Below are 113,914 nucleotides of genomic sequence, written 5' to 3' on the forward strand. Positions count from 1 at the left end.
CACTGGGTGCAGTACCGCTGCAAGCCGAAAAATCACGCAATTACAGCCTGGGTGCAGTCCTGCAGCCAAGCAAGAATGCGACACTGAGCATAGATGCTTACCAGATCGATATTGATAAGCGCATCCTGTATTCCGGTAACCTGGTCTTGCCTGCTTCTTTGCAAAGTGTATTGGCGCAGCAAGGTGTATTGGTTGGTGCGGCACGTTATTTCACCAATGCGCTTGATACCAAGACCCGTGGTGTGGATGTCGTTGGCTCTTATCAAATCCCGCTGTCTGGCACAGACAAGCTGGGCTTTACCGTGGCCTACAATCACAATGACACGACAGTTAAAAACGTTGCTGCCAATCCGGCGATTCTGACGCAAAACAATCTCTTGCTGATAGACAGGCAAACCATCAACCGCGCAACTGAGGCGACACCAAAAGACAAATTCAGCATCTCTGCTGACTATGCCTTTGCCAACTGGAATATCCATGGCCTGGCCACCCGCTACGGTAGTTTTGTCTCACCACAAAACAGCGTCGCACTGGACCAGACTTACAGTGCCAATACAGTGCTGGATCTGGCTGCCAGCGTCAAACTGGGTAAATGGACTATCAGTGCCGGTGTCGATAACCTGACTGACAAATATCCTGATCTGGTGACATCGGCAGGTAATTTGAATTCTGGCGGAACCCTGCCTTATTCCACATTCTCGCCTTATGGTTTCAATGGTCGTTACTACTATGCGAAGGCCGCCTACGCCTGGTAATGATGTGATTTGAACTGGTTTTTTGTTAAGGGCTGCTTTATGCAGCCCTTTTTCTTTTGTCTCTGATTCTTGTAATTTATTATATTTCGGCATTTATTTATCGATAAACAATAAATAAATATTGCATTTCGAAATTTATAACGTAAAATTCACATCATCAATTCAATTGGGAGTTCAAAATGCAAGTTCAGAAACATGCCAGGATTAGCAATATTCGCAAGTTGAGCAGATATTTTTTCTTTCTTACACTACTCGCTATGGCCATCGTCGCGGCTGCTGGTGCTGCACTCATCATCAAGATTGTGATGGCGCAGTCTGGTGATACGACAGTGTCTGCTTATTTCGCGCAGGCTGCGGTGGTTGGTAACATAATCGTCCCTCTGTTAATGGACGGCTTAAGTGCTGAATTAAAAGTGCTGGGCATACTTGGCACCATTCTTTTTTTTGGCATGATAGAAATGCTACTCATGCATATCAAGCAGTTACTCACTTGTTTTTATGAGGGAGAAATTTTTAACAGGAAGGCAGTTTTTCATGCAAAAAGAGCCTTCAATATTAACTTTGCATTTGTTGCCAGCGTGTTTCTGGTGAAATTGTTTTCAACTGTTGTGAGTTATTTTTATCCATGGCAAGGGGCAACAGCTCATTTTGGCCCTTTGTTCGCGCACACATTCGATCAAATTATCTGGTTGTGTGCTTGCCTGTTGCTGCTGTGGTCGCTGGAAATTGGGGTAGACCTCAATGAAGAAGCTGAACTGACCATCTGAGGACGCGATGCCTATTACTGTTAATCTGGATGTCGTTCTCGCCCAGCGCAAGATGCGTTTGAATACCCTGGCTGAACTTGTCGATATCACACCACAAAACCTGTCCGTATTAAAGACTGGCAAAGCCAAGGCGATACGCTTTGATACTCTGGAAAAAATCTGTGAAGTGCTGGCATGCCAGCCTGGCGATATCCTGGCGTATACGCCAGATGAGCCCAATCTACCTGCTACAGAAATCTGATCTATACGGCACCAGTGTCAGGAAACTTGCCAACATACCTGGCACGCGGGCGTATCAGTTGACCGGTTTCTATTTGTTCCATTGCGTGGGCTATCCATCCTGCTGTGCGGCCCAGTGCAAACAGGATTTGCGCTGTACCTGGCGGTAACTGGCAGGCAATTTCAACAGCGACCAGACCAAAGTCTATATTCAGTTTTTGCCCTGTCAGGTCTTCTGCCAAATCTGCCACGGCAAACAAGGCTGCATGTTTGTTCCTGTCCAGCATGTTCATCAGTAGCGCACCGCGTGGGTCGCCATCAGGGTAAAGCGGATGAGCAAAACCCGGTAGCCTGGGTGAGAAATGCTGATGCGCATCATGCTTATGCAGATGTTTTGACAAGAAGCTGCTTATGTCATTTGGTGGTGTCGCCAGTGCGGCACGCAACATGCGGCTGACGCGCAGACTTTCACCACCGTGTTTGGGGCCTGAGAGTGCAGCCAGTCCTGCCACTAATGCCATGCCCATGTTCGCGCCTGCCGAGGCAACGCAACGCACGGTAAACGTCGATACATTCAATTCATGGTCTGCACTGACAACCAGGGCTGCGCGTACCAGTTCTGTTTGTTCCTCATTCAACCGCCATGCTGCTGCAAGCTTTTGATGAAAGGCCTGATGGTCAGGTGCGACACCCAATAGCGCTGCTGCGGTCAGGTGCATCCATAGCATGGCTGTTTGATGGGCATCAATGTCGGGTATTTCCTCTACTGTTTTAGTCAGCAGGGGCAAGATGCTGATGGCTCTTTCGTAGGGTGGAAGATGCGACGTCAAATCCAATAGTTTTGGCCATAGCGTCATTACATCAGTCAGCAAGAATTCAGGAAGATAAGGACTTGTGTCGCTACACCATAAAATCAACGCAACCTGTTCCAGCGTATGTGTGCCCGCGAGTTCAGTGACGGCATGCCCCCGGTAATACAGCTTGCCATTTGTTACCTGAGTAATCCGGGATTCCAGTACTGGCACTCCCCAGTCTATCGCTGATTCGGCAGCGCCACCTGCGCGCTTGCTATCATTGGTACGTGCCAGCAGACGCAATACTTCTTCCTTCACGTATCGTTTTGCTCTTTGTCCCTGGGATTGGTGCGATTGCAGCAAGCCGCGGCTGACATAGGAATACAAGGTCGGCAGGCTGATGCCGAGTAACTCGGCGGCTTGTCTGGCAGTGAGAGTGTTATCCACGATTAATTTATATTGATAGGCAGAATCAAGATTGACCATGTCCACACACAGATCCTAGACTGCTTGCATGGACGGTTTATCGCATTGTGCGCTAATTTGATTTTATTGGGGAGAGCATCATGTCGGCAGCAGCATTATTGGCATCCTTGTGGGAAATGGGCGGTGGTGAGCCAGAGGTTTTGCAGCAAGTAACATTCAGTGGTGATGGCGCGCAATTACCATCGACATTCCCAGTCGGTGATGTGTCCGCTGCCAGCATAGCCTTGCAAGCCCTGATGGCTGCGCAACTATGGCAGGCACGTGGTAGTACTGCGCAAAAAATCACGATAGACAGAAGGCACGCCCTGGCCATGTTCAAGAGCGACCGCTATCTCAGCATCAATGGCAAACCTGCTGATGACCCATGGAGCAAGATAGCCGGTTATTACCAGGCCGGGGATGGCCGCTGGATACAATTGCACACCAACTTCCCGCATCATCGTGATGGTGTACTGGCGATCCTGCAATGCGCAGAAGAGCGCGCCGCAGTCGCCAAAGCCATTGAGGGCTGGAAAGCAGCTGAGCTGGAGCAGGTGCTTGCCGATGCAGACATGTGTGCCGCCATGATACGTACAGAGCAGGAGTGGCAGGAACATCCACAGGCGCAGGCCATCGCTGAATTGCCATTGTTTGAAGTCAGGAAAATAGCTGATGGCCCCGTCGTACCTATTGGTCAGCAAGGCGGGCAGCGCCCTCTGAGTGGTGTACGTGTGCTGGACTTGTCGAGAGTGATTGCCGCTCCCGTAGGTGCGCGTACACTGGCACAACATGGTGCTGATGTATTGACAATCAGTGCCGCACATCTGCCGAATATCATGCCGCTGGTGCTCGATACTGGCCGTGGCAAGCGTTCAGCACAACTGGATTTGCGAAACGCTGAAGCGCGGCAAAAATTACATGAACTGATACGCGGTGCGGATGTCTTCATGCAGGCTTACCGTCCCGGCGCTATCGCTGGTCTTGGTTATTCTGCGGAAGAATTATGCGCATTGAATCCGGGCCTGATACACGTCAGCCTGTCGGCGTATGGTCATGTCGGCCATTGGGCAAACCGTCGTGGTTTTGACAGCCTGGTGCAATCTGCCAGCGGCATTGCCGATGCGGAAGGGCGGGCGGCAGGCAATGCAGCGCCAGGCAAGCTGCCCTTCCAGGTACTTGATCATGCAACTGGTTATTTGCTGGCGTATGCGACCATGCTTGCTCTGCAAAAACGTGCTGTAGAAGGTGGTAGCTGGCAAGTCAGGGTCTCGCTGGCGCAAACTGGCCGATGGCTGCAAGCCATGCCCAGACGTGGTTTGCATGAAGATGCTGCAGAATTGCGGCCAGAAGAAATCACTGCTTTCTTGCAGGCTTCAAGTTCAGGTTTTGGCGAGATGCAGGCGATTGCGCCGGTAGAAAAAATGAGCCTGACACCCGCGCATTTTGCATTACCTGCGCCTACACTTGGGCAGCATGCGCCAGTCTGGCTGCCATAATTGAGACTCAAATTTCATGTTGCTGCAGCCAGCCATGCAATGTGGTGATGAGTTCTGGCGCTTTTTCCAATGGCGACATATGGCCGCAATCTTCGACAATATGCAGTGTGGAATGAGGCAATCCGTTTGCCAGTTTTTCTGATTCCGCAAGACTGCGCATCTGGTCATTCCTGCTGGCGACGACTAGCGCAGGGCAAGTAATTTCAGGCAGTTCATGGTGACCATCTGCACGAGTTATGGACAGTTGCTGCAAAAAGACCTGCTTGCCAAGCGCCAGTGACATGGCCTGCAAATGCGCCAGCATGACGGCATCATCCTGACGCTGAGGATGCAGGGCGCGGCGCAGGGCTGTCATGGTCTGGCCCTTGTAGGGATAGTGTTCGAGCAGCTTGATTTGCTGACGGTTTTTATTGTCTTCATCTGCTGTGCTGGCGCGCGCTGAGGTGTTCAGCAAGACCAGGCCGCTTATAGCTTTGCCTTGCTGAAGCGCCAACCATGTCAGATGGCGTACTACATAGCCACCCAGAGAAAAACCGATGATGATGGCCTTGTCTGGCAATACCGGGAGCAGGCGTGTCGCCATATCCTCTATGCTGTTTCCCTCATTCAAATCGGCGAAATGCACTTGTCCCAGTTGCTCAAACCCGGGCAACATAAACTTCCATAAACTAGCATCACACATGAAGCCGGGGATGAGCAGGAACTGGCGTGCTGGTCTGGTATCAGCGAGTGTGGATTCTGGCATGCGGTTTAATGATGGATGAATTATTTCTTTTTAATGTTTTGCAAAAGATTGCTGACTTGCTGGCTCACCGGTATGTCATGCTGGCGCAGTAACTGTACATGCAAGACCAGATTTTCCAGCACCAGCTTTGCCGCGACTGCCAGCAAGGTGACCTGCCTGTCTTCATTGCTGAAATTTTCCATCGCATCGGCCATGTCGCACAGATGCTGGGCGGTGATGGCGCGCAGCTCATCTTCTTCAAAGGGCAGGTCAGCAAAATCTATCGGGTCTTCCTGCTCCACTTCCTTCATCAGTTCTTGCAGTTGCTCTGGTGTGATGGACATGTGCACTCTCCTTGAAAATAGCGAGCCGGACTTTATTCCATTTCTCTGTTCTCATTGTAGACTGCTTTTGGGCGCGCTGGATACCGGGCCTATTTTTTGATCGAAAGCCCAAAGACCGCCAGTCCACCCACAGCCAGCAAGGCACCCAGCCAGCCGGTGGAGGTCCAGCCATATCCCATCGTGATGACTACGCCACCCAGCCAGGCACCGAGTGCATTGGCGACATTGAAAGCAGAGTGATTCAGGGCAGCGGCCAGAGTCTGTGCATCACCTGCCACATCCATGAGGCGTATCTGCAAGGCAGGTCCGATAGCGACCAGGGTACCTAACAAGAATGCCCAGATGATGGCTGATATTGTGTAGCTCATCGCGAAAGAAACACCACCTAAAACCACAGCATTCCACAGCAGCAGTACAGCGATGGAACGCAGCAGATTTTTGTCTGCCAGACGTGCTCCCAGCATACTGCCCACCACCATACCTACACCAAACAGTGACAGTATCAAAGGGATGACGCCAGCAGACAGTTTCGTTACTTCCGTAAGTATCGGCTTGATATAGCTGAACACGGCAAACATGCCACCAAATCCGACTGCACCTATGCCCAGTGTCAACCAGACTTGCTTATTGGCCAGTGCACCCAGTTCACTTCTGGGATTCGCGTTTTTTGTTGCGGGTGCATTCGGTACGACGAAATACACCGCCACGCTGCTGATTACCGCCAGCGAGGCGACAAAAACATAAGCAGTCTGCCACCCCCATGTCTGCCCCAGCCAGGTTGCTACAGGTACGCCAAGCAGGGTAGAACTGGTCAGGCCCAGGATCACCAGCCCGACTGCAGTGGCGCGTTTGTGTGGTGCTACCATATTGGCGGCGACCAGCGTGGCGACACCAAAGTAAGCACCGTGCGGCAGGCCAGCTATGAAGCGCACGATATTCAGCGAGAGGAAGTCGGTAGTCAATGTCCCGGCAAAATTACCTGCTGCGAACAGCAATATGAGGGCGATCAGCAAAGTCCTGCGCGGCCAGCTGGCTGTCAGCACGGCAAACATGGGTGCACCGATGACCACACCAAAGGCATAGGCAGTGACGACATGGCCAGCCTCTGGTATGGATACTGCCAGGTCTTTGGCTACTTCCGGCAGCAAGCCCATCATGGCGAATTCACCTGTGCCTATCGCGAATGCACCGAGCCCCAGCGCAGTGACTGCATATAAAAATTTGCGCTGAGTATTGTCAGCAACTTTGGCACTCACTGATGCTGGTGTAGTCGGCATTGCGTTGGGTGTGGTGGGCATGATAGGCAATCAGAAGAAAATTAATTGGCAACAGTGAAACGCTTCTGAATATGTTTCGGTGTTTCCAGTTCATCCACGATAGCAACAGCCAGATCCTGCACAGATATGCCCGCAGGTGCATCACCAACGCCCGGCAGCAGATTGTCTGCACCTACTTGGTATTGGCCGCTACGCTCGCCAGGGGCCAGGCCTATCGGTGGCGACAGGAAGCTCCATTCCAGTGAATCTTCTTTTTTGATGAGGTTCAGGGCTTCTCTGGCTGCCAGTGCGCCTTGTTTGTATTCCGCCGGGAATTCAGGCACATCCACCAGTTGCACGCCAGGTGCGACGAACAGGCTGCCTGCGCCACCCACCACCAGCAAGCGTTTGACACCTGCCTGTTTGATGCCGGTAAAGATGGCTTGCGTGCCCTGCAGGAACAGATCGTGGATTTGCGCTTCGCCCCAGCCCGGATTGTAGGCGCTGACCACGGCATCTTGTCCCGCTACTGCCTGTGCGACCTGCGCCGCATCGAGCACATCTGCCTTTACCACGCTAAGACCGGCTTGCGCCGCTACTTTGGATGGTGTGCGTGCCAGCAGGGTGACTGCATGGCCGCGGCTCAGCAGTTCGGCCAAAACGGGTGTGCCTACAAAACCGGTGCCGCCAATTAACGCGATTTTCATTTGAAACTCCTTTGTGTGTATAGTTTATAGTGTGAATGCTTCATCATTTATTGAATAGATAGTCAAAATCACTAACACTGTGAAGTTGTACTAATAAATTGATAGCTTGTTGATGGCTTCTTGAAGGATTGTCTGGGAGTAAAGATGGAACAGTACAAACGCATGGCCCTGTTTGCCGAAGTGGTTACCGCAGGTTCGCTGACCAGTGCCGCCCGCAAGCTGGGTATGACGCCGTCTGCAGTCAGCCAGCATTTGCGCGCGCTGGAGGCTGACCTGGGTTTGTCGCTATTGCATCGTTCAACCCGCAAACTGACGCTGACAGAAGCAGGTGCGCGCTACTTTGAAGGCTGCGCCGCCATGGTGGCCGCTGCCCGTTCTGCCGAACAGGCGCTGGCTCGCCACAGGGATGAGCCGCAGGGAGAATTGCGTATCGCCGCACCGATAGGCTTTGGTGGCATGCTGGCGCAAGCGCTGGCACCGCTGCAAAAATATCCGAAGCTGAGTTTGTGCCTGCTGGTGGATGATGCCGTGGTCGATCTGATTGATGAACGTATAGACATTGCGCTGCGGGTAGGTAATCTCCCTGATTCCAGTCTGGTGGCACGCAAGCTGGGCAGCATGTCTGCCCAGTTATGCGCAGCGCCCGCCTATTTGAATGAACATGGCTGGCCGCAGCATCCTCAGGACCTGGAGCAACATGTCTGGCTCGGTGGCGCACCTACCCGTCATTTGCAGTTGTCAGGGCCAGACAAGGCCAACATTGAAATGAAGCTGCCAGTCAGAATCAGGGCTACCCAGGTCACTGCCCTGCATGCGCTATGTGTAGCTGGCTGGGGGATCAGCATTGCAGTCAGTGAAGATGACCACCAGGCTTTGGCGAATGGCAGCCTGGTAGCGGTGTTGCCGGACTGGAAATTGCCTGACCTGGTAATGCATGCGATTACGCCACGTCGTGATGAGCAGCCTGCCAAGGTGCGCCATGCGCTGGCCTTATTGGCTGAGCATGTCGCCAGATACGCAATGTGAAGGAGATATTCGCGATTTAGCCAAATGGGAAGCGCGCCAGCAGCTCAAAATCTGCGCCAGCTTCAGGCTCTATAAACAGGGCAATGCCATCAATGACCAGTGGTTCTGACAGGCTAAAATGCTGGATCGCAGCAGCATGCAGACTGTCTGCAATTGCCCCTGCATCCAGCCTGTCCGTCAGCGTCATGTGGAAGCGGAATTCTTCTGCAGTATACGGATAGCCCCATTCCAGCAGCAATTCATTTTGTGGGGCGCTCAATGGCATTTTCTGTCGGCGTGCCAGTTCAGCCTCACTCATGGGAGCACGAAAATGATCGAAGTGGCGCACGCAGGCAAAGGCAAAATCATTCAGCGCAGCCTGGTCACCAGTAGCTCGCAAGGCCAGGAATTTACCCATCCATTGCACCTGTGGCGCATTTATCTGGATGATGCTTTGTTGTGCGCAAAATTCTTGCAGGACGCGGCGCAAGTCAGCCTCGGTCAGGCTGTCAGCAAGCTGGAAAGGTGCTTTCAGCGTCGCATGAAAACCATAGCGACGTGCGTCGCTGCTCAGTTGTCGCTGCAAGTGTGCATCCAGGCCGGCAATAGTGGGTTGGGCTAGTAACTGGCCGCTGGCTGCATCGCGCCCCAGCCAGTTACTGCCTTGCTGCCACCATCTTGCTTCAGGGGCAAAATACAGGGCATATCTTGTCATGCCTGTTTTTACCGTAGATCAGTCAGCAACCTGATCCGTAGGGAAGCGCAAAGAATCCCTGAGCAAGAAGCCCATGGACATATTCATGTTGATGTTCTTCGGTGGTATCGGTTTGGTAAACCACTTTTCATAGATGCGGTAGATTTCATTGTCATGGATGAGCCTCAGCATTTCGCTATCAACGATCTTCTTGAAGCCCGGATCATCCTTGCGCATCATGATGGAGTAGGGCTCGATAGACAGAGGGTCGCCAACGATGGCGAAAGATGCCGGTGCCTTCGATTCTGCTCGCAGGCTGTACAGCAAGACGTCATCCATAGGGAAGGCGTCTGCCTTGCCTTCTTCGACCATCTTGAAAGAATCCTGGTCACTATTACCTTCTACCAGTTTGATGTTCAGTGAGCTGGTGTCGTTCCTGTCATTGAGCAATTTGACGGTGGTGGTGCTCTTGGTGGTGACAACGGTGCGGTTACGCAGTTGGGGCCAGTTCTTGATGCCGCTGTCGGCTTTGACCAGTGCGCGCACGCTGGAAAAGAAATGCGGGATGGTGAATGCGACTTTCTTGCGTCGCTCTGCATTATTGGTGGTGCTGCCGCACTCCAGGTCTATCTTGTCTTCCAGCAGGGCGCTGAAGCGGGTGGTTGAATCTACAGAGTAAAACTGTATTTTCATTGCTGGCATCTTGAGTTCTTTTTTGATGGCTTCTGCCACCTTCAGACACAGATCTACCGAATAACCGAGAGGTTGCTTGTTTTCATCCGTGTATGAAAATGGTGCAGTTTCACGGATACCTATCACCAGGGTCTGGGTTTTGCGTATTTTGCCTATCGTATCGCCTGCTTGTGCCAGCAGGGGCAGGGCCAGGCACATCATGGCGGTCATGCCACCAATTGCTTTTCGCATCATATTTTCCACCCGTTATTATGTGATCAACATCGAGAGTTTACGCATCTTGCAAATCGACTGTAACAGTCATGGTACAAGACAAAGTATGAAATTGAGGCGCATCAGCTAAACAAGATTTAGTAAAAAAGGTAAAATTATATTGCTTAAATGTGATGATTCAGCTAACAAGATGTTTTCTTGATATGGATTGCTGAACTAACCGTGATGGTGTCTGGCCTTGCTGGCTCATGGGCAAAATCATGCTAAGGTGACGGCATACTGACAGCACATTATCACCATGAATTTTTCAACTGATTCCAGTTCCCTTTCCAGCGCAATGTTAACAATACGCAACGCGCGCATCGTCACTGCTGATCGCATGTTTAGTGGTTCCATGCTCTTTAGCCATGGCAAGATCAGTGAACTGGCTGATGGTGCAGCAGGTCTGGCAGGTGAAGACTGGCAGGGTGATTATCTGTTGCCCGGCCTGGTTGAAGTACATACCGACAATATGGAAAAGCACCTGATGCCACGTCCCAAGGTGCACTGGCCTGTGATGCCCGCGATACTCGCCCATGATGCGCAAATTGCAGCCTCGGGCATTACTACCGTGCTTGATGCGATAGCGGTGGGTGATATCGACCCCGACAGTGTGCGCATGCAAACCCTGAAACCCTGTGTAGAAGGCTTGCGGCTTGCGCAGCAGGCGGGTTTATTGCGTGCAGAACATTTCCTGCATATGCGTCTCGAATTGGCAGAGCCGGATCTCTTGCACCTTTTTTCTCCCTTCCTGCAGGATGACAGGCTCAAACTGGTATCGCTGATGGACCACACACCCGGCCAGCGTCAATGGACAGATCTCACGCATTACCGTACTTATGTCACTGGCAAGCGTGGCTGGAGTGAACAGAAAGTCGACAAGATGCTGGGCATATTGCTGGAACGCCAGCAACGGCATGTGGCTGAAAACCGTCAGCTCGTCATACAGCGATGCCAGCAGCATGCACATCCCATCCCGCTGGCTTCACATGATGATACGACCGCAGAACACGTGCATGAAGGCGTAGCTGACGGCGTCAGTATTTCAGAATTTCCGACTAGCCTGCTGGCGGCGCAAATGGCGCGGCAGCAAGGCCTGGCCATCGTCATGGGCGCCCCTAACCGTGTGCGTGGTGGCTCGCATTCAGGCAATGTCTCGGCGGGTGAGCTGGCCAGACATGATTTGCTTGATATCCTGTCTTCCGACTATGTACCGGCCAGTTTGCTGCAGGCCGCCTTCATGTTGCAGGAAGATGGCTATGATTTACCCAAGGCAATTGCCACCGTCAGCCGTGCCCCTGCACGGGCACTGGGCTTGCATGACAGGGGCGAGATCGCAGTAGGCCTGAAGGCAGATTTTATCCGCGTGCGCATGCTGGATAACTTGCCCGTCGTCATTGCAGCATGGCGTGACGGCAGGCAAATCGCCTGAGTTTATTGTTCTTGCTGCAGCACTGCCTGTATCGCACTGAGTGCTTCCAGCGCACCCATGGCCAGGCCTACATCCTGGGCATACTGCACTTGCGGTTCGCGCAGGTTGATGCGCAGCAGGCGGCAGCCAAAATGGGCTTGCATGCGCTGGCTGAAATTGCGCACGCTGGGCACAGCCGTGCCTGCCCCGATTTCTATGACCAGCGGAAGTTTGACCTTGCTCAGCCAGTTTGATTGCCGCTCAGCCTGTTGCTGCTGCCTTTGTGAATTCCAGTCGGCATCGTCAAACATCAGGATGTTCGGCCTGGCCATGCCGCCACAATGCGGGCAGACCGGTGCAGTATTTATAAGCTGGCAATTGACTTCATCGACTTCTGGCATAAACTGATCTGCTTGCCAGATGCTGTCACGGCAAGGTAGCAGGCATTGCAGATAATGGATGGAGCCATGGCATTCATGGATCAGCGCGGTTTCCAAGCCCGCTTGCTGGAAATGCCCATCTACATTGCTGGTATATACGCTTAGTCCATGGGGTTTGCTGGCTCCCCATTGCCTTAGCAAGTCAAAACCCGCATGGGGACGGATCTCGCGGTAGAGCGCCAGCCTGTGCCCATAAAACCCCCAGGCTTGCAGGGGGCGGCGGCGAAAAGCTGCCGGGTTGGCAATTTCATAGAAGGGGATGGCTTCCTGACCCAGCGCCGGATAGGCCTTCCAGAAGCCTTCGCTGCCGCGAAAATCGGGCAGGCCAGAATCGACACCCATGCCTGCACCAGCCGCAATCACCAGGCTGTCTGCCTGGATGATGAGCTCTGCTGCCTGATGTATCAGATGGGCTGGATGCATGATGAATTTTGGGGAAAGGTGCTTCAATAGACGAATAAGTCAAGCCTGCCTGCGTAATGTGCCATTTCTCTTAATTTCAGGCAAGTCTGTCTGAAAATTGTAAGCAAGCATGAAAATCTGATACTTAACAGGCCAAGTTGATGCAAACTGTTGCAAACAGACAATTATTTTGGAGACTCAGGTATGCGTATTACTTCTGCACTCATAGCCGGACTTTTTCTGACACTGGCCTTGCCAGCGACTTCTCAAGCTGAAGAAGCACCTATACGCATAGGCATCATAGGTCCGTTTACCGGCAAGTCTTCTACCGATATGGGCGAAAGCATACGCGGTGGTGCCAGGGTGTTCCTGCAAGACATCAACCAGATAGGTGGTGTCATGGGGCGGCGCATAGAACTGGTCGAGCGTGATGATCAGGCCAAGCCTGAAATCGGTGCCGCCATGGCAAAAGAACTGATAGACAAGGAAAAAGTCGTTGCTGTAGTCGGCTATGCCAATACCGGTGTCGTGCTGCAGGCGGCCAAGGTTTTTCAGGAAAGTAAAAAGCCGCTCATCATCAGCGCTGCCACCGGTGCTGCCGTGACCAAGCAATTCATGCCACCAGCCATACCTGACAGTTATGTATTCCGTCTCGCCGGTAGTGATAATCTGCAGCCATCAGTAATACTGGCAGACGTCATCGACAAGCGCAAGCTCACCCAAATCGCCATCCTGCATGATGACAGCCCTTACGGCAGCTTTGGCAAGGAAAACCTGCTGGCTGAATTGCAGAGTCGCAAAATCACGCCCGTCGCGGTCGAGAGCTTCAAGGTTGGCGACCAGGACATGAGCGCACAACTGGCCAAGGCCAAGCAGGCCGGTGCGCAAGTGGTTATGCTGTACTGCCTTAGTTCTGAGGCTGCCATGGTTGCCAATGGCATGAGCAAGATCAAGTTCAATGTGCCGCTGACAGGTTCCTGGACCCTTTCGCAGCGCAGCTTTGTTGAACTCGCAGGGAATAATGCCGAAGGTGCGCGCATGCCGGTTACCTTCATAGAAAATGACGCCAGCAGCCGCAGTAATGAATTCGTGCTCAACTACTTCCGTATAAATAATGTTAAATCCATCCCGTCTGCTGTATCAGCCGCACAGACTTATGATGCCCTGAGAATGCTGACCCTGGCATTGATGCAGGCAAATTCTACGGATGGTGACAAGATCAAAATGGCACTCGAAGACATGAAGTACGACACTACTTCCACCGTCATCTCGCGCTATAAAAAACCGTTCTCGAAAAACGACCATGAAGCAGTCGCCAGGAACATGCTTTTCATAGGAGAAATCAGGCGTGGCAAGGTCTCGTATGCATACAAGGAAGATGCGAATAACAGCCTGATCCTGCGTACCAAATAAGCCGTTTTTTCTGCAGTTTTATTGTATAGGCCGACTTCAGGTTTTCTTTGTCCGTCCCCCTGCAGACGCAGGTGGGGCGGATAATTTTCAGTGCAGAGTTTTATGTATTTTCTCTTTCTTCTTGGCAAGTAAAACGTAACCAAATTTAACTTCGGTTGTATAGGCATTCGGCTATCCTGTTAACTTTAAGGCATGCCCGCTGCTGTCTCATTGCGGCCATGGATTAGAATGTTTCCTTCAGTTCTTTTCCTGCGACAGGTGTGCCATTCAAGTGCGGTTGCGAATTATTTGTGAATTAATTCCGAAAAAATTTGTTCGCTAAAAAAGATAAGAAAGGTCACTATGAGCAAAGAACAGATACGCCAGGTATTAAAAGAGCATGGCAAATTTTCTGCCGATATTGATAGCCTGGCAGATGATGCTGACCTGTATGAAGCCGGTATGACATCCCATGCGAGCGTGAATGTCATGCTGGCACTGGAAGATGCTTTTGATCTCGAATTCCCCGACCGCATGCTCAAACGCAGCGTGTTTGAAAGCATCAATGCCATCGATGCAGCGATACAAGAATTGACGGCATGATATGGATACCCCGGCCACTCCCATGATATTGGCGGCCAGGCTGGTCGCCAAAGAATTTGCCGCCCCTCATGCTCATGCCGTAGATCAGGATGCGCGTTTCCCCATCGAAGCCGTGACCGCCCTCAAGCGTGAGAAATTGCTGAGTGCCTACGTGCCTGCAGAATTTGGTGGTGCGGGTGTCGGCCTGACTGAACTGGTACAGATCGTGGAAACCCTGGCGCGTGAATGTGCAGCCACCGCCATGATTTATGCCATGCACCAGATACAGGTCATCAGCATAGTCAGACATGCGCTGGATAATCCCTGGTACCAGAATTATTTGCGTGAACTGGTTGCCCATCAATATCTGATCGCCTCGGTGACATCTGAGGTTGGCGTGGGTGGAGAAATGCGTCGCAGTAATTGTGCGGTGGAGGTGGACGGTCAGCGCTTCAAGCTGATCAAGGATGCGACGACGATTTCTTACGGCGCCCAGGCAGATGATTTACTGGTGACGGCAAGACGCAATCCTGATGCTGCGCATAGCGATCAATCATTGATACTGGTACGCAAGGCTGACTACACGCTGGAGCAAAAAGGTGGCTGGGACACCATGGGCATGCGTGGCACCTGTAGCCCGCCCTTCCTCATGAGCTCTGTTGGCGATGTGGCGCAGATTATTGATGTCCCCTTTGGTGACATGTCAGCACAAACCGTGGTGCCGGTATCGCATCTGCTGTGGGGTGGCTGCTGGATGGGTTGTGCGGCAGCAGCCGTCAATAAAGCCAGGGCCTTTGTGCGTGGCCAGGCCCGTGCCAATCCAGGCAGCGTGCCGCCGACAGCTTTGCGCCTGGCTGAGCTGGTCAGCATGATGCAAAGCCTTCGCACTTCAGTACAAGCCTGCCTGACTGAATATGAAACCTTGGCTGTGGCAGATGATGCGGCGGTTGGTGTACTGACTTCCATTGGCTATTCACTGAAAATGAATAACCTCAAGATCGATGCTACTCAGGCACTGCCCAACATAGTGACCAAGGCCTTGTCCATTTGCGGCATCCTTGGCTACAAGAACGATAGTAAATTCAGCATGAGCCGCCACCTGCGCGATGCCCACTCAGCCGCCATCATGGTCGGCAATGACCGCATCCTGGCCACCAATGCCAACTTGCTGCTGGTACTTAAAGACGATTAGGAAGGACGCCATGTCTATCGATTTTTCTCCTGAAGGCCTGACCGACGACCTGGTCGCTGCCGGCCATATCATCCCCGTCGGTGTGCAAGGCATTTTTGGCCGCGGCCCGGTGTTTGAAGATGTGCTGCGTCGCTTTGATGATTATGTCAGCCGCGTGGCTGCCGATGACGGCGCAGTCAAGATGTCTTTCCCGCCCTGCCTGGACCGCAAGGTGCTGGAACGCAGCGAATACCTGGATTCTTTCCCGCAACTGGCCGGCACCATTTTCAGCTTTACCGGTAATGAAGCCCAGCACAAAGAGCTGATGGAAAACGTCCATGAAGGCCGCCCCTGGACGCATCTGCAAACCATGACCGCAGTGTGTTTGACGCCTGCTGCGTGCTACCCGGTGTATCCTAGCTTCACAGGTACTGTTCCTGCCGAGGGGCGCCTGGTGGATATGCAAAACTGGGTGTTCAGGAATGAACCTTCGCCTGAGCCAACGCGCATGCAGTCTTTCCGTGTGCGTGAATTTGTCCGTGTCGGCACGCCCGACATGGTCGTAGCCTGGCGCGATATCTGGTTGCAGCGTGGCCTGGATATTTTAAAGTCCCTGGGTTTGCCTGCGCATTCAGATGTCGCCTCTGATCCTTTTTTTGGCCGTGGTGGCCGCATGCTCGCGGCCAACCAGCGTGAACAGCAATTGAAGTTTGAAGTACTGGTGCCAGTGATTTTCGAAGCCAAACCGACCGCGGTATGTTCCTTCAATTATCACCAGGATCATTTCGGCAAGCTGTTTGAGATCTATCAACAGAATGGTGAACTGGCTCATACCGCCTGCCTGGGTTTTGGCCTGGAACGTATCGTTATGGCCTTGTTCAAGACGCATGGTATGCAGCCAGAAAACTGGCCACAGACTGCCCGCGACATATTGTGGTCATGACCTGCTGATGAGTCTTCACGCTTTAGCTTCGATTAACGCCAGTGACTACCAGCCTCATGCCCTGCATGGTGCTGACCGTGCCTGGGCAGAAACCAATTGCTATATTGATGTCTGGATAGAAGTCTTGCATGCGCAGGGATTGAACCCACTGGCATGCCTGCCCATGGTGTTTGCCAATGATTTTGATGGTGACCAGTGGACGTTTTACAAACCACCGCATGAAGACTTGTTTGCCCTGTATGGCATAGATGTGCAGGAACTCAATGTCTGGCGCGGCTTGCTGAGCAATGCCACGGTACAGCTGGGCCGTGGCCGCCTGGTGCTGACAGAAACAGATTCGTTTTACCTGCCCGACACGTCAGGTACCGACTATCGCACGAATCACGTCAAGACCACCATAGCGATACAGGAAATTGACCTTGAGCAGCACAAGCTCGGTTACTTCCATAACAGCAGCTACCATGAATTGCAGGGCGAAGATTTTGTAGAAACCTTCAGGATAGGCAAGCCGCATGATGCGACATTCATGCCGCTGTTTGCCGAGTTCGTGCGCCTTGATCATGTGCAGAAAAAGACAGACGCAGAACTGGCAGCGATCTCTTTACCCCTCCTGCGTAAATACCTGGCCAGACGCCCGCGCAATAACCCTGTCAGCCTGTTCCTGCCGGTCTTTATCCGCGATGTAGAACAATTAAAAGAAGAAGGCATGGCAGCATATCATGCCTATGCATTTGCCTGCCTGCGTCAACTTGGTGCTGGCTTCAGCCTGGGTGCACATTACCTGCGCTGGTTGCAACAACACCAGCCTTTGCAATTCGAGGCAGCAGCCGCGGAATTTGATGCCATCTCCGAAGTCACCAAGACCTTATTGTTGAAAACCGCCAGAGCCGTCATGGGTAAAAAAGCCGTTGATCTGGCACCGCTGGTAGAACAACTGGCGATGCATTGGCAGCAGGGCATGGCCGCGCTGGATAGCAGCCTGGCTGCTGGATGAACGCATACATGACAGACAAAATACTCATTTCGATTTCTGCTGGCTGGCATGCTGTACAAGTTGCTGTTGGTACTCCAGTGTCGCCACCAACATTGCCTGCGCAAATACTGGATCAAATACCGGATCAAATACCGGCGCAGGTGCCAGGTACTATCGCCAGCGCACTGCGTGCTGCAGGACAATTTGAATACGGCAAAGACAATTTCGATGAGGTCGATGTCTGGTTTTTCTGTGATCTGGATTTGCCTGAGAATGCTGCCTTTCTTCATTTTGAAGGCCTGGCTACCCATGTTGAAGTTTACTGGAATGATGGCCTCATTTTGCGCAGCGAGAATATGTTCATCGCCCACAGCCTTGATCTGGCTGCGCTTGCCATCAGTGGCAAAGGTCGTTTGAGCCTGCGCTTTCTGGCCATGAATACCCAACTGGCGCAACGCCGCCCTCGCCCACGCTGGAAAACCCGGCTGCTCGAACAGCAGCAATTGCGCTGGATGCGTACCAGTCTGTTGGGGCGCATGCCGGGCTGGTCACCACCGGTTGCGCCTGTCGGCCCATACCGGCCCATCCTGCTGGAATTGCAAAGCCCCGTACGCATCACAAATAAAAATATCAGCAGCAGTATCGATGGTGCTGATGCTGTGCTGAATATTGAATTGACCGTGCAGAGCCAGCAGGCAGTATCGGCTTGTGCCATCAACATTGGTGAACACGAATTTATCCTGGACTGTGAACAACTGGATGAAAATCTGTACTGCATCCAAGGTCAATGCAAGATAGATGAAGTCAAAAAATGGTGGCCGCATACGCATGGTGATGCAGCACTGTATGCATTGGAACTGCATGTCTCCTGTGCGACTCAGCAGTGGATTTTTGATCTTGGTCACACCGGTTTTCGCCAGATCAGAGTTGATCAGCATGACGGCGACTTTAATCTGCATGTGAATAATGTTTCTCTATTTTGTCGTGGTGCCTGCTGGACGCCGTTAGATATCATCTCCCTGCAAAACGAGAGCACTGATTTGCGCCAAATGCTGACACTGGCGCGCGATGCAGGGATGAATATGCTGCGTGTGGTCGGTACCATGGTTTATGAGACCACAGCGTTTTATAAACTGTGCGATGAGCTCGGCATCCTGGTCTGGCAAGACTGCATGTTTGCCAACATGGATTACCCGGTCAGTGATGAGGCTTTTGCCGCCAGCATTACAAACGAAGTGCAGCAATTCTTGCAGCGCACGCAGAGTTCTCCGTGCATTGCCATAGTTTGCGGCAATAGCGAAGTGGAACAACAGGCAGCCATGCTGGGGCAGCCTGCAGAACTCTGGCGTAATGCATTTTTTGCAGAGACCCTGCCTGCGCTGAGTGAACAATACAGACCCGATGTGCAATACTGGCCTTCCAGCCCCAGCGGTGGTGTCATGCCTTTCCAGCTTGACACAGGTGTTGCTCATTACTTTGGTGTTGGTGCGTATCTGCGGCCACTTGATGATGCACGCCGCAGTGCAGTGCGCTTTACCTCGGAATGTCTGGGTTTCTCGAATATGCCCGACGACGATCTGATTGACAGCATGCTCAACAATGGCGAGACACCAGGCCCGCATCCGGCATGGAAGCAAGGCGTACCGCGCGACAATGGCACAGGCTGGGATTTTGAAGACGTGCGCGATCACTATATGGCTGAGCTGTATAAGGTAAATCCTGCGAGCCTGCGTTATGCCGAACGTGAACGCTATCTGTCACTGGCACGTACTACGACCGGTGAAATCATGGCGAAAACCATCGCTGAATGGCGTCGCAGTGGTTCTACCTGCCATGGTGCCCTGATCTGGTTTTGGCGCGATCTGCGGCCAGGTGCAGGCTGGGGCATCGTTGATGCGCATGGCAAACCTAAGGCGGCCTATTATTATCTGAAGCGTGCGATGGCAGCGCTGACCGTGCTCATTACTGATGAAGGTTTGAATGGACTCTGCCTGCACGTCATCAATGACGGGCCGCAGGCATTCGAGGGGGAGCTGGAACTGAATCTCTACCGGCAGTCAGAAACTCGCGTGGCCCATGGCCGCATTGCCGTGCAGGTGGCAGCACATAGTGCAATCAAAGTACAGGACTATGCACTCTTGCCGCATTTTGTCGATACCAATTATGCCTATCGCTTCGGGCCTGCAGGGCATGATGTAGTGGAGGCTGCTTTGCATGACAGTGAGCAGATCATCGCCAATGATTTCCATTTCCCGCAGGCTCATCAATGCGCAGTGCAGGCCGATGTGGGTTTGCGTGCGCATTGCAGTTTGAATGCGGACGGTAATCACATCCTGCATCTGAGTACGAAAAAACTGGTGCAGGCAGTATCCATACAAATCCCTGGCATGCTCCCTGAAGATAATTATTTTCATATGGCACCTGGCAGCAGCAGGCAAGTGCGCCTGGCTGCCATTCACGGCAAGTCTGTCAAAGTTGGGCAGGTGCAGGCACAGAATGCGCTGACGGGCGTCAGGGTGGTTTTGGAAATTAGTACGACTACTGTAGTAAATTAGCGGGGCAGATTTGGCAACACAACAGTATCCCAGCAAAGACATTTTATATACGCCACAAGCCTTTTGGTTTGGTGATGCCGCTACCCCCATGCTGGGCTGGTACCATCCTGCCCGCATACGCGATGCCGGTGGTAGCCGCCGCTGTGGTGTGGTGCTTTGCCCACCCTTCGGGCATGAGTATATGGTGTCTTATCTGGCTTACAAGCACCTGGCCACGCATCTGGCAAAAGCCGGTTTTGATGTCTGTTTTTTTGATTATAACAATACCGGTGATGCTGCTGATGTTGCTGATGTTGCTGATGTTGCTGATGCCGGGGGTGAGCGCATAGCGCTGTGGCAAAACAATATACGCCAGGCTGCTACCCAATTGCGCCAGATGGCGGGTGTAGAACATATTGCCCTGTTTGGTTTGCGCCTGGGCGGCTTGCTGGCAGCGACTGTCGCAGCCAGTATCGATGCCAAGGCCCTCATGTTGATGGCACCGGTCATCTCGGGTCGTGCCTATGCGCGTGAAATGCTGGTCTTGCGCAGCATGAGCTCGCTGCAAAAAGACGTGGAAACCGAGCAAACCATAGACCCCAATCATGTGGTTACGGATGACGAGCTGACCGGTTATGAATTCAGCGCAGCTACCCGCAGCAGCCTGGGCAAGCTGGACTTGAGCAAACTGCCAGCACCAGCCATGCCAGTCTTTTTGCAGCAACGTGATGATATTACAGGCCAGGAGACCAAGCTGGTACAGGCCTGGCACCATCATGACCATGCCCTGCAATTGTCAGAATTGCCGGGCTATGCTGCGATGATGCGTGAAGATGCGCATGATACCGAAGTACCACATGCTATCTGGCAAGAGATGCAAACCTGGCTGGCGCGCTACTTTCCCCTGCACGAAGTCGGCAGCAGGGATGCCCCCGCGTCAAATGATATCGCCAGCCTGCGCATAGCCAATACCATCGTCGAAGAAGAACTGGTCGAGTTTGAAGGCATGACCGGCATAGTCAGCCACCAGACCGGGGCAGATGCGTTTGCCTTGCCCGCCGTGATTCTGTGTAATATCGGTGCCAATCACAGGGTCGGCAATCACCGCCTGTATGTCACGCTCGCGCGTAGTCTGGCCAGCCAGGGCTTTTATGTCCTGCGTTTTGACAAATCCGGTATAGGGTATAGCAGGACTACGCCGGACGATCAGGAAAATGACGTCCATGCCGCATCCAGTGTTGATGATCTCAGTAGCGCCATGTATTTCATGCAGGGCAAATACCATAGTCCGTCTTTTGTACTGACAGGTTTATGCTCCGGTGCCTATATGGCGTATTTGAGCGGGCTCAGGGATGAACGTGTCAGTGGCCTGGTGCTCATGAACCAGTTAACCTATCGCTGGCGTGCGGGCGACACCATAGAAGCACGCAAGAAAGCCACCATCAAATCTACCCATTATTATGTGCATGCCATGGCCAGGGGCGATACCTGGAAGCGCGTACTTAAAGGTCAGGTGGATTTTCGCCAGATCACCGGCAATTTATTACGCCGCATAGGCAAGCGTTTGCACACGCAATGGCAATCATTGGGCACCCGTCTGATGCACAGCAATCTCTTTCTTGGCCAGGTGGCGCGTAATTTCAAGAATCTCGAAGCCAGGGGTACAGAGTTGCTGTTGATTTATGAAGCCAGTGATACGGCAGTGGATGTCATGACTGAACAATTTGGCAGGCATGCAAGATTGCTGGGGCAGAGCGAGCGTATCTCCCTGAAGTTTTTCAAAGGGGCTGACCATACCTTTACGCCACGTTGGTCACAGCTGGCTCTAGTCGATTTCATCGGCAGGCATTTGCTGCATCGTTACAGTTATCGCCAGCATGATGGCATGACAGCCATCGTCACATCTGTAGCACCGCAGCAGCGTTTTGATGCGATTGCCAGTTCAGACCACCAGGCTAAGCCTGTTTCTGCAGACGTGGCAGAATAAAACGCCAGACCACGATCAGTTCAAATATTTCGACCACGATCAGGGCAACAATTGCACCTTGCGCCCCCATGCGCGGGATACTGAAGGCGGTGATCAGTAACACCATGCTGAGTGTCACGCTGCCGAGAAAAAACATTTGCTTGTAAGCGCCACCACTGGATAACCAGGAGGTACCCACCCAGCGCGCCGCATTGATGGCAAAATACGCGCCCCACATCATGACCAAAGGATCAAGCCCGCTGTACTTGGCGCTGATAACGTGGCTCTCCAGCCATGGCAAGGCGGTCAGGAGCAGGGCAACATAGGCCAGTACCACCAGTTCTATCCCGGCGATGGAGAACAGGGTCAGGCGCTTCAAGCCATGCCAGTCTTTTTCTGCCATCAGACGGCTGGCTTCCGGCCTGGCTACCCTTGACCACGCTGCCACCGCCAGCGGTATGGGCATCAGCATCAGGCGTGAGGCATTCAGGTCGGCAATTGCCGCCACTCCCAGCCAGGCACCGGACAGATACACATAACTGTAATTCGACAACCAGCCGACGATGACGCCAGACACCGCCCAACGCCCATGGCCTGAGATGGTTTCCTGATGGTCATTGATAGCCTGGCGGATTTCTTCTTCCGCATGGGCTTCGACATCGGTGGAAGTATGCGCGAGAAAATGCTGGCGGCTGGCCAGCGTGCACAGGAAGGACGAGGCAGCCAGCAGCACAAATACCGTGACCAGGTCAAAATGCTTGCTGAAATACAGTGACGCCAGGCCTATGCCGACCAGGCCCACATATAAAATATCTTGCCGCAATACAGAAATAATATCGGACTGTATGAAGCCCACCGTGCGGCCATATTCACGTATGCCATTGCCAACCAGGTAAGTCGCAAATACCACGCCCAGCAGCCAGCTCTTGTTGCTGTAATGGGTTGCCGCCGGGACGAATTCCACAATCACGAAAGCCAGCGAGCCCATCGCCAGGGTCCAGAACACCTGTTTATACCAGTAGTGCCGCAACAGGGATTTACGGGTGTCGCCGTGGACCGATGGTGCGACCGTGGTCAGCGGGCCGGCTATCCAGGAATCAACAATCAGGCCGACCAGCAAACCACCGGCGTACAATTGCCCATACAGGCCATAGTCGTCCTTGGCCACCAGATTCATGAGCAAAATGCCAATAACGAAATTCAGGGCGCTGAGCATGCCCTGGTCGATGACCGATAAGATGGAAGAAGAAAGAAATTTTTTATAAAAACTCATGAGCTTGCACGAGAGAGTCCTGGCTTATGATGCGGGATTGCAGTGCGTGGGCTGACCTCAGCATATTTTGCATCAGAAACATAACATCAAGACTGGCTGATACACAAAGTATTTCATTCTTTTACAATAGCTTTACCTTTATTTTTCGTCATTTATGAATAATTTAACCACTAAAGACCGGGCACTGGTGTTGTTCAGTGGCGGCCAGGATTCTGCCACCTGCCTCGCCTGGGCACTTTCCCGCTATGCCCACGTTGAGACTATTGGCTTTGACTATGGTCAGCGCCATGCCATAGAACTGAGCGTCAGGCCGGTGCTGATAGAAAAAATGCGCCAGTTTTCACCCGAATGGCAAAACCGCCTCGGTGAAGATCACATGATAGACCTGGGTCTGATTTCCCAGCTTTCGCATACGGCCATGACAGAAGACATCGCCATAGAAATGCAGGAAAATGGCTTGCCGAATACCTTTGTCCCTGGCCGCAACCTGATGTTCATGATGACCGCAGCCACACTGGCTTATCGCCGTGGTCTGAATGTGCTGGTCGGTGGCATGTGTGAAACCGATTTTTCCGGTTACCCTGACTGCCGCGATGACACCATGAAAGCCCTGCAAGTGGCATTGAACCTCGGCATGAATACCCGCCTGAAGCTGGAAACCCCGCTGATGTGGATCAACAAGGCCCAGACCTGGCAACTGGCAGAACAACTCGGTGGCAATGCTTTGGTTGATCTGATACGCGAAGACACGCACACCTGTTACCTGGGGCAGCGTGGCGACATGCACCCATGGGGCCATGGTTGCGGTACTTGCCCGGCCTGTGCCTTGCGCGCCCGTGGTTATGAATTTTATCGCAGCGGTAACTTTGATTTGTAATGTCAGCTTGTAAGCTTGCCGTTAACTTGCCGGACTAGAATAAGCGCACACACCATGAATGAAGCCCATCAATGCTGATTGCCATCATCACCGACCTGCATGCCAACCGTGAAGCACTGCAGGCTTGCCTGGCACATGCGCAACAGCGCAAGGCAACGCGCTATGCTTTCCTCGGCGACCTGGTCGGTTACGGCGCTGATCCATGCTGGGTACTGGATAAAGTGATGGAATACGTCAGCCAGGGGGCCTGGGCGCTGATAGGCAACCACGATGCCGGTCTGTTGCAGGGCGACCGCCAGGGCATGAATCCGACTGCCAGAAAGGTGGTCGATTGGACACGCGCCCAGCTCAATGCCGGGCAACTCGACTTCATCGCCAGACTGCCTTACCGCATAGAGTGGGAAGACCTGCTGTTCGTCCACGCGAATGCCTGGGCACCGGAGAAATGGGAATACATCGATGGCGTCATGGAAGCCACGCGCAGCATGCATGCGACCAAGGCCAGTATCACCTTTTGCGGGCATGTGCATATGCCTACCCTGTTCCATATCAGCCTGACTGGCAAGACCGGTGAATTTACTCCCGTACCAGAAGAAGGCATACCACTGAGCAGGCAAAGGCGCTGGCTGGTCATCCCCGGTTCGGCTGGGCAACCGCGCGATGGCAACCCGGCGGCCTGTTATGCGACTTTTGATACCGATAATCAGGAGCTGACTTATTATCGCGTCCCTTACGATACCGAAACCGCTTGCCAGAAAATCATTGCGGCCGGTCTGCCACCAGCCTTGGGGCACAGGCTGCTGCATGGTAATTAAGCCAGGGTGTAGATGAGCGCTTACCCTCACCAGAAGCTGCAAAGCGGTATGGAATTCGACGGCTACCGCCTCGAAGAGAAATTGCATACCGGCGGCATGGCTGCCCTGTGGCGTGTCACCGACCTGCGTAATCGCCACTCATCGACACCGGGTGACGATGAAGGAGAGCAAAGCCCGCTGATCATGAAAGTGCCCCTGCTGTTTTCAACAGACGACCCAACCGCCATCGTCGCCTTTGAAGTCGAGCAAATGATCATGCCCAAGCTCAAGGGCAGGCATGTGCCGCGTTATTTTGGGGCTGGTGATTTTGATGCCCAGCCGTATATCGTCATGGAGCAGATTGCCGGTACATCCTTGCGCAGCCGGTTTGAAGACGCGCCTTTGCCACTGGCCGAAGTGGTCGATATTGGCATCAGGGTCGCGCATGCCCTGCAGGATCTGCACAAGCAGCATGTGATTCATCTCGACATCAAGCCCAGCAATATCATGTTCCGCCCCGATGGTACGGCAGTGCTCATCGATTTTGGCCTGTCGCGGCATGACAGGTTGCCCGATTTGCTGGATGAAGAATTCCGCCTGCCCATGGGCACAGGCCCGTATATTTCACCTGAGCAGGTCATGGGTGTACGCAATGAACCGCGCAGCGATCTGTTTTCTCTTGGGGTCTTGCTGTATCACCTGGCAACCGGGCAGCGGCCCTTTGGTCATCCGACTTCAGTATCCGGTTTAAAAAAACGCCTGTACCGTGACCCTTTGCCACCGCGCAGCCATCGCAGTGAGATACCGCCATGGCTGCAGGAAATTATTTTGCGCTGTCTGGAAGTGGAGCCGCAAGCGCGCTTTGATACGGCTGCCCAACTAGCTTTTTTATTGCAGCATCCAGATCAGTTGCAATTAACGGCGCGTGCTGACAAGCAGGGCCAGGATGGTTATCTGTCGGTACTCAAACGGCGTTTTCAGGCAGCCGGGGCAGAGCCAGCTTTGTTGCAAAGCGCAGCAGATCAATTATCCCGCGCGCCCATCATCGTCGCTGCGCTGGATTTGACTGGTGGTTCAGAAGCACTGGCAGCCAGCCTGCGCAATATCACGCGCCGCATGTTGCAAACCGAACCTGGTGCCCGCCTGGCCTGTCTGACCATACGCAAGGTCAGCCGCATAGGCATGGATGAAAGCCTGATACAGCAGGGTGAGAACATCCATGTCAAACAACTGGTCGATCTCAAGCACTGGGCCAGGCCGCTGAATTTGAACCCCGACAAGATTACCTTTCATGTGCTGGAGGCATCCGACCCGGCCAGTGCCATCATCGATTATGCCCATAGCAACCGGGTTGATCACATCATCATAGGTTCACGTGGCAGTTCTGCCTTGCGCCGCTATCTCGGCAGTGTTTCTGCCCAGGTCGTGGCCGAGGCAGAATGTACGGTTACGGTTGTCAAGGCACATGAAAAATAGTCATGCAGCCCGGCCTTATTTTTTCAGGCTTTCCAGCACCTGATCGACATAATCCCCATCCGCATCGCTGAACTTCAGCCTTACCGGATACCATTCCAGACTGGGTGCCAGCCATAAATCCAGTTGCTGGTCCTTGGAATCAGCAGGTGGTGCCTTGCTGACATGGATGGCGAGCATGTCGCCCATCGGGGTCTTGATGTTTTCCGGCCCGACGACTTTGAAAGTCCAGGGGTCGGCATCGCGGCGGCCAGCCACCAGCATCTTCCATTCCGTGCCTGCCTTGAAAGCATCGCCAGCGGCGCGGGCGATGGCAATCAACTGCCAGCTGGCGCTGGTCCTGTCCTGCTCACCACCTTTGAGGACATAGGTTTCAGTGGAGGCACTGAAGCGCAGGGTCTTGCTGTCGCGCTCAAAACTGGTCGTGGTGGCGGGTTTACGAAAGCGTTTTTCGACAAACTTGTCGGGTGCCAGGCCAAAATCATCGATATTCCCCACGCTGCTTGCATCGAGTATTTTGCCGACCAGCATGGCATGGGTTTCTGTGATGATGCTGTATTTGTGGTCGCCGGTTTGCCATTTGACAGAGGCTGAACCACTCAGCGGCAAGCCGCTTTGTTTGGCCTTGATGCTGTATTGCAGCTCAACCGACGGTGGTAGCTTCGTCGCATATTTGGTGGCAGTTTCATGTCCCTGCGCCATGACAGGGCTGTTCAGGCCTGATGCCAGCAGCAGGGTAAGAAATAGAGTGAAAAGCGGGGTGCTTGCGGTGCGCATGGCTATCTTTCCATATTGGTGATGCTGATGATTTTGGTCGCGGTCTGGGTAGTCACGGCACCATTACTTTCCGTATTGCGTATTTGCACCGGATACCAGTGCTGGTCGGGTGACAGCCAGACTTCGAGCTTGGAATTGTAAGAACCAGGCAAGGGCGGGCGCACTATATGCCAGGCCATGAACTTGCCTGCCTTGGTCTCGACTTCTTCATACGCAGTCACAATAAAGACAAAGGTGGTGACATCCCTTTCTTCAGCGACTTGCAGCCGGATTTCACGGCCAGGCTGGAACTTCTCAGGGTCGGCATAGCCTATGCCAGCCAGTTGCATGAGGAAGCTGGCCTTGTCCTGGGCGCCATCTTTTATTTCTGTCGTTTTATTTGAAGAAGAAAAACTGACAGATTTTTTCTGATGGTCAAAATGAGTCGCCGTCTCACTGCGGTTGCGCCGTTTTTCTGAACTGGTCGCAGGCGTGATGCCATACGTATCAATCAGGCCTTCGCTGTGCATCTGGTACAGGTTGATGGAGGTCAATAACAAATCCAGCGTGGCATTGATGCTCATCTTGTAGCGGCCAGTCTTGAACTCCCAGTTAATCTCGCCATCGCCATAGACCGGGCTGCGGTTAGGTTCAGTACGCACGATGCGCATGCTGATCGTGCCAGTCTGGGGCGCACGCACAGGATAGGTTTGCGGCCCCTCGGTATTGCTGCTGTCCTGGCCAGGCGTGCCGCTGGCCTCCTCTGCCTTGACTTCAGGCTTGGTCTCTGCTGCCGGTACAGGCGTATTATCCTTGACTTCAACAGGTGCTAGGGGAGCTGGTTCAGGCGCGGGGGCGGGGTCCGGCTCAGGGCTGATCAAAGGCGCCACCGTCTTTTTCACCGCAGCAGGCGGTTTTGCTTCCGGCGCTGCTTGTGGACCTGGTTTCGGGGCGGGGCTGACGTTTTTTTGCTCCGTCTGTTCGGGAATGTCCCGCAATTGCACTGCGATGGGGTTTTCCTGCAAGCGTGGCTTGTCTGGCATCACGTCCCTGTCCAGACCATACAAGACAAACAGGTGCAGCAATACCGCCAGCGTCAAAAACAGCATATTCTGGCGGGTCAACAACATGGTATCAAATTGAGGGGCGGTAGCATTCATCCTGCTAGTGTAAACGCAGTAGATAAATTTTGGATGACCTGAGGAATTTTGCCAGGGAGTAAAATGGCATTTTTTGCAGCAATCATGCTGGATATGCCAGGATTAATCTGATGCCGATGACAATAATTAGCTATTTGAAACGATATTCTCCCGTACTGCTGGCACTATGTCTGATGCAGAATGTCCAGGCGGTGACGCCGCAAAATCCCGGAAACACCAAGCCCGGCTCCGCTCTTGTTCCAATACGCATAGGCATGATAGACGGCCTCAGCGGCGCTTTCAGCAATGCCGGTGAGGCCGTGCAAAGAAACTTGCAGATCGCCATAGAAAGAGTCAATGCCCGTGGCGGCGTGCGCCTGCCTGATGGTTCCCATCCCCTGCAATTAAGCAGTTTTGATAACAAACAGGGAGTAGAAGATTCCCTGACTGCACTTAAACATGTAACAGATCAGCATATTCCCTTTCTTGTGCAAGGGAATAGTTCTGCCGTTGCCCTGGCACTGGTGGATGCCATCAACAAACATAATCAGCGTACACCGGATAATCGTCTGCTCTTTTTTAACTATTCTGCGGTCGATCCGGCGCTGACCAATGAAAAGTGCAGTTACTGGCATTTCCGTTTCGATGCCCATGCCGACATGCGCATGCATGCGCTGACTGAAGTCATCAAGGCTGACAGCCGTGCCAAAAAGATTTATCTGATAGGCCAGGACTATAGTTTTGGCCGCCAGGTCAATAAATCAGCACGTACCATGCTGGCAGAAAAAAGATCGGATATTGCGATTGTTGGCGAAGACCTGCATCCGATAGGCAAGATCAAGGACTTTGCGCCGTATATGGCCAAGATCAAGGCCAGCGGTGCCGATGCCGTCATCACCGGTAACTGGGGCAATGATCTGACCCTGCTGGTCAAGGCGGCCAAGGAGGCGGGCATGGTGACCAAGTTCTATACCTTCTATGGCAATGGCCTGGGTGCACCGGCGGCACTGGGTGATGCTGGCATAGACAGGGTACGTGCTGTGGCGGAATGGCATCCCAACGCCGGTGGGGCTGACAGCGATGCGTTTTATCAGCAATTCCGTCAGCGCTATCCCGACCCGCGCGACGATTATGTCCATCTGCGCATGCAGCTCATGGTGGAGATGCTGGTTAGCGCCATAGAAAAAGCCAGGACGACCGAAGCAGCAGCCGTGGCCCATGCCATGGAGGGCGCGCATTACAAGAATGCCTTCCATGATGCCATCATGCGTGCAGAAGACCATCAACTGATACAGCCGCTGTATGTCTCGGTCATGCAAAAAAAGGGCGAAAGCGGCGTGCGCTTTGATAATGAGGGTAGTGGCTATGGTTTTAAAACCGAACGTTATTTTGATGCGCGATTGACGGCCTTGCCCAGCTCATGCAAGATGCTTAAGATTAAATAAACTGCAACCTTGAAAATATGAAGGAGAAGTCGTATGAGTAATCCGTTTTCTGGTTCTGAAATCCCCGGCATGAATGCCATGGGCGATACCCTGTCTTTCGTCAAAAAACTCTGGGGCAATATGCAGGTACCCGGCATGGTGGCACCGCCTATGTCAGTCGATGAGCTGGACAAGAAAATTCAGGATTTGAAGACGGTGGAATCCTGGCTGACCGTCAACATGAACATGCTGCGCGGCACCATACAGGCGCTGGAAGTCCAGCGCGCTACCCTGGCTGCCTTGCAATCATTGGGCGAGAGTTTCGCACAGCATGCACAACAGGCTGGTGCGATGGCAGAGCAGGCCGTGTCGGCTACAGCTGCGGCCACAACAGGAACAACAGGAGTGGGCAATCCAGGCAGCAATGCCGACTGGCCCATGCATCCCAATGCTGCCAAGACAAAGGTCGCAGAACCTGATCCAGATGAAGAAGTTGAAGAAGATAGTGCTGACATGCCACCAGAAGCTGGTGCAAATTCTGTGGAGGTTGACGTGCCGGCAGACGAGAATGCTCAATCTGCGGGGTCTGCAAAAGCTGCAAAAGCTGCAGAGACAACAGATACCAGTACCCCATTCGTCAATCCTGCTGCCTGGTGGGGGCTACTGCAAGAGCAGTTCAAGCAAGCAGTCAGCAAGGCAATGGAAGGGCAACAGGCTGAGGTGGCAGGCGCAACAGTAGAAGTGCCAGAAAAAAAGACAGCGGCAAAGAAAACTGGCAGCAAGCCAGCAGCCAAACCTGCGTCAAGGCCAGCAGCAGCGAAACCAGCAAGTAAAACCAAAACTGCCGCAACTGGCAAGACGTTAATCAAGGCAGGTAGCAAGGCTGCCACCAAGCCAACGGCTAAACCTGCCGTCAGGGCTAGCAAAACAAGTAAGGATAAATGAAATAATCAGAATGCCGATGCTGAATGATCAGCACCGGCAGGTTTGATGGGCGGGCATGCGCCCTGACTGTGACTTTATTACGCTGACAGACTGGGCCGGGTTGACAAGGCTTATGCCAAAATATGCCGGACCCTGATTTCTGACTGGAATTTCAATAGAACGGAGAAGCGCAGTTAACCTTGTTGATTTGCTTGATTTCTACTACCTTCAAATTATTATCCATCATCCAGGCAGACAGGCGTTTGATGGTCGGATGGCCGGTCCTGTTGATGACGATCACTTTATCTGATTTGCCATAGACGCAATCGCTTTTAAATTCCAAACCTTCTTTAGCACCAACAGCAGGCAATGGGATGTCTATCAACTGCAAGGGGAATTTTGCGAGCTCAGCTGCTGACATTTCTTCATACCGGATATTTGTATCGATAACAAACGCAGCTCTGGAAAATTGCTCAATAGGATTTGGGACACCGGATTTATTTTCTATGGATTTGACGGCGACGAGTATGTGTTTGTTGCCAATACTAGCTACACTTATTCCAGACCAGATGTCCTTAAGCTCCTTGCGCGATGGCAAGCCGTTGCCTGCCGGGGCAGCAGGTGGAACTGCCGCCACAGGCGCAATTGCGGCTGCAGGCGCAGCGGCTTTAGCTGCGGCAACTGCTGCAGGTGCAGCCTTGACGGGTGCTGCGGCAACTTCTTCACCCTGATATTTGTATTTTCCATCGAATGGCACATCGCCCCAGGCACTGGCGCAAGTTTCCACATGCAATTGCATGCCGCCCGCAGCGCGTTTCAGGGTCATATTGCAACGCCCTTCAGCGTAGCTCCAGCCACCCGGGGCATCCGTCAGTTTTCCTTCGCCCGCACCGCTGCGCAAATTACCGGGTTTGCCTTTTTCTGCCACTTCCAGCGTGAATTTGCCATCAGGCTTCACCGTCAACAGACGTTCAAAGCCATTGTCGCTGGCATCATAGACGCCGGCTTTGGGAAAAGGACTGTAGTCTGCAGCCATAGCAGGGGCCGTGATACACGCGAGACTGGCGGCGAGCAGGCTGAGAGTTTTCAGGGAAGGTAAGCTTTTCATGTGGTCGCTGGATGAAGGTTGTTGAAATTGGTCAAGCTATGCCTGTTCCCAAATAGGCTGTCGTATATGGGCGCATGATGCATTAAAGTAAATGGATGGTGCATGACAGGTGTAAGCGTGTCAATCAAGTAATTGTGTGTTTTATATTAAAGCGCAACAATATGTAAGCAGATTTGCATCGTGCTCGGGATTTTGTTATTAGCTTAACGGTGAAAATAGTCGCTACATCGTGATAGCACTGGAACGCATTTTTATTCATTTGCTTAACTGAAACATCAGGAGAACCGGCAGTGGCCTTTGTCTATGAGAGAATCCCCGAAGCGGATATCGTGGCTTTTGATTTGCGCGAAATTGACAAGCAGTTTCCCATGGCGACAGCGTCGAGGTGGGTGATAGACCGCGAGCGTAATATCTATCTGCGCTATATGACCTATGACCGTGAACAGCCATCACACAAAAACTTCAGCTATTTCTGGAACGGTAATCTGTATAGCCTGCGTCTGCGTAGCGAAGGGCATGACCTGCCAGACAATAAGTGGAAAACCAGCTGGAGCTGGCTGGGCATGCGTGAGCCTGAAGCAGACGCCAAGGCAGAGTTTGAAGCAAACCGCACAGCTTTCATGGCAGACCTCAAAGATGCCTTGCGTGCCTACCGCGATGGTTCCTTGTCGCCTGCCTATTCTGCCCACATTGCAGAATTCGACTTTTAGACGGAGGGCTTATGTCAGGTCTCAGTCATCAGCAAGCCATGGCACTACTGCAAGATCATCCCGAGGATTACCGCACGCCGGATTCATTGAAGGATCTTGCCAACCAGGTGTCGATCTATTCTGATGGGCAAGTCACCCTGCTGTATGGCGGCATGGTGCACAAAGATATTTCCAGTAATGACCTGGTCGAACTCATGGTCGCCAATAAAGAGGATATACGGGCGATTAACAAAACACCGGTAGCGGCTTTTTTGCAATCGGAAGACTATCTTGAGGCGGTCGCGAAAGCGCATAACTGCAAGTCAGTCGATGAAGTCCTGAGCAAGCGCGATCATCCGGCCAACCAGTTCATGTTTGCGGCAACGGATGGCCGCTGGGCTGATGCCTCGGCACGCTTTACTGCCGCCACCAAGGGTGAAGTAATGACACTCAGTGGCTATGCCGGCGCCGACCGTACCCTCGGTCTGGTAGAACTGCCCACGATATTGAAAAACCCTGAGGTTACCCATATCAATGGCAAACCCAAGGCAGTATTTGAGGCTATCTATGAAAAAACCGGTTCACTGACCGAAGTATTCAAGGCCGTAGCTTCTTCTTCTCATGACTTGATGCGCAATATGGAAGTCAAAGCATCGACCCATGTGAATGATGATGGCAGTGAGAAAAAGATTGCTGAAAAAGTCGGCTCAAAGAGCTTGTTTGAAGGCTGTGCTTACCGTGGCACCAGCCTTGCCAAGGGCGAAGCAAATCTGTCCATTGCTACCGCAACTGATCCAAAATACCAGCTCAACATCAATGAGGGGAAAGTGCATCTGGATCAAGCGGAACTAAAAAACAAGGTCGATAAGAAATCCGGTGATGATGCAGCCGGTTTGCTGCTTGTGGCTGATACACCTTCATCCAGGCTGGTCGCCCTTACTTCCAGCCCCGCGCTGAAAAGGGAATCATCTTCCTGTAAAGTCTGAGTTGTGAACTGAACCAGGGAACGACGGATAGTTCGATCGTTTGTGTAACTATCCGTCGCAATTACGGTGTGCTTATGGTGTGCTTATGTGATTACGGCGTGGTATCCACACGCAGTGTTGCTTGCAATGTTATTTCAGAAACGCTGGCCAGTGCTTTTGACAGAGGACAATCACGTTTTGCGTTCGCCGCAATTTCCTGGAATTGTGCATCATCTATGCCTGCGACTGTGGCTTCCATCGTCAGCGCAATACGGTCTATCACAAAGCCTTCGCCCTGTTTGGAGAGCCTGACGCTGGCCTTGGTATCTACATCAGTTGTTTTCAAACCGGCTTTTTCGCAGGCAAATGAAAACGCCATGGTGAAGCAGGCTGCATGGGCCGCACCCAGCAATTCTTCAGGGTTGCTGCCGCGCCTGTCATCTTCAAAGCGGCTGGCAAAGCCATAAGGATAATCTTTCAAGGCGCCGGTTTCAGTGCTGATATTGCCGACCGCAGTTTTGCCTGAACCTTCCCAATGTACGCTTGCAGTTTTTTCGCTCATGGCCATTCCTTTTCTATGGTTTGCTTCAAATAGACCAGACACAACATGGCGCAAAAAAGCAGATCGCGCATCTGTGTTCCTGACCTGGGATTTATAGCTAATTGATAAACTACATGCAGACTATGCCTGTGCTTCAAACGCATCTGTTCGCTAACACACAGAAGGTTATTGATGGTATTTGCTATCGTTGCTGAATGCTGACCGAATTGCTTAACTGCGTTGCTTGAATGCGTTGCCTGACTGCGCTAAATCACCCGGAATCCAACACCATGATACAGATACGCTTAGGCCAGGCAAAAACCAAACTCAGCCGCAAAGAATTTGGACGGCGCTATCGTGCCAGTTTTATTGATCCAGCTTTTGGTGCAGAAGAATCAGCCATCGCCAGGCTGGAAGAAATTGCCTGGCATGCATATGATGAAGGGCGCAAAGCCCCTCACACGCAAAAAGCAGGCCCTGGCTATGCAGACCCTGAGTATGATTTGTCAGTGGAATGGCAGGCGACCAAAGACCGTCTGGAAGCCGCGCAAGCAAAGTGGAGTCAGGCATCGACACCATCCCGCGTCTTGCTTATCTGCGCTTCTGCACGTAATGATGGCACCTGCCCCGGTGAAATGTCCAAGAGCTTTCGTCTGCTGCAAATCGCCAAAGAAGAACTGGAACAAGCAAATATCCAGCCCGATGTACTCGACCTGAGTTTGCTGACTTCAGAATATGGCCGCAATATTTTCCCTTGCAAAGGCTGCGCCTCGACTGCCATGCCCTTGTGTCATTGGCCTTGTAGCTGCTACCCCAATCATGCACTGAACCAGACCAATGACTGGATGGCAGAAATCTATGAACGCTGGACTGCCGCCCATGCCGTCATCATCATCACCCCGGTCTATTGGTATCAAAGCCCCAGTCCCTTGAAGCTGATGATAGACCGCCTGGTCTGTGCAGATGGTGGCAACCCTGATCCGACTTCTACTTCAGGTAAAAAAGCCGCTAAAGCCAAGGAGCTGGAAATGGCCGGCTGGAATTATCCCCAGCATCTGGCAGGCCGTGCCTATGGCTTGATCGTGCATGGTGATGTGACCGGCGTCGATGACTCGCGTCGTGCATTAACAGACTGGCTGGACTGGATGGGTTTTATCGATGCCGGTACGCAGGCACGCTTGGGAAGGTACATAGGTTATTACGAACCCTACGCGAATAGCCATGAAACTTTGGATGGAGATGTCGCCATCCAGCAGGAGTCGCGCAATGTGGCGATTGCTGTCGCCAAGGCGGTGGCTGAATTGCGTGCTGGCCGTTTGCAGGCGGTACAGGCTGATGTGAAACGGCCAAGGCCTAAATAAGGGAGCGAAATCCCTTACTTCGCTTCTGCACCATCCTTCAAGATGCGCAAAGCCTCTTTTGTCCACTGCACACGGCTTTCTTCAAAGGTAATGCCTGCTTTTAAAATCAGGTAGCGCAATTGCTGTTCGTGTGACAGCTTTGCTTCGCTGAAATCGCGCTTTTCTATTTCTTTGTAAGTCTGTAACTCTTGCTCATGCAATTGCAGGCGGCGCTCAAATTCTTCTGCCAGACCCAGCGGGCCTATCGCAGCATCAGCCCGCAACTTGACCATCATGTCGTCACGTAATCTCATCGGCGCACTGCTCTCACTGGCCCAGCGCCGTAATTCATCCCGGCCTGCGGGCAGGATGGCGATGAGTTTTTTTCCTGCACGGCCCCCTTCTACTTCCGTCGAAATGACCCAACCCTGGGCTTCCATGCGCCCCAGTTCCCGGTAGATTTGCTGATGTGTTGCATGCCAGAAATAGCCTATGGACTTGTCAAAACGCCGCGCCAGGTCATAGCCTGAGCATGGCTTTTCGGCAATCGAGGTGAGCAAGGCGTGGGGCAGGGACATGTTTTAGAGTAAATAATCGGTGTGGTTTTCAGACATTTTATATGCAACTGGTTGCATAAATAAAGCAGTTTCGTTATTCTCTTATGCACTCAGTTGCATAAAATATATACCCAATAACTGTTGCTTGATAGAACCCCTCTTTATTTAGGAATACGCCATGTCTTTTTATCCTCACCTGACAAAGCCACTCGATCTGGGTTTCACTACTCTACCTAATCGCCTCTTAATGGGTTCCATGCACGTGGGACTGGAAGAAGTCGACAATGGCTTTGAGCGCATGGCAGCGTTTTACGCAGAACGCGCCCGTGGTGGAGTAGGTCTCATCGTGACCGGCGGCATCGCCCCGAATGAAAGAGCGCGCCCCATGCATGGTGGCGCCATGCTCACTACTGAGGCAGAAGCAGAACACCATAAGATAGTCACCAAGGCCGTGCATGATGCTGGTGGCAAGATCGCCATGCAGATTTTGCATTTTGGACGCTATTCTTACCAGCCTACCCTGGTCGCACCTAGCGCGATCAAGGCACCGATCAACCCTTTCAAGCCGCATGCATTAACGACAGAAGAAGTGGAAGAAACCATTTCTGACTTCGTCCGCTGTGCCGCGCTGGCGCAATCAGCAGGCTATGATGGTGTTGAAGTCATGGGCTCGGAAGGTTATCTGCTCAATGAATTCATTGCCGCCTGCACCAACCAGCGTGACGATGAATGGGGCGGTGCTTATGAAAACCGCATCCGCTTTCCTATAGAAATCGTTCGCCGCATACGCGAGAAGGTGGGCACCAACTTCATCATCATTTATCGCCTGTCCATGCTGGATCTGGTTGACGGTGGTTCTACCCTGGAAGAAGTCACGCAACTGGCAAAAGCCATAGAAGCCGCTGGTGCGACGATTATCAATACTGGCATAGGCTGGCATGAGGCACGTATTCCTACCATTGCTACCAAGGTGCCACGCGCCGCGTTTGCCTGGGTCACCAAAAAACTCAAAGGCCAGGTGAATATCCCCCTGATCGCGACTAACCGTATCAATACCCCTGAAATTGCCGAGCAATTGCTGGCAGAAGACTATTGCGACATGGTATCCATGGCGCGCCCATTGCTGGCAGACCCGTTGTTCATGCGCAAGGCAGAACAGGGCAGGGCAGATGAAATCAATACCTGCATAGGTTGCAACCAGGCCTGTCTGGATCACACGTTTGGCGGCAAGGTCACGTCCTGCCTCGTTAATCCACGTGCCTGCCACGAGACTGAACTGGTTGATGCCCCGCTGGAAAAAGCTAAACGTATCGCCGTAGTGGGTGCTGGCCCTGCTGGTCTGAGCTTTGCCACGACCGCAGCCAACCGTGGACATGCCGTGACTTTGTTCGATGCCGGTTCTGAAATCGGTGGTCAGTTCAACATCGCCAAGCAAGTGCCAGGCAAGGAAGAGTTTTATGAAACCCTGCGTTACTTCGGCAAGCAAATCGAACTGACTGGCGTCACGCTCAAGCTTAATAGCAAGGTTGATGCGGCGGACCTGGCAGACTTTGATGAAGTCGTGCTGGCGACGGGCATCACTCCACGTGTTCCTCCTATTGAGGGTGTGGAACATGCCAAAGTTCTCAGTTATCTGGATGTCTTGCGTGACAAGAAACCTGTTGGTAAATCTGTCGCCATCATAGGCGCGGGCGGCATAGGTTTCGACGTTGCCGAGTACCTGAGCCATAGCGGTACCAGCCCTAGCCTGGACCCGGAAAAATTCTATGCAGAATGGGGCATTGATACCGACTATAAAAACGTCGGCGGCTTGCGTCCTGCGCATCTGGAAAAATCAGAACGTCTGATCTTCCTTTTGCAGCGCAAGACTTCCAAGGTAGGTGATGGCCTCGGTAAAACCACAGGCTGGATACACCGCACAGGTCTCAAAAACCGTGAAGTACAAATGATAGCCGGTGTCAGCTATGACAAGATAGACGATGCGGGTTTGCATGTCACCATCGGTGGCGAACAAAAGCTGCTGCCAGTTGATAATGTGATTCTGTGCGCTGGTCAGGAACCAAGGCGTGACCTGCAAGCCATGCTGGAAGCCGCTGGCAAGCCTGTGCATCTGATTGGTGGTGCGGATGTGGCTGCTGAGCTGGATGCCAAACGCGCTATTAACCAGGGCACCCGTCTGGCGGCGACTATTTAATAGTGGATAATGGCGGAATGAAAACTGGCAGGTTTCCCTGCCAGTTTTTTGTAGCTTGTCAGGCAAACAGCTTTTCGTATTCCTGGCGGTCCTGGTCTGAAATAAATGCATCCAGATACAATGACCATGAATTCTGGTTACGGTCAGCCATGTTCTTGTTCAGGCCCGGTATCAGGGCCAGCTTGGATGGTGGCAAAGAGCGCTTGCGTATCGCATCAAATACAATATCGCTAAAGTGTTCAGCAAAGCTGACCGGGCTGCCTATCTCTTTCAGCAAACGGTCTATGATGGCGATTTTATCGATGCGTTGGGTGTCGATAAAATAGCGCACCATCTTCGACAATGGTGATTGCAGGCTGTTTTTCTCCAGCCGCAATTGTTGCCGCAAAATGATTTTTTGCGTATCGGTATTCAGGCGGTTCTCTATCAATTCAAGTACGGCGCCATTTGGAGCTGCCAATGCTACTTCCAGCATGGTCCAGCGTTCATTTTCATTGGCTGCATACTCAGCAATATTATCGTAGCTGATATGCGCCTTCAGTTCTTCATCCGAGATCAGGCTGCTGTCTTCTGTCATGACAAAATGGGTTTTGCCCAGGCTGTCGTGCATACTTTCAAGCAAGAGTGCCGTGATGGGCAAATTGCCAAAGAAAACAGAAAATCCCAGTATGTCGCCATACAGCCTGATTTTTGAGCGGTCTGAAATCGCAAATGCCCGCAAGAAATCATTGCTGTCACGCGGCAGGGCGCAACGGCTGAAGTACTGGCGAGGATAGCCCCTGGCCAGATAAGTCTCGACGATGCGCAGGCCATTTTCTGCCTGCAGGCATTCAGCAACAGTCGGTACCACACCGTCGTTGGCTTCTATGGCATAGCCATCGATAATAATTCGTGCACAGTGCTTTTTAATCTCTGTTTCAGAAAAGATGCTGGCATTCAGATGTTCAGAAAGCACGAATAGTGACCTTTTTAATGAAATGTCTGATGATGGATAATTTGTTGTTATACAGAAAGACTTCTTGCATTGTATGCGTAACCCGGCTTGCTAACAATTAAATCAAGCCAATGCAGAGCTTAAGCTGAGCCTAAGTTGGCGCAGCCGGTTTTTTCTTTGCCTGCTCGTCACGCCAGTCCAGATATTCGGGAAAAGTCATTTCACGCATGGCCACGCAATTACGCAGGCCCTGGGTGACCACCATGTCAAAATTTTCTGGATTGATTTTCGCCTGCGGATACACTTCACAGCGGTACAGTATCGGCAGGCCATTGGGCCGCGGCTGATTGGGTGCCAGCATTTCATTGCCTATCATATTGGCCAGCAAGGCGACAAGTATGGTGTTCATAATCCCGGATTCTCTGGTGCAATACAGTCTGGAGTTCACAAAAAAAACTGAAGCGACGGTTTTTCGACCAGTTTTTGTCAGCTAATGATAACATTGCCTTTATCGTCAATGCTGATGAAATTTTACTTTCATTAGCTAATAAATGGAAAGAGAATTTCATGCGGCTGATCAACAAGTTTATCCTGGTAGCAGTATTGGTCGCAGGCGTTGCCTTGCTTGTTGAATTTTTGGGCAATAAAAATCAGCTTGATGCGGTTGGCAATACTCCTCTGAAAGAGACGCCGGAATATGCCGTGATGGTGGAAAATGCAGAAAAATTGCCGGATGCAAAAATAATTCCAGGCACTTTCGTCAATGTAGTTGAATCCAGACAGCAGGTGCTGGAATATAAAATGAGTCTGGCAGAGAACCGCAGCTTTCAATTCAGTGTGTCTTCATATGCAGCAAAAAAAGACTGGGCCAAAACTACACCAGATGTGAGTAAGCAATTGTCCGGCGTCTATAGAATCAAAGGCAATGTGATTTATTTCGAGAATTTACAGGGACACACTGGCCTGATGTCGGACAAGGCACGCAGTGTAATTAGTGCCTGGACGCAGGATGGTATTGAATTCAAGAATGAAAACTCAGTCATGCGTCTGCGCATGCTTGCTCCTGCGGCTGCCAAACCACAATAACCAGCAACAATCATAGAGTCATAGCTGGTGCACCGTACCCGCTTGCAAGAATCAATGAATACTTCTGCCAGCATGGAACAGTCACAGCATCAGCAGCAAAATCAACAACCAAGCCAGCAACCAAGCCAGCAACCAAGCCAGCAACCAAGCCAGCAACCAAGCCAGCAACCAAGCCAGCAACAACGTCAAGATAAGCATCAGCTTAAAACCGGGCTGTCTCATGAGTTGCTGTCTTTCTTTTCCTTGCTGATACCGTTTGCCATCGCCAATGGTATCGTCGTTGCCAAAGCAGCGGCACTGCCTCTGTACGGTGGCAAGATCATCCTGTTTGTATTACCGGTTTCCTTTCTTTTTTTTCAGTTATGGAAAAAGTCATGGGTGTTCAGGCTGCTGACAGCCTTGCTGGCCATACTTGCCGGTGCCGAAGCTTATGTTGCCTATGAGTTTGGCGGTGTATCCGGCTCCAGCCTGTATTCCATACTCACGACTAGCGACAGCAGCGAATCCTTCCATTATTTGCTGGAACATATACAGGCCGTCATGCTGTGGCTTTTGCTATGCGCAATCAGCACAGTACTGGCCATCTATTTTGCCCGGCGCAGCGCTTATCAACCTGGTGGCTTCATGATTCTTTGCCTGCTCTGCATCGCCGGATATGGCTGGTACATCGGTGCCATGAGTGCAAGTACTTACCTCAAAGAGAAAAATGCCAACCGCTATCCGACCATCAGCGAAGATGGTAAAGAAAAACTGTTTGGTGTTGGCAATCTGCCGCCTTTGCTTTCTACCGTGAAGGATACCTATCCTTACGGTTTGCCTGTCAGGTTATGGATGTTCTGGCGCGAAGAAAAAATCATGCGCGGCATGGAGCAGAAACTGAGCCAGTTCCGCTTTGGTGCGACGGTCGCCGCACCGGTAACTGCAGCAGCAAGCACAGGTACGCAAGAAACCTATGTATTGGTATTGGGCGAGACAGCCAGGTTTGACCGCTGGACTGTGAATGGCTATGAACGCGACACCTCTCCCAATCTGCTCAAAGCCAGGCAAAACGGCGAACTGGTTAGCATGCGTGACATGATTACCCCACGCACATTCACGATGGGATCAATACCCATTTATTTGAGCGGGCGCGACATCATGCAGGAAGGCGCGCGACAGAAATCCCTGATTTCAGCCTTTAAGGAAGCCGGTTTCAAAACATATTTTTTATCGACACAGGTGAAGAAAAGTTTTTTGAACAATGTCACGACCTTGTTCGCGGCAGAGGCAGATGTGCAGCACTATTTTGAATCAGACGAAACCCTGGGCCTGGTGTATGACGATGCCTTGCTGAGACCGCTCAAAAATATCCTGCAAGAAAAACCGACAAAGAAACTCATCGTCTTGCACACCATGGGCAGCCATGCAGTTTATTCTGCCAGGTACCCCAGGGCATTTGAGAAATATCCTGTCAGCAGTGCAGGCAAGGCAGGTGCACAACAAATCGATGACATGCAGGCGACTTCGAATGCCTACGACAACAGCATACGATATACCGATCATGTACTCGGTGAAATCATGCAGGCACTGGCTTTGTTGCCGGGTAATGCCGCCATGATCTATGGCTCGGACCATGGCGAATCATTACCCACCAATGCATGCAAATTCATAGGCCATGGCGTCTTGAATGAAGAGAATTTGCGCGTGCCTTATTTTGTCTGGAGCAATCAGGCATATCGTGAACAGCATGCCGCGAAGTGGCAAAATCTCTTGAAGAACCAGGAAAAGGCAAGTATGACCAGCGCCAATTTTGCCACTTTGCTGGACATGGCGGGCATCAGTTTTGCAAACTTCCCTGCCGAGCATAGCCTGGTCAGGGAATATCAGGTCAGGTCGGCAAGAATGGTGATGAGCATACAAAACACAGAGCTGGACTTCAATACGGCCAGTAAAAAAGACGGGGCCTGCGGCATGCTGCAAGTCAAAGATTGATCAGGCTTCAGAAATAAAGTTGCACCTGTCTCTCTGGCAGGCTGATTTGATATTGAAGCAGCCTGCATTGTCAGTTGCAGGCCAGGCCCCAGGCTTCAGGCGCTTAAATCCATACCTATCTGAGCCAGTTCTTTTGCACGTGCTGACGCAAACCAATCCTTTTGCGTGGCATCAAATTTTTCCAGAAAACCTTCCTCGGGCAAGTCGCCTGGTCCGGGTGTCAGTTTCAGTATGGCTTCTTTCAGCGTGGCATTACTGAGCAGGTTTTCGTTTTCGGCAAGCGCATGTCTTGCATGCCTGGTCTGAAAATTGCGTGACTCGGCAATCAGTTTTCCCTGGTCATATAGCTTGAGTTCATAACGCTGTTGAGATTTCGAGATATGTGCCATCAGCCTTGAGCGCAGTAAAAATCCTTGTCTGTCGAGGCTGGTAAAGCAGCCATCATTTAACTGGTAGCGTGGGTGACGCCACAATTCTCCGCCATGGTTGCGGTTGGCGAATTCGATCTTGACGACGTTCTGCATATCCAGAGATAAAGGCACGGTGCTTCTGGCGGTCGCATACAGTAAAGGCACACCATCTTCATCGCGGCTCAGATAGCCTTCAGGCAGCAGGCTGAATTGTTCTGAGTGTGCCAGTCCGTTCAGGTCTGGCAAATCAGGATTGGTAAAGCCTTCTTCCATGCGGATGCGAAAATTACAGTCGCGCACGCTTTCGAGCTTGAGTATCAGGTCATCTGGCATGCTCAGCGCATAGCGTGTCTTGAGCACAGACTTGATCCACAGTTTTTCACCCGCTCCTGTCTCTATCTGTTCCGGCTGTATCGAGGCGATCGTGTGCAGTGGGCGGATAATGATTTCACCGGTCTGCTTGCGCTGTATGGCGGCATCAACATAAGGCTCATAGACATTAAGTGCCTTTGCCAGTATTTTTTCTTCAAAGCCGCTCAGTTGTGGCTCTTCTTCCCGTTTTTCCAGGATTTTGGAGAGGATGGCACGTATTCTCTCTTTTTCAGCAGCAAGGTCAGCAAACGCATAACTGCCAAAACGGGGTAATTCATTGAGGATGTTGTTTATTTTTGATTTAACCGTGTTCGGGGTATTCATTTTTATTTTTCTGAGGGAGTGCGTATTGATTGCGTATAGCGAACTGGCCTGCTGTACAGCAGGCAAACAAAGATGATACATGCTGTCCCGGGCATTTGCTGTATCAACAAAGATAACAAAAGTGTCTTATTTCCTTAACTGCAATACTGGCAAAGCCTCGCCCTGAGGGATATTCGCCAGGCCGTGTTTGCAAGCTTTGATCGCGCCATCCCTGAATTGATTTTCACCATACTGCCGGAAGGTTTCTACCTGTTGTTGTATGACGGCCTGTTCAGCCAGATATTGATCACTGACTGTCTGCATGTAAATGCGCCGGGTTTGCAGGCGTATATCGGCAGGCAATTCCGGGAAGCGGGTATCGAAAGAGTCGGCAACTGAACGGGCAAAACTACGGGTTTTGTACACATCAACGTTTCTGAGCCGGTTGGACATGGACACCATGATGATGGACGCCACGTCTTCACAGGCCATTTCCAGTTGCAACAGACTCAGGGGCACCTTCATGTTGGGCGAGGCTATGCCTTCGCTGGCTGCTGGCGTAGAGACTTTCCCGCAGGAGGCCAGCAAGACCGTGGCCGTCAGCGCACATATTAACTTCTTCATCAGGCTACGCCACACAGTCTTGCATAAGACATGCCTACCTCATGATGGGCTTTGAGGTGACGCATCCATTCGTCTGTCTTGTGGACAACCTGAACACCATTCACCTTCAGCGTAGCTACCAGTTCCCGCCGCAATTCGGCGAGTTGCGCTGGAGAATTACTCTGAAAGCACGGTAATTCCACTTTCCAGGCAATGGTAGGAACCAGACTGTGGTGAACTTGCTTTTTTTGCACATATTGGGTTTCCAGGCGCAAAAAGATGGTTTTTACGGCAGGATTCTTGCTCAGGGTCTGGAAAAACTCTTTTTTCCATGCGGGTAATACAGAATTTTCGGTTTCATTCTCGTATTTTTCCGCAATATTTGTTAAGCTCATCAAAATACCTTTATAAAAATGAAGGTAAAAAAACTTTTCTCATCGAATGCTAGCAATTGTGCCTGGAAGTGTCAATTTTGATGCGCCATGCAAAACCCTGAAAATTACTCAGATACGATGAAAAACTATTGCTGGGTATGTATTTTTTAAAATTCGGTTAAGTCAATGAATAAACTCGCTCTGTCTTTGTTAGCCACTTTGGTATTTGGAAATGTTTGTAATATTGCCCATGCTCAAGATAAGAAAAAAATTCCAATTCCTGAAATTCGGGAGCCGCTTGATGACGCACGCTCGCAACGCTTGATTGTACTCGCGACTGACCTGATGTTTGTCAGACATTTTGCCAGTGACAGGCAAATCAAGCTCAAGGAGCTGGAAATCAATGTCAGTCTGGAACCATTTAATGAAAAGCAAAAAGAGCTTTTTGCCATTCGTAAAAAGCAAATGGAAGAGTGCGTCAAAGACGCGACAGCTGTACAGGGTAATTTTTTCACCGCCTATGATCAGTTGAATGCGTCCAAGTACGAGGTATCTGACTATAAGGCGCTCTATGCCTATGCCAAGAAAAACCTTATGGATTTTCAGCGCAAGGATTTGTTGCAGCCTGCTGAGTTAAAGTCGTATGAAGACAGCAGACCACAGGGCTTTATATTCCGCAGCATCTGCATTGATGACGGCGTAGCACCGAAGCTGAAAGAAAAGACAGAATTCGTCTCCCCTAATGCCTTGCCGAAAAGATGATGCAGGCCAGACTCTGCGAACGTTCTGTCAACCATCAGCAAAAAAATATAGGCAATTAAGCGATGATCTATCAACCATTTTTGCGCAAGAAATTACGTAGGCTGGCAACGACCCTGTTTTTGCTGGTCTTGTGCTTGCTCAGTGCCATCGCTGTTTTTGCTTTGCTGGTAACCGCCTTGAATGCCACCGGCGCGGGTGCGATGGCGATACCTGGCGCTTTTGTCTGTGTGATTTTCTATGAGCTGGGACGGTATTTTTTTTACCGTAGTTTTTTCATGCAGCAACTGGCCCGGTTTGCGGCCTGGAAGCAAGTACTTGATGAAAGTAAACAATGAGCACCATGAGTACAATAAGTACATCGGGCACACTGGACACAACCAGTGCCGACCCGGCAATCGGTAAGCCAGCGACGCTGTCTGGCAGTGTCATGCAAATATTGTTTGCTGTCAGTGCCATGATTTGTCTGTTATTTGGTATTGGCCTTACCCGCATGCTCAGTATCTATTTTGAGCAGCGCGTATTCAGCTTGATTATTTTTTGCGCATTACTCTTATTGCCCCTGTGCTTTGCCTTGCGCTTGCCATCACTGACGACCGGGCGGCTGCATTTGCTACTGGTAAGTATATATTTCTTGACCGGGCTGCTGGCCAATACCCTGTTCCCACAATTGAAGGCTTATCTGGCCTGGTTATTCTATGGTTTTTGCCTGATGGTGTTTTTACTTGCCCTGGTAACAGCAGGGCAGGCTGTGCGTCAGGGTATTGTCCGCCTGTTCCGGCGCAATCGCTAAATACGGACGGGACCAAGCTTTGTTGCGCCTACCTATTTCCTTGGGCATTTGTGCACTTGCACTCATGTGGCCAGCGCTGGCAGCACCGGTTGCCGGGGTAAAGTCCGAGCCTAAGCCAAGAACCAGTTTGCCAGGTAAGGTACCCCAGCACCATAACGAATATGAACTTGCCATTTATCGTCTTCCTGCCGGTAGTGAGGTGGCGCGGCAGGTTTGCGGTGTTGCTCACAAGTGTGAGAAAAAAATCAGTGGTCCTTATTCTTTCTATGCGTTTTCATCGCAATTTGATGAATTCGACAATGACTTTGCCAGAATGAATGTCAACCGTTTGCAGCAATATGCTGTATCGGCGAATTACGAATTCATACTGGGAAAATATTTTTCCGTAGCCTTCAAGAAGAGTGGGGCTATAGCCGAGCAGGTCTTATTTGAAGACGTCAGCTTTGTCGTCAGGCCCATGCAGCTGGATGCAGGAAAAATGGAGGTGGATGTGTTTGGCATGTTCAAGTACCACCTGTTGGGATCCGGGCAGAAAATCAGCCCGTCTGGTCGCAATATCAGATTCAAGTCATCCATCAGCGAGTCAAAAAACTTCTTCCTGATCGCTGAGGCACAAGCGCAAAGAAATGAGCCGGTATATCTGGCAGTGATCAAGCAATGTAGTGAAATCATTGATCCTTCGTATGAAGTCAAAATGTTGGAGAAGGGCTTGTGAAAAATTTATACCTCCTGGTTTGTTTCGCAACTGTCGCGCAATCATGCTTTGCGGGTGGTTCCTTGAGTGAAGAGCTGGCTGCCGAGCGTGGCATCAAGCTGGTCAATGTGGATTTGTTGGGGAAATCCAAATCAGCAACGGTAAAACCGCAAATCATGAGTTGCGATGGTGCGCCTGTCAGTAGCAAAACTACGGGTAGTGATGTGCTGCAAAACAAGGATGGAAAAATGGTTATTGGCAGCACTCAGCCCGCACCTGCACGAGAATTTGATGTGGAGAAAATGAAAGAATCACTGATGGATGTATCCAGGCAGGCTGCCAACAGCCGCTATCAGGCAGCCAAGGCGCAGGGTGGAAAAAAGAAAACCTGTAATGTGAATCTGACTGAGTAATTTATCTTAAATAAGCTACCCCCAATCAGCTACCCCCAATCAGATACTGCAAAGTATATCCTCTGGAATACATGCCATGCCATTGATAGATCAATTAGTCGAAGCTCTGCACAATCTGCACAAACCTCATGTGGAACGTGCCCTGCTGCTATACCAGTCCATACAGCCACCAACAGGCCTGGCCGCTGAATACTTTCAACATTTGCAGCAGAACAGCCCCGCAATGGCCGCAGATTTGCCTGCAGATGGCGGTGCAAAGCTGGCCGCAGCGCTGGAAGCCTTGTATGGCGTCATACAGGTATTGAATCGCTGTGCAACCAATTTCCCTTTCGGGCGGGCTTTGCCGCTGCTGCCCTTTGTCGCAGAAGACAAGGCGGTCAGGGCCGTGCAGGAGACCCTGTTCGACAAGATGAAAGATGAATATTTTGCCCCAGCGGTATCTGATGATTCCAATGGCGAGGCCGTGTATTTGAATCGTCTTGCAATGATCAGGGAAATGCTGCAGGAGTAGCTGCCGATGTTGCCACAGTAGTGACCATAGTAATTGCCGGAGTGGCTGCGCAGGTGTCAATAGTTCCAGACGGGCTGGTAGCGCCGCGCAATGTGCAGTAAGTCTCGTGCAACCATGATGGCTAACGAAGATTACCTCTGCATCCCTCCATTATTCCTCAATGCATGGAGTTGATGCCAGCCCGCTTCATGTAATTTTTCTGAAATATTTCCCTCCGTAAATGCCTTTTTTGGATACCAACAGACAGTATTTCACTGCCTTGTTACAAACAAGATGTTTTTTACCATCATTGTCTTAATAATTTAATTGTAAAGCTGGTAGAATTTGGAATAAATGTCGAAAAAACCTTATCTGGCCTTTGTTTTCATAAATTGACATGATAAGATAATTGAAGAATTCTAAATTTTTCCATGAAAAAAGATCCTGCAACATCCGTACAACCAGCGCCCAAGCCTGTGGTCAAAAAGACCAGGCGTTATGGCTATGAGTTTTATAGAGATAACTTCCGCCGCATGACTGTCCTGGCGATCGGCCTGGTCGGTCTGGATATTGTCCTGGTGGTGGGGATGTTCCTGGTATATAGCAGTTTCCCCCAGCGTGATTTGTATGCCACCACGCGCAATGGTTTATTGGTGAAATTGAGGCAATTTGACAGTGTAGGCCAGGTAAAGTCTGCCAAGGCCGCCAAGGCTGCGAATGCGCCAGCAGGCGCAGCAGCAAATGTTGAATCAGCGTATCCATAACGTGTAAGAGGATCAAGATGTCTGGCTCCATAGCTCAACAACAATTGCCAGCCAAGGCGGAAACCAAACCGCCTGTGCATGCTGGTGATACGCCACATGCAGGCGGCAATACCAGGGAAACCACAGGGCAGCCTGAATTGAACATGGCTCGCGCCGAGTTTTATCTCGACCGCTATCGCTTTATCCAGAAAATTGTCGCAGGCTTGCTGGTGCTGACTATCCTGCTGGCGTATGCCTTGTACGATGTTTATCGTAATCCTCCCAAGCCTTTGTATATTGCGGCAGAAAATGACGGGCGCATTATTGAATTGCGTCCCATCAGTCGTCCCACGATTTCCAAGAATGCCTTGCTGACCTGGGCTGCTGAGTCTGTTACCTCGATTTTTACCTATGACTACGTGAACTACCGCAAGCAGTTCCAGGGCAATGTCGATTATTTCAGTGCCGAGGGCTGGCAGGCGTATATGGAGCAACTGGATAAATCTGGCACGCTGCAGACCGTCAAGGAAAAATCCATGCTGGTTTCTGCCGTTGTTACCAGCAGCCCCGTCATCACTGGTGAGGCACCAGTGAATGGTATCTATATGTGGAAAGTGGAAATGCCGATCGATGTGACCTACACACCTTTCGGACAAAGCCCTATCAAGCAAAAACTGATCATCAAGATGAACCTGCGTGCCATTTCTCCACTGGAGAATCCGCGCGGTGTGGTGATTGATAGCTTCAGTACATTCGAGCGGTGATTTGAGGTCGTTGATGATGAATAAGAATAGAAATATCCGGCTTGCCTGTGCACTCTTCCTGAGTTTGCTTGGGAGTGCTGCTTTGGCCAGGCAGAATGCTGCCAATGCTCCAGCTGCCGCCAAAACGCAAACCAAGCCTGGCGAAATGGCCTTGCCCAGTGCTTTGCCGCCTGCACCTGCAGATCCGGCGCAACAGGCCAGCCCCGCCAGGCTGACTGCATCTGAGCTCAATGCGCGTTATAGCGATCCTGCCATGCTGCCTTCGCCAGATGGTTACGCAAGGCCTCGCACCAAGCTCAAGATGCCACAGTTCCGCGATCCCAAAGAGCAGGCTTTTGATGAATTGCTGGATGAAACCGTGACCTTCAGCCGTGATGAAATCAATCGTTATTACGACCGTATTGATGATTTCAAGCGTTCGGTGCGCACGCCTGACGGGCAAATGCACAGAGCAGTGATTTCTTCTGTCATTGTGAACCTGCAGCCGGGGTCGGTGATACCGGTCATGCGCCTGAACGTCAATGAGAATTCGTCCCTGCTGTTCACGGATTCAACTGGCAATCCTTGGCCTGTCGTCAAATTTGCGGCGCCTTCCAAGAGCATGTTTGCAGTGGATTTTCATCCGAATAATAATCCGCATGAGATCGCGCTGGAGCCTATCAAAGATTACGCCTACGGCAATTTGAAAGTTTTTCTCGCGGGCATGAGTACACCGGTTTTTGTGCGCCTGGTTACAGGTCAAAAAGAAACTGACGTGCGCCTGGATGCGAGGATGCCTGTACGCGGCCCGAATGCTGCTGCCCTGATAGAAAAGCAAATGCCGCCTGAGGCTTCTTCCTCGATGTTTTCCATGTTGAATGGCGTGGTGCCGGAAAAGGCCCAGGAACTCAAGGTTGAAGGTGCAGATGCCCGGGCCTGGATGCTGGATGGAAAAATGTATTTGCGACTGACCAACAAGACTTCAGTGCGCTCACCGTCATGGACAGGAACCATGTCCTCGATTGATGGTACCAATGTTTATGAGCTTCCTGCGCGCACGCCAGTTGTCTATGCGGCGCAAGAAGGTAAGAGTGTTGAATTACGCGTGTCGGGGTTTTAAATGGCAGAAAAGAAAACAGGTGGAGCGGCTTTCCTGACAAATCCTAAATCCCGCATGATGGTAATTGGTGTTGCCGTTGTTTTGGTCGCGGGCATTGCACTGGCTGTCAATGGGTTGATCAAGAAAAACTCCATGGGCAAGGATCAGATCGAGCCTACCAGCACGGCAGCCTTGCCTGCAAATGCGAATAAAAAAACCGTCATTGACCCCAATAAAGTCGATGCCCAGCAGTCTGACTTGCGCAAGGTCGCCAACGAAGACGCCGCTAAGCAGGCAGAGTCAAACGGGCAAACCTTTATTGCAACAATGCGCCCGGACGCGGCTCCTGCATCTGTTGCGAATGCTGGCAATAGCGTAGACCCCAGCATGTATGCAGCCCGCAATGCCGACAATGGTTATGCCAGGTATGCTGGCCCGCGTGAACCAAGCGAACAGGATATCCGCGACGCAGAAGCTGCCCAACAGAAAAAAGTCGATGAATGGAAGCGTAAGCTGACTGCTGACAAAGCCAAGATCAATGAGGTATGGGAGCCAGGCTCCAGGGTTTTCTATACGGCATATGTAGGAACTGAGAGCGTTTCGGGCGAGAGCAAGGAAAAAAATGTTCATGAGCAGCCAACCACTAAAGCTGACGCACAAAAGAAAGGCCAGGTTTTTGCCAGGGCTGGTGATATTTTTTATGGCAGCATCGATATAGGCATGAATACCGATGAGCCTAGTGCCATCACCGCCTACATCCTGAGTGGGCCATTCAAGGGGGGCAAGTTGCTCGGTGCACTATCCGGGCAGACTGCGCCTTACTCAGAAAAAGCCGTGATTCAATTTACTTCGCTGAATCACCCTAAGTTTGAGCGTTCCATTCCCGTCAAAATTTTTGCTGTCGATCGTGATACGAAACGTGCTGCGGTTGCCGATAATGTAGACAGGCATTTGCTGACCAAATTTGGCCTCGCAGCCATTGTTGATTTTGCCCAGGGTTATGCCGAGGGCAAGGCGCAAAATAATTCTTCGGTTATTTATGGACAGAATGGTTCGCCTACCATTGTGACGCAATCAGAACTTAATAATAAGCAATTAATTGCCCGTGGTGCCGCAAAAACCATGAACCGTGTCGCCAGTACGCTGGCACCTTATACCAACAGGCCAAATACCTTGGAAGTGTATTCACAAACCGAGATAGGTTTGCTGGTCGCAGCAGACATTGTCTATGTCGAAGGTGTTAATGCTGACAATAACGGTCCGGCACCGGGCACAGCTACGTCAAATGGTGCAAGGCAGGCCGCAGTTGCAAATGCCTATGCACCTGCGCTTCCTATGCCGCCCGTCCAGCCACCAGCCATGTATGGTCAGCAGCAAGTGTATATGCCGCAGCCTGCCTATCCTCAGCCAGCCTATGGTGGTCAGCCCGCAGTGTATGGGCAAATCCCTGTATATGGTCAACGTTAGTACCGCTGGTAAAACGCATTTTCATTTTTGACCGCAAAGCCAAAAGTAAATTGAAGATAAGGAATAGATGATGGGTATGAATGACTGGGACGGCCTTTCAGGCGAGCATGATGAAAATGCCGGAGTTGCTTCTTCGCAAGCTGGTAAGACAGAGTCAGAAAAAAAAGTAGTGCCTGTGTCTGCGGTAGCAGCAAAAAATAATAACAAGACCATGTACCTCGCCATGGGCGGCCTCATGCTGTTCGTCATGGGGGTATATGGTTACTACCAGTACATGCAATTCCAGGCCTCACAAAACGGTGAGCGTATGCGGCAGCAACAGGCATACAAAAATCAAAAGGAAGATGCTGAGCGCAAGAAGCGTGAGTCTGAGGCAAAAGACAAGCCAGTTGTGGCTGCAGCAGATAAACCAGTGGCTGAAGCCGCAGCCGCATCTGCCAGCCAGCCCCAGAATGATGACCTGGCTGCGCTGGCGCAGCTCAAAAACCGCAATGGCAGCAGCCAGCCTATACCTGTTGCAACTACGGCCACTACTGCAGCGCCTGTACCGGTAGTTGTGCCTGCACAAACAGCAAATACGGTGGCACCAAGGCCTGTTCTGCAAAGCGCAGCAGTTGCTCCAACCTATGCACCAACCCAGGATGCACAGAAGCGGGAACAGTATGTCAGCATGCTGGAAGGGCGCGTGAATGACCTCGGCCTGACCAAATTGCGTCTGGAAGCGGAACTCTGCAAATATGAACCCAGACGTGCTTTCTGTAATGCATCTAATAAGTCCGGAGCGCTGCCAGAGACGCAGCGTGAACCCACGCAGGCGAATGCCAGGTCAGGTCAGTCAGTTCAACCTGCTCAGACTGTTCAGTCTGCAGGTGGGCGTGTAATGCTTTTCGATACCGCAAGGCCAGGCAGCACCGTTGCAGCAGAATTGCCACGCGCATCTTCAAAAAGCAGTGTCGCACAAGTGCAAGGCTTGCCTGCACGCACACAGGTAATGGATGCCGCTCCCAAGCCTCTGTCCTTGCAAGGCCTGACTATCTTGCGCGACCGGGTACTGTACCGTGATCGTGATGGCCTGACCCATGAGGTTGAGCTCGGTAGTGATATGGAAGGCCTGGGCCGTCTGGAGAGAATCGATTTCGAAAGAAAATCTTTCCAGGCCGGTGGACGTACTTATAACTGATGAATAACTGATGACGGCTATGGGGACTTTGATGTCAGCATCGCGCTTACGATTTTTCACCGGCATAACTGCCGGCTTGCTGGCAGCGCCGGCCTTTGCTCAGGGCCCTACCGCCCTGACCATGTTACTGACCTTTGGTGAGAGCATTCCGGGACTATGGAATTTCGTACAGGCCGTGACTTTTGTGGTGGCAATGTTCCTGTTCGGTTTTTCCATGTTCAAGTTAAAGCGCATAGGGGAGAGAAAATCCGATGAAGGGGCGATGTCAGTGGTCATGACATTGCTGGCTGCTACCGGCATGTTTTATCTGTCTTCTTCGATCGACACCTTCCTGGTCTCCACCTTTGGCACCAGCACCATCATGACTTATACCACCTCCAGCATCTTGGATGCGGATGGTATCAAGGCAGCGCGGGTAGTGATCGGTTTCGTTAACCTGATAGGTCTGATTGCGTTTGCCCGTGGCTGGTATGCACTCAAGTTGTTGGGATCTGGCGGTGGCCATAAGGAAGACACCGCCAAGCGCGCCATCGTATTACTGGTGGGGGGAACTTTTTGCCTGAATATCGTTGCACTTTCAGAAGTTTTGCAAAAAACATTGGGAATCAGCAACATTATCCTCCCTCCTTGAGATTAGCGTTTGCAGATTGTCTTAAAAAGGAAAATATTTTTACTTTTGTTTGTATAAAAACTTGAAAGCATTTTTTGTCTAGGGTATTCTTATTGACGTTGTTACCGGATTTTGTTGCATCTATTTCTAAAGCTTAGGAGTGTTTCCATGATTAAACTTAACAAAAGTATGAAGAGCAAGCTTGGTCTTGCGTTGGGCGTGGCAGCAGGTCTAGCCGTTTTGCTGGTACCAGAACTGGCTTTTGCACAAACAACCCCAACTACGGGTGGGGCTAAATCGATTGGCCAAGTGGCGATGACTGCGTCCGACAGTATCAATGGTGTGCAAGTCATGATTCAGGGTGCCTGTTATATGGCTGGTGTAGCGCTGGCAGGTGGCTCCATGTTCAAATTCAAGGCACATAAAGACAATCCTCAGCAAACACCTCTGTCCACGCCTATCGTCATGCTGGCTGTGGCTGCAGGCTTGTTGTATCTGCCATCCTTGATGTCAAGTGCTGGTCAGTCTCTGTGGGGCGGTTCGCAAAGCAGCACGCGCGTTTCTTACGAATACAGCAGCTACGCGTCTTAATATTTTTATGCTGGTTCTGGTGCAAGCCGGAGCTGGTAAAGCCGGGAAACAAAGCAGGTCATTTTCATAAGTGAATCTGAAGCGCAAGGTATATTGCATTCATATCCTCTCATGAACAATGGCGTGATGAATGTCTGGCTTTGGCTAAATACAGCCTGGCTTAATACGAGTTGGCATGGCTGGATTATGGAAGTCATTGCAGGCGGAACGGCAGTGATTTGCAAGAGTCACAAAAAGCCTCGCAGGCCATGTCTGCGGGGCTTTTTCATATCCATCTGGTGTCCATGTTACGTGCATGCAACGTTCATGTTGCACCGGAGTATATGTAGAGAGACTCATTTGATGTTTCCAGATGATAGGGGGATGTACCGATTATCTGGAGTACCGCTATTTAATCGGGGAAAATATGTCGGTTGTAAATTCTGTTCTTGAAGGTGTTGATGAATTTGTCTATTGGGCTGGTTCCATGTTCAGGAGCGCTGCTTCTGTTTACTGCGAACTGGAAACCACGGATGATGAGAGCACCCTGGTCGCCAAAGACGGCTCCCTGATCAGTTTTATACGGGTCGATGGCGCAAGATTTCTGGTTGGCGTGGAAGAATTTGCTTCCATTCACCGTTCACTGATGCAGGGGATAGAAGCTTTCTTCGGTAATCCAGGGCACCATATGCAGATCGTCTTTGGTTGTGACAAAGACTTTGTGGTGCGCGACATCACTTATGCCCTTGATGGCTCCAGGGAAACGGCCAGGAACCTGCAAATGGATGTGCAGGACATGTTCGATGCCAAAGTTGCGCACATGTCGCAATACACCTCACATGAAGAGTGCTATCTGGTGCTGTGGACCCATGGTTCGTCCATGACCAAGGCTGAGGCAGCCGCAGCCACCAAGGAAAAGGTCCAGTTCAACAAAGAACATAGTGTGCCCATCATGAAGCACAGTCAGTATCTGTTCGCTGCGATTCGTGAACTGCGCGACAGGCACGGTTCCTTCAAGCGTTCCATCAAACTGGAAATGGACACGGCGGGTCTGGATTGTGAAATCCTTGATGCGCATAGTGCCTTGCGTGTGGCACGCATGTCTTACGACGCTGATTACACAGACGAGTTGTGGAGACCAAGGTTGCTGGGCGACAAGCTGTCCCCGCGTGCTTTTGAAAATCCACATCCGCGTGATATTTCAGACATCCTGTATCCGCGTATTGAACATCAGATCATGCCGCGTGATGCTGAAGAATTGAATGGCAAGTGGTTGCGCATAGGCGACCGCATCATTGCGCCAGTGCATGTCTATCTCTTCCCCAAAGACATCAACACTTTCCAACGGCTGTTTGCGCGCCTCCGTGAGGCAGACCTGCCATGGCGTTATTCGATGATGATGGAAGGTGGTGGTGTACGTGGATTTGGCATGAAATCCATGATAGCGGCGCTGATCTCGTTTGCCTCGTCAAATAACAAACTCGCCAATAATGCGGTGCAGGCCTTGCAGAATTATCAGGACATGGAAGGCGGCACCGTCGTCAAAGTGTCAATGTCATTTGCTACCTGGGCACCAGTTGGTGAAGAAAAACTCTTGCGCAGCCGTGAACAAAGGCTGGCTCGTGCCATCGAAGGCTGGGGTGGCATAGAAGTATTCGACAAGAGTGGCGACCCGTTCGAGGGAGTTGCGTCCACTCTGGTCGGATTTTCGACCAAGAACATGGGCACGCCAGCGATTGCTCCTCTGCCGGACATCGTCTACATGATGCCACTGCAGCGTCCTGCATCTTCATGGAAAGAAGGTGCAGTATTATTCCGCTCACCGGATGGCAAACTGTGGCCTTATCAGCCTGGTTCCAGCAAGCAAACGACCTGGATTGATATTATTTTTGCGAAACCAGGTTCCGGTAAATCGGTCTTGTCGAATATGTTGAACTGGGCGATTTGCGTGATGCCTGGCCTCAAGCGTCTGCCGCGCATTTCCGTCATTGATATCGGCCCTTCATCAAGCGGTTTGATTTCCCTGGTCAAGGATGCCCTGCCGCCGAATCTCAAGCATCTGGCCAATTATTTCCGCCTGCGCATGACGCCGGAATATGCCGTCAACCCCTTTGACACCCAGCTTGGCTATCATTACCCGATACCGCAAGAGCGTGCATTCCTGGTCAACTTGCTGACCCTGTTGACCATGCCTATGGGTAAGACCGAGCCTTATGATGGTATGCCGGATATTTGCGGCATGGTGGTCGATGAAGCTTACCGCCTGTATTCGCCAGAAAAAAGCCCCAAGCGTTATTCTGAGCATCAGGATGAAAAAGTCGATGCTGCCGTCAGGTCATTGGGCTTGCATACCGATGAAATTACTACCTGGTGGGATATCACCGACGAATTGTTCAGGAATGGCATGGTGCATGAAGCCATTCTGGCGCAGCGCTTTGCCGTCCCTAACATGAATGACCTGACATCGGTCGTACAGGATCAGTCTTTCAGGGACGTGTATACCAAACCAAAGACGGCGACTTCTGAAACCATCGTCGATGCGTTTTCGCGCATGATACAGTCAGTCTTGCGTGAGTATCCGGTACTGACATCAACCACCAGGTTCGATATTGGCGACACCCGCATTGTCGCCATCGATCTGGATGAAGTGGCCAAATCCGGCGGTGCTGCGGCCGACCGCCGTACCGGTATCATGTACATGCTGGGTCAGTTCATCGGTACACGCAATTTCTTCTTCAATGAAGAGAATTTGCAGGAATGCCGTCCTCTGTACAAGACTTACCACAAGGGTCGCGTCGATGAAATCAAGGAAGATCCTAAACGGGTTGTCTTCGATGAATTCCATAGGACAGAAAATTCACCGGTGGTACGCGATCAGGTGCTGGTATATATGCGGGAAGGTCGTAAATGGGGCGTACAGGTTTGCCTGCTGTCGCAATCCATGAATGACTTTGATAAAGAGATGGTGGAGTTTGCGACTTCCATCTTTGTACTGGATGGTGGTGATGCCGCCCAGGTCAAGGAAATTGGCGACCGTTTTGGTTTGTCAAAAACCGCCCGCCATGCATTGGAGTCTGGTCGGGTCCATCCGCCGCGTTCTGGTGGTTCGACTTTCCTGGCAATTTTCTCGACCAAGAAACACAGGAACGAGCAATTGCTGACCAACACTGTCGGCCCCATGGAATTATGGGCATTCTCAACTACGCGCAAAGACACCATCCTCAGGGACAAGCTCTACCGTGCTATCGGGTCTTCCAAGGCCAGAAGGGTATTGGCAGAAAACTTCCCTGACGGATCAGCGATGGATGAGATAGAACGCAGGGAGCTCGCCAGAAAATCCGCTACCGGCATGATAGGCGAGGATGATGACACCAATATCATTGAAGCCATGGCTGATGAATTGCTGACGTATTCCCATAAAAAAGACCACGAAGAGAAAAAGCGGGCAGCGGCTTTGGTATAGAACTAGCTCAAGCATAAATAGCGAAACTGGAAACGGACAGCAATTGCTGTCCGTTCCGGTGTGAACATGCTGATGAGCGCTGGCGCAGCACGCATCATGCTTGTTACGGTTGATGCTGTGAATTGTCTGCTAATGCTTTCTTTCTCTGCTTGCACAGCCTCCTCCGATGGCACTGTTTGTCGCCAGTAAATCCAATCATGCTTTGCTGTTATTTTTTCCCGCAAGCAATGCATGTCTGGGTCTGCCTGAATCTCGCAGCCTGCGCAGGGTGAATGCGCGCTCTGTTGCAAGAAAATCAGAATCTGCTGTGCCTTGAAAAATACTCTGTTTCAGCGCTGTAATTTGAATAAAATCTGCAAATATTTTATGCTATCATTGTCTTAAAGTTTTCGTATTATTTTGATTTTCATTCGTAGAAATGGAAATAAACAGGTTTTTTCAATAGCATGCCAGACTGATGCTGATGAAAATCCTGTACCACCAGGGCTTTACATGTTGCGCGTTGAATGCGCGCTTGCAACTCAGAGACTTCATCCATGAACCAGATCAAATTTGCTGTTAGTTTGTTAGTTGTTTCTGCAACCCTGGCTGGTTGCCAGACGAGAAATCCCAAGGTAGCAGAGGACCAGAAATCGCGTTTGTCAGAGACAGTAACTTTGCAGCAGCAATTGTTATCTACCGCAGATGCTATAGAGCGCAATTCGCAATTGCTGGCAGAAGCGAGCAATACCCGCGCTGCAGTTGAAAAAGCCCAGCTCTCGCCCACGCAACAGTTAAAAATGGATAAGGCGGCGAATACCAAAGAACCTTACGGCATGACTGCGAAAATCAGCTTTGTCTGGGAGGCTGGCCCTATACAGGAAGTAGCACGCCAGATGGCAATACGCTCTGGCTATGAATACATGCAACCCGAAGGCAGCGTGCCTGCCATACCTGTCATGGTGAAAATAAATGCCAGGGAACAATCCATCGCTTCCATCTTGCGCGATGCCGGTTTGCAGGCAGGTTCACGTGCAGATATCGTGGTTGATGAAGCAAGAAGAAAAGTACTGGTTCGCTTCTTTGACTAATATTGATAACGGGTCTTGTATGTTCAAATTAAGTCAAATTGCTGCTGTATCCTTGTTTGCGCTATGTGGCGCTTCTGCATTCGCCTACGATAGCAAAGGCGAGCCTGTCACCGTGAATCTGAATGCCAGCAACACGGCCAGAGAATCTGCCGCGCCGACTCTGGATGATTTTTCTGCAGAAAATATCGCCAAGGCCAAGCGTAGTGAAGATGATCCATTCAAGGGCAGTGATATCCGCGACCTGCGTGTAGCAGCCGTGCGCGAAGCTGCTTATGCCCTGGGCATACGCAATGGTCTGGTTGCCAGGTCTATCCTGATCAAGGAATTTTTGTACCGCCACCGTTCAGAGATGGACAGGATATTCAACTTTGCACCATTGATGCTGGATTGCGGCAAGGAAGAAAAAAACCGCTATTCGCAAAAACTGATTGCTGAACGTCCGAATGAAAACTGTGTCATGCAGCCGCCAGTCATACTGGGTGCAAAAAATCTGTTGAGCGACAAAGATGGCCAGGGTGATGTGCTGCGTTATTCCAAGGCCAGCTTCCGCATCAAAAAGCAGGCACGCCTGATCACCACCATTCCTATCTGGGAAAATTATCTGGTGTTTGATGCCGGTACGCCGGGCAATGATGTGCACCCCAGCCTGTTCCCTAAAAGTGATGAAGAAAAGCGGGTCTGGAATCAGGCACTGGCTGAGGGCTGGGACAAGGGTGTCGATCAGGCAAATGCAATTTACCGGCAAAACCTGGCAATGCTGAATGAAGATTTTTCCGGCATGCAGCGCTACCAGTATCTGTTGTTGCAAAACCTGGTGACCAAGCCCTTTGTCTCACGCAATCGCCTGGGCGTCACTGGTAATGGCAAGACCGGCATATCGATTGATGATATTACGCTGACGATTACCGAGCGCCCTGAATTCAATCTGAATTCTAACGACTGGATGCTGTTCCCCAGCTTTTGATAGCGAGTTAATTATGTCCGCGCTTGTACAGCCCATTGCACTTGCTCCCAAGCCAGTAAAAAATCAGGATGTCAATTTCGACCGCGAGGCGGTCGAAGCACGTTATGCGTTCAAGGATGTACCTAATACCTTTGAGCAAAACTCTTTTCGCAGATTACTCCAGCATTGCCTGGACATAGGTGTATCTGATATTTATTTGAAGACGGGTGACCCGGTCAAGGTCAGGGTAGGCAAGCCCATCTTCAAGCTCACCAAGCGCAGTCTGGAGACCAGTGAACTCAATACCATCGTCACTGAGGTCTATGGCACCAATGGTCCCTCCAAACTCGGTAGTGGCGAAGCGATTGACTACGCCTATGAACTGAAGCTGGAAGGGCAGCGTGGCGTATCCGTACGCTTTCGTATGAATGCCACCGGTTGCCTCTCACCTTCAGGGCCGGGTGTAGAAATCGTCATGCGTCCTTTGCAGGAAAACCCGCCAGAAATTTCTACCATGAAGTTGCCTCCAGAGCTGATGGAGCAACTGTTCCCCGAAATTGGCCTGGTGCTGGTAACGGGTGAAACCGGTTCAGGCAAGACCACCTTGCTGGCGGCGGTCATTCGCTACATCCTGGAGCAGCCGGAATCAAACAAACGCATATTGACGGGCGAAGATCCTATTGAATTTGTCTTTGATAAATGCAAACGCTATTCATCGATGGTGGCCCAGCACGAGATAGGCCGTCACCTGAAGTCATTTTCAGAATTTATCCGTAATGCAGTGCGGCGCGATCCAAATATCCTCATGGTCGGTGAAATGCGTGACCATGAAACCATTAATGCCGGGATTATGGCCGCCCAGGTGGGTAAGGCTGTGTATTCCACCCTGCATACCAATTCGGTAGGCCAGACCTGGAAGCGCATGGTAAATGTGTTCCCGCATGAAGAGCGGGTATCCAAGATGGTCGATCTGATCGATACCACCAAGGTGATTCTGACCCAGCGCCTGGTTGCTTCGACAGAAAAAAATGATGACGGTAATTTCAAGCGTATTGCCTTGCGTGAGTTCCTGGTGTTTGACGATGAGGTAAAAACCCGTCTGATAGAACAGGTAGGTGCTGACGTGAATATGTTGCCTTTCCTGACGCACTCCATTGTCAAGGAAAGAAAGCAGTTGCTGGTGGATGAGGCCAGGCGGTACTACCGCGAAGGCATGATTTCCGAGATCGAATACAAAAAATATGAAGTCAGTGCCAGCCAGGCAGAACGCATGCTGGGCAGTGAATGACCTTGATAAGGAGTTGAGATGGCAAATAATATAGATGACGGCACCGCGAAAGTAATCTGGCGTGACTCAGCCAGGGAGTTGCGCTTCCTGGGGATTAACTACGTTGCGGTGTTCCCACTGGTGTTCTGGTTATTGCACGCCAATATGTTCACCTTTGTGATGGCTATTACCGTGATTGTGGCACTGACAGTACTGGAGCGTTTCAAGTATTCGCCGATGGTGGTGTTTCGCCTGGTGCGCTGCTTTATTGGTGGCAAGGTCCGTTATGCAAAGAACTGGAACGAGATGAAACGTTACCGTAGCTAGTGGTGCTCACCTTCATCGCCAGTGTCGATCCACATCCTGGCGATGGCAAGGTTTTAGCACCAACTGAGAATTTAATTTTTGTAGCGTTGCGCTACTGGAGTATTTACTGATGAAATATCCACGCAATTTATTGAGCATCCTGGTTTCCAGTATTTTTGCCACTGGATTTGCGGCCTATGCGCCTGCCGCTATGGCAGGTTTTGAGGTTGTCAGCAATTCCAATACACCTTATGTCTATCAAATATCTGGTGCGCAGAGAAAAGTCGTTGATGTCCGTGAAGAGCAGGTAGTAGGCGCAACCGCCAATACTCTGCACCATGGCCGCATCGACATGGAGATGGTGATGATACCGGTGGCTGCCAACAAGGGCGTGGATATGCTCACAGGCTTGCGCGGCATCGTACCAGAAAGCCAGGGTTGGCGCGTGTTCGCGCTGAAAGGCGTGAATCTCAGGAACAAAATAGAGTGGAACAGCGCCCAGACCTGGGTGATTGCACTCGATGGTGTGCTACTCAAGCACAAGCTGATTGCCGATATCAACTGGGAAAGCCGTGAAATCACTCTGGCGCCTATGTCCAACCGTAGCTATGCATCTCAGTTGTTTAGTCAGAGTAAGGACAAGAGCATATTGCGCCATGTGACAGTCAGGCAGCAATTTGAGACCCCTGAGCCTCTGATCGCCTTGCGTCTGCAACCTGCACACGCTGCGATTACAGAAGCGCGCACCGTGCCGATTGCGAGTGTGGATGTACCTGTGCGTGCGCTGGGCGAAGTAGGCGACAATCGCGGCAACACCAATGTTGGTGTCAAAGTGTCTGATGATACGATAGACACTTTGATCAGCCAGCGCGTGGAGCAGGCGACCAAAGCAAAAATGGCCCAGCTCGAAGCACTGGAAACACAGTATCGCGAAAAGCTCGAACAGTTGAATGCCCGCAGCAAGCAGGTCAAACCAGAACCTTCATCTGCGCCTCAGGATGCGACTACCGCAAAGCCAGTGGCGCAACCTATCAGCTTTGAAGAAGGTGATGCCAAGCCTGCCTCTGCAGGCAAAATGATACGCGCTGATTACCGCTTCCCACGGCCTGCCGCAGGCGGTTATAGAATGAGCAGGATGGATTTTCCCGCAGCAGTTGCAGGCGCAGATGAAGCCAAACCGGCTATAACCAAGGCCAGATTTGCTGCACCTGAAGCGCAAGGTACGTCTTCTGTAGTAGATAACAATGTTATTACTGAGGTAGCGACGACATCGGCTAACAGCAGTGTGATCTCTTTCCCGGTGCAGGCGAATGTGGAAGTGCAGGAGGCCTCGCGCACCAAATGGGAAATTTCTTTGAATGATAAAACCCTGCGCAATGCGCTGTTGCGCCTGGCATCAAAGAATGGTTACTCTCTGTCTTACCAGACCAAGGATCAGGATATCAAGATGGGCGGTACCTTCTTTGGTACTTTTGATGGTGCCTTGCGTGAAATTGAAATTGCTACTGGCAAGCGTATCCGTCAGGTGGAATCAAGGTTGCTGGGGCGCCTGATTATCGTTACCGACTAAGCAGGACATAGACAAAAAAAAGCACCGCAAAATAAAATAATGCGGTGCTTTTTTTTATGTGCTTTTTATGTACTTCAGATAGCGGAGCGATGCGCAAAGCTGCGCCATAAATTACTGCGCGAGGCTTCGATTTCCCGGCGTTCTTCGTGCAATTGGGCGACCAGGCCCCGTATGCCATTCAAGTCGCTCAAAGCCAGTGCTTGTTGACGTATTTGTTGTACCAGTTGCAAGGATTCCAGCGTGTCTAGTTCCAGACCGTCGTTGACGAGTATGCTTAATACTTTTGCCGAGAATTCGTCATCCCAGATTTCTGTGGCGTTCCCTATGCGTTTGATGACAGTGGATGTGGCCGGGTCAAAAGACTCTTCCAGGCCGGCACTCATATGCTCGATAAAGCATAATCTGTCCTTGACCCCATCTGACAGCGTGAACACGATTTTTTCACTACCCTTGTCCTTGATCAGGTAAAAGCACGCATTTTCAATTTCCATTTCTGATTCCTGTATTGGACTGTTTTGCTTCCTCTGTTTCCAGTTTCAAGTCATGATGGATAGGGGAGAGGGCATTCAGTATTTCTCTGGCTTTGACACCGATTTGCTGTATGTTCTTTTGCAGATGCTCTGAGCGTTCCTGGCGTGAAATATCAAAAGCCAGTAAACCAGCGATATTGATACTCAGTTTGCGGAAGGTCTCCAGTTCCTTGACGAACATCTGGTTTTCCGGCAGTTGTAGCGACTCAGTCTTGATATTTTTGGTATCGAGGCCTGTCAATCTGGCTGCCATATCGACGCGGGCAGCCTGGGTATTGAGGCTGGTCAATTGTTTTTGTATCAGAAAAAGATTGCAACGTTCCACTGCCCCGGCATACTTGACGTCAAATGACTGAGGGCTGCAGGCAGCATCCGAAGCGGAGAAATCAGGTTTGCCGCCTGATTGCAAAAGTTGGTTCAATTCTTCCAGCCGGTTCTTCGCCATTGTGCCTTCCTTCCTGATATCCATGCCCCGTTCTTTGTGCAACATGGATGAGATATCATCCTGTGCCAATGCCCTGATGGCGTCGTCCCGGTAGCAGCCCGCGTGACCATCTTCATCTCGCTTTTGTTCCAGCGTGTGTAGCAAAAGTGTGTAACTCACGATACTTCTCCTTCTTCGCTTGTCTGGCCTGTCGCCGGGACAGTCGCTATCCATGCATCCAGGCTCAGTTCATAGGCCAGGAATAAATCTGCCCGTTGAATAATTTTTGATGACCATGCTGCTGGAAAAACCAGCCATACTCCAAAGACCCGCAGCAAACTCATGCATTGCAAATCTATAAACCAGTCTGGCTTATTTTTCAGGCTGGCACCATAGACATCATTGACTTGAGTAGTCAGACGCAAATCCAGGCCACCACCCAGCATGAAGCTTCTGATCACGAATGCAAAAAAGAGCAAAACGTAAAAGCCAGCCAGTATTTCAAAACGATACGCAATGTTTTTTACGATCAGCAATAAGACCGGCATTGCCAACAGTAGCCCGCCTAGTAAAAGATAGCTCAGCAATACCAGGCTGACACGTGCTTTGGTAGCCATCAGATACCCCAGTTAACCGCGATAGCGAGTAAAACCAGCGCACTGCAGCTACACAGCTTGACACGTAGATTCCACACTACTTCGCGGAAGTTTTTCTCGGGACCCTGGCCCTTCACATACACCCGGTAATGCTGTGTCACATGGGTGATCACGTAGATCATCAGTGGGATGATGACCAGCGAAGCGCGCCCCATTCTGCTGGCTTGCTCTATCAGGTGATATGCCATGGTCAGTGCAAAGGTGGCCCCGCTCAGGCCCAGCAGATAAGCCATCAGATGGCGGTCATAGATGCCGCCTGCCATTGTGTAGCTATGGTCTTCATTGGTAATTGTGGAGACTTCCAGCATCGAAGTTAGCCTGACTGCATACACCATCACGCCAAACATATAGACCAGCACGATTTGCGTTGCAAACAGGGGCAGCATGGTATCCAGTGTGCCGGCAACGGCAGGGATCAGATAAAACAGCGGGAAGCTCAGTACATCGACCAGCCAGACCTGGCGCAATACCAGGCCGTATAGCAGAGCGAGGACGGCCATGGCCATCACGAACCAGCTGCTATGTATGCCCTTGGTATATAAGCTGGACAGGACGGTGGCTGTGACAAACAGCACGACAGCCAGACTCGCTATGACCTTCCAGTCAAAATGCCGGGACAGTCGTCTTTCAGTATCGGACAACAGCCGGACATTTTTTTTCAGGCTGATGGCAGTGATCAATAATTCTGAAGCGATGCCAGCCAGCAGAAAGGGAAAAAAGAACCAGAAAGAGATCGCCAGATAATTGGCATTAAACAGTTTTTTTGCATAGAAAATACCTAACAGGGCGAAAAAGCCTGAAGCCCAATGCGGCCATCGGGCCAGTTTCCAATACTCCATTCGTGACCTCGTTTGTTCTTTTACATAGTTCAGCCAGGTGGCTCACCGGCATGATGGATTGTGTGCCGGTGTCAAGATGAGTACGGTGAGTGCGCAAGCCTGGCTGGCAGGTGCGCATACAACATACTCACATCAACATACACAAATGATTATTTTCATTTAATTATCAGAGTTTAACTCAATATAAATACAAAATAAATCGCTATTGAAAAAGAATAACAGACCGAAAAATGCATTACTATTTCATTTATTCATCAAATTTGTATTGATACGCAATGCAATATTGAAATTACAGTGAAATTTGGATTTACAGATGCAAAACAAGACTATGTGGAATATTTTTCTTAAAATTTCTGGAATTTTTCTGATGACAGGCCTGATGTATGCCTGTACAGATACCGGTAAATCCAAGGAATTGATGCAGGCGGCGATGGTAGCTCAACCTGAAGATAAAAAGATCCTCGAATTCTTTATGTACACCTGCCCGCATTGCCGTGCTGTTGAGCCCAGCGTCAATAGTTGGCAGTCCAAGCAATCTGTGCTGTTTCAGCAAGGCATCTATTCGTTCGAACAGATACCGGCAGTTTTTTCTGCCAACTGGCGTAGTGACAGCAAGGTAGGTGAAAGAGAGGCGGCTATCTTTTATACGCTGCGCAGAATGGGGCTGGAGCATCAATTGCGTGCCAAGCTGTTTATCGCCATCCAGGACAAAAGCCTGAATGCGGGTGACCCTGACTCTATCCGCAGTTTTTTGCAAAAAGAGGCTGTGCCGGTGGCTGAATTCGTCACTACCATCAAGAGTGCTGAAATAAAGGCAGATGTGGACCGTGCAGAGATGCTGACTAGGCAATATGGGGTTTACTCCGTGCCTGTGTTCATCTTGTTCAACCGCGCCCTGATCTTGCCGCAAGAGTATGCCGACAACCAGGCGGTTGAAGCCGCCTTGCTGAGTCAGGTGAAAGAGTTTTATACAAAAAATGCCGGCAAGCCATCGGCTTTTTGAGCCGGTATTAGGTCTGGATAATCGAAGTGATTTTGCGCCTGCTGCGTTCGCGCAGGGAGCATTCACGCAACTGATCGGCCAGTTTTTCCAGGTCATCAATGCCATAGATGCCGATGACCGGCGAGCTGGCATCGGATGACCTGAGTCTGATACTGCTATAACCTGCCAGGCGCATGCCCAAAGGCTTATAGACATCAAAATGTTCTATCGTGAACAGCTCCACGCTTTCCATTAATTTGGACAATACGCCATGCTCTATCTTGATACGCTGAGTAGTGATCTGGTAAGTGACTGAGATACTCTCCATCCAGTAATAAATAAAGGCAATACCGAGGGTGCAGATCACGGCCAGCCATTGCCAGGCGCTATAGATAACTGCCGGGTGTCCTGAATACAGAACATGTTCTGTCTCTGCCTCTTGATCGACCGCAGCCGTTTTCAGGTTGGAATTGCAGAAGCGGCATTTTAAGGCGCCAACTTTAATGGTTTCGCGGCATACCGGGCATGGCATGCTCTCTTCATTGTATTGCTCGTTCATTCATATCCTTGTTTATGGGGAGGCAGCTGACGAAAGCTTATTCTATTGCTTCAGGCCCATTCATGCCGGATATCAATGCAGAAAAACGCCATTTATTCTTCATCTTCATACGGAGTTGGCGCGCACATATCCTTACATGGCGTTGACACTGGTGCGGGCATGGCGGGAATATTGGTGCTTGGCAGCAATTCTGGTAGCGCCAGCACGCAATTTTGCGTGGGATGGGCGACTTGCCCATTGATCATGGCATCGCCATGCCGCAAATGCCACAAGGCGTGCAGACTCATTTCCTTGGTATCGCGGCGACCATCAGCATCCATATCGAGTATGCTGCCTGGTGTGATATTCGGGTCTTTGAGGTCGGGCGCTCGCTCAGTGTCAGCAGGTCTGACTAAGTTTGTACTTGTTCTTGCTTGGCTGGAATTTTTCATTATGTCTGCGGCCTGCTTGGTCTTGAGGGGCGCAGACTGCCTGTTCAGCATTTGCGCAGCGTTTTCTTGCTTGACGCCGAGTGCAGCCGTACGCAACCGTACGCCGATCATCAGCATTTTTCTTAAATTTATTGACTATTATTTAGTAATACTCTGCATATTTCAAGCAAGTTTTTAATTTCCATTGATTCTTTTTGCGCCTATTGGCTGATTATTCAGGGGCAAAGGGGAGTAATAATTAGAATTGTTTGTAAATATATTATTCTTGATTTTGTTACTTTTGTTTGTATAATCATTGGCTTGATGTGGGCTTTTACTACTTGTGATGCTGGAAGAGGGCTTGGTGCCAGGGTTTCTTTCTGAGTGACAATGTCAGATGCGATATTCATGAGCCTGGAGTGGCTGGTTTTACTGCCGTATTTTTAAATGACTGAAAAGGTTGAGACTGATGTGGCGGCATGAACTTGATATGGTTTCTTCCCTCGCCACTGAAAGTGCGGTTGCTGCACTCGGTGATGTGGGACGGATCATTTCGAATAATGCCGGTACACCAGACCCTTTAGTGTATTCAGGCTTATCTTACGCGACAGATATGCTGCGGGTCGCCGGATTTGTGGCACCTACGGTATTTGCCAAAGAAATCCAGCACACATTTTCACAAGCCATATTAGGGACGCGGGAAGTGCGGGCTTTCAAGCGCGCGATGACAATTCTGAACTCATATCTGAAGGATGCCATTCGCTTTGGTGCCGGGCCTACTCTGTATTTTTATGAAGAGGCATTGTTGCTGTCGGATGTTTCTGGGCGTTTGCCACCGGCTTGTGGCAATTTCTTTGCCCCGTTTGTGTTTTGGGACATTGAAGACGGCTTGTACAAGAGTGTGCAGCATGTCAGTCATGGCTTGTCGCGTGAAGCTTACCAGGCTGCTTTGCTGGCTTTCCTGCGCAATAAGGATAATGCTGGCCTCAAGACCTTTGTCCAGCTGTTTGCTAAAGTCGCAGAGGCGAATGAAAATACTTGCAGCTATTCGCTGTGCAGGATCCTGGCAGCTTTTTTTGCAGTGATTACCAGCAGTGATGCGTTTCTTAACCAGGATGAAATGCAATTGTTTTCCATGGTGGATGTTGCGTTCTTCAAGCAGTCAGACCCTGGGCATTTGCCCGAGCCTGGATTTATATCGCGCCTCTTGCATGTGATTGCAAAGTCAACATCGGACGCACCCATGGTGCGCGAGACCCAGACTTATTTCAGGCTGGAAGGTTTATTGTACGGGGCTGCACTGGGCCGGCGCGAATCGATACGCGCCTGAAGCTATTTTTTTGTACGCAGTTGAGTCGGATTTCATTTTTAGCGCTAATTTTCAAGTGTTCTTCAGGCGCTTTTATAAGGAGGGTGTATGGCATTGCCAATTCTGGCCAGCATGGCCGCAAAATATGTAGGTCAAAAAGTGTTGGAAAAAGGGGTGGAGAAATTGGCGGAGTCTGTCATGTCCTCCGGAGTGTTGAAAGAAGGCCTGGGTAAGCTCGACAAGGGCGGCAAGATGGATATGCCATTTACGCCTTCAAAAATGTTGATGTCTTCAGTTACTGAACCACCAGTCAAATCATTGGCAAAAGGTGCCGCGCTCTCGATGAAGTAAGCCGGCACTGGCAGGCACCATATTACTGTAGCCTGATGTTGTATCTGGGTAGTAGCCTGCTTGTAAGGAAAATGGGGAAGACAGATAATCTGTTTTATCCAGAACTCATTTCATCCTATTCATGAAATGAGTTCTGGATTAGTTGCGCGCGCACCAATCCTGGTTCGCGCTCCATGCCAAATTTGCCTGCTTAAGCTGCCCCATGAAAATTTCGGATCTCGTTTTATTTGTCAGAATCTGGTTGTTGATGGCAACGCTGTGGTTCTTTGCTGCTGCCATTGAACGTTTTACCTATCCCTTCAGGTATGAGGGTGAGATCGCGGCTGCAGAAGTACTGAATCCAGTCGGAGAATGCAGGGGCTTGTCAGCCAAGACCAGAATTGCCTGGCGCCTGGCTGAAGATAAGAAAACGATAGAATATAAATGTCCGGCTTCGCGACCATGGCCATTTTATGCCACCAGTTCAAGCACAGAAATACCCAAGTCAGTAGCGCAGGCCATTGCTGATAGCAAGAAGAGTGCAGTGAGCGCGAAAGAGGACAGGCAAAAGTAGCTAGCGGCCAGATAGGTAATAGCTAGATAAATGCCAGCACTTTTACATTACATTTTTGGGGTGCTTCTGGCGGTAGCAGTTTGTTCAAGCTTTTGATTGATTAACTCAAACAGTTCAGGTTCTACCTTGGTCCAGTTATCACCGTTGAGAGTGCTGACAGCCGCATTTTCCTTCTCGCTGGCATTCTGATAGGGGCCGATCACGCTGAATTGCGAATAGCCACCTGCTTCTCGGCGCAGTGTGAAAAAATCACCCTCTACGTCTTTGTAAGTGCGCTCGGCAAATTTCTCATCGCCATCACTGCCGTAACCAAAGTCGATGACTTCCAGTTTGGCTGGCATGATGCCGCTGTCGATATTACGTTGGTGAGTTGCCGTGTCTTCACGCTGTTCAATGAAATTGACTTGAAAGCTGCCGCCCAACATGGCGCGCTTGGAAATTTCTGACAGGGCATCCGTGATCAAGGAGGCAGCATTGACGTTTTCCAATGCGACTTCATGAATATCTACGCTGATCTGATGAACAGATTTATCACCATCGACACCAGGATTGATCGTGATCGCGACATTGCCGAATTTTTCCAGCTTCTCAACTTCAGCGCGAATCTTATTGTAGCGTTCGAAAATATCAGTGCTGATCAGGCAGGCACCAGTGACTGTGACGGCCAGCTCGGGCTTGATTTCAAGTATGCCTTTTTCGCGCAATATATTGGCGATTTCGACACGCGCATACATTTGAATTTGTTTTGGGTCTTCAAAGTAAAGTACCCCGGAAAGAACGCGGTCTTCTTCCGATTCAACATATTCAAAAATGCGGTCTAGTTGCTCTGGAGCGACAAATTCAGGATCAACTCCATTACGGCGAAGTACATCAAGAATATCTTCCTCCGTAAGATCGATAGTTGAGCCACTCATCTTTGTCCTCTTGCTTTCTTCAAGCAATTTTTTATTTTTAGCACGCGAGATATTACGAAATTAAAGTAGGAAAGTCAAACGCTGACCTTCCGGCTGCGGCACTACAGTATTTCAATTCCTGCCTCATTGCAGCCCGCAGTATCAGGTGATGCGAACACCTTGAACCACCTTGATTTCTTTGAGCAAATATCTCTTATATCAAGCCGGATGAATGCAACATGTTTGTTTGACATGTCGGATGCAAATGAGGGCGCTTTTCAGATTTTCAACTGGTAAAAGCGCAAGTTTATTATTTCCAAATTGAATTCAAAAGTAAGCGCAATTTCACATCAAAACGCTTGCTGAGCAGTTTCGTTGACACCGCGAAATGCATAATGCACGTAGGCGACTTTTTTATTAAGCACATTGTCGGGCATATGTGGGGACTTGGCATAAACCTTGTGACCGTCTTACAAAATGTAACACAATGACGTCTGATATTTGCCGCAAAGGCCATAACATGACTCAAAAGTGAACCGGATAATAGCTGCTTGGCTACTTTTATCTACATGCCAAAGTCAAAAATGCAAATGCCTGCGATGAGGTTGAATGCGTGACTGGATATCTGCTTGAAGATTTTAAAAGTCAGGTTGTTGTTAAGTGTGTATGTGAGTCGTGGGGCAGGGCTTAATTCAGAATATACTAGAACTCATTTTGCCAAAGCTCATGGAAATGAGTTCTAGTTTGTAAACATTGTTTTTGTTGAGGAAGCCTGTAATTGAAATCAAGTAAAACTGTGCCAGAGAAAGTAGCGAAAGTGACAGCGCGACGCAAGTCACCTGCCAAAGAGGTGGCGGTGGATGAAGTGTTTCCTGAGCTGATGATAGTCGGGACCAATATCGCGAAAAATAAAAGTTACTACCTGGCACAAAAAGCACTGATACAACGTGTAGCTCACGGTGTATATATACCAACTGACAAGATGACAGATGGTAAGGCCATTCTGATGCGGCATGCGATACGCCTGGCCAGCCTGCATTTCAAGAATGCCACGGGCTTATGTTATTCGAGTGCTTTCACGCTCGAAGCAATCAAGTCTGAGTCCGGGCCGCCCCTGGTGTTTGTTGCGGGTGAGTATTCTTATGGTCTGGAACTGGGTGAGGGCGACATTAAGTTGATGCTGGTGCAATCTCTGCACCCGCCTTATGAAATGCTCAAGACCAATGGTGATTATGAATTTTACGAAGACAAAATATGTTCCGACCCTATCGGTGAATTTGTCGTCAAAGTACCGCGCCCTGAACTTTTGGTATTGCACAATTTTGAGCGTGTTAAAGAGTGGTCAGAAAAAAAGATTGCCAGTGGGAATTTAAAGAAGTTTGTTAACTGGATAGTTGATGCCAGATATGGCGGTTCCATCCCGGCTTTCTCAGCAAATTTTGCTGAGCTGGCGATCAAATGCAATCGCCTGGAAGAGCATGATCACGCCGTCACGGCCCTACTTGCAGAAGGTTTTTCGATGTCCGAAAGGTACTTGCGGAAAATCGTTTGACTTTTGATTTTCATTCGCCTAAACTTTGCCTCATATATGGGGGTGGTGCTGCTGCCTGCGCCACAAAATGCGAATTTAAAAGTTGATGATTGCTTTGTGCTGTTTTTGCGCGGAATGTCAGCGCGATTGAATGGCTGGCAATCAACTGGACAGGGATGTTTTGCCAGATAGCCTGCCCGGTGTGGCGGGTTGTATGAAAGTATCCTGAGTCTGCATTCTTCCGGCCTGCTGCCAGTCTGATCTGGTCATGCAGAAAGCTGGTGCATACAATCACATATATCTGTATTGAACAGTAAAGCAGCCAATGGCTGCTTTTTTATTGACTTGCGTAGAGTGTTTGCTGTGAACCTGGAATCGAATCTGCACACTGGTGAAGTGGCTGTGGCTATAAAGCCTGCAGAAAAGATTGTCCTGCAAAAAGCAGTGCAACTGTGTGTGCAATATTTGCTGGATGTGCAGATGGTTTTGGATGCAGAAGTGGTTGCGCCATTTTGCTTTCACAACTGCATGATTTTTTTATCAAGACCAGCCGGGCAATTGCAGGTAGATGTCGCCGTGTCTGACGCAGTTGTGTTGGACTATGACATCAAATCCCTGCACTTGAACACCCGCTATGTCATGAATGAAATGATAGCCCGGGCAGTCAGTATTTATGGTTCGGATGGGCAACAGGCATTTGCCATGTCGTTCCTGTTTCGCGATGGCTGCGGTCTGGTCAAGCTGGAGCAGACTGGTGGCTACGCGGTGAATTTAATAGAACGCGTGCCGGTATCGCTGGATTATCAAGTCGGATTCGCTGTATAGAGGAGTGACAGGTGAAAGTTTTTTCTATGGTAGTAGTGATGGCAGCGCTCACTGTATCGGGCTGTGCCACACGGCAAACAACGGCGCAGTATCGTGAAGTTATTCCAGAAAACAATTTCAAGGGCATAGTCGAATTACCGGCAAAGTCGTCTTCACCTTTCATGCGGGACATGAAGCTCGAACCTGCGCAGGCTGCTGACCATGCCAAAGCAGACCCCGTGACCATGAATTACACCTGGTTTTATGAACGTGGCCAGACCCTGGGGCAACATGTGGATGCCTGGGCGCATCGTTATGCTTTCCGCTTTGAATCCCGCATCCCGCTGGGTTGGGACCCTTACGTACAGTCTGATGGCAGCTTTGTTGGCAATCTGTATGCCGCCATGGAAGACCTGGCTTATTTTTCCGATGAGGGAAGAAATAATTTCCACCAATATCGCGACACCAAGCGCTTGCGTACAAAAAGCGTGCAGATTACGGTATTTGAAAAAGAGCGTTATATCCGCATAGAGCTCAGAGATGCGGTGGCCGAGGCTGCTGAAGCGCAGCGTGATGAACAAGAGCGTATCGCAGCGGAAAAAGCGGCAGGCAAAACCGCCTTCGCAGATTACTTCCGTTCAGGTAAATAAGTCCATGGTTTACGCAGCTACTTCTTTCTTTATCCTGGGCCTGTTGATGCTGGGAACGCGCATGTACGTGCCTGCGGGTAGTGGCAAGCCCCGGGTCTTGCAATATGCGGGTGTTGCAGCTTTGCTGTTGATTGTGCTTTCTTGTGCCGTGGCTGCTTATACCGGCATGGCTGGTAAGAGTAACGGTAACGGTGTTAAAGGTGACGAGACTGCGGCAACGGTAAGTGGTGATTTCGGTTTGTCTGGCAATTCTCAGGCTAACGCTGCTGCACCGGCTTTGGACATGTCCAGGCCTTTGAATGCTCCTCAGGGCCAGTCAGGTGCTGACACTGCGGCGGCGCCAGTGGCCAATGGGCAAAATTCTTTTGGTCAAAAAGATGCGGGTAGCGGTGCTCCTTCTGTGTTTTCGATGGCACAGGCCAGCCAGATTTGTGCCGGGTTTTCTGACGTCGCCATGGGCGCATTACTGGCTGGGTCACGTGGCGAGCCTTTCCCTCCGTATGAAGAAAAAGCCCGGCAGTTGAGTGAACAGGTTATGCGCCTGCCCTTTGTGCGTGAGGCAGGTAGCAAGTCGATGCAGCACATCAGCACTTTGTTTGGTACCTTGATCGAAGACCAGTATTACATCTCTCCGCAAAACCGGGCAGTACAACTGGGCCTGATAGGCAAGGTCGATAAAAAACTGGCGCTGGATGCCATGAACCAGGTCTGCGAATTGAAAATTCTGGAGATACGTGCCAAATGAATGCCGTAGCCATGAGCGTAGCAGACGACATCAATGCGCTGTCTGTATTGCGTCAGACCATGGAGTCTCTGCTCGCGCCGCAATATATTTTCTTTGCCAATAATGCCGATGGACGTGTCCATGATGGCATCGTCTATGGTCATAGTGAAAATGACTGGGTATATGGTGAAGAGGGTTTGTTCCCCGCCATGCTGTACCTGGCAGAGCGGCACTATAAAGATACTTTTTTTGAAGGTGATTATGCCGTAGCACCTGTGCAAGGCACGCTGGCGCCGGGTTTTGGCATTGACTGGATTCCTGATCCCAGCTTCCAGAGCCGCACGGGTTATCGCGCCCAGGTGTCAGATGCAGGTTTGCAGGTTTCACCTACCGTCATTTTATTGTTTGTACATGACGCCATTGAACGCATGCATCAGTACAGCTACCGGAAAGTGAAAGACTGGCGCTTTGAGATAGATGACGGACGTTTGCTGGAAGAACTGGAAGAAAAAAAGATCGTCAATGCCAATGGCTTGCTGGATTTGTTCCAGATGGTGCTTACCCCCATGCCAGAGCCTGAATCTGAAAATACTTAATCGCTGCTGCTCGTGGAGTTCCAATGACGGAAAAAAAAGAAGCATCGCCACTCAGGCGCAAACTTGTTCCTTCAGGTGATGCGCAGAAAGCGGTCGGTATTACCCGTAGTGCATTCAAGCGTTTGTTTACCAGCGCACGTTCGGAGCGGGAAGAAAGTTTTAATGAAGCCCAGGAACGTCTGGGCTGGAGTGAGGGTGACATTGCCGAATTCCTGGCTTACAGGAAAAAAGAAACGACTATTTATGCATTGCTGACAGCAGTCGCTTTCTTGTTTGCCTGTGGCTCTCCATATTCGCAAAATCCACTGACGCATCTGGTGACTTCTCTGGCTGTCATGCTGATGATAGGTACGCGATGGCTGGTGGCCCATTTTCGCCTGACTCAGATACGGCACCGGGCGCTGTTTTCATTTGCTGAGTACCTGGGAATATTGTTTCCCTTCCTGGCTGAAAGTGTCAAGGATATCAGTGCGGGCTTGAGTGAAAAAACAGAAGCAGATGCAGGCAGGCGTACCGAAGAGTCTTCCAAGATCATTGATCTGAACAAGAACCACAATAATCATTGAGGACAGCTTCGTGGATGCCTATATTGCGCCCGTGGATACCAGCTCGGAACCAGCCTTTTATTCCTGTATTAAAGGCGCCTCTGAGTATTACAAGGTGCCGTCCATGGCATTACTGGCAATTTACGCACAGGAGCGTGGTTCGTCGGTGCGCACTTCAGGTAATGCAAACCGTACTCAGGATTATGGCCGTTTTCAGATTAATGATGCGAGCTGGAAGCAGTATCTGTCTGAGCATCGCATACCATTGAACCGGGTGCTGAAAGATAATTGCCTGAACGCCTATGTAGGAGCAAATATTTTCAAGCTCAGGTATCTCGCCTGCAAATCGGATGTGTGGTGTGCAATAGGTTTATATCATTCGGCGAATGAGCCTTACCGCTCGGCTTATGTAGGTAATGTTTATAAAAAATATCAGGCAATTCAACGAGACATAGAATTTTTGAACTGGTTCCGGTCGCTGGCTTTGTATGATGCCAGCAAAGGCAAATGGGAATATTTAATCGCAGGAGCAGGGCATGCCGCCACCACAAGCAGGTAATTCCGGTAACGACACTTCCAACGAGGGCCTGTGGGCCATGCTGCTGTTTGCCGCAGGTGTGTTGATACTCTGGTTTGTCGGCAAGGGTTTCATTGTCGGCGCAGTTTTCCTGTTCCGCTCATACGTGACCGGGCCGTTGATAGGCTTGTTTGATGCCGATGTGCGTGCGGCAGTCGACTGGATGGGCAGCGTGTCTTATGGCAATGTTGAATATAATGAATTTGCCGCCAACGGTGAATTGATCGGCAAATATACCAAGATACCGGCCATGCTTTTATGTGTCGCCATGGGTGTCTATATTTTCTTCAAGCACCCATCGCAAAAATTCAAACGCCGCTGGGATATGTTCAGCCTGGCAAAAAAAGAAGTGACATTGTGGCCCTGCATTACACCAGTGCTGGACGCTAATCTTCTGAAGGTACCGGTGGAGAGTGGCCGCTGGGCCTGGAGCACGACTCCCAAGGAGTGGGTAGAGAAAAATCAGTTATGGGAAATTTATCAGGAGACTTCACCTGTCAGTGGTTTGCCCGTCGATAAACGCCGTCTTGACCGCGCCACTGCAGAGGTCGCATTGATCAGGCAACTCGGGCCAAAATTTGTATCGTTCAATGACTTACCGCCTTATCTTAAAGCCTTGCTGGGTTCCTTCATGGCCAAGATCAGTGGTGACAAAAAAACCGCGCTGAAGATATTGAATCAATTATCCGCATCCAGCACGGCAGCCGGTGTCGCCAGCAATGATCTGTCAGCCAAACTGGCGCTGGAAAAATTCGATACCGAACTGGGCCTGTCCTGTTTTGAAAAATATAAAAATACTGATGTCATTGTAAAGATACTCTCGCGCCATGCCTATATGGCGACTGCCATGTTGGCTTTGCTGGATAAGGCGCGTACTAGTGGTGTGGTGGCCTCAGCTGAATTCTTATGGCTCAAGCCGGTCAACCGTACGCTGTTCTATATGTTCAATGCCCTGGGACGCAGAACCTGCTGGATGGAATCCGCTGGCATATTTGCCCATTACCAGGCTGAACTGCAGTCAGGTAGCAAAGTAATGCGGCCCTATGTCAAGACCGCTCTGGATGGCCTGGAGTCTTATCTGGATGAATACCTCGATACCTACGGCAGCCAGCTGTGATGGCTTTTGAATTCAATATGATTTAATTTAGGAAAACGCAATGTTACAGAATCTGATCAATCGCTTTGAAAGCTATCAGGCTATCCGTGTCAACAAGAACTTCAATTCCCATGAATTGACTGTGCTTGGGAAAATTTTACTGGAAGGCGCCCGCGAAGTTGAAGTGGCGAATGTCATACGCTTTCCCTCCATAGAACAGGGCTTTTCAATATTTTCTATAGAAAGCGGCTCTACCCTGTCGCCGCAGCCAGCGCTGGGAGCTGTCAGTGAATCCGATGCCGCGCCAGCCCCGGCTCCTGCGGCACAAGCTGACCGCGTCCTGCCCAGACTGGCAAGTGGCCTGGTCAGCGATTTGAAGAATGATGCCTACCACCTCATCGTCAGGCAGGGTAATGGCCTGGAACATGGCATGGTGCTGGCCTCTTTCACGAATATGCAAAGTGCCGGTCTGGCCTTGCGCAAGCTGGCAAAACTGAATGCAAGGAAAACCCGGTTCTGGAAAATCCTCGGCGTCCTTATTGTCTTGTATTTGCTGCTGACCATTCCCATGATCAAGCGCCCACCACAAAAATCCCTGGATGAAATCGCCACCAGCATGGAAATGCGCAATCCGGAAGTCGCAAGGCAGATGGAAAACATCAACCGTAGCCGCACTGTCGGCAGTGAGCTCATGGCCCAGCCGCAACAAACCGTGCCCGCGCAGCCTGATCCATCCTTGATGCTCGGTGGTCCTGGCGCAGCGATGGAGCCTGCACAAACTGCACCAACAGCTCCAGCGCAAGGTACAGCCGCCAGGCCTGAACAGAGCCAGGGTAATTTCGGCTTTTAATGGCAGCCCTGGTGTACGAGTAAAAAGGGCAGGTGTGTGACAGGTGCGCGGCCCTTGTAATTATTGGCAGATGTATTGGCAGATGTTATCGACATAATCGAGTATTGAGGGAAGTATGGCCCAACCACAACAGGCAGGTCTTGAGCCGGAGAATGAGGTCAAGGCCCATCACAGACGTCGTGATACGCGTCCGCAGTTACAAAGAATAAAAGAAGATATTCTTTTCAAGCCGGAAGCTGCCAGCATATTGATGTTTGTGATTGGCGCGGCCGCCATGATCTCGCCTACCTGGCATGAATACATTCTTGTATTCGGCATCCTGCTATTCCTGTATATACGCTCCAGCTTCAAGCATTACAGCCTGCCTTTTCGCATGCCCATGTCCACTGACTATGACGCATCTGCGAATGAGGGCAAGGGCCGCTCAGGTATTATTGATCCTGAAGAAATTAATCCAGCAACCGACAAGCCCACCTGGGCCAAAGGCATCTCGCATTTTGGTAACCGCAAAAAAGACGATGCTGAACTCTGGTTCAATAATGATGACCTGCGCACTCACATCCTGATCTTTGGTTCTACCGGTAGTGGTAAAACCGTGGCACTCGTGTCCATGGCTTATAACGCCCTGATGCAGGGTTCAGGCTTTATCTTCGTCGATGGTAAAGGCGATGCGAGCCTGTTTGCCACGATCTTTTCCATGAGCCGTGCGATGGGCAGGGAAGATGATTTTCTTATCATCAATTTTGGTACTGGCTCACGCGATATTGAAGGCCCGCAACTGACCAAGTTATCGAATACCATCAATCCCTTTGCTTTTGGTGCATCGGATGCGCTGACACAATTGCTGGTCGGTCTGATGGGTGATTCTGGCGGCAGCGGCGATATGTGGAAGGGCCGCGCAATTTCCTTGCTGACGGGTTTGATGATTGCGCTGGTATCCCTGCGCGATGCAGGCCGTATCTTGCTGGATGTGGAAGTCATACGTGACTTCATGCAATTGAAATACATCGTCGCCTTATCGAATGGCAAGAACCCTATCGATGGGACGCCCATCAAATTGTCTGATCGTGCCCAGGCTGCCATCAAGGCTTACCTGAGTTCCCTGCCTGGCTTTGTTGAAAAGAAAGGTGCTGACCAGTCAGCCACGACGCTGGAACAGCATGGCTATCTGCAAATGCAATTTACCCGCGTGCTGGGTTCCTTGTCCGATACGCTGGGTCATATCTTTAAAACCAATCTCGGTGAAGTCGATCTGTACGACGTCGTCGTCAATCGCCGCATCCTGGTGGTTTTGCTGCCCGCACTGGAAAAATCTCAGGACGAGCTCGCCAATCTGGGTAAAGTCGTCATCATGAGTCTGAAAAACATGATGGCTGCAACTCTTGGTGCGCAGATGGAAGGCAGCAAGATGGAAGTGCTGGACAACCGGCCTACCAATGCACCGTCGCCGTTCGTGACGATACTTGATGAATATGGCGCCTACGCCGTGCCCGGTGTTGCCGTCATGCCTGCACAGGCGCGTAGCCTTGGTTTCAGCATGGTATTCGCCAGCCAGGATATGCCAGGCTTTGAAAAGGCGTCGAAAGAAGATGCGGCCTCCATCGCCGCCAACTGCAATATCAAGATCTTCATGAAGCTGGAAGATGCCGAGCGTACTTATGAAATTTTTGAAAAGTCCGTAGGCATGGCTGATGTCATGGTCATGGGCGGCATGCAAGCCAGCACCAATGGCATGTCCACCAACTACATGGACAATATGAATGCCACCATGGAGCAGCGTTCACGTGGCTCACTGCAAGACTTGAAAGAGCAGACGCCGGGTGAAGCACATATCCTGTTCAAGTCCAGGATTATCCGTGCCCGCATGTTCTCATGCGGCATGGTCGATGAACGTAATCTCTTGACCAAATACAGGCTGAATCACTTCATCAAAGTCAAACCACCTGCCTATGGTGAAATGGCAGAATGGGATTTGTCGCCGGAAGCATTGAAAAAGAAAGCTGATGCAGCTAAGGCGCAGGCAGAGAAAGACGTAGCGGCTGCGAAAGAAGTGGTAGTTGCAGAAGCAGCTCCTGTCATCGCCAAGGCCACGGCCACGGCAGTTGCTGACAGCGCACCTGCTGCCGTCCAGTCCGCAAGCCATGTCGCTACGGTAAAAACAGAGAGTCAGGCCGCGTCAGCAACACAGGAAACAGGTGTCAGGGAGCGCACCGCACGTACCCTGTTTGGCAAACGATCCGGCCAGAAAAAAGCAGCGGAACAGGAATTTGATGGCGCCGTGATCAGCATCTTTGGCCGCAGCAATGATAGCCTCGATGAAGCCAGCAAGGCAGTAGTCGCCCCGTGGGCCGCAGATATACAGGCCAGCATGCACGAACAACTGGCACCTGCAAATGCGTATGAAACCGGCTGGCAAACGGCAACTACCCTGAGTGACTTGTATGCCATGGAAGAGAAATATGGCAAGGCCAGGCAGACGCAGATATTGATAGACCAGCAGCATACCCATGCCGCTCTGGTGGCGATGGACAGGCTGCTGGGTGTGGATGCCTCGAAGGCGCAAAATGATGCCGCGCATGTCATCAATGCCATTGTCGCCAATGCTTCTTATGCCTGCCAGCCTACACCGGCAAAGCGCAGCGGCAAAAGCAGCCTGGTAGAAGCATTCAGCAAGAAATACGCTGCAAGGTAATGACGCACATGAACAAACTGCTAGTTCACCTTGAAACCAGCACAGCGCAAGCACCCAGGCGTGATTTCCTGGCCAAGTCCTTTGCGGTTGCGGCGGGGCTGATCTTGCCTGCCACAGCGGGTGCTGCCAATGGCGCAACTGGACAGTTGTTCAGGCCGGATTTTTACTACCCAGAGAAATCTGGCGAAGGGCGCATATTACGCCGGATTTATCTGACGCGCGAAGCCTCGAAGTGGCATGCGGCTGAACGCGCTGACTTTTTGCTGTGGGGTAAAGATGGCCGTATCGATGCCGAGGGCTACAAGCGCCTGTGCTGGTTTTTACGGGATGTCAGGAGCAGCAGGGTAGTCCAGGTGGATATGCGCCTGGCAGCGTTGATTACGTCGGTGCAGAGCCATTTCTGGTTTAACCAGGGCATACACGGTTATTACCACCTGACCTCTGGCTATCGCTCATGGGTCACGAATGACCAGACCGAAGGCGCAGCAGCAGATTCTGGCCATGTGTATGCCGGCGCTGCTGATGGCTGGCTCGATGGTGTCAGCGTGGAAGATCTCGCCGGTGCCGCTCTCAGTCTCAGGGCTGGCGGTGTTGGCTTATATAAAAAACGTGGGTTTGTTCACACTGATGTAGTGGGAAAGCCGAATTTATGGAAGGCATGATGTAATGCAAAAGAAACGCTTGGTAAAAAGTATACTCATGGCGCTGGGTGTGTCGCTTTCCCTGTCTGCAATGGCAGCAACAGACTGGAAGAAAATCATGACGGCGCGTGGCAACAAGGTTGTCAAGGAATTTTCTTCGCCTTCCGGGTTCCGTGGTCTGGTAGTAGAAGCCGCCGGTGCAGAAAAAACATTCTATGTGACTGAAAACGGCGACTATCTTTTTTCAGGCGAGCTGTTCGGTGAAGACGGGCAGCCCCTGTCACAAAAAAGCGTAGCGCCAAAGTCGGTGCCGGACTGGAACCGCATCATGCAGGGCAAGGGCAATAATATTGTCAAGGAATTCCGTTCTTCTTCCGGCTTCAAAGGCCTGGTGGTAGAGCGCAATGGCAGCAAGAAAATATTTTATGTCACCGCCAATGGCAAATTCCTGGCGGCTGGCGAGGTCTTTAACTCTGCCGGTGGTTCCATCACCAAAATCGAGCTGGCTGAACAGGCAGGCCTCGCCCAGGCCGCGCCTGCTGCAGTCCCGGGATTGGCACCAACGCTGGCGAACGAAGTCGATAAAACCGTCACTGAGCAGAGCAAGATGCTCACCACCATTCGCGAGTTGGAAACTGTTCCTACCGAATTCAAGAACAAGGTCTTTGCCGCAGCAGAAAAATCTACCGCCTGGGTAGAAGAGGGAAGCGGCAATAACATTGTGTATGTGATCTTTGATCCTATCTGCCCGCATTGCCATAAAACCTGGGAAATGTTGCGGCCTTATGTGCAGCGCGGTCTCTTGCGCGTACGCTGGATACCCGTCATTTCATTGAGCGGTAATAATATGCAAAGCCCATCGGCGCAAATGGCAGCCTACTTTTTATTGAATCGCGGTGAAACCGATATCGTCGAAAAAATGTTCAGGAAAACCATCAAATCCGTCGCGCCAGATGACAAGATGGCGCGGTCTTTGTCACAGAATCTGTTGTTCTTGCGCGATACCAAATTTAGAGGAACTCCTCTGCTGATTTATCAGCGTGGCGGTGAACGCAATGCTTTCATTGTCCCTGAGCAACCTGAAGTCGATCAGATAGAACGCATGATCAGAAAAAATTGAAACCAAATGTTTCCTGAGGCTGATGCTGACAGAAATTTGAGGAGCTAATCTACATACTTGAGTAGGTATTCAGTGTTCAAATTGATGGAAAACAGGCTGACAGGGATGCCATGCAACTAGCGGCAACGGCGGCCTGATTTCTATTGAAACGATGGTTAAAACTGCTGCTGCTTCATAGCGGCATCTCAAGCACTATCTCAAGTATCGCAACAGAGGGCGGCGGCGTCAGCAAGTGGTATGGTAGCTTGTTATTTATGTATTTTATTTTTTGTCAAGGGTGCTTGCAAATAGAAACAAAAGCAAAACCAGTTTGGACCTCACGCTATAGGCTGAATATGGCCGCTAGGTTAAGATATGTGGCTTAAACGCTTGCCAAGATTCATGAATAGTTACTATTAATCTACGGCAACTCCTGTCTTTTTAAGCTAAATTTAAATAAGCAAGTCAGCATTTTTCATCATGTGGACATTCTTCTCTGCAACAATGAAGGGCCCATGGAAATGAAGACGGCAAGTAAAAAAGACGGTGTGAGGTAGAAATGGTGTACTTTTGGATTTTGGTGGTCGTATTGCTTTGTCTTGTTGTATATGCCTTTGATCAGCAATCTGAACTTGATCCTGAGACGGCCAGGCCGCGCAAATTGTTCGTACGCATAGTTGTCTGGTGCTTGCGTTCCTTACGCCAGTTGGGCCGGAACATCGTACATGGATTCAAGACGGATGTAGCGGGTTGGCGCTCTGGTGCCAGGTTCAAGAAACAGACTCAGCAAAACCCGGAACATAAAGATTGATAAGTGCGTTTTAGTTTGGAGCATTCAGTGAACGAAATCATGAATGAGGACTTGAAATCTTCAGAACCCTCAGCCCAGCCACTGACCAGATGGGCGGACCTGACGATGCACACCTTGCGTATGGTAGTGGCCTATGACCCTGATACGCAAAGCAAGCGCTTATGCCTGCTTGGCCCCTTGTCACTGGCGCAGCGCCGGGTACTGGCACGTGAAGATTTCTATGAAGAGCAAGGACTGCTGTTCAGGGATGAATTGAACTTTGGCCTGACGCAGCTGGCTGCTATATTTCCATATGTCCGCGTAGTTAACAGGCAGGCCAGTGAAATAGGCGTGCTCGTCAGTGAATTGCCTGCCCTGCAGCAGGAATTGAAAAAAACGGCGGCTCTGCGTCCAACTATCGTCACTACTGCTTCAAGTGCAGAAAATCTGTTGCAAGTGCCCGTGAGCCGTCCAGTGCTGTCTATCGAGCCCGTCCCCTTTTCCAGCCGCTTTTCCAGTGTCCGTAGCTATCTTGGTCACGCTGAATTCAATCGTCTTAAAAAAGCGGTTTTTGTACGTGCCGGTTATCGTTGTGAGATTTGCCTGGAAAATGGTTTTGAGCAAGGTCATCAGCATCCTGTTGAGTGCCATGAAGTGTTTGAATATGATGAGCTCAAGGGCACGCAAAAAATCACGGCGTTGATGAGCTTGTGTCCACGTTGCCACTCGGTTAAAAATATAGAGCTGAGCCGGGCAAAAAGTGATGATGAGTTTGAAGCCGCCATGGCGCAATTAGCCAGGATCAATGGCTGGAGCAAGCCGCAGGCGCAGACGTATTACCAGCATGCCTTGCATGTGTGGAAAGAACGGTCTAAAAAATCATGGGAATTGAATCTGGATATGCTTGATGGCACAGGTTTGCAGTTTCCAGGGGAGGATGGTCAGACGGTAAAGCGCCCAAAGCGCGGTCGTGAAGTCGGTTCCAAACTGCCTTTCCTGTCCCAATTGCCATTGAATAGTATGAAGCTGTTTTCAACGGCTGGTATGCCGGGTGAGGCTTGAACTAAAAGATAGTAGTGAATTGATATAATGATAAAAATGGCCTGTCTTTTCAGACAGGCCATTTTTTTGACCGAAGTGTAAGAGCTGGTACATCATGCTGTTGATATGAATCAACCAGCGAAATATGCCCGGGAAAAGTGAGCTGCTGGTCTTTCATTGAGACTTTGCAAGTGTTGGTTCTGGAGTCTGGCCGTCAATTTCGGTACATGGCAGATGATCAGGTCTCAATATCTGACAAAATAGTAAACTGGAACACGCCATCCATGCTGCTTCCACTTGCAAGTGGAGACCGCATGGATGGCGTGTTCAAGGTTAAAGATCAGGCTATTTGTTCTTCTTTGCCGCTGCAACTACCGCACCGCGTTTAGCGCCAATACCCGTTCCAATTTCGCTTGTTTTTGAACCTGCAGCTTCTGCACCTTGATGGATGCTGTTCGCAGTATTATGGGCCTGAGATCCAACGGAATCACTGCCACCTATCCAGCGCATGATATTGTCAGGGCCAGTATTGATGATACCAAACACGGTCATGATCATTTTGGTGGTTATGCCTGAATACAAGATCAAGGTGCCCAGCAAAGTCATGATACCTACCATGGAACCTTCCGTCATATTCGAGATGGATTGAAAGAAACCCTGATTGACGAAATTCATGATGGGTTTGATCAGCAGCATGGCGGCAAACAGGAAGATCACCATCAAAGCCGGACGTATCAGTATGGACAATACAAACATGTAGCCTGGCGAGCCACGGCCAGCAATATCATGTCCTTCCGGGTGCATATGGGCAATCGCCCAGATCGGTGCAGCAATAACTGCTTCGACAAAAGAGATAAGCCACCAGGCAACACCAGAAACCCAGAACACATAAGGAAGCATGGGCAGGATAATACCGAGGAACATGCCCATGCTCAGCATGAGTCCGCTCAGAGCGGCCAGGATGATGGACAAGGTGCTGGTCTCTTCCAGTTTCTTGTTCAAGAAAGCACCGGATCCTTCCACCAGCATAGCCTCCCCTGCAAGAATCGTGGTGTCTCCAATTGCCTTTAATTGTACGAGCGGGTCCATGCCATTTTTTCCGATTTCACCTACCATGGCAAATTTCAGTACGCCGGTCGAAATGCCATCGGTCAAGGCGTTCCAGGTCTTCCTGATATCCTTGTAATCAAATTTGGCTGGTGTATCGCTCTCTATCTTGGTGGCAAGGCTATTCGTGCCAATAATAGTTTGCTGCAAATTGTTCAGGAAAACTGAAAAAGCAGAGTTTTGACCGTCATTCTGCATGCCTGAAATATTGGGAATCGTATAGGCAGTAGAGATTGCGCCGTTGATGACATTTTGCGCTGCATTGTTCAGGTTGCCTATCTTCATGTAGAAAGACCCTGCATGCAACCAGCCGCCATTTTTCATTTGCTCACCCATTTTCAACATCCATAATTCTTGAGGTGTCTGGCCCTGAAAAAGGGTAGCCTTCATATTTTCCCGTACTTTTGTTATCAGGTCCTTTTCATACTGGAGCTGTATTTTTGCCAGTGTATTTTCATATGTGCCCCCTGGCAGCATCAATTTCTTGGATGCATCGGTTGCCTGCAATAAATCGATTGCCATATCTTTCAGGGCCTGGCTGTTGAGCATCTCGGTAATAATTTTCCCGTGCTCCGTGCGCATGATGTCTTCAAATTCTTCCTTATTACTCGATTCGAAGAGTGTCACTTTATCAACGCCAGAGAAATTGAAGGATGAAAATGGCTGGGCCGTTGTATCCGCGAGTATCTTGGTACAGCCTTCTTCTGTAGAAAACAGGTTGTCACAACCTACCAGGTTGGTCGAGGCATTTTTTAACTTGCTCCAAGTGCTGGAAGCGCTCCATTGTATAGAGCCGCAAAAACCGGCACTACCTGCATCTTGAGATCCTTTTGCGGCATAGATTATTTTTCCATCAGATGCAGATGGCGTGATTTCCATGCCGTACATATTGCCAGCTTCCCTGCATGCCACCATCAGGAACGCTTGTTTCGCGGTCTTGTTAGGTGCAAGAAAAGGCTGTGTAATAAAAACCTGATTCGCGATGGTGGAGTATGCCGCGGTCCAGATGCTGCTGCCCAGACCTACTGCCTGTATGCCAGACCAGATCAGTACAACTTGCAAAAAGGAGTAGCCGGCAACTGTTGGTAACAACATGGCCATACCTGCTGCGGTGCGCAAGGGGACCATCATAGTGTCCCATTTCTTGCCCAGCCATTCGCCATCCTTGGCAGTATGGACCGCGCCGCCTATGTAAGTGTAAGCCATGATTATCATGCCGATGACCAGGACACCTGCATTCATCTTGCTTAACAGATTTGAAAGAATATGATTGTCATTATCGGCAATGGTGCCGTCATAGATATTTAGCACGACATTGCCAAAGACGACCCGCAGTATCTGTACGGAATAGTCACTTTGCTTGCCCTCAGGCACCCAAAAATTTCCCGCGTGCGCTCCAGTCGCCACCAGGGCAGCGGCCAGTGCCAGCAAGATGTAGATATTGAGTTTTTTGCTTGTACGCATGGGTATCTCTTTAATGGCTGAATGCTGTTTGGTAAAGTCCGCTGCCTGCTTGCTGTAACTGTGCTGTGATTCAATCCGGTTTTGCTGACACTGATCAAATCGGTGTAATACGTTTCTTCTTGCGCGTCGTGCCAGTGGCCATATCCGGTCGCCCGGTAGGCAGGGTGATAGCGGGTGTCAGATCCATGCCCTGGCTGAAGGCTCTCTCGTGATAGCGTTTTTCGTTTTCGTTGACTACTTTTTCACTTGGCTTCTTGTGCAGCTTCCTGCCTGGATTCCTGGGATCATCATTCGCATCAAGTACTAATACCGGTTTTGCTGTCGGCACCCCATTGAGTGTCAGATGCGGCTGGTTTAACGGAATGGCATTTGCATTGTTCGTATTTGGCTGGTTGTACAACTCTGCAGCCATATCTGCGGCATGCAGGGCGTGCGCCACCAGTACACCGCCTACCGGGCCCAGCATGATGTCGGCAACATGATGGGCTGCCTCTATCATTTTATGTTTTTGCAAATGATCGCCAAATTCATCCGTTGCCTCGCTTTCGGATGTTGTTGAATTTGCATTTCTTAATGTTGACTTATTGTCCAAATTCACCGCCATTAAGTTTTTTACTTTCACTTTTTCAATTATTAATGATAACCTGATGGTAAAAACTCGACAAGTAAAATAATATTTTTAAAAAACTTATTACTTATAAAGGTTTTTTGAAATAAAGTAAAAAGAACAAGGGTATATTCTTTAAATAATTCTGTAGTTATAATGCGTCAATGTTGTATTTTCTGGCATGGATAATATATGGTTGATTTAACAAGTGAAGGCTTGCAAGCGTACTGGGGCGAGGTGTCGCCCGGTGCGCCGTATATTATTGGCGCGATGGATGCGACCGAGGATTGGGTGCTGGACAGCGGAGCATCCTTGGATGATGAAATGGCTGTACTGGTGGCATCCATGCCGGCCATGCTGGCTCAGGCTGTGCGGTCCGGGCAAAAGGCCGCCTTCATTAACGACTTGTTGGTTGTGCTCGCGTATCTGCATTCATCACTGGCCTTGCGTCTGGTGTATTGGCTGGAAACCGGATTTCCTGAAATTGAATTTAATTTCCTGCATGAGGCGCAGAGCCTGTATGAACAGGGGAGCGTGACAGCTATCGACCGGGTTGCTTTCAAACTCATGATGGACAGATTGCGCTTCGCCAGGAAGACAGCCTTGCTGCAAACGGTATTTGCACCGGAACGGCTGGTTGCTGTAAAGACTGCCATTGAACAGGGCGCACGGGTGGCTTGATGAAATTGATTTCTGAAAAATTACTGCGGCGGTTCTGGTTTGCAATGATGGCATTGCTGGCATTGTCGACGCTCATGCCAGGTATCAGCGCTGCTGACAGCATGTCCGGCGTTGGTGACCTGACCATTACCACGCTGGATACAAGCGCACAAAAAACCTTGGAACTGAGCGGAGCAGTGGGGGCAAATCAAACAGATCTGGCAGCGATTGATCCCTGTGCCACGAAAGCAAAAGATGCTCTGACAGCAGGACAGCAGCATATGGCACGCGCCATGACATACAGTGATCCAGTCAAAAAACTGAATGACAGTGTGAATGCCTGCCTTGACAATATACAGACAATTTCTGCGGTGTTTAACTTGCCAACCAGTTTCAATTTCACACAAATGTTTGAAACAATACTCAAGCAGCTGATGGAAAAACTGGTGAATGAAGTCATTATGAAAATATGCGCTGCCGCAACGGGAGCATGGAATTCTGCCGTTGGTAATGCGATAGATACGCTTAATTCAGGCATCAATCAATCGGGTATCAATACTTTTGGAAATGTCGTCGTTGTTGGGCCTGCACCGCCTGGCCCGGCGCCTGTAGCACCTGCACCACCTAGTCCTCCTTCCGCTATACCAGGGTTTTAAACCGGGTGAAAATGCTGCTGACCGGGATAGAAATGACAGAAAAGTGACAGAATAAAAGTAGAGTAAATAAGCGAAGTAAATGGGCAGAATAAATAAAATGTATGTGCTTGAGTAGCTCAGACAATGATATGAAAGCAAGGAGCTTTGTGATGCGGGAAATTGTGAAAAATATGATGTGCCGTTTGTTGATAGTCTCTGTCGCCATCATGCCAGCTATGGTCAGGGCAGACAGTGTCTCGACTGTAGGCGCCGTGGGTTCAGTAGATTCTAGTATCGCGATACTGGATGCGAATACGCAAAAAAACATGCGTGCAACAAATGCCTTGGGCACGAGCGAAACAAATGCCAGGTCTCAAAAAAATTGTGGCAATCAGTTTGATACTGCGATCAATAATTCTGCAAAGAATGTGGCAACCGCAGCAGCGCCTGGTGATCCGGTCAAGCGTTTCAATGATTCCATCAATTCTTGTCTCGAAAATATTCAGTTGATTTCTGTTGCTTTCAATTTGCCAACCAGCTTCAGCTTCACCGCTGCTTTCGAAGCGATCCTGAATCAGTTAATTGACAAACTCATCAATGAAATCATCATGAAGATATGTGCCGCTGCCACTGGTGCGTGGAATAGTGCTGTCAACAACGCGGTTAATACGGTTAATTCAGGGATTAATCAGTCTGGTGTGAATACTTTCGGCAATTTTGTTAACGTCGGCACTGCGCCTGCAAATCCTCCCCCGGCATACTCACCGGCGCCGCCACCTGCTGCGCCTGCCCAGTCGCAATCGACTATCCCTGGCTTATGAGTGAAGGTTAAGTGATGAAAAATCTGAAAAAAAAATTTGTGGCGATTGCTGTTTCATGCACCCTTGCCGTGCCGTTCACTTTAATTCCCTTGCGCGCTGACGCCTGCTGCGGAGATGGCGCATTGGCGGCAGCTGGCGCAATATCTGCTGGTGCAGAAGTGGCTGCTGCGGTTGGGGCTGCTGCTGCCGCGATTATTGCAGCCATGACGGAAATCGTCGAACTGCAAATCTTGCCTGAAATCTGGGGAGCTGGTGCCAAGGTCAAGGCTGCGGTTGAAATGAATGGTGCCAGAGCCAAGGTGCTGGCAGAAGGCAAGATTGCTGTCGATGGTGACATCAAGATCAATGAAGCTGCTGCAATTGCCTTACTGAATATCAAAGACCCCATGCTGAACGGCCAGCGCAACTGTTATGACCTGGCGTCCTCGACTACCCTGGGTTCGGCAGTAGGTGGTGTGTCGCCTGACTCCCAAAGTGTGCAGGAAAAAGTCAACTACTTCCGCAATGGTGCACCGGATATACGCTCAGAAATGGCCAAACGCTATCAGGACGATATGATTTACATGGACAGCAACGCAGAAGGCAAACGCTATTACCAGGCACCGGTCAATGTTTCCAAGACAGTGCTCGCTTCTGCTGATAAGCCTCTGGATGACGCGGGTCTGATTGCAGCATCACGTTTTGCTGTCAATGTGGTGGGTGAACCACCGAATACCCCCAAAAATGTCGATGAAATGTCCAAGACTGCCGCTGGCAAGCAATGGTTGTCGGCCAATAATACTTATGCTGCGCGGGCATCCGTGCCATTGGCGACGATGGAGAATGGCGCTCTGATGCGCAAGGTTGATCCTAGCCTGACACCTGATTCCATGGGCCTGGTTGCGCCTGGCCTTACGGCTCTGTCTCCTTTGCAGGCAATGAAGCTGTTCGTGGAAAACCGTTTTGTCGATCAGTCCTGGTACCTTACTTTGTCTCAGTACAATACCAATGGCTTGTTGCGTGAATTGAACAAGATGATGGCCTTCAAAAGTTGGATGGATTATCAATCCTATGTACAACAGGAAAGGGTGGAACAAAATCTGGCAACACAAGTTGCGATCCTGAACGAAATTGCCGTGAGCATGAATCCGAATTACGCAAAAAATCGTGAAATGGCTCTGCGTGCTATTGGCACAACTCCTTAATCGCATACCAAGAGCAATGACATTCATGCGGACTTATTTCAATAAACAAAAATCGCAAAAGCATTCTGCCGTCAGGCAGAGTGTTTTGCGGCGGTATGCATTCGTTGGCCTGAGTTTTTTGCTATTGTCTTTGTTCTTTATTTCCTTGTCGGCCAGGGCTGGTGTCTGTATTTATGAAGGCTACATCATATGCGAGATATGGTCGCCAGACATGTTGATTGCCATAGCAGAGGCAACAACAGGGGTCGTCGCGGCGATTTCTGCCGCCGTTTCTGCTGTGACCCTGGCTGCTACTGCGCTGGTCAATTACCAGGTATTGCCCGAGACCTGGGGGGCAGGCGCAAAAGTAGCAGCTGCTTTTGAACTCAGTGGGGCACGCAATAAAGTAGAGAATGATGGCGAAGCCGCCATGTTGCATGGTAAGTCTTTTTTGTATGGAACCCAGCTTGGCCTGCCCGGTAGTACTCCACGGGGCCCGGAAGAAGCAGCGGCTGCTACCCTGATCAAGGGAGTCGGCGCCAACATGCCTACCAAGGTCTGTAATGAGCTGGTCTCGCAAACGCAGGTCACCCCCCTGATTTCTTCTGGAACGGCGATAGCTGCCGATGCCATGAATACCCGTATGATCAATAGCATGCGTACTTCAAGGATGGCGGATGCAGAGGCAAGCTATCTGCGCCATTCCACTTCTTATTGCAGTATGTCCGATGTCTTTAATGGCATTTGCGAAGCGGCAGCAGCTGATCATCTGCAGAATCTTGATGTGATGCCGCCGGGTTATACCAGGACTGGTGAGGCAAAGACTACCCAACTGTCAGAAGAAGAAAAGCGGGCGGCCATGGTATGGTCAGAAAATGTCATGGGCATGGGGAATTATCCAGCCACTGACTACAATGAAGATACTTATAATTCCGACGCAAGGAAGGCATTTTCAGGTAGTAATGACGTCATACAGGCGCGCATGAGTACCGTGGCCCACTCGCTTAATTCGCAAATCGCCCGTCGCAGTAAAGTAGTGGTGGCATTCAATGCGGATAACTCTGCGCGGGCTGACGTGGCTAACCAGATTGCCGATGCCAATCCTAATCTTGACCCGTCTTCAACCACAACGGGTTCACCGGAGACGCAGGCACGCTGCGCCGCCAGTGCCGATTTCGCCAAATATGAGGCGATGGGCAAGGCAGATGTGAACGCTGCCATCAATAATTCCTTTGCCAATGGTGACTCTGGTACGCCTTTGCTCAATTTTGGTATTTCCCGGTCTGCCTGGCATTACTATGCCTATGTAGAATCGACCAAGAATCCGCGTGCTGTGAGCCCGGCTCACTATTATGGCTTGTATCAAATGGGGGCCGGTGCACTGGGTGACGTTGGCATGAGTGGGCTCTTGCCTGAGCAGGTGTTTGATCCCTACCAGAACGGTATCGCGGCGAAAAAATATGCGATCGCCAACATAGCTGCTTTTAGCAGTACTTTCCCGCAGGGTGTGAAAGGTGTACCGCCTGTATTTGTCCTGTACGGTATGCACAATATGGGCGCCGCCGGCTTCAAGCAGATCTACGACAATATTACGACAGGCGCACCTTTATCTGCAGCCAGGAAAAAAGCTATACAAGGCAATATGAGCCCACGCGTCCCGCTGGAACAGATTAATGGCCAGATGTATTGGGAATTCTGGCGCAAGAAATTTGGCATTAACGCTTGCTGATGTTGGCCATGAAAAAAAGAAATAGAGAATATCTGGTGAAACCATGAAAAAAAGTATGCTCGCAATTGCCCTGGCTGTAGTGGCTACGGTAAGTCATGCCGCAGATGCCATCAGATTGGGGCAGGAATCGAAGTCGGCTGCAGGTGTAGAAAAAATCATTGCTCTTGCAGATAGCGGCAAGGACACCTATTGGATTTCGACCTTTATCCGTGACGGTAATTGCCCCGAGAAATCTGGCAAGTGCAGCAATGATGCGATTACCGTGCGTGGCCCTGGCGGCGTGGCCAATGTATCGGTTGAAGATGCCAGCGGGGCTGGTGGATTCTTGTCGCAGACAAAAAACCAGGTCGCCGTAGTTTTACTGCCGGCTAACAAAGGTGGTTATGTATACTCCTCTGCAGAAGTGTATATATTTAGTGCAGACAAAAAACCTCAAAGTGCACTCAAGACTGCAGAAGTGTTGTTGAATAATTTGGAAGGTGCTGCATGCCAGGGCAAGAAGCTTTGTGCCGACAGCAAGTTCACTGCCAGTTTCCCAGCCTCAGTTACGCCAGATTATCCAGATGTGGTCTTGCGTCAGACGGGGACCGCACTGAACCAGGCTGGCACGGCGCTGGAAAAACTGGACAGGAATTTTTCATTTACTTTTGATGCCAAGACCAGGCAGTACATTGCTAAACGATGATGAGGGTGTTTTTAAATAATTGCTTGTTTGTTCTGCTGATTTGTTGTGCCGCTGGCATGGTGCAGGCGCAAACAACTCTTGGGAGTGAACCGGCAGAAGACAATCCCTGGTTTTCGTTTTACATGATAGAAAAATCGGCCAAGAACCAAGCCGAAGTGAGCAAGACATTCTCCTTGAAGGAGCCAGATGCCGTAAAGAAAATCGATACTTCGCTGGCTTATGCTTATCCCAAGCTGGCGGTGATGCGTCCTGGTGGCATTATCGCTACTGAGCCAGATAAACGTTATGCGATGATTTACAGAAAGATGGCGTGGTATGCAGCAAATGGCCAGGTAGTGTCGGCGCAAATTTTATTCTATACCGCAGTCCGTCTGAAAATGGCTGATCAGAATAAAGGTGTAACACTCGATTTACCTTACCTGACTTTGCATCATTTTATTTACAACAGTATCTGTGTCGATACCATGCATAACAGTGAATACGACAAGACAGTATGCAAGGCAGTGCAGACAGCTGCGACACGTGCGCAGGGTGAATTGCGTAATGAAAAACTCAGGCAATACTTGAATTGGGCGACCCTGGGACTGGGATTTGACGACAAGATCGCTTATGAAGCTGGAGTGTCGCTGATGGAGCGTGAAAATCCCACGCGTAATGAGAAAGACACGATCAAGTCCATACTAAAACCATTGTTGAAAAAAAATGCAGGCTAAATTAAAACTCCGACCCTATCTGCTGGCAACGGCAGTATGTGCAAGCTTAATGACGCAGAGTCTGGCGTCGGCAAGTACCTGCCTGCAAACTGTCATCAAATCTGGATCTCTGGTTGTCAGCAGCCCTTTCGGCTGGCGCTTTGATGCTAATCCTAATGGCCGTGGTAAATGGCAGTTTCACTATGGTACAGATTTCTCCAAAAAAGCACTGCCTGATCCCATGGTGGTATCACCGGTAGCAGGTACTTATTATTCCTTTCCTGCAACTAGTGGCTGCGGTAATATGGTAGTCATTAAACAGTCTGACGGTTTCTCCGCTAAATTTTGCCATCTAAGGAATTTTGAGCCTGATGCTAATGGCAAGGCAAGACTGAATGGTTCTACCATCAGCATCGGCGACAAATTAGGCGTTCCCTCCAATACAGGAATTTTGCCCAATCCTGAGCATATCCACCTGGAAGTGATTACCAAAGGTGATCCCAGCAGAACTACGGCCATGCGCATACCGCCCCCGTTTTGCGGCGGTGTTTCATTTAGTTACCAGCCTGCGGTCGATAAACCAGAGAGAAAACCACCATTGAGTCTGGTGCGTCCGCCGGGTGTGGTCGATAACGATGTTTATAACGGCAAAACAGATCATTTCGACAGAGAGTTTTACGATAAATATATGGCGCAGAATGCATCTACAGGGACGATACCAAGTTCATCTGTTGCGGTCGCCAATTCTGTCGCTATTGTTGATGCTGCCAAATTGGCTAAATCGGGCGAAAATGCTTCACAACAACCACCTATGCCTGCGCCTGTCCTTGCCGAGGAAATGTCATTTTCTGAAATGATAGTCGGCGAAGCGAAAAAGCGCTTTGGCTCTGAGCAGTGGTATTCCGAACTCTCGCTTAAAGGCGAGCTCCCCCTGTATTATGAGCTTGCCGTCATGACCGCTTACCAGATTTATATGCAATACCAAAAACAGGAAGTGGCTGAAAATATTGTGCAATTGTCGGCCACCAGGACAGCATTGCTCAATGAAGTCGCTATCCAGATGAAAACCAAGAAATTGCGTGAACCTGCATTGCGCAGTATTTCACCTTAACGTCAGATACTTTTTGCGAAGCCGGTATCAATGAAATTGAGCACTCACCCTCGTCAGCCAGAGCAAATAAAATACTGTGCACGTCAGGTGGCAGTCCTGTCTTTGTTGCTAGGCATGGTGTTGCCTGTTTGCGTTCAAGCCCGGCAAGTCAATGATCTGACGCAAATGGATAGTCCGGGTGCCAGAGCTGGTACTGAACAAAAAAAACCGCAGAGCGGCCCAGGTAGCACGCCAAAATTACGGGCCGAGGACAGCAGAAAGTATCAGGCTGCCGTTGACAGCATGAAGGGCAAGAATGGCGATGAGATACTGAAAGCCATGCAGGCGGCCAATGCCGAAAAACTGGCGAAAATGCCTGCTGAAAGAAGAAAGCAAGTTGAGGATTATCAAAAAAAATACCAGTCTGAACTGAAGGCTGGGGACACCAATCCTCAATACAACTCGCTGGATGCGACGATGCAGAAACTGCAATTGCACTTGCTGGGACTGGATCGTGGTGATGGCAAACAGATGACTGCGCAGCAAAAAAAATATTTCGAGCACAAGGAAGCGCAGATACGGCAAAAATACTTTGATCCGGTTCGTCTCGAAAAAAATCGACGCATGCGGGACGAGTCAGCTGCCTACCTCAAAGCCAATCTCGACAGGCAGGCAGACTACGCCAAAAATTTTGAGTCAGCCGGACTCAAGACTGATCAGACCAGAGCAGCGCCATTGCCCGATGTGTTGAGGTCGAACTGGCTGGTGCGCAAGATGGCGACAAAAGACCCGGCTGCAATGATGCCGAAGACTTCTAATTTACCAGCGGAAAATGTAGTCTTGGCCAAAGCACAGATGGATGACTTGTCGTTGCAACTGAGGTCAAACAAGAGCACGACAGTAACCCAGCGTTATGGTTCGAATGCGCGCATCATCAGCGAGGCGGAGGGCAAGAGCAAGTTGCAAGAACTGGCACGCAATGGCAATGCAGTCGTGCCGGTTGCTCCTGTTTTGGCTACACCAGTGTCTGGCCTCAATGCAGCAGATAAAAACAAAGCGCAGCCAGAAGCACCGGTGCGCAAAGCCTCACCTATCCCCGGCCTTTGATACTTCGACGCCCTGGGCGGCGCAAGTGTATCTCTTTTCCTCGCTTTTCAGCTTATAACTAAGTAGCAATTTTTGCAGACTGCCGCCTGTCTACCAGGCAGGCAGCGCATTTTCCTACTCATCCAGCCTGCTTTGACTTTCAATTTATGAAGGCATATTATAGCTTTTTAGAAAATCGGCAGTTTTTGACTGCAAACCAGGCAGTTGATCACTGTTATAAGAAAGCTTTCACAGAAAATGACAAAACACGACATCGTCGAACGTATTTACAGCAAATATCAGGGTGATTTGACCAGAAATGTAGTAAAAGACATCGTTAGCTTCGTCTTTGACGAGATAGTCCGCGAAATGGTGGAAGACGGCGAAGCCAAAATCAGCCGTTTTGGCACCTTCAAAGTAGCTGAAAGAAATGCCAAACAAGCCAGAAACCCACGCACTGGTGAACCTGTCATGATAGAAGACCGCAAAGTTCCCAAGTTTAAACCCAGCCGTTATCTGCAGAACAAAGTCAATAATTTGCCCGTGGATGACATCAAGGAAGACGACGATTGAGCGAGGATCAGGTCTGGCGATATTCGCTGGCTGTACAAAACGGATGCTGCGGCGTCCGTTTTTTTTCGTCTTTCACACTGTAACACTAGAACCCGGCAAAATATTGCCGCCATTAAGAGCAATCGTAGCCTGTCATTCAAGTGTGGTTTTCATGGTTTTAATTCTTAAAACGTTTTTTACTTTTGTTCGTATATTTATTTGTAAAATAAAAAGCATCGACGTATAATTATTGTCATCAAGTCTGTCATGAGTGCTTTTGCTTTCCCTGTTGCCGGCAACAAAAATCAAGTGAACCATGCATGGTGCGGACTTTCTGGATTTATAGGCAAGTCAGAACTACAGTTACTTCTTGCGTTGGCGATGCGCACGCTAGTCTGGATTATTTTTAAAATTCTGATAATAATCCGTATGCAACACTATTAATCACAGTCATTCTGTAACGCGTTCTGGTCGCTTCAAGACATGCGTTCCATGCAAATCGGGTAAGACATGAAATTCTCGAAACGAAGATTTACAGGATTTTTGATGGCAATCGCCTTACAAACACAATTGGGATCTAGCGCAATGGCAAATGAAGAAGAATTGAAATTTACTACACACGATATTGATGTCAAGGTGTTCAGTGCCAGTGATGTGTATATCGTTTATGCAGGCTCACCGCACAGACTCAGCTTTGGCAAGACATTCAGGGCAAAGACGCCAGAAGACCTTAGCCGTTTCAAGTGGGGTACCTCGGGCAGTTATCATGCTTTTTCAGGCCCGGTAGAAATGGAATGGCGCTCTCAGGATGGTACGCCATTCAAATATTCGCTTGATCTGGATGCAATATTCAAAGACAGAAAAATTCTGCATACAGAAGAGCTGTCCAAACTGTATAAAGCCGAGCCTGTATATGGTGGCAAGCCAAACATCATCATTGAAGTGAACGACCGCACCGTGAATGTATATATGTTCGTGACAATGCGCCTGGAAAAAGATGAGCAAACGCGTGAGCACCGTGATCATCTGACACTGGCCTTTTCCAAGACTTTTTGACCTTGATTTCCCATGACCGATAAATCTGACGGCGTTGATGTTAAGCAGGCTACTCCTGAGCAACTGGCCACCTATACCAAGGCAGAGGCACAGATCAATGCCTTCGAGGTTCCGCAACTCTATGATGCCAAGGACCCGGATGCTCGCGTATTCGTTGCCCTGTTTGACGGTACAGGAAACGATGCCATCAAAGATCCCAAGCACATCACCAATGTCGGGTTGCTGAAAGAGCAGGTCGAAAACGCCAGGATGGACAACCCCAACATCGCCTTTTACTATAAGGAAGGGCCGGGTACTCAGGGCGGACTTAAGGGAGTGATAGATGGAGCGACAGGCGGCACTTACCAGGAGCGCCTGGAAGAGATGTATCAAAAATTTGATATACAGTCTGCCGCCTGGTTGCAAGAAAATCCCCATGCCAGGATCAGCGTAGTTTCTGTCGGTTTCAGCCGTGGTGCTGAACAGGCAGCAGGTTTTACCCGTATGGTGGATGAGAGAGGTGTTCAAAATCCGGATGCCAGAAAAGTAGAAACTTATCCGCTGGCACTTGGCCTGAAAGAGGACAAGGTGACATTCACGGCGCCACCCTTGCAGGAACCCGGCAAGCAAGCCCAGGCCCTGGCCATGTATGATCCGGTTGCGACGGGTGCTCCGGAGCATAAGGACAGGCGGCCAGCCGACTCCGTCATCAGCGGTCTGCAAATCAAGGCGGGTGACGAGCATCGCTCCCTGTTCCCGGCAGATAACATCATTCCGCAGGGCCTGTCGGCTGACAAGCGCTTCCTCGGTGTGACGACCGCCGGCTGCCATAGTGATATCGGTGGCGGTTATGAACTCAATGGTCTCTCTACACGTAATTTTAATCTGATGAGCGGTTTCCTGAATGCCAGCCTGGGTTCATCATTGATTGCGAAGCGCGAAGTACCGGTAGAGCCAGAGAAAAGCGTCATCCATGATTCCACTCAACATAAATTCTTTTACCGCAGGGTAGAAGAACGCGGGACTACCGCTAAACAAGATCCGGATGGCAAAGCAGTTGAACCTGTGGACAAGAAGCTGCTGGAACAGTTTAGCAGTAGTATCAAACCAGTCGCAGCAATACGTCCCGGTGCGGACATGAATGTATTGAGTGCTGACGACAGCCCATCCAGCCGGCTGTTGTCACGCACACCTGAAGCTGCCAAACCAGTACAGCCCAAGCTGTAGACGCCATTTACAACAGCAAAAATACCTGCAGGCAAAATTTGGTCTAAGATCATTCTTTTTACATCAAGCCCGGAGCATGCCGGGCTAAATCAACATAAAAGGATGACAATGAACAAGCTGCCTGACGCCGTTGCTGCCTCCCTGCAAACCTGGCATGAAATGATTGCCAATAAAGACCTGAGTGCCTTGCCATCCATCGTGCATGCAGATGCGGTCTTCCGTTCTCCGATGGCGCATCAGCCTTATGCCAGCGCCCAGGCGGTCGTATTGATATTGGGTACTGTCGTCAAGGTATTTGAAAATTTCACTTATCACCGTGAATTGTCTTCTGATGATGGCTTGAATATCGTGCTGGAATTCAGTGCCAGTGTCGGTGACAAGAAGCTCAAGGGTATAGACATGATACGCTTTGATGCTGATGGCAAGATCGTTGACTTTGAAGTCATGGTCAGGCCCATGAGTGGCTTGCAAGCGCTGGGTCAGGAAATGGGCGCGAGGCTGGCGCAATATTTGCCGGCCTACAAGGCAGGCAAATAAACTATTTGCGCACTACTTGCGCGCCTGGTTTTTCAAAAAGCGCATGAGGCTGCCCAGCACGGGTAGCTTTTCATACAATTCTTCTGCCGCATCCCAATAATCACGGTGAAAGCTCACCCGGCCATCTTCCGCAAAACGTATATGCGTGCTACCCCGTATGCATTGCGGTGCTGCATTGAAGTTTTTCATCGAAAATAAAAAATCCCAGACCAGAAAAGCGGTGTCACCCTGTAATACCGTAGAAGTAATGCGAAAGCGCGGCTCATGAACTTGCACAAACATGTGCTGGAAAACCTGGTTGATGGCTGGCAGGCCACGCAGCTCATTGAAGGGGTCTTTGAAATAGGCATCTTCAGTATAGACACCAGACAAGTCCTGGCAGGCCGGCAGTGTGATGGATTCAAAGAAGTTGACGAGCTTATTCAGGCTGGCTTGATGCTCTGTCTGGACTGGTACATGAGTGTTGGACATTTATAAACCTGTGACTTTATGGACCAGATAAAAATAACTGCGATAAGGGAGCAGACGCGCCAACCTTAACCAGTTTGTGAAGCGATGCGGGAAGTGGATGTGAAAGTCGCCCCTTTGCATACCTTTGACGATGGCTACCGCTGCTTCCGGTGCACTGATCATGGCAGGCATCTTGAAGTCATTTCCTGCGGTCATTGGTGTTTCTACAAAGCCAGGGTTGATCATATATACCGCTATATTTTTTGGCCGCACATCGAGGTACAGGGACTCACACAAATTGATGATGGCTGCCTTGGTCGGCCCATATACCAGCGCCTTGGGCAAACCTGACAGACCCGCAACTGAACCGACTATGCCTATGCCGCCTGAACTCTGCTGAAGTATGTCAGGCAAAATCACGTCAAGGCATTGATAGACGCCGCGCAAATTAATGTCTATCAATTGGTTAACTGCAGCCATATCAACACTGTCCGCGCGCATTTCATTGTAGCTGCCGGCAACGATGAGCACCAGATCGATGCTGCCCCATTTTTGCATCAGGCCTGCATGGCAAGCCACGATGCTGGCATGATCGCAGATATCCACTGCCACTGCTTCAGCCATGGGATAGTCAGCGGCAATTTTTTGTAGTTGTGCAAGTTTGCGGGCAGAAAGTGCGACCCTGGCACCCAGGGTCAGCAACAGCCTGGCAGTTTCTTCACCTATGCCGCTGGATGCGCCTATGATCCAGACACGTTTGCCACGCCAGTCGCGGATAACGGGGTTCATGGTGTGCTGTTACTACGTTTTGTGAAAGAGAGTGTCACGCTACCCAGCTCGACACCAAACTTGCGCATGATGGCGCGGTTGAGCATGACTTTGTCGTCCATCAAGACCATGGTGTCATCAAAATCGACATTGTAAACACTGCCATCAACCGGTAATGCCAATACATAATTCCAGTGCAGGGTGTTGCCTGATACCTGGCCTTTGGCCTCGCCTATCACGTCGGCAGCAGTGCCAGTAAATTGATTATCACCTGTTTTCTTCAAGGTCCAGATACGTTTTTGTTTGCTGCCATCCGAGTAACTGAAATCTTCATTGAGCGTGCCAATATCACCCGACCACTGACAATCCATAACGACCGTAAAACGTTTGACGATGGCACCTGACCTGTCCTGGAACATACCCCAGGCATCCAGCTTGCCATTGAAATAGCTTTGCATGTCCAGCTTTGGGGTTTCGTTACGGTAGCGGCCAGGCTCATATTGACTGGCACAGGATGTCAGCAGCATGATCAGCGCTACATTCAGGCTGGAGAAGAACAGCCGGTATTGACGATGGAACGTACGTGTAAACATATATCTTCCCGTGGTGGTGATTGGCTGGCAGGCGTTAGCCAGCAGCGGCTTTTCCTAACAGCTTGGTGCGCAAACTTTGGGCGGAAGTATTTTTATCCAGCCAGATCGCAAAGAAAGCGTGAGCGAATTCGGCATCGCGTATCTCGCCCAGCAATTTTCCATTCAGGTAAAACCGCGCAGCCTCGTTTGGTATATGGATGCCGGTGATATGCGTGCCCTGTTTGACGTCAGGAAAAATCTTCTTCATCTGCGCTAGCCAGCGTTCACGCTTTTCTGCTGTACCCAGTTTGAGTTTTTCTATTTCATCTATGCTGGCATCGGCGATTTTTCCACCATACAAGTTGCGGGCATAGGCCAGGTCGAGCGCAAATCTTTGTGGCTTGTCGCTGTCTGGTTTATAGCCTTCGGGTGAAGACCACAAGCTCGCGTCATAAATATGCAGGCCGAACCAGCGAAAACTGCCACTGCCCTGCAAACTGGCTTGCGGGATTTCTTCACTGATATGCGCTGGTGCTGTAGTGGTGGCTTTATCCTCTGCATGCACAAACAATGCTGCAGATGAAAGCAGCAGTAACATAAAAAAGCCGCGCGCAAGCAATCGGGTATTCATTTTTTTCTCAATGTAAATTGCGTGACATTGATACTGCCAGCGCGAAAACCAGCTTCACAATATGCCAGGTAAAATTCCCAGGTACGCAGGAACTCATCATCAAAGCCCTGCGTCTTCACCTGCGCCAGCTTCTCCATGAAGGCATGGCGCCAGTGCAGCAGCGTGCGTGCATAGTCGAGGCCAAAATTATAGGTATCCAGTACTTCCATGCCGTAGCTGGCAGCCATGGCGTGGAATTTTTCTATCGATGGCAACATGCCACCAGGGAAAATGTACTGCTGTATAAAGTCGGTACCTTTGCGATAGCGGTCAAATAATTCATCCGCAATGACGATGCTTTGCACGCAGGCGCGGCCACCTTGTTTCAGATTGCGTTGCAGGCATTCAAAATAGCCGGGCCAGTAAGCCTCACCAACAGCTTCAAACATTTCTATCGAGGCGATGGCGTCATAGCTGCCGTTTGCATCTCGGTAATCTTCTATGCGCAAATCACTTTGCGCATGCAGACCGGCATGATGCAAGCGTGCATGGGCATATTGCAGCTGTTCAACAGACAGCGTCAGTCCGGTGACGTGTGCACCGGCATCACGTATCGCCATCTCGGCAAATCCACCCCAGCCGCAGCCTATTTCCAGTACTTTGGCATTTTCTGGTAAAGCCAGTTGATGCAGTATGCGGCGGTATTTTGCTTGCTGCGCTTCTTCCAGTGTCTGTTCCTGCTCGTCAGAATAAATCGCGCTGGAGTAAGTCATTGAGGGGTCTAGCCACAGCTTGTAGAATTCGTTGCCTATGTCGTAGTGCGCATGAATGTTTTTCTTGCTACCTGTGCGGGAATTGCGGTTCAGCAGATGCTTAAGTCTATAAATAAGATTACCCCACCAACTGCCGTAGATGACGCTTTCCAGTTGCTGGCGATTATGGGAAATCAGTTCTATCAGTCCGGTCAGGCTGCTGGTCGTCCAATGGCCATTGATGTAGCTCTCGGCAAAGCCGATATCGCCTGACTTGAGCACGGCGCGATACAACTCCCAGTCTTTCAGATGCAGGCTCACATGCTGCCAGCCTTCTGATGTGCGGCCAAAGCTTGCCGTCTGGCCATCAGGAAATTGTATGGTCAGACAACCGTGCTCAAGTTTGTTAAGCAGGCTTAACACGAACCTGGCTTGCGCCGGGAAATGCTTGCTGTTCAGTGGAGCATTTTGTGCCGTATTATTGTTGGCTGCAGATGCGCCAGAAGTTAACGAGGGATGTAGGCTGCTCATCGGCTTAACTCTTCAGTAGGGGGAATAGGTTTGGAGATAAACGGTACGCGCTTGATCCACAGACGCAGTGCTTGCAAATGAATGCGCAGCACCACACCCATAGTCATGAAGGGATACCGCAACATGACCCGGGCTATGCCTGCATTGCTCATGCTCTGCTCACGTCCAGACACGCTGGTCAGCAGTAAGGGGCCTTCTGCATCTGCATAGTCAATGCGAGCCAGGTGTTTTCTGTGCGGAGAATCTTGTCCGAGAATATCCTGTTGTGCCTGCATGAAACGAAAGCGATAGTTGCCCTCGACCTTGCAAAATGGCGAGACATGAAAAATTTTCCTGGCTTGTAATTCTTCGCCATTGGCCAGTTTGCCGCCTTTTTCCAGCAGGTATAAATGCTTTTCACCAAAGGTATTGCGTACCTCGCACACTATGGCTCGCAAACTGCCATCCTGACGATGACAAAACCAGAAAGACACAGGATTAAACACATAGCCAAACACGCGCGGGAAGCATTGCAACCAGATATCACCATCGGCATCTGCAATGCCTTCGCTTTGCAGCAAAGCATCTATCCATTGCACCAGTGGCTGGCTTGCGTCACCATGATCACGTTCATGAAAAGACAGGGCATTAAAACGGTTGACAGAAAACAGCGCTGGCGTACTCATATGGTTAATGTTACGTACAGGCACCCGGATAAAAAACACGCCATAACGAAAAGCATTTTTTGCCGGACGCAAACGCTTATGCATCACTTCGCCAGTGCATAAAATGACAGTTGATGTGGGGGCGGGTGCGTTCATGTTCAGGCCGCGCGTATCATGCGTTCGTAAGCAGCGTCGGCGCGGGAGAGTATGCTTCCTGCCACGCGCAAGCCAGATTTCAAGCCATCTTCATGGAAACCATAACCTGTCCATGCACCGGCAAACCAGATGTTTCTCCTGCCCTGGATATTCGCCAGCTGGTTTTGGGCGTTGATGGCCATCGCATCAAATACCGGATGAGAGTAATCAAAGCTATCGATGATGCTGGCTGCGGCTGGTTCTGTAATAGGATTCAGGGTGACGATGACCGGTGTCTTGAAAGGCAGGGGCTGCAATTGATTGATCAGGTAATGTACGCAAACACGTGGCTCGCTACCGCTTTCGCTTTGATAATTCCAGGCCGACCAGGCCTTTTTATTTTCAGGTAAAACGCTGGCATCGGTATGCAGTACAGCACGGTTGGGCTGGTATTTGACAGATGACAGAATCTGGCGCTCTGCCAGATCAGCATCTGCCAGCAACTTCAGACTTTGGTCACTATGGCTGGCGAACACGACATGCTCAAACACCTGGGTGCCGTGCTCAGTTTGTACAGCAATGGCACCCTGGGCTTTTTCACGCACGCTTAATACCGGGGTTTGCAGATGCTTGTGTGCGATGCCCGGCAAAATCTTTTCTACATACTGTCTCGCACCACCTTTGACGGTTTGCCATTGCGGCCTGTCATTCACTTGCAGCAAACCGTGGTTATGGCAAAAATTGACGAATGATGACAGTGGAAAAGCCATCATCGTCTCGGTAGGACAAGACCAGATACAGGCTGCCATTGGCAGCAAATACCAGGTGCGAAATTCTTTGCTATAGCCATTCTGATCCAGGAAGCTGCCCAACGGCTGCTTGAAGTCTGGATGCTCCTGTGTTGTTGCCAGTGCAGTTGTCTGCTTATTGAAGCGCAGGATATCGCGCAACATGCGTATGAAGGCCGGGTTCAGCAGATTGCGGCGTTGAGTGAATACAGTATCCAGGTTGGCACCTGCCCATTCCAGCAGGCGGCTGCCGTTTTTACCAAGCGGCATCTTGACCGAAAAAGACATGTCCGTCGCAACCGTGGCGATGCCCAATTCCTTGAATAAGTTGACGAGCTTGGGATAGGTCTTGTGGTTAAACACCAGAAAACCGGTATCAACACCATAAGTCTGGCCTTCGAGACTGACATCGACGGTATGGGTATGCCCGCCAAAATAATCATTGGCTTCAAACAGGCTGATTTCATGTCCTGCTTTAGAAAGCTCGTATGCGCAAGACAGGCCGGAGATGCCGGAACCGATGACAGCGATTTTCATAGTCTGATTATGCTGATGATTAATAAATAAGAGTAAATAAGAATGTCAAAAAATACATTTGTTGTAAAAATGGTACTTTCAGCGAATTGCGTGAGATGTGCATGCATCGTGCTGTCTGACGTACTTATTTATACATACGCAAAACCCGCCTGTTTGGATTCAATCCTGCTCCATGTCCGTTTCAAGCTCTTTACTCAATTCCCTAGTGGCAGAGCAAGAAAAATCACTGGTAAAAAAACTGTGCTCAGTTAGAATGTGACTATGAATTTCAATTTGTGACTGATCAGTCACAAAATATACTACAAAGTTTTTATTTGTGCAGAAAAAATAATGGAAATCCGGATTCCCTTTAAAAAACAACAGTTTGATGCGCGGGAAGAAGCCATCATTGATGCCGTCAATCGCCTTTTGTCAGAAAAAGGCTATGACTTGATGACCATGGACCATGTCGCCGATGCGGTGGGCATCGCCAAGGGCAGCCTGTACAAACATTTTTCTTCCAAGGAAAAGCTGGCAGGAGCTGCCATGACGCGGCTCTTGAAGGCGACTCAGGCTGAGCTCGATACTTTGGCGGACGACATGCCGGCAATAGACAAGATCAGACACATCCTGGCCTGGTCTTTAAGATTGCGTTTGCAAGGTGGCGTCCCGCATCTGCCCTCGACCAGCCTGGCCCTGCAACGCAGCCTGATGCTGAACCTTGATTACGTGATGGTGGCCTTGCGCGTCAACAAACGCTTTTATGCGTTGGTAGCAGAGGCCAGAAAGCAGGGCGCTTTGACACCGCTGGTGCCGGATGATGTGCTGGTCTATACCCTGTATTCACGCGCCTGTGACCCGACCATGGAATTTTTATTGCGTGACAAGCGCCTGACGCATGAGCAAATCGTCGATGCCATGGTGCATGCGACCATAGGCGGTTTTTTGTCGAATGAAGCGAGGAAAGCTTAAGTTGCTGAAGTTGATTCTTGTTTTGCTGCAGCAAGGCGCAAGGCTTCCTGCAAGACATTGATGTCACCGATGTGATTTGCCAGCAGCAAAATCAATCGTGCATTCAGTGCAGCACTGGCTTCGTCGCAGAGATCGCGATGGTTGTCTATCAATAGCTGATAAAAATCATCACCAGCACTGTAATCGCGTTGCGCTGATTTGTTTGGGTAATGAAAATTGGCTTGCAGGTTCAAAGGCATCATGCCGCTCCTGATGAATTGCCGCTAGCAGTTTGTACTGCCTGGCGTACCCGGTTAAGTTCAAACTGCTGCCAGCGTGCAGCCAGGTGCTGGTCAGGCCTGAGCAAGTGATAGCTGCCATTGCCAGCACCATAACGTTGTTGTAGCAGACCCTTGATGTCAGCCAGAACTTGGTGGCCATCAAGTGAACTTTCCTGTTTGCTGATGATGATCGTGGCTACTGGAATTGCCTCCTGTTCCAAAGCCTTGATCGCTGCCAGATGTGCATCAGGAATGTCAGATACAGCATCGCAAAAATACAGACCATGAAAAACTGGTCTCAAATAATCGATCAGAAAACCTGATTTGCGTTGATCAATGACTGGCCCATCTTCAAATGGCGCACCAGGCTGCAGAGCTGTATCAAACTCTTCGCTGTCTTCTGTATTCAAATTCGATTCCGACAAAATACTCGGTACTGACAAACGCCCGGAATTGACCAGTTTGCGCGCAAACACATGTTCCTGTGCCAGGCTTAATACTGCGTTCCTGAAGCATTTGCTGACAGCACTCTTGGGTGTGATGAAATCAGTAGAGCGTGTGGAATTCAGCAAGTTCTCATCCGCTGCAAATACGCGTTCATCGGAATACGTATCAAGCAGGCTGTGTGATGCTTTGCCATCAACGACCAGCTTGAGTTTCCACACCAGATTATCTGCATCCTGTATGCCGGAATTTGCACCGCGCGCACCAAAGGGTGAAACCTGATGTGCGGCATCGCCAGCAAACAGTACACGGCCATGACGAAATTTTTCCATGCGCCGGCACTGGAAGGTATACACGCTGACCCATTCGAGTTCAAATTCCCTGTCGTCCCCAAGCATGGCTTTGATACGTGGTATCACATTTTCGGGCTTTCGTTCTTCCACCGGGTCTGCATCCCAGCCCAGTTGAAAGTCTATGCGCCAGACATTGTCCGCTTCGCGGTGTAGCAATACCGATTGATTGGGATGAAAAGGTGGATCAAACCAGAACCAGCGCTCAGCCGGAAAGTCAGCTTTCATGACCACATCAGCAATCAGGAAGCGGTCCATGAAAACCTTGCCTTCGACTTCCAGCCCCAGCATCTGGCGCAAGGGGCTACGCGCACCATCGCAGGCGATCAGCCAGTCGGCTTGCATGCTGTAATCACCTTCTGATGTACTTACTTGCAAGGTAGAAAAATCATCCCCTTGCTCAATCGCAGTGACACGACTTTTCCAGCGTAATTCTACGCCAAGCTCCATCGCTCGCTTCACCAGAAAATCTTCCAGATAATATTGCTGCAAATTCACCATGCCAGGGTGTTTGTGATCAGGCGCAGGCAAGAGATTGAAATTGAATACTTCATCCTTGCGAAAGAAAGTACGTCCTACATTCCACTCCACACCCTTGTTACGCACTGCCGCTACAACACCCAGCCTGTCGAGTATCTCCAGTGTACGCTTGGCATAACACAGCCCGCGTGAGCCTACTGACACGGTATCATCATCATCCAGCACCAGCACATCCAGCCCCTGCAGCTTGCAATCTATCGCTGCCGCCAGACCCACAGGACCAGCACCGACGATGACAACTTTGCGGCGTGTGACTTCCTTCGTCTGCAACTCCGCTGGAGTCACAAAAGGGAATTTTTGATATTGATAAGTGCTAAGCAAAATGCGGCTCCAGTGACGACATTAAAGCTAAGGAAACTTTGGTCACCTATATACGTAGGAGCGGCTTCAGCCGCGAATAACCTGGACGGTAAAATTTTCGCGGCTAAAGCCGCTCCTACGAAATTAAGGATGTGTCAGTTCGGAAGTTTCTATGTGCAGGCAAGTCTTGAACTTAGCCCTCCAAACTCTTCCACATCTCTACATCCCGCTCCGCTGTCCACACCCGCGGATCAACATGTCCCGATGCCTCATCAAAAGCCCGCGTCACATCAAATGGCAGGCAGTGATCAAAAATCACCCAGTGGCCATACTTGGGTTTCAAGGCCGCATAAGTATTTTTGTAGATGGTATTCAAGTCATGCTGTTGCTGTTGTCCTGCCTTCACGCTGGTGAATAAATCACTGATGAACGAACGGGTTTCACTAAGACCCGCTGCCACCAGTTCTGGGGTAGTCAGGGCAGCGCCGCGACCAGGCACCAGCTTTTCAGCCTTCATTGCTTCCAGATTACTCAGGGTTTGCGGCCAGTCTGAATAATAGGCATCTCCCGCATAGGGTGTCGCACCAAATTCCACCAGGTCACCTGAGAACAAGACTTTTTCCTGTGGCAGCCAGGCTATGGTATCGCCCTTGGTATGGCCACGGCCTACCTGCATGAGCTTGACTTCCAGCTTGCCCAGCCAGATAGACATTTCACCCTTGAAAGTAATCGTTGGCCAGGTCAGGCCAGGTACGCTTTCAACATTGCGGAACAGGCGCGGGAAGCGGCCTATCTCGCTCTTCATATCGGCATCACCACGTTCGACGATGAGGTCGTAAGTATCGCGGCTGGCGATGATGTGCTCCAGACCCTCGGCCACATAGCCGCTGGCACCAAGTACACGCACTGCATGGTAATGCGACATCACGACATATTTAATCGGCTTGTCAGTGACTTCACGGATGCGTCTCACCACATCCTGCGCCATGATGGGGGTGGCCTGGGTGTCGATGACCATGACGGCATCGTCACCGATGATGATGCCGGTATTCGGGTCACCTTCAGCGGTGTAAGCGTAGGCATGTTCGGATAATTGCTGGAAGCTGACTTTCTTTTCTTCCAGATCAGCGTGGGAGGCAAATTGCTTGGTGCTCATGGGGATAACCTTTGAGATGTGTTGTACTCAAGACAGAGAAGATGTTATCAGATAAGAATAAGCATTAATTCGTTATTTGTAAATGCATTTGTTAATAGTAAAATGAATTCATGTTAATCAGGAGGCAGCCATGACAGAAAAAAACAAGGAAAGACGCGGCATAGGCGCCATAGAAGTCGGTGGCCTGATCCTGAATGCCCTGGTCAGCTCTGGTCGCGCCATGTCCCTGGGTGACCTGGCGCGTGAGAGTGGCATGCCATCGTCCAAGGCCCATGCCTATCTGGTCAGCTTTGGCAAACTCGGCCTGGTCGAGCAGGATGCGGCGACTGGTGCTTACCAGCTAGGCCCCTTTGCCTTGCAGATGGGCCTGGTCAGCCTGCAGCAAATGTCCCCCGTCAAACTGGCGATACCTGAGATCACCCGTCTTGCTGCTGCCACGGATCAGACTGTGGCGCTGGCGGTGTGGGGCAGCCATGGCCCTACCGTGGTGTATATCGCGGAATCGAGCAGACCCATCCATGTGAACATGCATGCGGGTTCGGTCATGTCCATGCTGGGTACGGCAACGGGGCTGGTATTTTCTGCCTTCTTGCCGCAAGCACTGGTCGATAAGGTGATTGCCAGGGAACTCAGGGATGAACTGGTGATAGGGCAGGCTGGCGTGCAGATGAAACCTCAGGATATCGCCAGCGTATTGGCAGAGGTAAGAGAGCAGGGGCTGGCGAGGGCGCAGGGTTTGCCCATACCGGGCATCAACGCCCTCAGTGCACCGGTCTTCAACCACACCCAGGCACTGAGCCTGGTGATTACTGCCACTGGCCCCAAGGGCAGTTTTGATACGGACTGGAATGGAGAGCTGGCACAGGCTTTGCGCGCCAGTGCCAGTGCAATATCACGTCAGTTGGGCCATGTGCCCAAGCTTTTATAAGGATCAATTCGCAGGAATTACTGCGCGGCCAGTGCTTTTTCTACGTCAGCAACCAGCTTCTTGTCATCCGGCGTGGTCACGCTGGAGTACGCCGCAACGACATTGCCTTTGCGGTCTATCAGATATTTATAAAAATTCCATTTTGGTGTCGTGCCCGTTGCCTTGATCAACTGTGCATACATAGGGTTGACATCCTTGCCCATGACAGAAGACTTGCTGAACATGGGGAACTTCACACCATAGGTATTGAAGCAAAAATCAGCAATTTGTTTGTCATTGCCTGGTTCCTGCTTGCCAAAATCATTGGAGGGAAATCCAAGTACCACCAAACCCTTATCGTTGTACTTGGCCGACATCGCTTCCAGACCTTCATACTGCTTGGTAAAACCACAGTAACTGGCAGTATTCACAATTAGCGCGACCTTACCTTTGTATTGGCAAAGGTCTTGTGGCGCTTCATCTTGCAGACGCTTGAATTTGTGGTTCAACACAGCCGGACAGGCATCTGCAGTATCCGCCCACGCTCCCAAAGAACAACTGATCAAACCCAGAAAAACAGCAACTTGAATTGGTGTGCGTCGCAACATGGCTAACTCCTGAAGAAGAGAATGTTATCTTAGCTCAGTCTTGAGAAAATATGTAGATTGAAGGCTAACTGCTTTATGGAATCCAGATATTGGCGTTTTACTAAAAGACAGGCGCAACAGGCAATTTATCTGGCTTAAGTTCACACTGAACTCCCGATTTACCTAGGTGCTTCTTTGTGTTTTTGTGCCTCTGTGGTGAGCTTTTCGGTTTTATCATCGCTTGCAACCATATACCAAAAACGTATATAAAACATCGAAACACTTCGTTTTAATTTATATAGAGCCGTTTTATCCTGTATTCCTCATAAAAATTATTACTTCCCTGGACTTAGAGATGACGATCAAAAAGATAATCCTCGCAACAAGCATCGTAGCAAGCTTTGCATCATTTGGCGCAGTAGCGGCAGACATCAATCTGCTCAATGTCTCCTATGACCCTACCCGTGAACTGTATCAGGATGTGAATCAGGCTTTTGCCAAGCAATGGAAAGCCAAAACCGGTGACAATGTCACCATCAAACAATCTCATGGCGGTTCTGGCAAGCAGGCGCGCGCTGTGATTGATGGCCTCGATGCTGATGTGGTCACGCTGGCACTGGCTTATGACACTGATGCGCTAGCTGAAAAAGGCTTGCTCGACAAAGCCTGGCAAAAGCGTTTGCCGCACAATGCCTCGCCTTATTCTTCTACTATCGTTTTCCTGGTACGCAAGGGTAATCCAAAAGGTATCAAAGACTGGGCTGACATCGTCAAGCCTGGTGTTTCAGTGATCACACCTAACCCAAAGACTTCAGGCGGCGCACGCTGGAACCATCTGGCAGCCTGGGGTTATGCGCTGAAACTGCCAGGTGGCAGCGAAGCGACGGCAAAAGAGTTCTTGTCCAAACTGTATAAAAACGTGCCGGTGCTGGATTCTGGCGCACGTGGTGCCACCACGACTTTTGTAGAGCGTGGCATAGGCGATGTCTTGCTGGCGTGGGAAAACGAAGCCCTGCTGGCGATCAAGGAACTGGGCCCGGACAAGGTGGAAATCGTCGCCCCATCGACCAGTATTCTGGCCGAGCCTTCGGTTGCCGTCGTTGATAAAGTAGCTGACCGCCGTGGCACACGCAAAGTGGCAGAAGCCTATCTGAACTATCTGTACACCGATGAAGGCCAGGACACGATAGCCAAGCACTACTATCGTCCGACCACAGAAAAAGCCTCGAAAAAATATGCAGCGCAATTCCCTAAAGTGAAACTGTTCACGATAGATGACACTTTTGGTGGCTGGACCAAGGCGCAAAAAGAGCATTTTGCTGACGGCGGTATCTTTGATCAGATCTATCAGCCAGGCAAAAAATAAGCTTTAGTAAAAACCGGAGGCAAGAACATGCGCATCTTACTGCTATCGGGAAGCCCGTCTTCCCCCTCACGTTCAGCCAGACTGCTGAATCACGTGGGTATCAAGCTCAATGAACTGGGGCAGCGTACCAGCAGTCTGCATGTCAGGGACTTGCCTGCCCAGGCTTTGATGCATGCCGACTTTTCTGATCCTGAACTGTCGACAGCCAAAAGCCTGCTGGCAAAAGCGGATGCGATCGTCATCGCTACACCGATCTACAAAGCGGCCTACAGTGGTTTGCTGAAAAGTTTCCTGGATATCCTGCCGCAGGATGGTCTCGCCGGTAAGCTGGTATTACCTCTCGCGACCGGCGGCAGCCAGTCACATATGCTGGCGCTTGATTATGGCTTGCGCCCGGTACTTGCGTCGCTGTCGGCCCGGCATGTCCTGCCCAGTATTTATGCGACAGATGCACAAGTGACCTGGTCAGAGCTGCATGGCCTGCAGCTGGATACGGCGATACAGCAAAGGGTAGAAGATGGTGTGCAGCTCCTGCTTGATAGCCTGAGTATTTTGCGACCATCAGTAAGAACAGAAGCAGAACTGGTTTTACCTTGTTGACCCTGGCAAAACATAGCCGCATTGCTACAGTACTGAGCAAGTACCCGCTCTAACATCATTTACTAGAAACCTTTCTTTCATGCTGGCACCCCGGCAGGGGGAAGTCTTGTCCAAAATATGAAAGCAGAACATGAGCCGCAAAATTCAAATTACCAGCAAGGAAAAACGTCTTACCCTGAGCCGTCTGTCGGCCTTGACCGCGGCCGCTTTGAGCGTGGTTTTGCCCAAAGCCTTTGCCCAGGACAAGGCAAAGACCAGTCTGCGCATAGGGTATCAGAAGTATGGAACACTGACGGTGCTCAAGGGGACAGGGGCGCTGGATAAACGTCTGGCGGCGCAGGGTGTCGATGTCAAATGGACAGAGTTTCCCGCCGGCCCACAATTGCTGGAAGGCTTGAATGTAGGCAGTATCGATTTTGGTACCACAGGTGAAGCACCACCGATTTTTGCCCAGGCTGCCGGTGCAGATTTGCTGTATGTCGGCAATGAGCCGCCAGCACCAGGTGGTGAAGCTGTCATTGTGCCCAAAAATTCTCCTTTGAAATCAGCAGCAGACCTCAAGGGTAAAAAAATAGTCTTGAACAAGGGTTCCAATGTGCATTACCTGCTGGTCAAGGTGCTCGAAAAAGCAGGCCTGAATTACAAAGATGTTGAAGTTATCTTCCTGCCGCCCGCCGATGCACGCGCAGCATTTGAGCGTGGCAGTGTTGATGCCTGGGCGATCTGGGACCCTTTCCTGGCGGCGGCTGAAAAACAACTGGGGGCAAGAATACTGGTCGATGGCAAAGGTGCGGTCAGCAATCACCAGTTTTATCTGGCTGCGCGGCCCTATGCACAAAAAAGCCCTGAAGTCTTGCGCATCGTTCTTGAAGAGCTGGCCAAGGTCGATGAATGGGCAGCAAAAAACCACAAGGAAGTTGCCAGCATATTGGCCACGCAAACCGGGCTGGAAACCAGCATCGTGGAATTATCCACTTCCCGCTTTGGTTTTGGTGTCAAGCCACTGACTGAGCAAGTCATCAAGGAACAGCAAAGCATAGCGGATACCTTTGCTGACCTGAAGCTGATACCCAAGCGCATCAATATCCGCGATGCGGTATTTGCGGTCAAGACCTGAGGCTGATGATGAAATTGTCTTTCATCCGCCGCTTGTTATTGACTCTTGCTTTGAGCAGCGTACTGCCTGCCAGCAGCTTTGCAGCTGGCACTGACTTGCCCAAAGACTTACCTAAAGAATTACCCAAAGAGTTACGTATAGGTTTTCAAAAAAGCTCAGTCAACCTGACCTTGCTGAAACACAGGCAGGCGCTGGAACAGCAATTGAAAGGTGTCAAAGTCACCTGGTTTGAATTTACCGCTGGCCCGCAAATGCTGGAAGCCCTGTCAGTTGGCAGCATAGACTTTGCCACTACGGGCGAACCGCCACCTATCTTTGCCCAGTCAGCAGGCAGCAATCTGGTCTATGTCGGTGCTGAACCGGCCAAGCCAGGTGTCAGCGCGATTTTGGTGAAACCTGAGTCAAGCATACGCACGCTGGCAGATCTGAAGGGCAAGAAAATCGCCTTTCAAAAAGGTTCAAGTGCGCATTACCACGTCTTGCGCGCTGTGCAGCAAGCTGGTTTGCAATGGTCAGACATCACGCCTGTGTATCTGGCACCGGCTGATGCCAGAGCAGCTTTCGAGCGTGGCAGTGTTGATGTCTGGGCGATCTGGGACCCGTACTGGGCCGCGATTGAGCAAAGCGCAGCGCCAAGAATACTGGTGACTGGCAAGGGCCTGGTGAACAATCTGTCTCATTATTTGTCAGCACGCAGTTTTGCCGACAAATATCCAAAAGTCATACAAGTGCTGTTTGAAGAGCTGACGCGCAGCGATACCTTCGTACAAAAGAACCGCGATGAAGCTGTTGCCATCATCGCTGCCAGCACGGGCCTGGATAAACCAACCATCGCCAGTTTTCTGGAACGCAGGCCACGTTCGCCCGTCGTCTATCTGACCCAGAACATCGTCGATGAACAGCAAAGAGTGGCTGACAATTTCTATCAACAAAAACTGATACCCAAAGCAGTCAATGTGCGGGATGCAGTATGGCTGCCACCAGGCACCAAACTTTGATACGGCAAACTTTGATACGAGAAAAATACAGGAGCAAATAATGAGTT

Annotated in this window: 120 protein-coding genes (2 of these 120 cut by a window edge); 81 read left to right on the forward strand and 39 right to left on the reverse strand. The window is 50.4% G+C overall.

The window, feature by feature from the left end; all coding sequences use genetic code 11:
* The 3 genes from ACO0LL_RS06745 to ACO0LL_RS06755 form a co-directional block, all read left to right on the forward strand.
* On the forward strand, positions 1-755 hold the final stretch of the coding sequence (locus ACO0LL_RS06745; RefSeq protein WP_422950118.1) for a TonB-dependent receptor plug domain-containing protein. The gene continues 1,645 nt to the left of window position 1, outside the view; only the last 755 of its 2,400 coding nucleotides appear in the window; its start codon lies beyond the left edge, outside the window; its stop codon occupies positions 753-755.
* A 179-nt stretch (positions 756-934) separates the two neighbouring features.
* The gene (locus tag ACO0LL_RS06750) at positions 935-1,522 is read left to right on the forward strand and encodes a hypothetical protein (RefSeq protein WP_422950119.1); all 588 of its coding nucleotides are present in this window, start codon (positions 935-937) and stop codon (positions 1,520-1,522) included.
* Between the two features lie 7 nt (positions 1,523-1,529).
* On the forward strand, positions 1,530-1,763 hold the full coding sequence (locus ACO0LL_RS06755; RefSeq protein ID WP_422950120.1) for a helix-turn-helix domain-containing protein: 234 nt from the start codon (positions 1,530-1,532) through the stop codon (positions 1,761-1,763).
* Position 1,764: 1 nt separating this feature from the next.
* On the opposite strand, the gene ACO0LL_RS06760 is transcribed toward ACO0LL_RS06755, so the two are convergent.
* Entirely contained in the window at positions 1,765-2,982 is a 1,218-nt protein-coding gene (locus ACO0LL_RS06760; protein WP_422950121.1) for a citrate synthase family protein, read from the reverse strand.
* Positions 2,983-3,101: 119 nt separating this feature from the next.
* Here ACO0LL_RS06760 and ACO0LL_RS06765 point away from each other — a divergent pair, with 119 nt between their 5' ends.
* On the forward strand, positions 3,102-4,496 hold the full coding sequence (locus ACO0LL_RS06765; RefSeq protein ID WP_422950122.1) for a CoA transferase: 1,395 nt from the start codon (positions 3,102-3,104) through the stop codon (positions 4,494-4,496).
* Between the two features lie 7 nt (positions 4,497-4,503).
* On the opposite strand, the gene ACO0LL_RS06770 is transcribed toward ACO0LL_RS06765, so the two are convergent.
* The 4 genes from ACO0LL_RS06770 to ACO0LL_RS06785 form a co-directional block, all read right to left on the reverse strand.
* Positions 4,504-5,241 carry an alpha/beta fold hydrolase gene (locus ACO0LL_RS06770; RefSeq protein ID WP_422950123.1) on the reverse strand — a complete coding sequence of 246 codons (738 nt, stop codon included), beginning with the start codon at positions 5,239-5,241 and terminating at the stop codon, positions 4,504-4,506.
* A gap of 20 nt (positions 5,242-5,261) precedes the next feature.
* Positions 5,262-5,564, reverse strand: a complete 303-nt coding sequence (locus ACO0LL_RS06775; RefSeq protein ID WP_422950124.1) for a hypothetical protein — start codon at positions 5,562-5,564, stop codon at positions 5,262-5,264.
* A gap of 89 nt (positions 5,565-5,653) precedes the next feature.
* Positions 5,654-6,862, reverse strand: coding sequence for an MFS transporter (locus tag ACO0LL_RS06780; protein WP_422950125.1), 1,209 nt, complete (start codon positions 6,860-6,862; stop codon positions 5,654-5,656).
* A gap of 20 nt (positions 6,863-6,882) precedes the next feature.
* Positions 6,883-7,527 carry an NAD(P)-dependent oxidoreductase gene (locus ACO0LL_RS06785; protein WP_422950126.1) on the reverse strand — a complete coding sequence of 215 codons (645 nt, stop codon included), beginning with the start codon at positions 7,525-7,527 and terminating at the stop codon, positions 6,883-6,885.
* 144 nt (positions 7,528-7,671) lie between these two features.
* Between ACO0LL_RS06785 and ACO0LL_RS06790 the strand changes: the two genes are divergently transcribed.
* The gene (locus ACO0LL_RS06790) at positions 7,672-8,553 is read left to right on the forward strand and encodes a LysR family transcriptional regulator (protein WP_422950127.1); all 882 of its coding nucleotides are present in this window, start codon (positions 7,672-7,674) and stop codon (positions 8,551-8,553) included.
* A 16-nt stretch (positions 8,554-8,569) separates the two neighbouring features.
* Here the strand turns inward: ACO0LL_RS06790 and ACO0LL_RS06795 are convergent, their stop codons facing one another.
* Both ACO0LL_RS06795 and ACO0LL_RS06800 read right to left on the reverse strand, forming a co-directional pair.
* Complete coding sequence (locus tag ACO0LL_RS06795; protein WP_422950128.1) at positions 8,570-9,247, reverse strand: DUF1045 domain-containing protein; 678 nt, start codon at positions 9,245-9,247, stop codon at positions 8,570-8,572.
* Between the two features lie 18 nt (positions 9,248-9,265).
* Positions 9,266-10,150 (reverse strand): amino acid ABC transporter substrate-binding protein, encoded by an 885-nt coding sequence (locus ACO0LL_RS06800; protein WP_422950129.1) that lies wholly within the window; start codon positions 10,148-10,150, stop codon positions 9,266-9,268.
* 280 nt (positions 10,151-10,430) lie between these two features.
* On the opposite strand from ACO0LL_RS06800, the gene ACO0LL_RS06805 reads away from it, so the two are divergent.
* Complete coding sequence (locus ACO0LL_RS06805; protein ID WP_422950130.1) at positions 10,431-11,603, forward strand: alpha-D-ribose 1-methylphosphonate 5-triphosphate diphosphatase; 1,173 nt, start codon at positions 10,431-10,433, stop codon at positions 11,601-11,603.
* Between the two features lie 2 nt (positions 11,604-11,605).
* Here ACO0LL_RS06805 and ACO0LL_RS06810 read toward each other — a convergent pair whose 3' ends face one another.
* Positions 11,606-12,445 (reverse strand): SIR2 family NAD-dependent protein deacylase, encoded by an 840-nt coding sequence (locus tag ACO0LL_RS06810; protein WP_422950131.1) that lies wholly within the window; start codon positions 12,443-12,445, stop codon positions 11,606-11,608.
* 183 nt (positions 12,446-12,628) lie between these two features.
* Between ACO0LL_RS06810 and ACO0LL_RS06815 the strand changes: the two genes are divergently transcribed.
* The 7 genes from ACO0LL_RS06815 (at position 12,629) to ACO0LL_RS06845 (ending at position 22,006) form a co-directional block, all read left to right on the forward strand.
* Positions 12,629-13,837: an ABC transporter substrate-binding protein gene (locus ACO0LL_RS06815; protein ID WP_422950132.1), complete on the forward strand. Its 1,209-nt coding sequence runs from the start codon at positions 12,629-12,631 to the stop codon at positions 13,835-13,837.
* 342 nt (positions 13,838-14,179) lie between these two features.
* Positions 14,180-14,419, forward strand: coding sequence for an acyl carrier protein (locus tag ACO0LL_RS06820; RefSeq protein WP_422950133.1), 240 nt, complete (start codon positions 14,180-14,182; stop codon positions 14,417-14,419).
* A 1-nt stretch (position 14,420) separates the two neighbouring features.
* The gene (locus ACO0LL_RS06825; RefSeq protein ID WP_422950134.1) at positions 14,421-15,590 is read left to right on the forward strand and encodes an acyl-CoA dehydrogenase family protein; all 1,170 of its coding nucleotides are present in this window, start codon (positions 14,421-14,423) and stop codon (positions 15,588-15,590) included.
* Between the two features lie 10 nt (positions 15,591-15,600).
* A complete protein-coding gene (locus tag ACO0LL_RS06830; protein ID WP_422950135.1) occupies positions 15,601-16,512 on the forward strand; it encodes an amino acid--[acyl-carrier-protein] ligase in 912 nt (303 codons plus the stop codon).
* Positions 16,513-16,519: 7 nt separating this feature from the next.
* A complete protein-coding gene (locus ACO0LL_RS06835; RefSeq protein WP_422950136.1) occupies positions 16,520-17,506 on the forward strand; it encodes a DUF1839 family protein in 987 nt (328 codons plus the stop codon).
* An 8-nt stretch (positions 17,507-17,514) separates the two neighbouring features.
* Positions 17,515-20,040, forward strand: a complete 2,526-nt coding sequence (locus ACO0LL_RS06840) for a glycosyl hydrolase 2 galactose-binding domain-containing protein (protein ID WP_422950137.1) — start codon at positions 17,515-17,517, stop codon at positions 20,038-20,040.
* A gap of 10 nt (positions 20,041-20,050) precedes the next feature.
* Positions 20,051-22,006: a serine aminopeptidase domain-containing protein gene (locus ACO0LL_RS06845; RefSeq protein WP_422950138.1), complete on the forward strand. Its 1,956-nt coding sequence runs from the start codon at positions 20,051-20,053 to the stop codon at positions 22,004-22,006.
* On the opposite strand, the gene ACO0LL_RS06850 is transcribed toward ACO0LL_RS06845, so the two are convergent.
* Positions 21,975-23,258, reverse strand: coding sequence for a lipopolysaccharide biosynthesis protein (locus tag ACO0LL_RS06850; protein ID WP_422950139.1), 1,284 nt, complete (start codon positions 23,256-23,258; stop codon positions 21,975-21,977). The genes ACO0LL_RS06845 and ACO0LL_RS06850 overlap by 32 nt on opposite strands.
* Before the next feature lie 154 nt (positions 23,259-23,412).
* On the opposite strand from ACO0LL_RS06850, the gene queC reads away from it, so the two are divergent.
* From queC to ACO0LL_RS06865, 3 genes are all read left to right on the forward strand, one after another.
* A complete protein-coding gene (gene queC, locus ACO0LL_RS06855) occupies positions 23,413-24,135 on the forward strand; it encodes a 7-cyano-7-deazaguanine synthase QueC (RefSeq protein ID WP_422950140.1) in 723 nt (240 codons plus the stop codon).
* 71 nt (positions 24,136-24,206) lie between these two features.
* Positions 24,207-24,950, forward strand: a complete 744-nt coding sequence (locus tag ACO0LL_RS06860) for a metallophosphoesterase family protein (protein WP_422950141.1) — start codon at positions 24,207-24,209, stop codon at positions 24,948-24,950.
* 12 nt (positions 24,951-24,962) lie between these two features.
* Positions 24,963-26,405 (forward strand): protein kinase domain-containing protein, encoded by a 1,443-nt coding sequence (locus tag ACO0LL_RS06865; RefSeq protein ID WP_422950142.1) that lies wholly within the window; start codon positions 24,963-24,965, stop codon positions 26,403-26,405.
* Between the two features lie 15 nt (positions 26,406-26,420).
* On the opposite strand, the gene ACO0LL_RS06870 is transcribed toward ACO0LL_RS06865, so the two are convergent.
* Together ACO0LL_RS06870 and ACO0LL_RS06875 are read right to left on the reverse strand one after the other, a co-directional pair.
* Entirely contained in the window at positions 26,421-27,179 is a 759-nt protein-coding gene (locus ACO0LL_RS06870) for a DUF3108 domain-containing protein (RefSeq protein WP_422950143.1), read from the reverse strand.
* Positions 27,180-27,181: 2 nt separating this feature from the next.
* A complete protein-coding gene (locus ACO0LL_RS06875; RefSeq protein ID WP_422950144.1) occupies positions 27,182-28,318 on the reverse strand; it encodes a DUF3108 domain-containing protein in 1,137 nt (378 codons plus the stop codon).
* Between the two features lie 173 nt (positions 28,319-28,491).
* Here ACO0LL_RS06875 and ACO0LL_RS06880 point away from each other — a divergent pair, with 173 nt between their 5' ends.
* A complete protein-coding gene (locus ACO0LL_RS06880; RefSeq protein WP_422950355.1) occupies positions 28,492-29,742 on the forward strand; it encodes a branched-chain amino acid ABC transporter substrate-binding protein in 1,251 nt (416 codons plus the stop codon).
* Between the two features lie 33 nt (positions 29,743-29,775).
* Positions 29,776-30,666 (forward strand): PhaM family polyhydroxyalkanoate granule multifunctional regulatory protein, encoded by an 891-nt coding sequence (locus ACO0LL_RS06885; protein WP_422950145.1) that lies wholly within the window; start codon positions 29,776-29,778, stop codon positions 30,664-30,666.
* Between the two features lie 151 nt (positions 30,667-30,817).
* Here the strand turns inward: ACO0LL_RS06885 and ACO0LL_RS06890 are convergent, their stop codons facing one another.
* Positions 30,818-31,753, reverse strand: coding sequence for a hypothetical protein (locus ACO0LL_RS06890; RefSeq protein WP_422950146.1), 936 nt, complete (start codon positions 31,751-31,753; stop codon positions 30,818-30,820).
* 290 nt (positions 31,754-32,043) lie between these two features.
* On the opposite strand from ACO0LL_RS06890, the gene ACO0LL_RS06895 reads away from it, so the two are divergent.
* Together ACO0LL_RS06895 and ACO0LL_RS06900 are read left to right on the forward strand one after the other, a co-directional pair.
* Complete coding sequence (locus tag ACO0LL_RS06895; protein ID WP_422950147.1) at positions 32,044-32,463, forward strand: hypothetical protein; 420 nt, start codon at positions 32,044-32,046, stop codon at positions 32,461-32,463.
* An 11-nt stretch (positions 32,464-32,474) separates the two neighbouring features.
* Entirely contained in the window at positions 32,475-33,428 is a 954-nt protein-coding gene (locus ACO0LL_RS06900) for a hypothetical protein (protein ID WP_422950148.1), read from the forward strand.
* 91 nt (positions 33,429-33,519) lie between these two features.
* Here ACO0LL_RS06900 and ACO0LL_RS06905 read toward each other — a convergent pair whose 3' ends face one another.
* Entirely contained in the window at positions 33,520-33,969 is a 450-nt protein-coding gene (locus ACO0LL_RS06905; protein ID WP_422950149.1) for an OsmC family protein, read from the reverse strand.
* A gap of 227 nt (positions 33,970-34,196) precedes the next feature.
* On the opposite strand from ACO0LL_RS06905, the gene ACO0LL_RS06910 reads away from it, so the two are divergent.
* The gene (locus ACO0LL_RS06910) at positions 34,197-35,309 is read left to right on the forward strand and encodes a flavodoxin family protein (protein ID WP_422950150.1); all 1,113 of its coding nucleotides are present in this window, start codon (positions 34,197-34,199) and stop codon (positions 35,307-35,309) included.
* A 14-nt stretch (positions 35,310-35,323) separates the two neighbouring features.
* Here ACO0LL_RS06910 and ACO0LL_RS06915 read toward each other — a convergent pair whose 3' ends face one another.
* Complete coding sequence (locus tag ACO0LL_RS06915) at positions 35,324-35,866, reverse strand: PadR family transcriptional regulator (RefSeq protein WP_422950151.1); 543 nt, start codon at positions 35,864-35,866, stop codon at positions 35,324-35,326.
* A gap of 157 nt (positions 35,867-36,023) precedes the next feature.
* Here ACO0LL_RS06915 and ACO0LL_RS06920 point away from each other — a divergent pair, with 157 nt between their 5' ends.
* Positions 36,024-38,039 carry an FAD-dependent oxidoreductase gene (locus ACO0LL_RS06920; RefSeq protein WP_422950152.1) on the forward strand — a complete coding sequence of 672 codons (2,016 nt, stop codon included), beginning with the start codon at positions 36,024-36,026 and terminating at the stop codon, positions 38,037-38,039.
* Between the two features lie 58 nt (positions 38,040-38,097).
* Here ACO0LL_RS06920 and ACO0LL_RS06925 read toward each other — a convergent pair whose 3' ends face one another.
* Entirely contained in the window at positions 38,098-38,994 is an 897-nt protein-coding gene (locus ACO0LL_RS06925; protein WP_422950153.1) for a hypothetical protein, read from the reverse strand.
* Positions 38,995-39,124: 130 nt separating this feature from the next.
* Positions 39,125-39,382 carry a hypothetical protein gene (locus ACO0LL_RS06930; RefSeq protein ID WP_162043646.1) on the reverse strand — a complete coding sequence of 86 codons (258 nt, stop codon included), beginning with the start codon at positions 39,380-39,382 and terminating at the stop codon, positions 39,125-39,127.
* A 158-nt stretch (positions 39,383-39,540) separates the two neighbouring features.
* Between ACO0LL_RS06930 and ACO0LL_RS06935 the strand changes: the two genes are divergently transcribed.
* Together ACO0LL_RS06935 and ACO0LL_RS06940 are read left to right on the forward strand one after the other, a co-directional pair.
* Entirely contained in the window at positions 39,541-40,059 is a 519-nt protein-coding gene (locus tag ACO0LL_RS06935; RefSeq protein ID WP_422950154.1) for a hypothetical protein, read from the forward strand.
* 54 nt (positions 40,060-40,113) lie between these two features.
* Positions 40,114-42,030 carry a phosphoethanolamine transferase gene (locus tag ACO0LL_RS06940; protein WP_422950155.1) on the forward strand — a complete coding sequence of 639 codons (1,917 nt, stop codon included), beginning with the start codon at positions 40,114-40,116 and terminating at the stop codon, positions 42,028-42,030.
* 95 nt (positions 42,031-42,125) lie between these two features.
* Here the strand turns inward: ACO0LL_RS06940 and ACO0LL_RS06945 are convergent, their stop codons facing one another.
* From ACO0LL_RS06945 to ACO0LL_RS06955, 3 genes are all read right to left on the reverse strand, one after another.
* Positions 42,126-43,136 (reverse strand): hypothetical protein, encoded by a 1,011-nt coding sequence (locus tag ACO0LL_RS06945; protein ID WP_422950156.1) that lies wholly within the window; start codon positions 43,134-43,136, stop codon positions 42,126-42,128.
* Between the two features lie 126 nt (positions 43,137-43,262).
* Positions 43,263-43,739: a hypothetical protein gene (locus tag ACO0LL_RS06950; protein WP_422950157.1), complete on the reverse strand. Its 477-nt coding sequence runs from the start codon at positions 43,737-43,739 to the stop codon at positions 43,263-43,265.
* On the reverse strand, positions 43,739-44,113 hold the full coding sequence (locus tag ACO0LL_RS06955; protein ID WP_422950158.1) for a hypothetical protein: 375 nt from the start codon (positions 44,111-44,113) through the stop codon (positions 43,739-43,741). Before ACO0LL_RS06955 ends, ACO0LL_RS06950 begins: the two co-directional genes overlap by 1 nt.
* 165 nt (positions 44,114-44,278) lie before the next feature.
* Between ACO0LL_RS06955 and ACO0LL_RS06960 the strand changes: the two genes are divergently transcribed.
* The 19 genes from ACO0LL_RS06960 to ACO0LL_RS07050 all read left to right on the forward strand — a co-directional run bounded on the left by ACO0LL_RS06960 (position 44,279) and on the right by ACO0LL_RS07050 (position 62,272).
* The gene (locus tag ACO0LL_RS06960) at positions 44,279-44,854 is read left to right on the forward strand and encodes a hypothetical protein (protein ID WP_422950159.1); all 576 of its coding nucleotides are present in this window, start codon (positions 44,279-44,281) and stop codon (positions 44,852-44,854) included.
* 62 nt (positions 44,855-44,916) lie between these two features.
* Positions 44,917-45,189, forward strand: coding sequence for a hypothetical protein (locus ACO0LL_RS06965; protein ID WP_422950160.1), 273 nt, complete (start codon positions 44,917-44,919; stop codon positions 45,187-45,189).
* Positions 45,190-45,194: 5 nt separating this feature from the next.
* A complete protein-coding gene (locus ACO0LL_RS06970; protein ID WP_422950161.1) occupies positions 45,195-45,644 on the forward strand; it encodes a hypothetical protein in 450 nt (149 codons plus the stop codon).
* 64 nt (positions 45,645-45,708) lie between these two features.
* On the forward strand, positions 45,709-46,359 hold the full coding sequence (locus tag ACO0LL_RS06975; RefSeq protein WP_422950162.1) for a hypothetical protein: 651 nt from the start codon (positions 45,709-45,711) through the stop codon (positions 46,357-46,359).
* Positions 46,356-46,751, forward strand: coding sequence for a hypothetical protein (locus ACO0LL_RS06980; RefSeq protein WP_422950163.1), 396 nt, complete (start codon positions 46,356-46,358; stop codon positions 46,749-46,751). Before ACO0LL_RS06975 ends, ACO0LL_RS06980 begins: the two co-directional genes overlap by 4 nt.
* Before the next feature lie 76 nt (positions 46,752-46,827).
* Positions 46,828-47,262 (forward strand): hypothetical protein, encoded by a 435-nt coding sequence (locus ACO0LL_RS06985; protein ID WP_422950164.1) that lies wholly within the window; start codon positions 46,828-46,830, stop codon positions 47,260-47,262.
* A 410-nt stretch (positions 47,263-47,672) separates the two neighbouring features.
* A complete protein-coding gene (locus ACO0LL_RS06990; protein ID WP_422950165.1) occupies positions 47,673-48,005 on the forward strand; it encodes a hypothetical protein in 333 nt (110 codons plus the stop codon).
* Between the two features lie 17 nt (positions 48,006-48,022).
* On the forward strand, positions 48,023-48,748 hold the full coding sequence (locus ACO0LL_RS06995) for a DotI/IcmL/TraM family protein (RefSeq protein ID WP_422950166.1): 726 nt from the start codon (positions 48,023-48,025) through the stop codon (positions 48,746-48,748).
* Between the two features lie 16 nt (positions 48,749-48,764).
* On the forward strand, positions 48,765-49,847 hold the full coding sequence (locus ACO0LL_RS07000) for a DotH/IcmK family type IV secretion protein (protein WP_422950167.1): 1,083 nt from the start codon (positions 48,765-48,767) through the stop codon (positions 49,845-49,847).
* On the forward strand, positions 49,848-51,293 hold the full coding sequence (locus ACO0LL_RS07005) for a DotG/IcmE/VirB10 family protein (protein ID WP_422950168.1): 1,446 nt from the start codon (positions 49,848-49,850) through the stop codon (positions 51,291-51,293).
* A gap of 70 nt (positions 51,294-51,363) precedes the next feature.
* On the forward strand, positions 51,364-52,473 hold the full coding sequence (locus ACO0LL_RS07010; protein WP_422950169.1) for a hypothetical protein: 1,110 nt from the start codon (positions 51,364-51,366) through the stop codon (positions 52,471-52,473).
* 31 nt (positions 52,474-52,504) lie between these two features.
* On the forward strand, positions 52,505-53,104 hold the full coding sequence (locus ACO0LL_RS07015) for a hypothetical protein (protein WP_422950170.1): 600 nt from the start codon (positions 52,505-52,507) through the stop codon (positions 53,102-53,104).
* Positions 53,105-53,251: 147 nt separating this feature from the next.
* Positions 53,252-53,674 (forward strand): hypothetical protein, encoded by a 423-nt coding sequence (locus ACO0LL_RS07020; protein ID WP_422950171.1) that lies wholly within the window; start codon positions 53,252-53,254, stop codon positions 53,672-53,674.
* 406 nt (positions 53,675-54,080) lie between these two features.
* Positions 54,081-57,116: a hypothetical protein gene (locus tag ACO0LL_RS07025; RefSeq protein WP_422950172.1), complete on the forward strand. Its 3,036-nt coding sequence runs from the start codon at positions 54,081-54,083 to the stop codon at positions 57,114-57,116.
* Between the two features lie 536 nt (positions 57,117-57,652).
* The gene (locus ACO0LL_RS07030) at positions 57,653-58,186 is read left to right on the forward strand and encodes a DotD/TraH family lipoprotein (protein ID WP_162043626.1); all 534 of its coding nucleotides are present in this window, start codon (positions 57,653-57,655) and stop codon (positions 58,184-58,186) included.
* A 19-nt stretch (positions 58,187-58,205) separates the two neighbouring features.
* A complete protein-coding gene (locus ACO0LL_RS07035; RefSeq protein WP_422950173.1) occupies positions 58,206-59,150 on the forward strand; it encodes a type IV secretory system conjugative DNA transfer family protein in 945 nt (314 codons plus the stop codon).
* A 13-nt stretch (positions 59,151-59,163) separates the two neighbouring features.
* Complete coding sequence (locus ACO0LL_RS07040) at positions 59,164-60,417, forward strand: type IV pilus twitching motility protein PilT (RefSeq protein WP_422950174.1); 1,254 nt, start codon at positions 59,164-59,166, stop codon at positions 60,415-60,417.
* Between the two features lie 18 nt (positions 60,418-60,435).
* Positions 60,436-60,723, forward strand: coding sequence for an IcmT/TraK family protein (gene icmT / locus ACO0LL_RS07045; protein WP_422950175.1), 288 nt, complete (start codon positions 60,436-60,438; stop codon positions 60,721-60,723).
* Between the two features lie 109 nt (positions 60,724-60,832).
* A complete protein-coding gene (locus ACO0LL_RS07050) occupies positions 60,833-62,272 on the forward strand; it encodes a hypothetical protein (protein ID WP_422950176.1) in 1,440 nt (479 codons plus the stop codon).
* Between the two features lie 74 nt (positions 62,273-62,346).
* Here the strand turns inward: ACO0LL_RS07050 and ACO0LL_RS07055 are convergent, their stop codons facing one another.
* The 4 genes from ACO0LL_RS07055 to ACO0LL_RS07070 are packed head-to-tail and all read right to left on the reverse strand — an operon-like array spanning position 62,347 to position 64,721.
* Positions 62,347-62,763: a hypothetical protein gene (locus tag ACO0LL_RS07055; protein WP_422950177.1), complete on the reverse strand. Its 417-nt coding sequence runs from the start codon at positions 62,761-62,763 to the stop codon at positions 62,347-62,349.
* Positions 62,753-63,406, reverse strand: coding sequence for a hypothetical protein (locus ACO0LL_RS07060; protein ID WP_422950178.1), 654 nt, complete (start codon positions 63,404-63,406; stop codon positions 62,753-62,755). Before ACO0LL_RS07060 ends, ACO0LL_RS07055 begins: the two co-directional genes overlap by 11 nt.
* Positions 63,403-63,843 (reverse strand): hypothetical protein, encoded by a 441-nt coding sequence (locus tag ACO0LL_RS07065; protein ID WP_422950179.1) that lies wholly within the window; start codon positions 63,841-63,843, stop codon positions 63,403-63,405. The genes ACO0LL_RS07060 and ACO0LL_RS07065 overlap by 4 nt, the downstream gene beginning before the upstream one ends.
* Entirely contained in the window at positions 63,843-64,721 is an 879-nt protein-coding gene (locus ACO0LL_RS07070) for a hypothetical protein (RefSeq protein WP_422950180.1), read from the reverse strand. The genes ACO0LL_RS07065 and ACO0LL_RS07070 overlap by 1 nt, the downstream gene beginning before the upstream one ends.
* Positions 64,722-65,088: 367 nt before the next feature.
* On the opposite strand from ACO0LL_RS07070, the gene ACO0LL_RS07075 reads away from it, so the two are divergent.
* Positions 65,089-65,724: a thiol:disulfide interchange protein DsbA/DsbL gene (locus tag ACO0LL_RS07075; RefSeq protein WP_422950181.1), complete on the forward strand. Its 636-nt coding sequence runs from the start codon at positions 65,089-65,091 to the stop codon at positions 65,722-65,724.
* 7 nt (positions 65,725-65,731) lie between these two features.
* Here the strand turns inward: ACO0LL_RS07075 and ACO0LL_RS07080 are convergent, their stop codons facing one another.
* A complete protein-coding gene (locus ACO0LL_RS07080; RefSeq protein WP_422950182.1) occupies positions 65,732-66,262 on the reverse strand; it encodes a PH domain-containing protein in 531 nt (176 codons plus the stop codon).
* A 92-nt stretch (positions 66,263-66,354) separates the two neighbouring features.
* The gene (locus tag ACO0LL_RS07085; RefSeq protein WP_422950183.1) at positions 66,355-66,804 is read right to left on the reverse strand and encodes a hypothetical protein; all 450 of its coding nucleotides are present in this window, start codon (positions 66,802-66,804) and stop codon (positions 66,355-66,357) included.
* A gap of 358 nt (positions 66,805-67,162) precedes the next feature.
* Between ACO0LL_RS07085 and ACO0LL_RS07090 the strand changes: the two genes are divergently transcribed.
* The 3 genes from ACO0LL_RS07090 (at position 67,163) to ACO0LL_RS07100 (ending at position 68,885) form a co-directional block, all read left to right on the forward strand.
* Positions 67,163-68,002 carry a hypothetical protein gene (locus ACO0LL_RS07090; RefSeq protein WP_422950184.1) on the forward strand — a complete coding sequence of 280 codons (840 nt, stop codon included), beginning with the start codon at positions 67,163-67,165 and terminating at the stop codon, positions 68,000-68,002.
* 87 nt (positions 68,003-68,089) lie between these two features.
* Entirely contained in the window at positions 68,090-68,332 is a 243-nt protein-coding gene (locus ACO0LL_RS07095) for a hypothetical protein (protein ID WP_422950185.1), read from the forward strand.
* 202 nt (positions 68,333-68,534) lie between these two features.
* A complete protein-coding gene (locus ACO0LL_RS07100; protein ID WP_422950186.1) occupies positions 68,535-68,885 on the forward strand; it encodes a hypothetical protein in 351 nt (116 codons plus the stop codon).
* Between the two features lie 47 nt (positions 68,886-68,932).
* Here ACO0LL_RS07100 and ACO0LL_RS07105 read toward each other — a convergent pair whose 3' ends face one another.
* Positions 68,933-69,799 (reverse strand): hypothetical protein, encoded by an 867-nt coding sequence (locus tag ACO0LL_RS07105; RefSeq protein ID WP_422950187.1) that lies wholly within the window; start codon positions 69,797-69,799, stop codon positions 68,933-68,935.
* Positions 69,800-70,556: 757 nt separating this feature from the next.
* On the opposite strand from ACO0LL_RS07105, the gene ACO0LL_RS07110 reads away from it, so the two are divergent.
* From ACO0LL_RS07110 to ACO0LL_RS07175, 14 genes are all read left to right on the forward strand, one after another.
* Positions 70,557-71,330 carry a hypothetical protein gene (locus ACO0LL_RS07110; protein ID WP_422950188.1) on the forward strand — a complete coding sequence of 258 codons (774 nt, stop codon included), beginning with the start codon at positions 70,557-70,559 and terminating at the stop codon, positions 71,328-71,330.
* A 285-nt stretch (positions 71,331-71,615) separates the two neighbouring features.
* On the forward strand, positions 71,616-72,134 hold the full coding sequence (locus ACO0LL_RS07115; RefSeq protein WP_422950189.1) for a hypothetical protein: 519 nt from the start codon (positions 71,616-71,618) through the stop codon (positions 72,132-72,134).
* 11 nt (positions 72,135-72,145) lie between these two features.
* Complete coding sequence (locus ACO0LL_RS07120) at positions 72,146-72,763, forward strand: hypothetical protein (RefSeq protein ID WP_422950190.1); 618 nt, start codon at positions 72,146-72,148, stop codon at positions 72,761-72,763.
* Between the two features lie 4 nt (positions 72,764-72,767).
* Positions 72,768-73,508, forward strand: a complete 741-nt coding sequence (locus ACO0LL_RS07125) for a hypothetical protein (protein WP_422950191.1) — start codon at positions 72,768-72,770, stop codon at positions 73,506-73,508.
* A complete protein-coding gene (locus ACO0LL_RS07130; protein ID WP_422950192.1) occupies positions 73,505-74,083 on the forward strand; it encodes a hypothetical protein in 579 nt (192 codons plus the stop codon). The genes ACO0LL_RS07125 and ACO0LL_RS07130 overlap by 4 nt, the downstream gene beginning before the upstream one ends.
* A 23-nt stretch (positions 74,084-74,106) precedes the next feature.
* Positions 74,107-74,649, forward strand: a complete 543-nt coding sequence (locus ACO0LL_RS07135) for a hypothetical protein (RefSeq protein ID WP_422950193.1) — start codon at positions 74,107-74,109, stop codon at positions 74,647-74,649.
* Between the two features lie 10 nt (positions 74,650-74,659).
* Positions 74,660-75,187, forward strand: coding sequence for a lytic transglycosylase domain-containing protein (locus ACO0LL_RS07140; protein ID WP_422950194.1), 528 nt, complete (start codon positions 74,660-74,662; stop codon positions 75,185-75,187).
* Positions 75,165-76,322, forward strand: coding sequence for a type IVB secretion system coupling complex protein DotM/IcmP (gene icmP, locus ACO0LL_RS07145; RefSeq protein WP_422950195.1), 1,158 nt, complete (start codon positions 75,165-75,167; stop codon positions 76,320-76,322). Before ACO0LL_RS07140 ends, icmP begins: the two co-directional genes overlap by 23 nt.
* A 40-nt stretch (positions 76,323-76,362) precedes the next feature.
* Positions 76,363-77,151, forward strand: coding sequence for a hypothetical protein (locus ACO0LL_RS07150; RefSeq protein ID WP_422950196.1), 789 nt, complete (start codon positions 76,363-76,365; stop codon positions 77,149-77,151).
* A 115-nt stretch (positions 77,152-77,266) separates the two neighbouring features.
* Positions 77,267-79,843, forward strand: coding sequence for a type IV secretory system conjugative DNA transfer family protein (locus tag ACO0LL_RS07155; protein ID WP_422950197.1), 2,577 nt, complete (start codon positions 77,267-77,269; stop codon positions 79,841-79,843).
* Between the two features lie 8 nt (positions 79,844-79,851).
* The gene (locus ACO0LL_RS07160; RefSeq protein WP_422950198.1) at positions 79,852-80,505 is read left to right on the forward strand and encodes a YcbK family protein; all 654 of its coding nucleotides are present in this window, start codon (positions 79,852-79,854) and stop codon (positions 80,503-80,505) included.
* Between the two features lie 4 nt (positions 80,506-80,509).
* Positions 80,510-81,604 (forward strand): hypothetical protein, encoded by a 1,095-nt coding sequence (locus ACO0LL_RS07165; RefSeq protein WP_422950199.1) that lies wholly within the window; start codon positions 80,510-80,512, stop codon positions 81,602-81,604.
* 541 nt (positions 81,605-82,145) lie between these two features.
* The gene (locus tag ACO0LL_RS07170) at positions 82,146-82,394 is read left to right on the forward strand and encodes a hypothetical protein (protein WP_422950200.1); all 249 of its coding nucleotides are present in this window, start codon (positions 82,146-82,148) and stop codon (positions 82,392-82,394) included.
* A gap of 27 nt (positions 82,395-82,421) precedes the next feature.
* On the forward strand, positions 82,422-83,435 hold the full coding sequence (locus ACO0LL_RS07175; RefSeq protein WP_422950201.1) for an HNH endonuclease: 1,014 nt from the start codon (positions 82,422-82,424) through the stop codon (positions 83,433-83,435).
* A 324-nt stretch (positions 83,436-83,759) separates the two neighbouring features.
* Here the strand turns inward: ACO0LL_RS07175 and ACO0LL_RS07180 are convergent, their stop codons facing one another.
* Both ACO0LL_RS07180 and ACO0LL_RS07185 read right to left on the reverse strand, forming a co-directional pair.
* Positions 83,760-85,985, reverse strand: coding sequence for a DotA/TraY family protein (locus ACO0LL_RS07180; protein ID WP_422950202.1), 2,226 nt, complete (start codon positions 85,983-85,985; stop codon positions 83,760-83,762).
* Positions 85,986-86,079: 94 nt separating this feature from the next.
* A complete protein-coding gene (locus tag ACO0LL_RS07185; RefSeq protein ID WP_422950203.1) occupies positions 86,080-86,499 on the reverse strand; it encodes a hypothetical protein in 420 nt (139 codons plus the stop codon).
* Between the two features lie 285 nt (positions 86,500-86,784).
* On the opposite strand from ACO0LL_RS07185, the gene ACO0LL_RS07190 reads away from it, so the two are divergent.
* The 13 genes from ACO0LL_RS07190 to ACO0LL_RS07250 all read left to right on the forward strand — a co-directional run bounded on the left by ACO0LL_RS07190 (position 86,785) and on the right by ACO0LL_RS07250 (position 98,504).
* On the forward strand, positions 86,785-87,273 hold the full coding sequence (locus ACO0LL_RS07190) for a hypothetical protein (protein ID WP_422950204.1): 489 nt from the start codon (positions 86,785-86,787) through the stop codon (positions 87,271-87,273).
* Complete coding sequence (locus ACO0LL_RS07195; protein ID WP_422950205.1) at positions 87,273-87,908, forward strand: hypothetical protein; 636 nt, start codon at positions 87,273-87,275, stop codon at positions 87,906-87,908. The genes ACO0LL_RS07190 and ACO0LL_RS07195 overlap by 1 nt, the downstream gene beginning before the upstream one ends.
* Positions 87,909-88,057: 149 nt before the next feature.
* Positions 88,058-88,708 carry a hypothetical protein gene (locus tag ACO0LL_RS07200; protein ID WP_422950206.1) on the forward strand — a complete coding sequence of 217 codons (651 nt, stop codon included), beginning with the start codon at positions 88,058-88,060 and terminating at the stop codon, positions 88,706-88,708.
* A gap of 14 nt (positions 88,709-88,722) precedes the next feature.
* Positions 88,723-89,892, forward strand: coding sequence for a hypothetical protein (locus tag ACO0LL_RS07205; protein WP_422950207.1), 1,170 nt, complete (start codon positions 88,723-88,725; stop codon positions 89,890-89,892).
* 16 nt (positions 89,893-89,908) lie between these two features.
* Positions 89,909-91,600: a hypothetical protein gene (locus ACO0LL_RS07210; RefSeq protein ID WP_422950208.1), complete on the forward strand. Its 1,692-nt coding sequence runs from the start codon at positions 89,909-89,911 to the stop codon at positions 91,598-91,600.
* A 43-nt stretch (positions 91,601-91,643) separates the two neighbouring features.
* Positions 91,644-92,285, forward strand: coding sequence for a hypothetical protein (locus tag ACO0LL_RS07215; RefSeq protein ID WP_422950209.1), 642 nt, complete (start codon positions 91,644-91,646; stop codon positions 92,283-92,285).
* Positions 92,286-92,308: 23 nt separating this feature from the next.
* Complete coding sequence (locus tag ACO0LL_RS07220) at positions 92,309-92,998, forward strand: hypothetical protein (protein ID WP_422950210.1); 690 nt, start codon at positions 92,309-92,311, stop codon at positions 92,996-92,998.
* A 49-nt stretch (positions 92,999-93,047) separates the two neighbouring features.
* Positions 93,048-94,088 carry a M23 family metallopeptidase gene (locus ACO0LL_RS07225; RefSeq protein ID WP_422950211.1) on the forward strand — a complete coding sequence of 347 codons (1,041 nt, stop codon included), beginning with the start codon at positions 93,048-93,050 and terminating at the stop codon, positions 94,086-94,088.
* Positions 94,089-94,118: 30 nt separating this feature from the next.
* The gene (locus ACO0LL_RS07230; RefSeq protein WP_422950212.1) at positions 94,119-95,174 is read left to right on the forward strand and encodes a hypothetical protein; all 1,056 of its coding nucleotides are present in this window, start codon (positions 94,119-94,121) and stop codon (positions 95,172-95,174) included.
* 237 nt (positions 95,175-95,411) lie between these two features.
* Positions 95,412-95,726, forward strand: coding sequence for an HU family DNA-binding protein (locus tag ACO0LL_RS07235; protein WP_422950213.1), 315 nt, complete (start codon positions 95,412-95,414; stop codon positions 95,724-95,726).
* A gap of 564 nt (positions 95,727-96,290) precedes the next feature.
* The gene (locus ACO0LL_RS07240; RefSeq protein ID WP_422950214.1) at positions 96,291-96,761 is read left to right on the forward strand and encodes a hypothetical protein; all 471 of its coding nucleotides are present in this window, start codon (positions 96,291-96,293) and stop codon (positions 96,759-96,761) included.
* A 12-nt stretch (positions 96,762-96,773) separates the two neighbouring features.
* Positions 96,774-97,967 (forward strand): phospholipase effector Tle1 domain-containing protein, encoded by a 1,194-nt coding sequence (locus ACO0LL_RS07245; RefSeq protein WP_422950215.1) that lies wholly within the window; start codon positions 96,774-96,776, stop codon positions 97,965-97,967.
* Positions 97,968-98,075: 108 nt separating this feature from the next.
* Positions 98,076-98,504 carry a nuclear transport factor 2 family protein gene (locus tag ACO0LL_RS07250; protein ID WP_422950216.1) on the forward strand — a complete coding sequence of 143 codons (429 nt, stop codon included), beginning with the start codon at positions 98,076-98,078 and terminating at the stop codon, positions 98,502-98,504.
* 12 nt (positions 98,505-98,516) lie between these two features.
* On the opposite strand, the gene ACO0LL_RS07255 is transcribed toward ACO0LL_RS07250, so the two are convergent.
* From ACO0LL_RS07255 to ACO0LL_RS07285, 7 genes are read right to left on the reverse strand one after another with little or no spacing between them, the layout of a single operon-like run.
* Positions 98,517-98,975, reverse strand: a complete 459-nt coding sequence (locus ACO0LL_RS07255; protein ID WP_422950217.1) for a nuclear transport factor 2 family protein — start codon at positions 98,973-98,975, stop codon at positions 98,517-98,519.
* Positions 98,976-99,743: an SDR family NAD(P)-dependent oxidoreductase gene (locus ACO0LL_RS07260; RefSeq protein ID WP_422950218.1), complete on the reverse strand. Its 768-nt coding sequence runs from the start codon at positions 99,741-99,743 to the stop codon at positions 98,976-98,978.
* Positions 99,740-100,315 (reverse strand): DUF3833 domain-containing protein, encoded by a 576-nt coding sequence (locus ACO0LL_RS07265; RefSeq protein ID WP_422950219.1) that lies wholly within the window; start codon positions 100,313-100,315, stop codon positions 99,740-99,742. Before ACO0LL_RS07265 ends, ACO0LL_RS07260 begins: the two co-directional genes overlap by 4 nt.
* A 34-nt stretch (positions 100,316-100,349) precedes the next feature.
* Positions 100,350-100,925 (reverse strand): chalcone isomerase family protein, encoded by a 576-nt coding sequence (locus ACO0LL_RS07270; protein ID WP_422950220.1) that lies wholly within the window; start codon positions 100,923-100,925, stop codon positions 100,350-100,352.
* Complete coding sequence (locus ACO0LL_RS07275) at positions 100,922-102,187, reverse strand: class I SAM-dependent methyltransferase (RefSeq protein ID WP_422950221.1); 1,266 nt, start codon at positions 102,185-102,187, stop codon at positions 100,922-100,924. Before ACO0LL_RS07275 ends, ACO0LL_RS07270 begins: the two co-directional genes overlap by 4 nt.
* Positions 102,184-102,987: a DUF1365 domain-containing protein gene (locus tag ACO0LL_RS07280; RefSeq protein ID WP_422950222.1), complete on the reverse strand. Its 804-nt coding sequence runs from the start codon at positions 102,985-102,987 to the stop codon at positions 102,184-102,186. Before ACO0LL_RS07280 ends, ACO0LL_RS07275 begins: the two co-directional genes overlap by 4 nt.
* A 2-nt stretch (positions 102,988-102,989) precedes the next feature.
* On the reverse strand, positions 102,990-104,291 hold the full coding sequence (locus ACO0LL_RS07285; RefSeq protein WP_422950223.1) for an NAD(P)/FAD-dependent oxidoreductase: 1,302 nt from the start codon (positions 104,289-104,291) through the stop codon (positions 102,990-102,992).
* A 330-nt stretch (positions 104,292-104,621) separates the two neighbouring features.
* Here ACO0LL_RS07285 and ACO0LL_RS07290 point away from each other — a divergent pair, with 330 nt between their 5' ends.
* Complete coding sequence (locus tag ACO0LL_RS07290) at positions 104,622-105,242, forward strand: TetR/AcrR family transcriptional regulator (RefSeq protein ID WP_422950224.1); 621 nt, start codon at positions 104,622-104,624, stop codon at positions 105,240-105,242.
* Here ACO0LL_RS07290 and ACO0LL_RS07295 read toward each other — a convergent pair.
* The 3 genes from ACO0LL_RS07295 to ACO0LL_RS07305 all read right to left on the reverse strand — a co-directional run bounded on the left by ACO0LL_RS07295 (position 105,239) and on the right by ACO0LL_RS07305 (position 108,292).
* Positions 105,239-105,481 (reverse strand): DUF2783 domain-containing protein, encoded by a 243-nt coding sequence (locus ACO0LL_RS07295; RefSeq protein ID WP_422950225.1) that lies wholly within the window; start codon positions 105,479-105,481, stop codon positions 105,239-105,241. The genes ACO0LL_RS07290 and ACO0LL_RS07295 overlap by 4 nt on opposite strands.
* Positions 105,481-107,157 (reverse strand): FAD-dependent oxidoreductase, encoded by a 1,677-nt coding sequence (locus tag ACO0LL_RS07300; protein WP_422950226.1) that lies wholly within the window; start codon positions 107,155-107,157, stop codon positions 105,481-105,483. Before ACO0LL_RS07300 ends, ACO0LL_RS07295 begins: the two co-directional genes overlap by 1 nt.
* A gap of 172 nt (positions 107,158-107,329) precedes the next feature.
* Positions 107,330-108,292, reverse strand: coding sequence for an MBL fold metallo-hydrolase (locus tag ACO0LL_RS07305; protein ID WP_422950227.1), 963 nt, complete (start codon positions 108,290-108,292; stop codon positions 107,330-107,332).
* Positions 108,293-108,422: 130 nt separating this feature from the next.
* On the opposite strand from ACO0LL_RS07305, the gene ACO0LL_RS07310 reads away from it, so the two are divergent.
* Positions 108,423-109,220 (forward strand): IclR family transcriptional regulator, encoded by a 798-nt coding sequence (locus tag ACO0LL_RS07310; RefSeq protein WP_422950228.1) that lies wholly within the window; start codon positions 108,423-108,425, stop codon positions 109,218-109,220.
* Positions 109,221-109,237: 17 nt separating this feature from the next.
* On the opposite strand, the gene ACO0LL_RS07315 is transcribed toward ACO0LL_RS07310, so the two are convergent.
* Positions 109,238-109,807 carry a glutathione peroxidase gene (locus tag ACO0LL_RS07315; RefSeq protein WP_422950229.1) on the reverse strand — a complete coding sequence of 190 codons (570 nt, stop codon included), beginning with the start codon at positions 109,805-109,807 and terminating at the stop codon, positions 109,238-109,240.
* 334 nt (positions 109,808-110,141) lie between these two features.
* On the opposite strand from ACO0LL_RS07315, the gene ACO0LL_RS07320 reads away from it, so the two are divergent.
* The 5 genes from ACO0LL_RS07320 to ssuD form a co-directional block, all read left to right on the forward strand.
* Positions 110,142-111,152 carry a sulfate ABC transporter substrate-binding protein gene (locus ACO0LL_RS07320; protein ID WP_422950230.1) on the forward strand — a complete coding sequence of 337 codons (1,011 nt, stop codon included), beginning with the start codon at positions 110,142-110,144 and terminating at the stop codon, positions 111,150-111,152.
* Positions 111,153-111,179: 27 nt separating this feature from the next.
* Positions 111,180-111,752, forward strand: coding sequence for an NADPH-dependent FMN reductase (gene ssuE / locus ACO0LL_RS07325; protein WP_422950231.1), 573 nt, complete (start codon positions 111,180-111,182; stop codon positions 111,750-111,752).
* A 130-nt stretch (positions 111,753-111,882) separates the two neighbouring features.
* The gene (locus tag ACO0LL_RS07330) at positions 111,883-112,869 is read left to right on the forward strand and encodes a sulfonate ABC transporter substrate-binding protein (RefSeq protein WP_422950232.1); all 987 of its coding nucleotides are present in this window, start codon (positions 111,883-111,885) and stop codon (positions 112,867-112,869) included.
* An 8-nt stretch (positions 112,870-112,877) separates the two neighbouring features.
* A complete protein-coding gene (locus tag ACO0LL_RS07335; protein WP_422950233.1) occupies positions 112,878-113,867 on the forward strand; it encodes a sulfonate ABC transporter substrate-binding protein in 990 nt (329 codons plus the stop codon).
* 46 nt (positions 113,868-113,913) lie between these two features.
* Position 113,914, forward strand: a 1-nt sliver of a protein-coding gene (ssuD, locus tag ACO0LL_RS07340; protein ID WP_422950356.1) for an FMNH2-dependent alkanesulfonate monooxygenase. 1,145 nt of this gene lie beyond the right edge of the window; just 1 of its 1,146 coding nucleotides falls inside the window; only part of the start codon is in view: it crosses the right edge, with 1 base visible at position 113,914; the stop codon falls past the right edge of the window.

This window comes from Undibacterium sp. TC4M20W (assembly GCF_049340245.1).
Lineage (GTDB): Bacteria > Pseudomonadota > Gammaproteobacteria > Burkholderiales > Burkholderiaceae_D > Undibacterium.

Coding starts and splice junctions, on each gene's coding strand:
- ACO0LL_RS06865 (WP_422950142.1), top strand. CDS start 24,963: ATGAGCGCTTACCCTCACCAGAAGCTGCAAAGCGGTATGGAATTCGAC.
- ACO0LL_RS07330 (WP_422950232.1), top strand. CDS start 111,883: ATGAGCCGCAAAATTCAAATTACCAGCAAGGAAAAACGTCTTACCCTG.
- ACO0LL_RS07135 (WP_422950193.1), top strand. CDS start 74,107: ATGACGGAAAAAAAAGAAGCATCGCCACTCAGGCGCAAACTTGTTCCT.
- ACO0LL_RS06750 (WP_422950119.1), top strand. CDS start 935: ATGCAAGTTCAGAAACATGCCAGGATTAGCAATATTCGCAAGTTGAGC.
- ACO0LL_RS06945 (WP_422950156.1), bottom strand. CDS start 43,136: ATGAATACCCCGAACACGGTTAAATCAAAAATAAACAACATCCTCAAT.
- queC (WP_422950140.1), top strand. CDS start 23,413: ATGAATAATTTAACCACTAAAGACCGGGCACTGGTGTTGTTCAGTGGC.
- ACO0LL_RS06785 (WP_422950126.1), bottom strand. CDS start 7,527: ATGAAAATCGCGTTAATTGGCGGCACCGGTTTTGTAGGCACACCCGTT.
- ACO0LL_RS07305 (WP_422950227.1), bottom strand. CDS start 108,292: ATGAGCACCAAGCAATTTGCCTCCCACGCTGATCTGGAAGAAAAGAAA.
- ssuE (WP_422950231.1), top strand. CDS start 111,180: ATGCGCATCTTACTGCTATCGGGAAGCCCGTCTTCCCCCTCACGTTCA.
- ACO0LL_RS07225 (WP_422950211.1), top strand. CDS start 93,048: ATGACGCAGAGTCTGGCGTCGGCAAGTACCTGCCTGCAAACTGTCATC.
- ACO0LL_RS06995 (WP_422950166.1), top strand. CDS start 48,023: ATGTCTGGCTCCATAGCTCAACAACAATTGCCAGCCAAGGCGGAAACC.
- ACO0LL_RS07270 (WP_422950220.1), bottom strand. CDS start 100,925: ATGAATACCCGATTGCTTGCGCGCGGCTTTTTTATGTTACTGCTGCTT.
- ACO0LL_RS06800 (WP_422950129.1), bottom strand. CDS start 10,150: ATGCGAAAAGCAATTGGTGGCATGACCGCCATGATGTGCCTGGCCCTG.
- ACO0LL_RS06810 (WP_422950131.1), bottom strand. CDS start 12,445: ATGCATCCAGCCCATCTGATACATCAGGCAGCAGAGCTCATCATCCAG.
- ACO0LL_RS06875 (WP_422950144.1), bottom strand. CDS start 28,318: ATGAATGCTACCGCCCCTCAATTTGATACCATGTTGTTGACCCGCCAG.
- ACO0LL_RS06780 (WP_422950125.1), bottom strand. CDS start 6,862: ATGCCCACCACACCCAACGCAATGCCGACTACACCAGCATCAGTGAGT.
- ACO0LL_RS06880 (WP_422950355.1), top strand. CDS start 28,492: ATGCAGAATGTCCAGGCGGTGACGCCGCAAAATCCCGGAAACACCAAG.
- icmT (WP_422950175.1), top strand. CDS start 60,436: ATGGCAAATAATATAGATGACGGCACCGCGAAAGTAATCTGGCGTGAC.
- ACO0LL_RS07055 (WP_422950177.1), bottom strand. CDS start 62,763: ATGGAAATTGAAAATGCGTGCTTTTACCTGATCAAGGACAAGGGTAGT.
- ACO0LL_RS07090 (WP_422950184.1), top strand. CDS start 67,163: ATGGTTTCTTCCCTCGCCACTGAAAGTGCGGTTGCTGCACTCGGTGAT.
- ACO0LL_RS07240 (WP_422950214.1), top strand. CDS start 96,291: ATGGCAAATGAAGAAGAATTGAAATTTACTACACACGATATTGATGTC.
- ACO0LL_RS07150 (WP_422950196.1), top strand. CDS start 76,363: ATGTTACAGAATCTGATCAATCGCTTTGAAAGCTATCAGGCTATCCGT.
- ACO0LL_RS07275 (WP_422950221.1), bottom strand. CDS start 102,187: ATGAGCAGCCTACATCCCTCGTTAACTTCTGGCGCATCTGCAGCCAAC.
- ACO0LL_RS07075 (WP_422950181.1), top strand. CDS start 65,089: ATGACAGGCCTGATGTATGCCTGTACAGATACCGGTAAATCCAAGGAA.
- ACO0LL_RS06990 (WP_422950165.1), top strand. CDS start 47,673: ATGAAAAAAGATCCTGCAACATCCGTACAACCAGCGCCCAAGCCTGTG.
- ACO0LL_RS07035 (WP_422950173.1), top strand. CDS start 58,206: ATGTTCAAATTAAGTCAAATTGCTGCTGTATCCTTGTTTGCGCTATGT.
- ACO0LL_RS06910 (WP_422950150.1), top strand. CDS start 34,197: ATGCGTTGCCTGACTGCGCTAAATCACCCGGAATCCAACACCATGATA.
- ACO0LL_RS06755 (WP_422950120.1), top strand. CDS start 1,530: ATGCCTATTACTGTTAATCTGGATGTCGTTCTCGCCCAGCGCAAGATG.
- icmP (WP_422950195.1), top strand. CDS start 75,165: ATGCCGCCACCACAAGCAGGTAATTCCGGTAACGACACTTCCAACGAG.
- ACO0LL_RS07005 (WP_422950168.1), top strand. CDS start 49,848: ATGGCAGAAAAGAAAACAGGTGGAGCGGCTTTCCTGACAAATCCTAAA.
- ACO0LL_RS06935 (WP_422950154.1), top strand. CDS start 39,541: ATGCGGCTGATCAACAAGTTTATCCTGGTAGCAGTATTGGTCGCAGGC.
- ACO0LL_RS07200 (WP_422950206.1), top strand. CDS start 88,058: ATGCGGGAAATTGTGAAAAATATGATGTGCCGTTTGTTGATAGTCTCT.
- ACO0LL_RS06840 (WP_422950137.1), top strand. CDS start 17,515: ATGACAGACAAAATACTCATTTCGATTTCTGCTGGCTGGCATGCTGTA.
- ACO0LL_RS07180 (WP_422950202.1), bottom strand. CDS start 85,985: ATGCGTACAAGCAAAAAACTCAATATCTACATCTTGCTGGCACTGGCC.
- ACO0LL_RS07015 (WP_422950170.1), top strand. CDS start 52,505: ATGTCAGCATCGCGCTTACGATTTTTCACCGGCATAACTGCCGGCTTG.
- ACO0LL_RS06975 (WP_422950162.1), top strand. CDS start 45,709: ATGTGGCCAGCGCTGGCAGCACCGGTTGCCGGGGTAAAGTCCGAGCCT.
- ACO0LL_RS06960 (WP_422950159.1), top strand. CDS start 44,279: ATGAATAAACTCGCTCTGTCTTTGTTAGCCACTTTGGTATTTGGAAAT.
- ACO0LL_RS07030 (WP_162043626.1), top strand. CDS start 57,653: ATGAACCAGATCAAATTTGCTGTTAGTTTGTTAGTTGTTTCTGCAACC.
- ACO0LL_RS07070 (WP_422950180.1), bottom strand. CDS start 64,721: ATGGAGTATTGGAAACTGGCCCGATGGCCGCATTGGGCTTCAGGCTTT.
- ACO0LL_RS06920 (WP_422950152.1), top strand. CDS start 36,024: ATGTCTTTTTATCCTCACCTGACAAAGCCACTCGATCTGGGTTTCACT.
- ACO0LL_RS07320 (WP_422950230.1), top strand. CDS start 110,142: ATGACGATCAAAAAGATAATCCTCGCAACAAGCATCGTAGCAAGCTTT.
- ACO0LL_RS06940 (WP_422950155.1), top strand. CDS start 40,114: ATGAATACTTCTGCCAGCATGGAACAGTCACAGCATCAGCAGCAAAAT.
- ACO0LL_RS07250 (WP_422950216.1), top strand. CDS start 98,076: ATGAACAAGCTGCCTGACGCCGTTGCTGCCTCCCTGCAAACCTGGCAT.
- ACO0LL_RS06915 (WP_422950151.1), bottom strand. CDS start 35,866: ATGTCCCTGCCCCACGCCTTGCTCACCTCGATTGCCGAAAAGCCATGC.
- ACO0LL_RS07285 (WP_422950223.1), bottom strand. CDS start 104,291: ATGAAAATCGCTGTCATCGGTTCCGGCATCTCCGGCCTGTCTTGCGCA.
- ACO0LL_RS07235 (WP_422950213.1), top strand. CDS start 95,412: ATGACAAAACACGACATCGTCGAACGTATTTACAGCAAATATCAGGGT.
- ACO0LL_RS06820 (WP_422950133.1), top strand. CDS start 14,180: ATGAGCAAAGAACAGATACGCCAGGTATTAAAAGAGCATGGCAAATTT.
- ACO0LL_RS07080 (WP_422950182.1), bottom strand. CDS start 66,262: ATGAACGAGCAATACAATGAAGAGAGCATGCCATGCCCGGTATGCCGC.
- ACO0LL_RS06955 (WP_422950158.1), bottom strand. CDS start 44,113: ATGAGCTTAACAAATATTGCGGAAAAATACGAGAATGAAACCGAAAAT.
- ACO0LL_RS06890 (WP_422950146.1), bottom strand. CDS start 31,753: ATGAAAAGCTTACCTTCCCTGAAAACTCTCAGCCTGCTCGCCGCCAGT.
- ACO0LL_RS06790 (WP_422950127.1), top strand. CDS start 7,672: ATGGAACAGTACAAACGCATGGCCCTGTTTGCCGAAGTGGTTACCGCA.
- ACO0LL_RS06885 (WP_422950145.1), top strand. CDS start 29,776: ATGAGTAATCCGTTTTCTGGTTCTGAAATCCCCGGCATGAATGCCATG.
- ACO0LL_RS06815 (WP_422950132.1), top strand. CDS start 12,629: ATGCGTATTACTTCTGCACTCATAGCCGGACTTTTTCTGACACTGGCC.
- ACO0LL_RS06985 (WP_422950164.1), top strand. CDS start 46,828: ATGCCATTGATAGATCAATTAGTCGAAGCTCTGCACAATCTGCACAAA.
- ACO0LL_RS07265 (WP_422950219.1), bottom strand. CDS start 100,315: ATGTTTACACGTACGTTCCATCGTCAATACCGGCTGTTCTTCTCCAGC.
- ACO0LL_RS06775 (WP_422950124.1), bottom strand. CDS start 5,564: ATGTCCATCACACCAGAGCAACTGCAAGAACTGATGAAGGAAGTGGAG.
- ACO0LL_RS06950 (WP_422950157.1), bottom strand. CDS start 43,739: ATGAAGAAGTTAATATGTGCGCTGACGGCCACGGTCTTGCTGGCCTCC.
- ACO0LL_RS06965 (WP_422950160.1), top strand. CDS start 44,917: ATGATCTATCAACCATTTTTGCGCAAGAAATTACGTAGGCTGGCAACG.
- ACO0LL_RS06860 (WP_422950141.1), top strand. CDS start 24,207: ATGCTGATTGCCATCATCACCGACCTGCATGCCAACCGTGAAGCACTG.
- ACO0LL_RS06825 (WP_422950134.1), top strand. CDS start 14,421: ATGGATACCCCGGCCACTCCCATGATATTGGCGGCCAGGCTGGTCGCC.
- ACO0LL_RS07255 (WP_422950217.1), bottom strand. CDS start 98,975: ATGTCCAACACTCATGTACCAGTCCAGACAGAGCATCAAGCCAGCCTG.
- ACO0LL_RS07315 (WP_422950229.1), bottom strand. CDS start 109,807: ATGTTGCGACGCACACCAATTCAAGTTGCTGTTTTTCTGGGTTTGATC.
- ACO0LL_RS07065 (WP_422950179.1), bottom strand. CDS start 63,843: ATGGCTACCAAAGCACGTGTCAGCCTGGTATTGCTGAGCTATCTTTTA.
- ACO0LL_RS06835 (WP_422950136.1), top strand. CDS start 16,520: ATGAGTCTTCACGCTTTAGCTTCGATTAACGCCAGTGACTACCAGCCT.
- ACO0LL_RS07020 (WP_422950171.1), top strand. CDS start 53,252: ATGATTAAACTTAACAAAAGTATGAAGAGCAAGCTTGGTCTTGCGTTG.
- ACO0LL_RS07335 (WP_422950233.1), top strand. CDS start 112,878: ATGAAATTGTCTTTCATCCGCCGCTTGTTATTGACTCTTGCTTTGAGC.
- ACO0LL_RS07085 (WP_422950183.1), bottom strand. CDS start 66,804: ATGATCGGCGTACGGTTGCGTACGGCTGCACTCGGCGTCAAGCAAGAA.
- ACO0LL_RS06830 (WP_422950135.1), top strand. CDS start 15,601: ATGTCTATCGATTTTTCTCCTGAAGGCCTGACCGACGACCTGGTCGCT.
- ACO0LL_RS07100 (WP_422950186.1), top strand. CDS start 68,535: ATGAAAATTTCGGATCTCGTTTTATTTGTCAGAATCTGGTTGTTGATG.
- ACO0LL_RS07290 (WP_422950224.1), top strand. CDS start 104,622: ATGGAAATCCGGATTCCCTTTAAAAAACAACAGTTTGATGCGCGGGAA.
- ACO0LL_RS06905 (WP_422950149.1), bottom strand. CDS start 33,969: ATGAGCGAAAAAACTGCAAGCGTACATTGGGAAGGTTCAGGCAAAACT.
- ACO0LL_RS07260 (WP_422950218.1), bottom strand. CDS start 99,743: ATGAACCCCGTTATCCGCGACTGGCGTGGCAAACGTGTCTGGATCATA.
- ACO0LL_RS07000 (WP_422950167.1), top strand. CDS start 48,765: ATGAATAAGAATAGAAATATCCGGCTTGCCTGTGCACTCTTCCTGAGT.
- ACO0LL_RS06765 (WP_422950122.1), top strand. CDS start 3,102: ATGTCGGCAGCAGCATTATTGGCATCCTTGTGGGAAATGGGCGGTGGT.
- ACO0LL_RS06900 (WP_422950148.1), top strand. CDS start 32,475: ATGTCAGGTCTCAGTCATCAGCAAGCCATGGCACTACTGCAAGATCAT.
- ACO0LL_RS07195 (WP_422950205.1), top strand. CDS start 87,273: ATGAAATTGATTTCTGAAAAATTACTGCGGCGGTTCTGGTTTGCAATG.
- ACO0LL_RS06870 (WP_422950143.1), bottom strand. CDS start 27,179: ATGCGCACCGCAAGCACCCCGCTTTTCACTCTATTTCTTACCCTGCTG.
- ACO0LL_RS07095 (WP_422950185.1), top strand. CDS start 68,090: ATGGCATTGCCAATTCTGGCCAGCATGGCCGCAAAATATGTAGGTCAA.
- ACO0LL_RS07025 (WP_422950172.1), top strand. CDS start 54,081: ATGTCGGTTGTAAATTCTGTTCTTGAAGGTGTTGATGAATTTGTCTAT.
- ACO0LL_RS06970 (WP_422950161.1), top strand. CDS start 45,195: ATGAGTACAATAAGTACATCGGGCACACTGGACACAACCAGTGCCGAC.
- ACO0LL_RS07210 (WP_422950208.1), top strand. CDS start 89,909: ATGACATTCATGCGGACTTATTTCAATAAACAAAAATCGCAAAAGCAT.
- ACO0LL_RS06795 (WP_422950128.1), bottom strand. CDS start 9,247: ATGACAAGATATGCCCTGTATTTTGCCCCTGAAGCAAGATGGTGGCAG.
- ACO0LL_RS07105 (WP_422950187.1), bottom strand. CDS start 69,799: ATGAGTGGCTCAACTATCGATCTTACGGAGGAAGATATTCTTGATGTA.
- ACO0LL_RS07010 (WP_422950169.1), top strand. CDS start 51,364: ATGGGTATGAATGACTGGGACGGCCTTTCAGGCGAGCATGATGAAAAT.
- ACO0LL_RS06850 (WP_422950139.1), bottom strand. CDS start 23,258: ATGAGTTTTTATAAAAAATTTCTTTCTTCTTCCATCTTATCGGTCATC.
- ACO0LL_RS06930 (WP_162043646.1), bottom strand. CDS start 39,382: ATGAACACCATACTTGTCGCCTTGCTGGCCAATATGATAGGCAATGAA.
- ACO0LL_RS07295 (WP_422950225.1), bottom strand. CDS start 105,481: ATGCCTTTGAACCTGCAAGCCAATTTTCATTACCCAAACAAATCAGCG.
- ACO0LL_RS07215 (WP_422950209.1), top strand. CDS start 91,644: ATGAAAAAAAGTATGCTCGCAATTGCCCTGGCTGTAGTGGCTACGGTA.
- ACO0LL_RS06770 (WP_422950123.1), bottom strand. CDS start 5,241: ATGCCAGAATCCACACTCGCTGATACCAGACCAGCACGCCAGTTCCTG.
- ACO0LL_RS07310 (WP_422950228.1), top strand. CDS start 108,423: ATGACAGAAAAAAACAAGGAAAGACGCGGCATAGGCGCCATAGAAGTC.
- ACO0LL_RS07040 (WP_422950174.1), top strand. CDS start 59,164: ATGTCCGCGCTTGTACAGCCCATTGCACTTGCTCCCAAGCCAGTAAAA.
- ACO0LL_RS07155 (WP_422950197.1), top strand. CDS start 77,267: ATGGCCCAACCACAACAGGCAGGTCTTGAGCCGGAGAATGAGGTCAAG.
- ACO0LL_RS07245 (WP_422950215.1), top strand. CDS start 96,774: ATGACCGATAAATCTGACGGCGTTGATGTTAAGCAGGCTACTCCTGAG.
- ACO0LL_RS06805 (WP_422950130.1), top strand. CDS start 10,431: ATGAATTTTTCAACTGATTCCAGTTCCCTTTCCAGCGCAATGTTAACA.
- ACO0LL_RS07050 (WP_422950176.1), top strand. CDS start 60,833: ATGAAATATCCACGCAATTTATTGAGCATCCTGGTTTCCAGTATTTTT.
- ACO0LL_RS07280 (WP_422950222.1), bottom strand. CDS start 102,987: ATGAACGCACCCGCCCCCACATCAACTGTCATTTTATGCACTGGCGAA.
- ACO0LL_RS07190 (WP_422950204.1), top strand. CDS start 86,785: ATGGTTGATTTAACAAGTGAAGGCTTGCAAGCGTACTGGGGCGAGGTG.
- ACO0LL_RS07125 (WP_422950191.1), top strand. CDS start 72,768: ATGGTTTACGCAGCTACTTCTTTCTTTATCCTGGGCCTGTTGATGCTG.
- ACO0LL_RS07230 (WP_422950212.1), top strand. CDS start 94,119: ATGAAATTGAGCACTCACCCTCGTCAGCCAGAGCAAATAAAATACTGT.
- ACO0LL_RS07165 (WP_422950199.1), top strand. CDS start 80,510: ATGCAAAAGAAACGCTTGGTAAAAAGTATACTCATGGCGCTGGGTGTG.
- ACO0LL_RS07160 (WP_422950198.1), top strand. CDS start 79,852: ATGAACAAACTGCTAGTTCACCTTGAAACCAGCACAGCGCAAGCACCC.
- ACO0LL_RS07205 (WP_422950207.1), top strand. CDS start 88,723: ATGAAAAATCTGAAAAAAAAATTTGTGGCGATTGCTGTTTCATGCACC.
- ACO0LL_RS07130 (WP_422950192.1), top strand. CDS start 73,505: ATGAATGCCGTAGCCATGAGCGTAGCAGACGACATCAATGCGCTGTCT.